This window comes from Miniimonas sp. S16, assembly GCF_057748195.1.
The window spans coordinates 113093-226014 of sequence record NZ_CM173242.1 but is presented as its reverse complement, the minus strand read 5'-3'; the positions used below and the strand labels follow the sequence as shown (position 1 = coordinate 226014).

Below are 112922 nucleotides of genomic sequence, written 5' to 3'. Positions count from 1 at the left end.
CCGTCGATCGCGGTGAGGTCCGCGCGGGCGTCGTCGAGGATCGCGTCGGTGGCGGCGACCGCGTCGGCGTCGGTGAGGTCCACGCCGTCGACCATGAGCGTCGTCGTCGCGCCCGAGGCGGACTCCTGCAGCAGCTGCGAGACCTGCTCGGACTGGCTGCCGGGGACGGTCGGCTCGCCCGTCTCGAGCTTCTTGAACAGCGGCGTGCCGCCGAGCCCGGTCATGGCGGCGCCTGCGGCGATGCCCGCGACGAGCACCCAGACGACCAGGACCCACAGCGGGCGGCGCGTGACGAGGTGGCCGAGGCGGACGAACACGGGGTCAACTCTCCCACGGGCTGCGCGCGCTGCGGGGAGCGCCGGTGCCCTCGCCGCACCGCCGTAGGCTTCCGGGGTGGATCTGTTCGAGGCGGCCTCGCGCGCCGACGACGGCACGCCGGCCGTGCGCGCCGACGCGCCCCTCGCGGTGCGGATGCGCCCGGCCCGGCTCGAGGAGGTCGTCGGCCAGGACCACCTGCTCCAGCCCGGCTCGCCGTTGCGCCGCCTGGTCGATCCCGCCCGCCCGGGTGCGGTGCCGCCGTCGTCCGTCGTGCTCTGGGGCCCGCCAGGCACCGGGAAGACGACCATCGGCTACCTCGTGGCCTCCGCGCAGGGACGTCGGTTCGTCGAGCTGTCCGCGGTCACCGCCGGGGTGCGCGACCTGCGCGTCGTCATCGAGGACGCCCGGCGCCGCCTCGCGGGCGGCGGCGAGGAGACCGTGCTGTTCGTCGACGAGGTGCACCGCTTCTCCAAGACGCAGCAGGACGCGCTGCTGCCGAGCGTCGAGAACCGCTACGTCACGCTCGTCGCGGCGACCACCGAGAACCCGTCGTTCTCGGTCATCTCGCCGCTGCTTTCCCGCTCGCTGCTGCTCACGCTTCGACCGCTCGAGCCCGACGACGTCGCGGCCCTCGTGCTCCGCGCCGTCGCCGACCCGCGCGGCCTGGCCGGCCGGTTCACGATCGACGACGACGCCGTCGCGCACCTCGTGCGCCTCGTCGGCGGCGACGCGCGCAAGGCGCTCACCGTGCTCGAGGCGGCCGCGGCGACGGCCGGCGACGAGGCCGCAGCCGGCGACGCGGCAGCCGGCGAGGACGCGGCGGGGGCGCCCGACGGCGAGCCCCCGGTCGCGATCGACCTCGCCACCGTGGAGCGCGCCGTCGACGTGGCGGCCGTGCGCTACGACCGCGACGGGGACCAGCACTACGACGTCGCGAGCGCGTTCATCAAGTCGATGCGCGGCAGCGACGTCGACGCGGCGCTGCACTACCTCGCCCGGATGCTCGCGGCGGGGGAGGACCCCCGGTTCGTGGCGCGGCGCATCGTCATCGCGGCGAGCGAGGAGGTCGGGATGGCCGACCCCACCGCGCTGTCCACCGCCGTCGCCGCGTTCCAGGCCGTGAGCTTCATCGGCATGCCCGAGGCGCGGATCGTGCTCGCGCAGGCCGTGGTGCACATCGCGACCGCGCCGAAGTCGAACGCGTCCTACGCCGCGATCGACGCGGCGCTGGCCGACGTGCGCGCGGGTCGTGCCGGGTCCGTACCCAGCCACCTGCGGGACGCGCACTACGCGGGCGCCGAGCGGCTGGGCCACGGCCAGGGCTATGCCTACGCGCACGACGCACCGCACGCCGTCGCCGCCCAGCGCTACCTGCCCGAGGGGCTCGAGGGTGCTCGGTACTACGCGCCGACCGGGCGCGGCAACGAGGCGCAGGTGGCCAAGCGGCTCGAGCGGATCCGGGAGATCCTCGACTCCGTCGGGCCTGTTTCGCCCCCGGTGTGACGCTGGGCGCGGCCGGACCGGCCGGTGTGACGCTGGGCGCGGCAGGGCCGGCCGGTGTGACGCTGGGCGCGGCAGGGCTCGCCGGTGTGACGCTGGGCGCGGCAGGGCTCGCCGGTGTGACGCTGGGCGCGGCAGGGCTCGCCGGTGTGACGCTGGGCGCGGCAGGGCTCGCCGGTGTGACGCTGGGCGCGGCAGGGCTCGCCGGTGTGACGCTGGGCGCGGCAGGGCTCGCCGGTGTGACGCTGGGCGCGGACGGGCTCGCTCTGCCGCGCCGAGCGTCACACGCGGGATCTCCGACGCGCAGCAGCACGAGGCGATGCGGTAGGATCCTTCAGTTGCCTTGCGCCCGCCCACGACCACCCGGTCGCGATCGGACAGCACGGCCCTGGGGTCCTAGCCACCGCACCGGCTCGCCGGAGCACCGAAGGTCGGCCCCACCCCCGGACGGACACGCCGCGCCGGGAGTGACATCGAGACAGGAACGAGAACAGCATGGCTTCCAGCCGCGCCCGCAACCAGGTGCGCCTCTCGCGCGCCCTGGGCATCGCCCTCACGCCGAAGGCCGCTCGCGCCTTCGAGAAGCGTCCCTACCCACCCGGTGAGCACGGTCGTGCGCGCAAGCGGCAGGAGTCCGACTACGCGGTGCGTCTCAAGGAGAAGCAGCGTCTGCGCGCGCAGTACGGCATCCGCGAGGCCCAGTTCCGCCGCACGTTCGACGAGGCGCGTCGTCACCCGGGTCTGACCGGTGACCGCTTCGTCGAGCTGCTCGAGATGCGTCTCGACGCGCTCGTGCTGCGCTCCGGCTTCGCCCGCACGATCGCCCAGGCCCGCCAGGTCGTGGTGCACCGCCACATCCTCGTGGACGGCGCGATCGTGGACCGCCCGTCCTTCCGCGTGAAGCCGGGCCAAACCATCCAGGTCAAGCCCAAGAGCCAGGCCACCACCCCGTTCCAGATCGCCGCCGCCGGTGCGCACCGCGACGTGCTGCCCCAGGTGCCGGGCTACCTCGACGTCCAGCTCGAGAAGCTCCGCGCCTCCCTGGTGCGCGAGCCGAAGCGCGCCGAGGTCCCCGTGCAGGCCGACGTCCAACTGATCGTCGAGCTCTACGCCCGCTGATCCGCGACCGTCCGAGTCCGTCGCGTCGACTCGACCCACCGCGTGTGCCCCGGCTCGTGCCGGGGCACACGCGCGTCTGGGTAGTCTCGTCCGAGGATCCGCCACCTCCCGGCTCCGACTCCACGGAAGGGTGCACTCGTGTCCGTATCGCTCGGTGACATCGCCGGCCTGCTCGCCGCGCTCGCGTTCGTCGCGCTCGTGGTGGTGCTTGCCGTCCCGCTGCTGCGGCTCGGCGCCGTGCTCGACGAGACCCGGACCAGCGTCACCCGGTTCACAGAGCACACGCTGCCCGTGATCGACGAGGCCGCCGAGACCGTGCGGGGCGCCAACGCCCAGCTCGGCAAGGTCGACACCGTGACCACGTCGGCCGCCGAGATCGGCACCAACGTCTCGGCCCTCACCACGCTCGTGTCGGCCACCCTCGCCCGCCCGATGATCCGGGTCGCGGCGTTCTCCTTCGCGGTGCGCAGCGTCGTCGCGCGCCGTCGGGGGCGGTCCTGATGCGCCGCCTGGTCTGGGCCGGCCTCGGGGCCGCGGTCGCCGTCGCCGTCGTGTACCAGGTGGGCCGCGCCCGCTCGGCGGCCGACTCGGTCGCCCGCACCCTCACGCCGCGCGGCCTCGCCGACGCCGTCACGCGCGGTGTCACCGAGCTGCGCGTCGCCGCGGGCGAGGTCGCCGAGGCGATGCGCGAGCAGGAGGCGCGCCTGGCCGCCGACCTCCTGCCGCCGCCCGACGCGGTCGCCGAGTCACGCACGCACCGCGCCGCCCGGACGCGGCCCCGCGCCGCGGACGCGTGGGACGTCGACGACGAGGACTTCTAGCCGACGGTCGTCGCCGAACGCACCGGCCCGCAGGACCGGGAGCTCGTGCCCGCCGGCGACCGGAGCCCACCCGTAGCATCCACCTCCGGCCGGCTCGCTGGCCGACCCGCTCGCCCCAGCACCCACCCGGCTGCTCACCCCGCACCCACCGCCGCCGCCTGCGGCTCCACGAGGACCCACGAGGACCCACGATGCGCACCGCTCAGATCCGCCGCCGCTACCTCGACTTCTTCGAGGAGCAGGACCACACGATCGTCCCGAGCACGTCCCTCATCTCCCCGGACCCCTCGATCCTCTTCACGATCGCCGGCATGGTCCCGTTCATCCCTTACATCGTGGGGACCGAGCCCGCACCGTGGCCGCGGGTGGCGAGCGCCCAGAAGTGCATCCGGACCAACGACATCGAGAACGTCGGGCGCACCACGCGGCACGGCACGTTCTTCCAGATGCTCGGCAACTTCTCGTTCGGCGACTACTTCAAGGACGGGGCAATCGCCTACGCGTGGGAGCTCCTCACCGGTGACCCGGAGAGGGGCCGGTTCGGCTTCGACGGCTCACGGCTGTGGGTGACCATCTGGGACCAGGACGACGTCGCGCTCTCGGCCCTCACGAACGTGGGCGTCAACCCCGACCAGATCGTGCGCCTGCCGCGCGAGGAGAACTTCTGGGACACGGGCCAGCCCGGCCCGGCGGGCCCGTGCGCGGAGTTCCACTACGACCGCGGGCCCGAGTTCGGCCCCGAGGCGGTCGGCGGGACGGTCGACCCGGGCGGTGACCGCTACCTCGAGATCTGGAACCTCGTCTTCGACCAGTTCCTGCGCGGAGAGGGCACCGGCAAGAGCTACCCGCTGCTCAAGGAGCTGGACTCCAAGGCCATCGACACCGGCGCGGGCCTGGAGCGCATCGCCTTCCTCAAGCAGGGCAAGGCGAACATGTACGAGATCGACGAGGTATTCCCCGTCATCCAGCGCGTCCAGGAGCTCTCGGGCCGCACCTACGGGGGCGGCGACGGCGTGAGCGAGCCCGAGGACGACGTGCGGATGCGCGTCGTGGCCGACCACGTCCGCTCGGCGCTGATGCTCGTGGGCGACGGCGTCCGGCCCGCCAACGAGGGCCGCGGCTACGTGCTGCGCCGTCTCCTGCGCCGGTCCGTGCGGGCCATGCGTCTGCTCGGCGTGACCGACCCGGCGCTGCCGGAGCTCCTGCCGGTGTCCAAGGACGCGATGAAAGCCTCCTACCCCGAGCTCGAGGCCGACTTCGCGCGCATCTCGGGCATCGTCTACGACGAGGAGGACGCGTTCCGACGCACCCTGGAGTCCGGCACGACGATCCTCGACACCGCGGTGCGCCGCGTGCGGCAGTCCGGCGGCACGGCGATCACCGGCGAGGACGCGTTCAAGCTGCACGACACCTACGGCTTCCCGATCGACCTCACGGTCGAGATGGCGTCCGAGCAGGGCCTCTCGATCGACACCGAGACCTTCCGCCGGCTCATGACCGAGCAGCGCCAGCGCGCCCGCGCGGACGCGCTCGCGAAGAAGACCGGCCACGTCGACACGTCGATCTACACCGCGATGGCGGGCGACCTCGCTCAGCCCGTGCAGTTCCTCGGCTACACCGACGCGACCGCACGGGTGTCCGTGGTGGGTCTGCTCAGCGGCGGTGCCCCGGTGCCCACCGTGTCCGCGCCCGCGGACGTCGAGGTCGTGCTGGACCGCACGCCCTTCTACGCCGAGGCCGGCGGCCAGCTCGCCGACCAGGGCCAGATCGTGCTCGACGGCGGTGGCGTGATCGAGGTCGACGACGTGCAGGCCCCGATCAAGGGCTTCTCCGTGCACCGCGGACGCCTCGTCGAGGGTCAGGCGACGCTCGGCGACGGCGGCGTGGCGAGCATCGACACCGAGCGCCGGCACGCGATCGCGCGTGCCCACACCGCCACGCACCTCGTGCACAAGGCGCTGCGGGAGACGCTGGGGGAGTCGGCCACCCAGGCCGGCTCCGAGAACGCGCCGCACCGGCTGCGGTTCGATTTTCGGGCCGGCAGCCAGCCGCCCGCCTCCGCGCTGCCCGAGATCGCCGAGCGCGTGAACTCACGCGCGGCGGAGGACCTCGAGGTCACCGACCGCACGATGGCGCTGGACGACGCGCGTGCACTCGGCGCGATGGCGCTCTTCGGGGAGAAGTACGGCAACCGGGTGCGGGTCGTGGAGATCGGCGGCGACTGGTCACGCGAGCTGTGCGCCGGGACCCACGTGCGCTCCACCGGGCACCTCGGCCCCGTCACCCTGCTCGGGGAGTCCTCGATCGGCTCCGGCGTGCGCCGGGTCGAGGCCCTCGTCGGTGACGCGGCCCAGCGCTTCCACGCGCGCGAGCAGGTCCTGGTCTCCCAGCTCTCCCAGCTCGTCGGCGTGCGCAGCGAGGAACTGCCCGAGCGGATCTCCGGCCTGCTCGGCCGGCTCAAGGACGCCGAGCGCGAGCTCGCCGCGCTGCGCCAGTCCCAGCTCCTCGCGAAGGCGGGGGCGCTCGTCGCGCAGGCGCAGGACGTCGACGGCGTGCGCGTCCTCGCGCACGACGCGGGCGAGGTCGCAGGCGGGGACGACGCACGCACGCTCGCCCTCGACCTGCGTGAGCGGCTCGGCGGCGCGGCCGTCGTGGTGGTGGGCGCCGTCGCCAAGGGGCGGCCCGCCGTCGTGGTCGCGACCTCTGAGGCGGCGCGCGGGCGCGGCCTCAAGGCCGGCGACCTGGTGCGCGACCTCGCGGCCGCCCTCGGCGGTCGCGGCGGCGGTCGCGACGACGTCGCGCAGGGCGGCGGGGCCGACGCCTCGGCGCTGCCCGCGGCGCTGGCCGGCGCGGCCGAGTCGGTGCGCTCGAGGCTGGCCTGAGCGTGCGTCGCGGGGTCCGGGTGGGTGTCGACGTCGGCAGCGTGCGCGTCGGCGTCGCCCGCAGCGACCCCGACGGCCTCATCGCGACCCCGGTCGAGACGGTGCGGCGCACGCCCGGCCAGGATGGGTCCGCCCGGGTTGTGGAGATCGTGCGCGAGTTCGACGCCGTCGAGGTGGTGGTCGGGCTCCCGCGCTCCCTGGACGGGCGCGAACGTGCGGCCGCCGGCCTCGCACGGGGTTACGCTCGGACGATTGCGCGCGCCGTCGCACCGGTCCCCGTCCGTCTCGTGGACGAGCGATTCTCGACGTCGACGGCGCAACGGGCGATGACCGCCTCGGGCCGCAGGGCCCGAGACCAGCGGTCCGTCGTCGACCAGGTGGCAGCGGTGGTGATCCTGCAGGCTGCTCTCGACCTCGAGCGCTCCACGGGGACGCCGCCGGGGACTGAACTGACGTCAGGGGGCTGACGTGGAGGAATCGATACCGTGACGGATCTCTTCGGGGACTCGCCCGAGCACGACGAGCTCGAGTACGAGGAGGAGCGGGCCAGCCGGCGCCAGCGGCGCACGTCCGGCCAGGGGGGCAACGGACGCGGCGACAGCAGGTCCGCGCGCGAGGTCGCGCGCCGCCGTCGGCGCTCGATCTTCAGCTTCGTCGTGATGATCGCGATCCTGGGGGGGATCGGGTTCTTCGCGGTGAAGATCATCGTGCCGTCGGTCACGCCCGACCCGCAGGCGACCCCGATGGTCACCGACTATCCGGGTCCCGGCCACGACGAGGTCACGGTGGACATCCCCGAGGGGGCCAACGGCGCTCAGATCGGCGACATCCTCACCACGGCCGGCGTGGTCGCGACGACCGACGCGTTCTCCGCGGCGTTCGCCGCGAACTCGGCCGCCACGTCGATCCAGCCCGGGTCGTACTCCCTCGCCCTGGAGATGAAGGCATCCGACGCCGTCTCGGCGCTGCTGGACCCGAACCGCCGGGTGGACAGCCGCATCACCATCCCGGAGGGCTGGCGCGCCGACCAGATCTACGCGCGGATCGCGGACAACCTCGGCATCCCCGTCGAGGACGTCACCACGGCCGCGCACGACTACGCGAGCTTCGGGCTCGACGGTCCGCCCAACACCAACGACGGCGTGCTGGACCCGATGGAGGGGTGGTTCTACCCCTCGACGTACTCGGTCCCGCCGGGCTCCACCGCCGCCGACGTGCTCAAGCAGATGTACGACCGCACCATCAGCGAGCTCGACAAGCTCGGCGTTGCCCCCGAGGACCGCCTGCGGGTCCTCACGATCGGCTCGATCGCGATCAAGGAGGCGTTCTTCGAGGAGGACTGGCCCAAGGTCACCCGCGTCATCGAGAACCGCCTCGTCCCGGGCAACGCGACGGGAGCCACCACGCTGGGCATGGACTCGACGCTCGACTACGCGTGGTCGGTGCAGAACCCGGGTCAGACGATGGACCCCTCGCTGCACAACAGCGACACGAGCCCGTACAACACCCGCAAGAACTCCGGCCTGCCGCCATCGCCGATCGGCTCGATCGACTCGCGTCTCATGGAGGCCGCGGTGTACCCGGAGGAGGGCGACTGGGTGTTCTTCGTGTCCACCGACCTGTGCTCCGGCGTCACGACGTTCACCGACGACTACAACGAGTTCCTCCAGCTGCAGGAGCAGTTCCGGGCCTGGAACGAGAAGTACGTCGCGAACGGCAGCACGTGCCCCGTCCCCGAGGGCTGAGTCGGTGACTCGCGGCGCACCTGCCGCGCCTGGCACGTCCGGACGCTCCGGCCCGCACACGCCGCCCGTGCGGCGGGCCGGCGTCGTCGGACACCCCGTGGCGCACAGCCTGTCACCCGTGCTGCACGGCGCCGCCTACCGCACGCTCGGCCTCGACGGCTGGTCCTACGACGCGATCGACGTGCCCGACGGCGAGCTCGCCGCATGGCTCTCGGGTTGCGGTCCGGAGTGGGCCGGGTTGTCCGTGACGATGCCTCACAAGAAGGCCGCGCTCGCGCTCGCCGACGTCACCGACCCCCTGGCCGCGACCGTCGGTGCGGCCAACACGCTCGTCCTGCAGGGCGCCGGTGCCGGTCGCCTCGTCGTGGCCGCGAACACGGACGTCCACGGCGTGGCCCAGGCCGTGCGCGAGGTGCGCGGTGCGGACCCGGCGACCTCCGCCGTCGTGCTCGGTGCCGGCGGCACCGCCGCGGCGGGCCTCGCGGCGCTCGCCGAGCTCGGGGTCACCTCGCCGGTCGTGTGCGTGCGCTCGAGCGCACGCGCCGCGGACCTGCTCCAGGCCGCGCACCGGATGGGGGTCGACGTGACGCTGCGGCGGTTCGACCAGGCGGCGCGGTTCATCCTCGGGGCGGACATCGTGCTGCAGACCGCGGTCGCGGGCGCCGCCGATCCCGTCGCGGCCGGGCTGACCGCCGAGCTGGCCCGCTCCGGGGCTCGGCTGCGGCCGGACCAGGTGCTCCTCGACGCGATCTACGACCCGTGGCCCACGGCGCTCGCGCGGGCGTGGGAGGACTGCGGCGGCTGCGTCGCGCCGGGCTGGCTCATGCTGCTGCACCAGGCGGTCGAGCAGGTCCGGCTGATGACGGGCGTGCCCGCGCCGGTGGACGCGATGCGCGCGGCGCTGGTCGCAGCGCTGCCGTGAGCCTGCCCGCTGCGGCGGTGGCGGCGCTCGTCGCACTCCTCGCCGGGGCGGCGGGGTGGCGCGCCGCGCCGTGGCTGCGCACGCTCGCCCGGCTGTCGGCCCACGACCAGCGCCAGCCGTGGACCCTGCGGCCCGCCGTGGTGGCGTGCACGTGCGCGGGCCTGGCCGCGCTGAGCGTGCTCACCGCGCACGCCCAGGAGCTGCCGCCGGCGACCTGGTCGGGGCTCGCCGTCGGCTGGGTCGCGGCCGGTGCGGCGGCGCTGGTGGACGCCGCGGCGCACCGCCTGCCCGACGTCCTCGTCCTGCGGGTCGGGGGAGTCGGGGTCGCGCTCGCTGTCGTGGGCGCCCTCATCGCCGGGCGCCCCGCGCTCGTGCTGGGCGCGCTCGCGGGTGCCGTGGTCGGGTACCTCGTGCTCGGCCTCGTCGCGTTCGCCTACCCGCCGGGGATGGGCTACGGGGACGTCAAGCTCGCCGCCCTGCTGGGAGCCCTGCTGGGCCTCGCGTCCGGGTTCGGACCCGCGCCCTGGTGGGGCGGGGCGATCGTGGCGGTGGCGATGCTCCTGCTCGCGTTCGTCGTCGGCGGCGTGGGCTCGCTCGTCCTGCTCGCCGCACGCCGGGTGACGGCGCGCACGGCCGTGCCGTTCGGACCGGTGCTCGTGCTCGCCGCCGCGGTGGTGGCCGCGGGGTTCGCCTGACGCCCCCCAGCGTTCCCCTGAGACTCGCGTGATCGGTGCGAGCCCGCACGACGGCGGGTCTCGCCACCCGGCCACGCGCGGCGGGTCGCGGTGCGGCGTGGGAGGATGCCGATCATGCTCAGGTGGTTGACCGCCGGCGAGTCGCACGGTCCGGCGCTCGTCGCGATGCTCGAAGGACTTCCGGCCGGGGTCGCCGTGACGACCCAGGAGATCCAGGAGGCGCTCGCGCGTCGGCGCCTCGGCTACGGCCGCGGCGCACGGATGAGCTTCGAGCAGGACGAGGTGACCCTGCTCGGCGGCGTGCGGCACGGGCGTTCGCAGGGCGGCCCCGTCGCGATCGAGATCGGTAACACCGAGTGGCCCAAGTGGGAGCAGGTGATGAGCGCCGATCCCGTCGACCCGGCGATCCTCAGCGGCGCCCGCGGCGCCCCGCTCACGCGACCGCGACCCGGGCACGCCGACCTCATCGGCATGACGAAGTACGGCTTCGACGAGGCGCGTCCCGTGCTCGAGCGCGCCAGCGCGCGAGAGACCGCGGCCCGCGTGGCGCTCGGCGTGCTGGCCGCGCACTACCTCGAGCAGGTCGCCGGCGTCCGGCTCGTCTCGCACGTCGTCTCGATCGGCGAGGTCGCCGTCCCCGACGACGCACCCCTGCCGGGTCCCGACGACGTCGCGGCGTTGGACGCCGACCCCGTGCGCTGCCACGACGCGAACACGTCCGCGGCGATGGTCGCGGAGATCGACGAGTGCAAGAAGGCCGGCGACACCCTCGGCGGCGTCGTCGAGGTACTGGCCTACGGCCTGCCGCCGGGCCTCGGCTCCTACGTGCAGTCCGACCGCCGGCTCGATGCCCGGCTCGCCGCCGCGCTCATGGGCATCCAGGCGATGAAGGGCGTCGAGGTCGGCGACGGCTTCACGACGGCGCGGCGGCGCGGCTCGGCCGCACACGACGAGATCGAGCGGGACCCCAGCGGCGTGCTGCACCGGCGCAGCAATCGCGCGGGCGGGCTCGAGGGTGGCATGACGAACGGCGAGGTCCTGCGTGTGCGCGCCGCGATGAAGCCGATCTCGACGGTGCCTCGCGCGCTGGACACCGTGGACGTCGCGACGGGGGAGGCCGCCAAGGCGATCCACCAGCGCTCCGACGTGTGCGCGGTGCCGCCCGCGGCCGTGGTCGCGGAGGCGATGGTCGCGCTCGTGCTCGCGCAGGCGCTGCTGGAGAAGGTCGGTGGGGACAGCGTCGAGGAGTCCGCGCGCAACCTGCGCGCCTACCTCGACGCGGTGCCCGCGACGATGCGATGACGCCGTTCGTGCTGCTCGTCGGGCCGCCGGGGGCGGGCACCTCGACGGTCGCGCGCGCGCTGGCCGCGGCCCGCGGGCTCGCCGTGGTCGACACCGAGCGGGTGACGGCCGAGCAGCTCGGCCACACCGACGTCGCGACGGCGTTCGTGGTCCGCGGCGAGGACGCGTTCCGCGCGGCGGAGACGCAGGTCGTGCTCGCGCTGCTCGGTGGCCGTGCGGTACCGGGCGACGGCGATGGCGGCGACGGCGACGGCGAGAGTGCGGTGCCGGAGGGCTCCGGCGTGGCGCCCGAGGAGTCGGACGCGGCGGTGACCGCAGGGCCCGACAGCAGCCCCGTCGTCGTGGCCCTCGGCTCGGGTGCGCTCACCGCGCCCGAGGTGCGCGACGCCGTCGTCGGCCTGCCGCTGGTCCAGCTGACGGTGTCGCTCGCGCACGCCGCGCCCCGGCTCGGGCTCTCGACGGCGCGACCGGTCTTCCTCGGCAACCCGCGCGCACAGTGGGCACGGCTCGCCCAGGAGCGCCGCGCGCTGTACGACACCGTGGCGGTGGCCGCCGTCGACACCGACGACCGCACGCCTGCCCAGGTCGCCGCGGACGTCGTCCGCGTGCTGGAGGAGAGGGACCCGCGATGACAGGACCGGCCACGAGGATCACGGTCACGGCCGAGCGCACGTACGACGTCGTGATCGGGCACGGGCTGCTCGGCGAGCTCGCGCCGCTGCTCGGCGAGGGCGTGCAGCGCGTCCTGCTGCTCGCGCCGCACGCGCTCGCCGCGACCGCCGAGGCGGTGCGCGAGGACCTCGTCGCGCTCGGTTACGAGGCGTACATCGCCGAGGTGCCCGACGCCGAGGAGGCCAAGACCGCGCAGGTCGCCACCTTCTGCTGGGGCGTCCTCGGGCAGGCCGGGTTCACCCGCAGCGACGCGGTGGTCGGCATCGGCGGGGGTGCCACGACGGACCTTGCCGGGTTCGTGGCGGCGACCTGGCTGCGCGGCGTGCGGGTGGTGCAGGTCCCGACGACGCTGCTCGCGATGGTCGACGCGGCCGTCGGCGGCAAGACGGGGATCAACACGGCCGAGGGCAAGAATCTCGTCGGCGCGTTCCACTCGCCGGTCGGCGTGCTGGCCGATCTCGGGACGCTCGAGACGCTGCCGAGGCACGACCTCGTCGCGGGGCTGGCCGAGGTGGTGAAGTGCGGGTTCATCGCGGACCCGGTGATCCTCGACCTCGTGGAGGCCTCACCGGACGAGGCCGCGACGCCGGGCTCGCCGGTGCTGCGCGAGCTCGTCGAGCGCGCCGTGGCGGTCAAGGCCCGCGTGGTGTCGCAGGACCTGCGGGAGGCCGACCTGCGGGAGATCCTCAACTACGGGCACACGTTCGCGCACGCGATCGAGCAGGTCGAGCGCTACCAGTGGCGGCACGGCGCGGCGGTGAGCGTGGGGATGGTCTACGAGGCCGAGCTCGCGCGTCTCTCCGGGCGCCTGGCGGAGGACGTGGTCGACCGGCACCGGGCGATCCTCACCTCGCTCGGGCTGCCCGTCACCTACCGGGGCGACCGGTGGCCCCGCCTGCTCGAGGCCATGCGGCGGGACAAGAAGACCCGCGGCGACATGCTCCGCTTCGTCGGCCTTGAGGGGGTGGGCCGTCCGATCCGGATCGAGGGCCCGGACCCCACGCTGCTGACCGCCGCCTACGCCGAGGTGAGCGAGACCGCGGCCGGGGGTGCGGTCGACCTGTAACGGTGCTGCACGCAGCATCCGGTTGATCAGGCATGATCAACCCGTGGTGGTTGATCGCATCACATCAATCCGCTAGGGTTGATGCCATGCTGGTCATCACGGCGGATCAGGAGGGCAGTCGCCACGGCGTGGATCGGGTGCCGGAGGCGCTCGACGTGCTCGAGGGCGTGCCCGTGCTCCTGCCGTTCGTGCGCACGGTGGGTGACGAGCTCCAGGGCGTGCCGGAGGATGCGGCTGCGGCGCTCGAGGCGTGTCTGCGCCTCGTCCGCCTCGGCGGCTGGAGCATCGGCGTGGGCGTCGGGCCCGGACGACTGGCGTCGACCGCGCCCGAGAGCGCGGGGGAGGCGTTCGTGCGTGCGCGCGCCGCGGTCGAGCGCGCCAAGGGCCGCACCGTGCCGCTCCCGCTCGCGATCGAGGCGGCCCCGTCGGGCGGCGGTGTCGGCCCGGACGCGGACGTCGCGGGGACTGCGGGGGTCGCGGGGACTGCGGGCGCCCGGGGGCGCGCGGAGCGCGGGAGCGCCGAGGGTCTCGCCGGTCGCGAGGTGCCCACGGGTCCGGCGGGGGCCGCCGCCGTCGAACCGCTCGTCCACCTGCTCGCCGCCGTGGTCGCCGCGCGGAGCGACACGGCCTGGCGCGTGCTCGACCTCCTCGCCACGGGGACGACGGGTGTCGAGGTGGCGCGCGAGCTGGCGATCTCGCCGCAGGCGGTGAGCAAGCATCGCCGCGCGGCGCTGTGGGACACCGAGCAGGCGGCGCGCCCCGTGGTGGCGCGCCTGCTGGCCGCACTCGACGGCCGCTAGGCCCCGCGCGGGGCTTCCGGGTCGCGATCGCGGCCGCGCAGCCCGCCGCATGCTCTCGTCCGCCTCCCGTCAGTCACGCGCCGGTGTGGCCCAGCCCGGCTCAGCGCAGCCCGGCCCGGCGCAGCCCGGCCCGGCGCGAGCGCACGCGTCGGAGGTGCCTGGTTCGATGGGCGCATGGTGGTGCTCGTCGTCGTCCTCGCGCTCCTGCTCGCGTCCGCGGGCGGGGCGATCGTCGTCCCCGCCGTCCTCGGGCTCACCCCGGAGCGCGGGCGCATGCGCGCACAGGCGGCGTCGCTGCTGCGCGGTGGCCTCGTGATCGGGGTGCTCGAGCGGCTCGCCGTCGCCGGGTCGGTCCTGCTCGGCCACCCGGAGGGCGTCGCGATCGTCGTCGCCGTCAAGGGGCTGGGGCGCTACCCGGAGCTGCGTGGCGCCGCGACGGCGCGTACGGGCGCGGCGGGGCCGGTCGTCCAGGGCGACCCACCGACCGACCCCCAGGCGCGCGCCGCGCAGGAGCAGGCCGCCCAGGAGCAGGCCGCGAAGGAGCGCGCCGCTCAGGAGCAGGCCGCCGAGCTGAGCGCCGCGGTCTCGGAGCGGTTCATCATCGGCACGCTCGCCTCGCTCGTCTGGGCCGTGGCGTGCGGCGCGGGCGGGCTGTGGTGGCTCGCACAGCTGGCCTGAGGCCCGTGCGTCGCCGCCGCGGCGGCCCGCCCGGTAGGATGAGGTGGTTTGTGTCCGGGCCCGCGAGGCCGGGGCCACGCGCCCGTCACCGGCTGGAGAGCAGCCGGTGGCCAGCTGAGGACCGGCAGGTCGTCGCTGATGCAGGGCGCCCACAGGAGATCGAGACGGCGCGCACACGCGTCGACCGCGACGTGAGGACGGACGAGAAGTGGCAACGACCAACGACCTGAAGAACGGCACGGTCCTCAACCTCGAGGGTCAGCTCTGGAGCGTCGTCGAGTTCCAGCACGTCAAGCCCGGCAAGGGCCCGGCGTTCGTCCGCACCAAGCTCAAGAACGTGCTGTCGGGCAAGACCGTGGACAAGACCTTCAACGCCGGCCTCAAGGTCGAGACGGCGAACGTCGACCGCCGCGACATGCAGTACCTGTACAAGGACGGCGACTCCTTCGTCTTCATGGACGCCTCCGACTACGAGCAGATCTTCGTGCCCGAGGCCACCGTGGGCGACGCCGCGAACTTCCTCCTGGAGAACCAGGCCGTGATCATGGCGCTGCACGAGGGCAACCCGCTCTACGTCGAGCTCCCGGCGAGCGTCGTGCTCGAGGTCACCTACACCGAGCCCGGCCTGCAGGGCGACCGCTCGAACGCGGGCACCAAGCCCGCCACGATCGAGACCGGCTACGAGATCCAGGTCCCGCTCTTCATCGAGCAGGGCACCAAGGTCAAGGTGGACACCCGCACGGGTGACTACCTCGGCCGCGCCTGACGCGCATGCCGGACCGCTCCAAGGACCGCCGCCGCGCCGTCGACCTGCTCTTCGAGGCCGACCAGCGCGGCCGCGCCGGTGACCGCGTCGACGTCGTCGAGCTGCTCGCGCAGCGCATCGCCGACCCCTCGGGGCTCAAGCCGATGCGCACGTACGCGGCGGAGATCGTCGAGGGCGTCGCGGCGCACCGCGCGCGGATCGACGAGCTCCTCGCGTCCTACTCCCACTCCTGGACGCTGGACCGGATGCCCGCCGTCGACCTCGCGATCCTGCGGGTCGGCGCGTGGGAGCTGCTGTGGAACGACGACGTGCCCGACGCCGTCGCCGTGGAGCAGGCCACGAACCTCGCGGCCGAGCTGTCCACCGACGAGTCGCCGGGCTTCGTCAACGGCCTGCTCGGCCAGCTGCAGCGCCTCGCGCCCGCCCTGCGGGACGCCCCCGGGCAGGCCGTCGCCGCGGAGTAGGGTGCACGAGAACCTCCACCTTTAACCCCGTCCTGTGAGGCGGAGAAGGAGCGAGCCAGCATGACCCAGTCCCACCACAGTGAGGACCGGGGCGAGCGGGTGGTGCTCTCGGCCGACGAGATCGGCCGGGCGCTGACCCGGATCGCCCACGAGATCCTCGAGCGCAACCACGGCGCCGCCGAGCTCGTCCTGCTCGGCATCCCGAGCCGCGGCGTCCCCCTCGCCGCACGTCTCGCCGACCGGATCCGGCTCGCCGAGGAGCGGTCCCAGGCGCCCGACGGCGAGCCACCGGTCCGCGTGCCGGTCGGCGAGCTGGACATCACGCTCTACCGCGACGACCTGCGCCACCACCCGACCCGTTCCCTGACGCCCACGGTGCTGCCGCCCGGCGGCATCGACGGGCGCGTCGTCGTCCTCGTCGACGACGTGCTCTTCTCCGGGCGGACCGTGCGTGCCGCGCTCGACGCCCTCACCGACCTCGGCCGCCCGCGCGCGGTCCAGCTCGTGGCCCTCGTGGACCGCGGCCACCGCCAGCTGCCGGTGCGCGCGGACTACGTCGGCAAGAACCTGCCGACCGCGGTGACCGAGCGGGTGCAGGTGCGCCTGGAGGAGATCGACGGCGTCGACGCCGTCGCGATCGGAGGAACGCGATGAGGCACCTGCTGGACGCCGGCGACCTGAGCCGGGACGAGGCGGTCGGGCTGCTCGACGTCGCCGAGGCGATGGCGCGCACCCAGTCGCGCCAGATCAAGAAGCTGCCCGCGCTGCGCGGCCTCACCGTGGTGAACCTGTTCTTCGAGGACTCCACCCGCACCCGGATCTCGTTCGAGGCCGCCGCCAAGCGGCTGTCGGCGGACGTCATCAACTTCTCCGCCAAGGGCTCGAGCGTGTCCAAGGGCGAGTCGCTCAAGGACACCGCGCAGACGCTGCGCGCGATCGGGGCCGACGCCGTCGTGGTGCGACACTCGGCCTCCGGCGCGCCGCACCGCCTCGCGCACGCCGGCTGGATCGACACGCCCGTCGTCAACGCCGGTGACGGCACGCACCAGCACCCGACCCAGGCGCTGCTCGACGCGTTCACGCTGCGCCGGCACCTCGCCGACGGCACGGGGGACCTGCAGGGCCGCCACGTGGTGCTCGTCGGGGACGTGCTGCACTCGCGCGTCGCGCGGTCCAACGTGCAGCTCCTGCACACCCTCGGGGCCCGGGTCACGCTCGTCGCCCCGCCCACGCTGCTGCCGGTGGGCGTCGAGGACTGGACGTGCGACGTCTCGTTCGACCTGGACACCGCCGTGGACGGCGGCGCGCCCGCGGGCGCGCCGGACGCCGTCATGATGCTGCGCGTCCAGCGCGAGCGGATGACGAGCGGCTACTTCCCCTCCGAGCGCGAGTACGCCCGGCGCTACGGCCTGGACCGCGCGCGCGTGGACCGGCTGCCCGAGCACGCGATCGTCATGCACCCCGGCCCGATGAACCGCGGCCTGGAGATCTCCGCGGAGGCCGCCGACTCACCGCGCTCCACCGTCGTGGAGCAGGTCGCCAACGGCGTCTCGGTGCGGATGGCCGTGCTCTACACGCTGCTCGCCGGGCAGGACCCCGCCCAGGCCGCCGCCGACATCACTCGGACGGAGACCCGATGACCCGCTACCTCCTGCGCTCCGTGGCGCCCCTGGGCGCCGAGCGGACGGACCTGCTGCTCGGCGACGGGGTGATCCTCGCCGTCGGCGCCGACGCGCGCGAGGCGGCCGGCCGCGACGCCGTGGTGGTCGACGGCGACGGGCTCGTCGCGCTGCCCGGCCTCGTCGACCTGCACACCCACCTGCGCGAGCCCGGCCGCGAGGACACCGAGACCGTCCGCTCCGGCACGCGCGCCGCCGCGGCCGGCGGGTTCACCGCGGTGCACGCCATGGCGAACACCGACCCGGTGGCCGACACCGCGGGCGTCGTGGAGCAGGTCTGGCGGCTCGGGCGCGACGCCGGGTACGCCGACGTGCGGCCCGTCGGCGCCGTGACGATCGGCCTCGCGGGCGAGCGCCTCGCCGAGCTCGGTGCGATGGCGACCTCCGCCGCGCGCGTGCGCGTCTTCTCCGACGACGGGAAGTGCGTGTGGGACCCGGTGCTCATGCGCCGCGCGCTGGAGTACACCCGCGCGTTCGACGGCGTGGTGGCCCAGCACGCGCAGGAGCCGCGCCTCACGCAGGGGTCGCAGATGCACGAGGGTGCCGTCTCGGCCGAGATCGGCCTGGCCGGCTGGCCCGCCGTCGCCGAGGAGGCGATCATCGCGCGCGACGTGCTGCTCGCCGAGCACGTCGGCGGCCGGCTGCACGTGCAGCACCTGTCCACCGCGGGCAGCGTCGAGATCGTGCGGTGGGCCAAGGCGCGCGGCATCCGCGTCACCGCCGAGGCCACCCCGCACCACCTGCTCCTCACCGACGAGCTCGCGCGCACCTACGACCCGGTGTTCAAGGTGAACCCGCCGCTGCGCACCGCCGAGGACGTCGAGGCGGTCCGCGCCGGTCTCGCGGACGGCACGATCGACGTCGTCGCCACCGACCACGCGCCGCACGCCGCGCAGGACAAGGACTGCGAGTGGTCCGCCGCCGCGTTCGGGATGACCGGCCTGGAGACGGCGCTCTCGGTGGTGCAGCACGTGATGGTCGACGACGGACCCTTCGGCTGGGCGGACGTCGCCCGCGTGCTCTCGGTGACGCCGGCCGCGATCGGCGGCGTGACCGACCACGGCCGCCCGCTCGAGGCGGGCGAGCCCGCGTCGCTGGTGCTCGTGGACCCGGCCGCGCGCACCGTCGTCGACCCGGCCGCGCAGGCGACGGCGAGCCGCAACTCCCCGTTCGCCGGCCGCGAGCTCCCCGGTGCCGTGCGCTGGACCTTCCTGCGCGGTCACGCGACGCTCGCCGACGGCGTGCTGACGGAGGCCGACCGGTGACCCGGCCGCTCGCCGTCGCGCTCCTCGTCCTCGTCGGGCTCGCGCTGCTGGCCCTCATGTGGTGGGGCTGGCGCCGCCGCGTGCGGCGCACCGCCGTGGGGCTCGGTGCACCCGCCGCCGCCCTGACCGCGCCGGTGACGCTCGCCGTCGAAGGCGTCTACGTCTCGAGCACGACGGCGGGGGAGTGGCTCGAGCGGATCGCCGCCGACGGCCTCGGCGTGCGTTCCCCGGTCGTGGCCGAGGTGGGCGACGACGGCGTGACGCTGCGCCGGACCGGAGCGCCCGACGTCGTCGTGCCGCGCGCGGCGCTGCTCGGCGCCCGCACCGAGCGCGGCATCGCCGGGAAGGTCGCCCAGCCCGGCGGGATCGTCGTGCTGCGCTGGCGCACCGGCGACGTCGTGCTCGACACCGGCGTCCACCCGCGGCACGCGGCCGACCGCGCACGGCTCGTGGACGCGATCAACGCGATCACGCCGCCGCCGGTCGGCGAGCCAACCGCAGCCACCGCGCCGGGCGCCCCCGACTCACCCGGCTCGCTCGGCGCCCCCGACCCCTCGTCCGCACGATCCCAGGAGGACGTCGCATGACCACCACCACGAGCCAGACCCCGCCCGGTGCCACGAGCGAGGAGGCCTACCTCGTCCTCGAGGACGGCACCGTGCACGTCGGTCGTGCGTGGGGCGCGCGCGGGGAGACCCTGGGCGAGATCGTGTTCTCCACCGGCATGACCGGCTACCAGGAGACGCTCACCGACCCGAGCTATCACAAGCAGATCGTCGTGATGACGGCGCCGCACGTCGGGAACACCGGCGTCAACGGCGAGGACCCGGAGTCGGGCCGGATCTGGGTGTCCGGCTTCGTCGTGCGCGACCCCGCGCGCCGTGCGTCGAGCTGGCGCAGCGAGCGCTCCCTCGACGCCGAGCTCGAGGCGCAGGGCATCGTCGGCATCCGCGAGCTCGACACCCGCGCGCTCACCCGCCACCTGCGGACGGCCGGCGCGATGCGCGCGGGCGTGTTCTCCGGCGACGCGGTGCCCGCGGCCACCGGCCCCTCCCGCGTGGCCGAGCTGCTCGAGCGGGTGCGGTCGAGCTCGCAGATGGTCGGCGCGGACCTGGCCGACGAGGTGACCACGGCGAGTTCGTACGTCGTGGAGCCGGAGGCCGGCACCGACCCGGTCGGCACCGTCGTCGCCGTCGACCTCGGCATCAAGGACATGACGCCGCACCGGATGGCCGAGCGCGGGCTGCGTGTGGTCGTCGTGCCGAGCACGAGCACCCTGGCCGACATCCAGGCGCACGAGCCGGACGCGGTCTTCTTCTCCAACGGCCCCGGCGACCCGGCGGCCGCGGACGACGCCGTCGAGCTCCTGCGCGGCGTCCTCGACGCCGGGATCCCGTACTTCGGGATCTGCTTCGGCAACCAGATCCTCGGGCGCGCACTCGGGTTCGGGACGTACAAGCTCACGTTCGGCCACCGGGGCATCAACCAGCCGGTGAAGGACGTGCGCACCGGCAAGGTCGAGATCACCGCGCACAACCACGGCTTCGCCGTCGACGCGCCGATCGGGCGGGAGTCCGTCGCCCCGCACGACGGCGGTCGCTACGGCCGCGTCATCGTGTCGCACGTGGGCCTCAACGACGACGTCGTGGAGGGCCTGGAGTGCCTGGACATCCCGGCGTTCTCCGTGCAGTACCACCCCGAGGCCGCGGCCGGACCGCACGACGCCGCCTACCTGTTCGACCGGCTCGTCGAGCTGGTGACCAGCCACGGCGCGATCGCCACCAACGCCACCGACGACTCCGCCGCCCCCGACGGCTCCACCGCCCCCGAGGAGAACTCCTGATGCCCCGCCGCTCCGACCTGCACTCGGTCCTCGTGATCGGGTCGGGCCCCATCGTCATCGGGCAGGCCGCCGAGTTCGACTACTCCGGGACCCAGGCGTGCCGCGTGCTGCGCGAGGAGGGCCTGCGGGTCATCCTCGTCAACTCCAACCCGGCCACGATCATGACCGACCCGGAGTTCGCGGACGCGACCTACGTCGAGCCGATCACGCCCGAGGTGGTCGCCGCGATCATCGCCAAGGAGAAGCCCGACGCTCTGCTGCCGACGCTGGGCGGGCAGACGGCGCTCAACACGGCGATCGCGCTGCACGAGAACGGCGTGCTCGCCGAGCACGGCGTCGAGCTGATCGGCGCGAACATCGAGGCGATCCACCTCGCCGAGGACCGCGAGCAGTTCAAGGGCGTGGTCGAGCGCTGCGGCGCGGAGTCCGCACGCAGCTCGATCTGCCACACGATGGAGGAGTGCCTCGCGGCCGCCGAGGATCTCGGCTACCCGCTCGTGGTGCGCCCGTCCTTCACGATGGGCGGGCTCGGCTCGGGCATCGCCTACGACGAGGCGGAGCTGCGGCGCATCGCCGGCGCCGGCCTGCACTACTCCCCGACCACCGAGGTGCTCCTGGAGGAGTCGATCCTCGGCTGGAAGGAGTACGAGCTCGAGCTCATGCGCGACCGCGCGGACAACGTCGTGGTGGTCTGCTCGATCGAGAACGTCGACCCGGTCGGCGTGCACACGGGTGACTCGATCACCGTGGCGCCCGCGCTCACGCTCACGGACCGCGAGTACCAGCGGATGCGCAACGTCGGCATCGCGATCATCCGCGAGGTCGGCGTGGACACCGGCGGCTGCAACGTGCAGTTCGCCGTCCACCCCGAGACCGGCCGCATCATCGTCATCGAGATGAACCCCCGCGTCTCGCGCTCCTCCGCGCTGGCGTCCAAGGCCACCGGCTTCCCGATCGCCAAGATCGCCGCGCGCCTGGCCACCGGGTACACGCTCGACGAGATCCCCAACGACATCACGGGCTCCACGCCGGCCTCGTTCGAGCCGACGCTGGACTACGTCGTCGTCAAGGTGCCGCGGTTCGCGTTCGAGAAGTTCCCGGCCGCCGACCCCACGCTGACCACCACGATGAAGTCGGTCGGCGAGGCGATGGCGATGGGCCGCAACTTCACCGAGGCCCTGCAGAAGGCGCTGCGCTCGATCGACAAGAAGGGCGTCGCGCTGCACTGGAACGGTCCGCGGCCCACGAGCGCCGAGACCCTCGCGCTGCTCGAGGCCGCGCGGGTGCCCACCGAGGGCCGCCTGCTCCAGGTGCAGCAGGCGATCCGGGGCGGTGCGAGCATCGAGCAGCTCTTCGAGGCGACGGCGATCGACCCGTGGTTCCTCGACCAGCTCGTGCTCCTGCAGGAGGTCGCCGAGGCGCTGCAGGCCGCCGAGGCGCTCGACCCGGAGATCCTGCGGCACGCCAAGCGGCACGGGTTCTCCGACGCGCAGATCGCGCAGATCCGCGGCCTGTCCGAGGCCACCGTCCGCGAGGTGCGGCACGCCTACGGGCTGCGCCCGGTCTACAAGACGGTCGACACGTGCGCGGCGGAGTTCGCGGCCCGCACGCCGTACCACTACTCCGCGTACGACGTCGAGACCGAGGTGCAGCCGCGCGAGCGGCCCGCGGTGCTCATCCTCGGCTCGGGTCCGAACCGGATCGGCCAGGGCATCGAGTTCGACTACTCGTGCGTGCACGCCGCCCTCGCGCTCAAGGGCGAGTACGAGACCGTCATGGTCAACTGCAACCCCGAGACGGTCTCGACCGACTACGACACCGCCGACCGGCTCTACTTCGAGCCGCTCACGCTCGAGGATGTGCTCGAGGTCTACCACGCCGAGCTCGCCGTCGGACCCGTCGCGGGCGTGATCGTGCAGCTCGGCGGCCAGACGCCGCTCGCGCTCGCCGCCGACCTCGCCGCGGCCGGCCTGCCCATCTGGGGCACGCCGCCCGAGGCGATCGACGCCGCCGAGGACCGCGGGGTGTTCGGCGGGGTGCTCGTCTCGGCCGGCCTGCCGGCGCCCGCGTTCGGCACGGCCACCACGCTCGCGCAGGCGCTCGAGGTGGCCGAGGGCGTGGGCTACCCCGTGCTCGTGCGGCCCAGCTACGTGCTGGGTGGGCGTGGCATGGAGATCGTCTACGACGCCGACCAGCTCGCGGACTACGTGCGCCGCTCCACCCCGGTCTCGGGCGAGGGCGCCGAGGTGTTCGCCTCCCCGGTGCTCATCGACCGGTTCCTCGACGAGGCGATCGAGATCGACGTTGACGCCCTGTTCGACGGCGAGGAGATGTTCCTCGGCGGGATCATGGAGCACATCGAGGAGGCCGGTATCCACTCCGGCGACTCCGCCTGCGTCCTGCCGTCGGTGACGATCTCGCGGCGCGAGATCGAGCGGATCAAGGCCTCCACCGAGGCGATCGCGCGCGGGGTCGGGGTGCGCGGCCTGCTCAACGTGCAGTACGCGCTGTCCAGCGACATCCTCTACGTCCTCGAGGCGAACCCGCGGGCCTCGCGCACGGTGCCGTTCGTCGCCAAGGCGACGGGCGTGCCGCTCGCGCGTGCCGCGGCGCTCGTCATGGCGGGGGAGTCGATCGCGTCGCTGCGCGAGCGCGGTGTCCTGCCCGCCGTCGACGGCGCGCAGCTGCCCCCCGACTCGCCCATCGCGGTCAAGGAGGCCGTGCTGCCCTTCAAGCGGTTCCGCACCGCCGAGGGGACCGTGGTGGACACCGTCCTCGGCCCGGAGATGCGCTCGACGGGTGAGGTCATGGGCTTCGACGCCGACGTGCCGCTCGCGTTCGCGAAGTCCCAGTCCGCCGCCTACGGCGGCCTGCCCACGTCCGGCACGGTGTTCGTCTCGGTCGCCGATCGCGACAAGCGCTCGATCGTGTTCCCCGTCGCGCGGCTGCAGGAGCTCGGCTTCGAGATCCTCGCGACCACCGGCACGGCCGACGTGCTGCGCCGCTACGGGATCGACTCGCGCGTGGTGCGCAAGGCGTCCGACGGTGCGGGGCCCGACGGCGAGCCCACCATCCTCGACCTCATCACCTCCGGAGAGGTCGACATGGTGGTGAACACCCCCAACGGCCAGGGAGCGCGCGCGGACGGGTACGACATCCGCACGGCGACGACCGCCGTCGACAAGCCGATCGTCACGACGATCCAGCAGTTCGCCGTCGCCGTCCTCGCGATCGAGGCCGTGCGGCGCGGGCCGTTCGGGGTGCGCTCGCTGCAGGAGTTCGACGCGGCGCGGCACGCCGTCGTGACCGGGGGGGACCCCGCGGCCCTTGCCGAGGTGATCGCGTGAGCGCCGGGTCCGGCACGTTCGCCGGGTCCGGGGCGTCCGGTGCGTCCCGTGCGTCGCAGGCCTTCGGGGCGCGCCTCGCGGACGCGATGGACGAGCGCGGCCGGCTGTGCGTGGGCATCGACCCGCACCCGCCGCTGCTGCGCGCGTGGGGCCTGGGCGACGACGTCGCCGGCCTGCGCGAGTTCTCCCTCCGCGTGGTGGACGCCCTGGCCGGCATCGTCGCGGTGCTCAAGCCGCAGGCCGCGTTCTTCGAGCGGCACGGCTCCGGCGGCGTCGCGGTGCTCGAGGAGACGATCGCGGCCGCGCGCGAGGCGGGCGTGCTGACGATCGTGGACGCCAAGCGCGGCGACATCGGCTCCACGATGCAGGGCTACGCCGACGCGTTCGTGCGGGAGGGCTCGCCGCTCGCGGGCGACGCCGTCACGCTCTCGCCGTACCTCGGCTTCGACTCGCTCACGCCCGCGATCGACACCGCGCTGGCGTCGGGGCGCGGGGTGTTCGTCCTGTGCCTCACCTCCAACCCGGAGGGTGCGGCCGTCCAGCTCGCGCGCAGCGACGACGACGGCGCCACGCACGGCGTGACCGTCGCCGCGCGGATCGCGAGCGCGGCGGGTGAGGCCAACGCGCTCGAGCTCGCCGCCGGCGGCAACCCCGGCGCGGACCAGCACGCCCTGGGCAGCGTCGGGCTCGTCGTCGGCGCGACGGTGGGGGACGCCGCCCGGCGCGGGGGCGTCGACCTGGCCGGGGTCCGTGGCCCGCTGCTCATGCCGGGACTGGGCGCGCAGGGCGGCTCCGCGGAGTCGGTGCGTGCCGTCGTCGGGACCGCCTGGGGCCAGGTGCTCGCCTCGTCCTCGCGCGAGGTGCTGGGCGCCGGACCGGATGCCGACGCGCTGCGGGCCGCGGCTCGCGCCGCGATCGACGCGCTCACCTGAGCCTCGTCCGGTCCGGAGCCGGCTTCGGGGACCCGTCGTGCCAGCGGCGTCCCCGGGGCGCCGGCTCAGGATGCCAGGATGGCGCCATGACGTCGCCGACCTCTCCGACCACCCGTCCCGAGCCAGACCCGGCCACGGTCGACCTCACGATCGAGGGCACCTGGAACGCGCGGGACGCGGCCAGCCTCACGGGCGTGGCTCCACGGGTGCTGCTGCGCACCGCGGCACTCCAGGGGCTGACGGACGCGGGCCGCTCGACCCTGCTCGAGCTCGGCGTCACCGACGTGGTCGACCTGCGCTCGGACCCCGAGGTGGCCAACCAGGGCGGTGACGCGGTGCCCGACGGCGTCGCGGTCCACCGCCTGGCGATCTCGCCCGGTGCCGCGCTCGCCGGCCAGATCGGCGGTGCCGGTCCCGACCCGGCCGTGATGGCGCAGTTCCTCGAGCTGCTGCGCCAGCCCGGCTGGGCCCAGGAGTTCATGGTGGGCATCTACCGCGAGATCGTCGCCGACGCGGCCTCCGCGGCCCAGCTCGGCGCCGGCCTGCGGGTCATCGCCCGCGCCGAGGGGGCCACGGTGGTGCACTGCTCGGCGGGGAAGGACCGCACCGGGGTGCTCGTGGCTCTCGCATGCACCGTGGCCGACGTGCCCGCCGAGCGGATCGAGCAGGACTTCCTCTGGTCCAACCGGGCCAGCGCGGCGCAGGCAGCCGTGATCCCGGAGCTGCCGGGTCTCGACCCGGCTCTGCTCGAACCGTTCCTCGGCGTGTCGATCGACGGGCTGCGGGCCGCCGAGCAGGCGGTGACGGACACCTACGGGGGCATGGACCCGTTCCTCGCGGCCGTCGGCGTCGGCGGCAACGACGTCGAGCGGCTGCGCGGGCGGCTGCTCGGCTGACGAGCGCGGCACGCGGCCGCCGGCGTTCGACCACGACCGTCCGCGCCCGTGGGGCGAACGTGACCTGCGCCGTCGGGCACTCGCCCCCGGGGCGTCCGGGCCGGTCGCGCGACGGTGACGCACGCCGTCGGGCGCTGTCTGCGGGGCGTCCGGGCCGGTCGCGCGACGGTGACGTACGCCGTCGGGCACGCTGTTCTGGCCGGTCCGGACCGCGGGCCCGGCCCGCGGCGCGATTGCCGGAGGCGCACGTGGCCGATAGGTTGCACTAGCCGTCCGTACACCATGGAGGAGACGCAGGTGGCCCTTCCCGAACTCACGCCGCAGCAGCGCGCCGACGCGCTGGAGAAGGCAGCCCAGGCCCGGGCGACCCGCGCCGAGGTGAAGAACCGGCTGAAGTACTCGGGCGCCTCGCTCTCGAGCGTTCTCGAGGCAGCCGAGGCCGACGAGGCGATCGGCAAGCTCAAGGTGAGCGCGCTGCTCGAGGCGCTGCCCGGCGTCGGGCCGGTGCGCGCGAAGCAGATCATGGCCGAGATCGGCATTGCCGAGACCCGTCGGGTGCGAGGCCTCGGTCCGCACCAGCGCGGCGCGCTCGTGACCCGTTTTGGCTGAGCGGCTCCCGCGGCTCACGGTGCTCGCCGGCCCGACCGCGGTCGGCAAGGGCACGGTCTCGGCAGACGTGCGCGAGCGCCATCCCGACATCTGGCTGTCCGTCTCCGCCACCACGCGGCCCCCGCGGCCCGGCGAGATCGACGGCGTGCACTATGCGTTCGTCGACGAGCAGCAGTTCGACCGCATGGTCAAGCGCGGCGAGTTGCTGGAGTGGGCCGTGGTGCACGGCCGCAACCGGTACGGCACGCCGCGCGCGGCCGTGGAGGAACGCCTCGAGGCCGGTGTGCCGGTCCTGCTAGAGATCGACCTGCAAGGCGCCCGGCAGGTGCGTGCCACGATGCCTCAGGCGCGGTTCGTGTTCCTCGCCCCGCCGAGCTGGGAGGAGCTGGTGCACCGGCTCGTCGGGCGCGGCACCGAGGGGCCGGAGGAGCGCGAGCGCCGGCTCGCCACCGCCCGCGTCGAGCTCGCCGCGGTGCGCGAGTTCGACCACGTCATCGTGAACGACGACGTGCACCGCGCGGCCGACGAGCTGGTCTCGCTGATGCGGACCCGCGAGCGCTGAGCCCTCCGTCCGCGCCGCCGACGCGAGGCGCTAGACTGAGAGGCTGTTGCCGCCTGCCGTCAGATCGCTGACGCAGCGCCGGACAGCCCGCCACCCGCTCCCGCACCCTGGAGGATCCACCATGGCCGGAACCGTCGCCGCCCCCGAGGGCATCACCGACCCGCCCATCGACGAGCTCCTCGAGGTCGCCGACTCGAAGTACGCCCTCGTCCTGTACGCCGCCAAGCGCGCGCGCCAGATCAACGCGTACTACGCGCAGCTGCACGAGGGCCTGCTGGAGTACGTCGGCCCCCTCGTCGAGACCCGTCCGCAGGAGAAGCCGCTCTCGATCGCCATGCGCGAGATCAACAAGGGCCTCCTGGACTACACCCCCACCGAGGAGTAGGCCCTGCGCGTCCTGCTCGGGGTCAGCGGAGGCATCGCCGCCTACAAGGCGGTCGGCCTCCTGCGGATCCTGGCCGAGGCCGGGCACGACGTGCACGTCGTGCCCACCGAGGGTGCGCTCCGGTTCGTCGGCAAGCCGACGTGGGAGTCCCTCGCGGGCCACGCGGTCCGCACCGACGTCTTCACGGGCGCGCCCGAGGTGGAGCACGTTCACCTGGGCCGGAGCGTGGACCTCGCGGTCGTCGCCCCCGCGACGGCGGACCTGCTCGCCCGGATGGCCGGCGGCCACGCCGACGACCTCCTCACCGCGACGCTGCTGACGGTGACCGCTCCCGTCCTCGTCGCGCCCGCGATGCACACCGAGATGTGGCTGCACCCCGCCACTCAGGCGAACGTCGCGCTCCTGCGCTCGCGCGGGGTCCACGTCCTCGACCCCGACACCGGACGCCTCGCCGGCGCCGACTCCGGCCCCGGGCGACTGCCCGAGCCCGCCGCCATCGCGGCCGCGGCCCTCGCCCTGCTGGCGCCGCAGGACCTTACCGGTGTGCGCGCCGTCGTGAGCGCGGGAGGCACCCGCGAGCCGCTGGACCCCGTGCGCTTCCTGGGCAACCGCTCCTCGGGGCGGCAGGGGCTCGCCGTCGCCGACGAGCTCGCCGCCCGCGGGGCGGACGTGACGATCGTCGCGGCGCACGTCGAGGTGCCCCTCGGCGCGCACCGGGTGGTGCCCGTCGGGACGGCCGCCGAGCTCGAGGTTGCGGTGCGCCACGAGGCGAAGACCGCCGACGTCGTCGTGATGGCCGCCGCGGTCGCCGACTACCGGCCCGCGCACGCTGCCGACGCCAAGATCAAGAAGTCGGGCGACGCCGGACTCACGCTCGAGCTCGTGCAGAACCCCGACATCCTCGCCGGGCTGGTCGCCGACCGCCGGCCCGGCCAGGTCGTCGTCGGCTTCGCCGCCGAGACGGGTGAGGGCGACGACGTCGTCGGCACCGTCCTGCAGCACGGCCGCACCAAGGCGCGTCGCAAGGGCGCGGACCTGCTCGCCGTCAACCCCGTGGGTGTCGACCTGGGGTTCGGCGACGTGCCCAACTCCGTCGTCGTGCTCGACGGCGAGGGCACCGAGGTCGGTCGCGGCGGGGGCACCAAGCGTGAGGTCGCCCGCATCCTGGTCGACCTGGTCAGCGACCGTCTGGACCGGTCCTCGCTGCACTAGGCTCGACGCTCGTGACCACGCTGCGCAGCTTCACGTCCGAGTCGGTCACGGAGGGGCACCCCGACAAGGTCAGCGACCTCATCTCCGACTCGATCCTCGACGCCCTCCTCACGGCCGACCCCGGGGCGCACGTCGCCGTCGAGACCCTCGTGACCACGGGCCTCGTGCATGTCGCCGGGGAGATCAACACCACCGGGTACGTGGAGATGCCGGCCCTGGTGCGCGACGTGGTGCGGAGCATCGGGTACACCTCCTCCGAGGTCGGGTTCGACGGCGGCTCGTGCGGGGTCTCCCTCTCGATCGGGCAGCAGTCGCCCGAGATCGAGCAGGGCCTCGTCAAGTCCTGGGAGGTCCAGGGCGGGGAGGCTGTCGACCCCTACGACGCACAGGGCGCGGGCGACCAGGGGCTCATGTTCGGCTACGCGGCGGCCGAGACGCCGACGCTCATGCCGCTGCCCATCCACCTCGCCCACCGGCTGTCCGAGCGCCTCGCGCAGGTCCGGCACGACGGCGTGGTCGACCTGCTGCGGCCCGACGGCAAGACGCAGGTCACGATCGGCTACGACGGCGACCGGCCGGCCCGGCTCGAGACGGTCGTCATCTCGGCGCAGCACGACCCCCGGCTGAGCGAGTTCGACCTGCGGGAGCTGCTCGAGGAGCACGTGCTCGCGCCCGTGCTCGCCGAGCACACGCCCGACGGCCTGGACCGCGACGGCGTGGACCTGCTCGTGAACCCCACGGGCGCGTTCACGCTCGGTGGACCGATGGGGGACGCCGGCCTCACGGGTCGCAAGATCATCGTCGACACCTACGGCGGGATGGCGCGGCACGGCGGGGGAGCGTTCTCCGGTAAGGACCCCTCGAAGGTGGACCGCTCGGCGGCGTACGCGATGCGGTGGGTGGCGAAGAACGTGGTGGCCGCCGGCCTTGCCGGCCGGTGCGAGGTGCAGGTCGCCTACGCGATCGGGCGCGCGCGCCCCGTGGGCGTGTACGTCGAGACGTTCGGGACCGAGGCCGACGGCGTGTCCCCGGACGCGATCGCCGTCGCCATCGACGAGGTCTTCGACCTGCGGCCGGCGGCGATCATCCACGACCTCGACCTGCTGCGGCCGATCTACGCGCGGACGTCCAACTACGGGCACTTCGGGCGCGAGCTGCCGGAGTTCACGTGGGAGCGGACGGATCGGGCCGAGGCGCTGCGGGAGGCTGTGCGCTGAGGGGGCTGTGCGCTCACGGCCATCCGCTCAGCCGCGTCCCGTGACGAGGTGGACGGGCAGGTCGGTGACGGCGACGTCGAGTGAGGCGTCGGTGTCCATGTCGAGCGTTCCGGTCTGACCGCCGCCGGTCCACGTGATGGCCCAGTGCGACGTGGCGGTGACGGTGTAGACGCCTCCGGGCTCGTCGTCGCTGGGGTGTTCCCAGGTGTGGCCGCACACGGGTGGCGCGGTCGGGTCGGCGGGCGCTGCGGCGATCTCGGCGCGGGTGCACGTGAACTCGCTGCCGTCGCCGGTGTCGAAGGTGACGCCGGTGAGGGTGGCCGTGACCGTGACCGTGAGGCCGGCATCGGACGCGCTCACCGTCGCTGGGCCGAGCTCGTTTGGGGCGTCGCCGTCCAACCAGAAGTGCGCGGGCATCGTGATGAGGACGTTCGGGTCGTCAAGGTCGGGCGCAGGCGCCATCCCGATCGGCGGAGTGGTTAGTTCCATCTCGGCGACAGCGCGACGTGCGAGGGCGACGGGGTCGAAGGTGACCCCGGGTGGAGCGGGGGCCCAGTAGTTCGCGTACGCAGTGGCCGGCGTAATTCCCAGGTTGTTCCCCACGGGTATCGATGTGCATCGAAGAATCACCCCGTAGTTGCGCCCCATCCAGATGGGGTCGGAGTACGGCGGCTGCGGGTTGATTGGTCCGAGGTAGCAGTCTCCGGTCCAGATGCCGGCGTCTGTCGTGCAAGGCACCACAGCGCCTCGATTCAGACAGATGGGAGCTGGACCACCCGATGTGTCTGAGTTCGATGCCTCTTGGACGCCAGAGTGACTACTCTTCGGCGGCGTGTTCCCGTTGCTGCAGGTCTTTCGGACTTTCGAACCGTGGATCTCTTCCCCCTTCGGGCAATCGATGCTCGTGTCCGCGGCAGCGGGAAGCGCGATAGCGACGAAGGGGACAACGACTATCGAGGCGAACAGCAGCGACGATAGCGCTCTGACCTTCAGCATGGTCGGTCAATGTGGGCGGCGAAATCGACGATCTTCCAGATACCTTCCCCTGAATTCTGGAGTAGATACTCGTCGATGTAGCGTGTTGGACCGACCTTCGGGATCGCCGATCCATCGACCGCGAAGTAGGCAATCCCAGAGTTGTCCGTACAAGCTTCCAAGCGGACCTGCTCTCTGCCTTCGGGCTCTGCGACGTACTCGACGACGGTGAGGCCGTCTATGATGAGTGTGCCCTCGACCGTCTCCCCATCCTCGAATGAACCGCGGTAGTACGAGGTCTCAGCTCCGGTGAGCTCGGGCGTACCCCAGTACTGCGGCAGTTCTGCAGACCACGTCGCGTAGTCGCTCATGAAAACCCGATTCAGCGCATCGTTGTAGTCGAGCAGCGTCTGTTTCGCCTCCGCGATGTGCGTCTCCTCGGCCGAGGGTGTCGGGCTCGCCGTCGCGGTCGTGGACTCGCTCGTCGCGCTCGAGGCGGACGACGCCGTCGTAGGTTCTGGTGTCGGCGAGTCGGCAGGGTCGCAGGCTGCGACCAGGCAACCCAGCAGCAGGACAACCCCGGCTACAGCGCCAGTGCGCGTGGCGGATCGGGAGGGCCCCATTACGGGTGTCCTCGTGCGTCGCATCCGCATGTCCTCTCGGTGGCTCGTCACGGCACCTTAGAAGTCCACGTCGGCGCTGCGGAAGAGTAACCCGCCATCTGTGGATACAGGGCGGGGCACACCAGGCAGGACGCATCGTCTCGCCACCGGCGATGATGGACCTCGGCGAGCCCCGGGCCGAACGCACGCTCGGAACCGGGGTGACATACATCCAGCGCCCCACGCTGTTGTTCCGTCGGTTGTCCCCAGGAGTCCCTGGCGTCACCTTTGGGCCAGTTGTCCACAAATGTTGTCTCGTCACGTATAACCGCGCTTCGATGTCGGCGGTCCGACTTACGATGTACGCATGTTCGAGGACACGTGGACCGAAGGCTGGGATGAGCGCGTGGTTGTGGCCACTGCGTCGTCGCGGCGCGGGCCTGACGGGGCGGAGGCACCCACGCCGTCTTCCCTCGCCGCCTTGGGCGAGCTGGCTCAGTCCGAGGTGCTCGACGCCATCGGACGCGGCCAGCTGTCGAGTATCGAGATCCTCGAGCTCGCCGCTGCGTTCGCGCACGTCCAAGCGTGGGCGGCGGCAGGCCTGCGTGTAGCGGCCGCAGCCCTCGAACGCCGCAGCCGCGATGCCGAGACCCGATGGCTGCCGGAGCGAGTCCTGGTGCGCGGCGCCGCCGCGGAGGAGCTGAGCGTCAGGCTCGGTGTCTCTGGGCAACAGGCTCAACGGCTTGTGGGGGAGGGTGTGGCACTCACGGGCTCGTTGTTCCCCGTGCGCGAGGCGCTCGAGACCGGAGCGATCGACTCGGGCAAGGCTCGGGTCCTCATCGACGCACTGGCCGACCAGGAGGACGCCGTTCGTCTCGCGGTGTGCGACGAGGTCCTGCCCGATGCCCCGCTCCAGTCGCAGCACACCCTGGCGCGTCGGGTGCAGCGGGCCGTGGTGGCGGCCGACTCCCGAACCGCGGCGGAACGGCACTGCGGCGCGAGAGCCGCCCGCCACTTGTCGCGGGTGCGGACACGTCCGGACGGGATGGCATCGGTGACTCTCGTCGCGCCTCTCGTGGACGTGACCAGCGTCGAGCACGCGTGCGAGCTCGCTGCGCGCGCGGCGCGGGCGAGCGGAGACGGACGCACCCTGGAGCAGCTGCGCGCGGACGCACTGACGACCCTCGCCGCAGGGGCCCTCGAGCGCGGTCGACTCGTCTGGCACTCGTCGAGCGAGGTGCCCGTTCCCCGCGTGGGTGCGGACCTCGAGCCGCTGCCGCTGCCGATCGCGGCGCCCTCGACCGCAGCCTCGTCCGTACCGGTGTCCGCACCCCCGTCCGTGCCGGTGTCCGAGCGCGAGCCCTCGTCCGGCAAACCTGCTCTGGAACGACCCACCGACGGCGCGGACGGGCGGGGCGCCGCCTTCGGCGTGGTCCCGATGGGCCGTATCGCGGTGTCTCCGACTCCGTCGCGTCCCGACGGGTCGCCGTCGCCGGCCAGTGAGGTGTTGCCGCCGACCGGACGGTCGCTGCCTCCCACCGGCGGCTCGATCCCGACCCCCGGGTCGGCATCTCGGCGCCCCGGCCCGGCTTCTGCGCCCGCTGACACACTGCCGAGCGGCCTCGCGGTCGTCGGGAAGGCCTTCGACACGCACGGGCACCGGGTCCCGCTCGTCATCCCACGAGCGGCGCTCGATCCGGCTCACGACGGCGAGCCGAGCCCCGCGGACGAGTATCGCGAGGCGATGCTCGGCTCCCCGAGCAGCCCGGACCATCCGCACGCGTGCGGCCCACCTACGGCTGTTCCGTTCGAGGCGCCGCCGTGCCGAGGCACTCCTGCCGAGCTGCTCGGCTTCGGACCGCTCGCGCCGGCGGTTGCGCGGGAGCTCGCAGCCGCGCCGCCGCCCTGGGTGCGCGTGCTGGTCTCGGAAGGAGTCGCGGCGGACGAATGCGCCCTCGACGGACCATCGTCGAGACCACGTCAGCCTGGCACCACGGGGGCAACCGCTGAAGCCAGAGACGTCAATGCCGTCGTGCCCGGTTACGACATCCCGGACTGGCTGCGCTGCGTGGTCCAGGTCGATCACCCGACGTGCGTCGTCGGCATCTGCGGCGTTCCGTCGACGCGGACGGACTGCGACCACGTCGTTCCCCACCCGCTCGGACCCACCTGCCGAGCGAACCTCCGCCCCGGCTGCCGCCGCCACCACGTGCTCAAGACGCATGCGGGGTTCCACCTCGCGCTCGATGAGTCGGGGGCGAGCGTCTGGACCACACCGCTCGGCCAGCGTCTGCGCCGCGATCTCGCCGGGCGCGTGACCCGCCTCGCACCGGTCCCGCCCGCCCGCGCGGAACGGGGTGTGATCTGATGAGCGACGTGGGAGGGCCGACCGAGAGAATCGCCGAGGTTTCGGTGGACGTGCCCCTCCCGCACCTCGACCGCCCCTTCGACTACCTGATCCCGCCGACGCTCCCCGGCGCCGAGTCGCCCGACGTCGTCGCGCCCGGCATGCGCGTCAAGGTGCCCTTCGCGGGACGCGACCGCGACGGCTGGGTGCTCCGCGTCCGCGACGCCACGGACGACGACGCGGCACGCAGGCTCGCGCCCCTGCGCCGGCTGGTCTCGCCGGTCGCCACCCTGACGCCGGCCGTGCTCGCGCTCGCCCGCACCGTCGCGGACCGCTACGCCGGCTCGCTGCCCGACGTCCTGCGCTTCGCCGTCCCGCCGCGGCACGCGCGCGCGGAGGCGGGGGTGCTGGCAGCGCTCGAGAAGCGTCGCGCGAACGAAGCGGGGACTGCCGAGGGCGAGTCCTCGCCGTCGGACATCGCCACGACGCCCCGCGACGGCGAGGTAACCGCTGTCGGCGCCACGAACACCGCCCCGGGGGCGACGTCAGCGTCGTCAGCAGTACCGCCGGCGCCGGAAGCACCCGCCCCCGACGGCGAGGCCCCGGTCCCCGAGGACGCGTCACCAGAGCTCAACCCCGCAGGTTGGCGGGACATCACCGGTGGCGAAGCCCTGCTCCGACGCCTCGCGGACGGCGAGGCGCCGCGCGCGGTGTGGACCCACACCGGCACGCCCGCCGCGGCCCGCGACATGCTCGTCGCCGCCGCGAGCGCCACGCGTGCCGCGGGCCGGAGCGTGCTGATCGTCGTCCCCGACGTCCGCGACGTCGACCGCGTCGTCCCCGCTCTCGCGGAGGCCCTGACGGAGGAGGTCGTACGCCTCGTCGCCTCGGACGGTCCCTCGGTGCGTGCCCGCGCGCACCTGCGGGCGCTGACCGGGCTGGCGAGGATCGTCGTCGGGACCCGCTCCGCCGCCTGGGCGCCGCTGCCGGACCTCGGCCTCCTCGTGTGCTGGGACGACGGCGACGACTCGCTCGCGGAGCAGCGCGCGCCCTACCCGCACGCCGCCCAGGTCCTCGCCCTGCGCGCCGAGCCCGAGCGTGCCGCGCTCCTGCTCGGCTCGGTGAGTCGCTCGACGTGGGCGCAGCACCTCGTCGCGACCGGGTGGGCCGTCTCGCTGCGGGGGGACCGCGCCGTCGTGCGCCGCACCGCACCCCGCGTGACCGCACCCGACGCCGAGGACCTCGAGCGGGCCGGCCCCGGGGGCGCCGCCCGCATCCCGACCCCCGCCTGGCGGGCCGTCAAGGACGCGCTCGAGCGCGGGCCGGTCCTCGTCCAGGCGCCGCGCGCCGGCTACGTGCCTCACCTCGTGTGCGCGCGGTGCCGCGAGATCGCGCGCTGCCCGGCCTGCGGCGGCTCGCTCGCCGCGACCGACGCCGCACCCGCGCCCGTCTGCGGCACGTGCGGCACGGTCGCCGAGGGCTGGACCTGCCCCGAGTGCCACGGCCACCGGCTGCGCGCGATGCGCGTCGGAGCCCAGCGCACCGCCGAGGAGCTCGGGCGGGCGTTCCCGCAGACGCCCGTCGTCGTGAGCGAGGCCGCGCGCGGGGTGGTGGCCGACGTCGACGAGCGGCCGCGGATCGTCGTCGCAACCCCGGGGTCGGAGCCGGAAGCTGCCAGCGGGTACGCGGCCGCCGTCCTCCTGGACGGCGCCCTCGCCACCTCGCTGCCCGGCCTCTCGGGCGGGGAGGAGGCGGTGCGCCGCTGGCTGCACGCCGCGTCGCTGGTCCGCTCGGCGCACGACGGCGGGCGCGTGGTGCTGACCGGCGGCGGAGACGCCCGCGTGCTCCAGACCCTCGTGCGCTGGGACCCGGTCACGTTCGCCGAGCGCGACCTCGCCGAGCGGCGGGAGCTGCGCTTCCCGCCCACCGTGCGGGCCGTCGCCCTCACCGGCGAGCTCGGGGCAGTGACCGACCTCCTCATGGAGATCGAGCTGCCCGACGGCGCCGAGCTCCTCGGCCCGTTCCCCGCGCCCGTCGCGGGCGAGGACGAGGGCGTCGACACCGTGCGGGCCGTGCTGCGCGCCCCGCTCCAGCTCGGGCCGCAGCTCAGCGCCGCCGTCCGCGCCGGACTCGGGGTACGCAGCGCACACAAGCGTGCGGGGTCGGTGCGCGTCGTCGTCGACCCGCGCGACATGTGAGGATCGGGACGTGCCGTCTCCCGTCATCGACACCCTCGTGCTGGACTTCGGGCAGGTCGTCGTCGACTGGGAGCCCGCCCGCGCCTACCCGCACCTGAGCCGCGAGCAGTTCGACGCCGTCATGACGGAGATCGACTTCCACACCCTCAACCTGCGCGCGGACGCGGGGGAGACGTGGGCGGACCTCGAGCGCGAGGTCGCCGAGCGCTGGCCCGAGCACGCGGGCGTCGTCGCGCACTATCCCGGCGCCTTCCCGGCCACGCTCACCGGGCCCGTCGACGGCGTCGCCGAGCTCGTCGCGCAGGCGCAGGCCGCCGGCCTGCACACCTACGGCCTCACCAACTGGTCCGCCGAGACCTTCCCGCACGGCGTGCACGTGGCGCCGGTCATCGGGACGCTCGACGGCGTGGTCGTGTCCGGCGAGGTAGGCCTCATCAAGCCCGACCCGGCGATCTTCGCGGTCCTCGTCGAGCGCTACGGCGTCGAGCCGACGCGCACGCTCTTCGTCGACGACAAGGAGGTCAACGTCGAGGCGGCGCTCGCCCTCGGCTTCCTCGGGCACGTCTTCACCGGCGCGGACGGGCTGCGCGAGCGGCTGCGGTCGCTCGGCGTCGACGTCGGTGCTGCGGCCGGGACGCCCGGCTCGCCCGCGCTCACGGCGCGCAGCCCCGCGACCGTGGACGCTCCCGTCGCGCCGGTCGCCGCGGAGTCGCCCTCCTAGACTCTCCGGGTGACCTCCCGCCTCCGAGTCCTGTTCGCCGGCACGCCAGACGTCGCCGTGCCGACGCTGCGGGCGCTGGCCGAGCGGCACGACGTCGTCGCCGTGCTGACCCGCCCACCGGCCCGCCGCCGGCGCCGCGGCGAGCCCGAGCCGAGCGAGGTCGCCCTCGCCGCTCGCGAGCTCGGCGTCGAGGTCCTCGAGTGGCCCACCTTGCGCACGCCCGACGCCGAGGATCACCTGCGCGCGCTTCGGCTCGACGTCGCCGTCGTGGTCGCCTACGGCGCCCTCGTGCCGCCGAACCTGCTCGACCTGCCGACGCACGGCTGGGTCAACCTGCACTTCTCGCTGCTGCCCGCGTGGCGAGGCGCCGCGCCCGTGCAGTGGGCGGTCCGGCATGGCGACGAGCTGTCGGGCGCGACCGTCTTCCGCCTCACCGCCGGGCTCGACGAGGGTCCCGTGCTGGGCACGATGACCGAGACGATCCGGCCCCGGGACACCAGCGGGGACCTGCTCGGGCGCCTCGCCGTCTCCGGCGCACCGCTCGTGCTCTCGGTGCTCGACGCGCTCGCCGACGGTTCCGCGGTCGCGACGGACCAGGCGCCCGACGGCGTGAGCCTGGCTCCGCGGATCGAGGTCGCCGACGCCCGGGTTCCGTGGGCGGACCCCGCGCTCGCCGTGGACCGTTTCGTCCGGTCGATGACGCCGGCGCCGGGCGCCTGGACCGAGCTCGACGGTGTGCGGCTCAAGGTCGGTCCGGTCCGCCCCTCGTGGCTGCCCCGGCGCATCCCGGCGGAGGTCCCCGACGCACTCGCCGCGGGTGAGCTGCTGGCGACGAAGGACGCGGTGTGGGTCGGCACGGGTGGCGGGGTGGTCGAGCTCGGCGACGTCGCACCCGCGGGCAAGGCGTGGATGCCCGCCGCCGCGTGGGCGCGCGGGGCGCGGCTCGAGTCCGAAGCGAGGTTCCAGGCGTGAGCGGGGAGCGGCGTGGCGGCGGCACCGGCGGCGGACCGCGCGGCGGCGGCTCGGGCGGGCACGGCGGGCCCCGGAACCCTGGCGGCACCGGCACCGGCAACGGCAGCGGCCAGCGCGGTTCAGGCAGCTCGGCGAGCTCCGGCGGTGCCCGGCGCGGCACGGGCGGCGGCTGGGGCGACACCGCACGCGGCGGCGGTGACCGCCGTCGGCCGCAGGAGCGTCGCCCCGCTCGCAGCGAGCCGCGCACGGCGCCGCCCGGCCGCACCGACCCCGCGCGCCGGGCAGCCTTCGACGTGCTGCGCGCCGTCGCCGACTCCGACGCCTACGCCAACCTCGTCCTGCCGCCGATGCTCGCCGAGCGCGGCCTCACCGGCCGGGACGCCGCGTTCGCGACCGAGCTCGCCTACGGCACGCTGCGCCTGCGCGGCCGCTACGACGCCATCCTCACGATGGCCTCGACGCGACCCCTGAAGGAGATCGACCCCCGCGTGCTCGACGCGTTGCGCCTCGGCGCGCACCAGCTGCTCGGCATGCGGGTGCCGCCGCACGCGGCCGTGGGGGAGACCGTCGACCTCGTCCGCGCGGTGGCGGGCGAGGGCGCGTCGTCGTTCGCCAACGCCGTGCTGCGCCAGATCGGGCGCGCCGACCTCGCCGAGTGGGAGCGCCGGATGGCCGAGCGCACCGCCGACCCCCTGGAGCTGCTCGCCCAGCGCACCGCGCATCCCGCCTGGATCGCCCGCGCGTTCCGCGAGGCGCTCGCCGTCGAAAGCACCGCCGGCGGTGCGAGCCCCGCCGAGCTGGAGAAGCTGCTGGCGGCGGACAACGCCGCGCCCGCCGTCACCCTCGTCGCGCGCCCCGGCCTCGTCGGCGCCGACGAGCTCGCGCAGGAGGAGCACGACGGCGCGATCGAGCCCCAGGGCACGGTCCCGACGGCGTGGCGGCTCCTCGGCGGCGCACCCGACCGCATCGCCGCGGTGCGGCAGGGCCGGATGGGCGTGCAGGACGCCGGCAGCCAGGTGGTCGCGCTCGCCCTCGCTGCCGCGCCGCTCACGGGCCGCGACGAGCAGTGGGCCGACGTCTGCGCAGGCCCCGGCGGCAAGGCTGCCCTGCTCGGCGCGGTGCTCGCGGAGCGCGCCGAGGGTGCGGGTCGCCTCGTCGCCGGTGAGGTCCAGCCGCACCGCGTGGGCCTCCTCCGGCGCAGCGTCAAGGCGATCGAGCAGGCCGACCCCGGCCTCGTCGAGGTCGTCGAGTGGGACGGGCGCGAGGTCGGGCAGACGCACCGCGAGCAGTTCGACCGGGTGCTCGTGGACGCGCCCTGCACCGGACTGGGCGCCCTGCGGAGGCGACCCGAGGCGCGATGGCGCCGCTCGCCGTCGGACATCCCGCCGCTGACGGCGCTGCAGCGCGACCTGCTGACCGCGGCGCTCGACGCGACGCGCGTCGGGGGCGTCGTCGCGTACGTCACGTGCTCGCCTCACCTTGCGGAGACCCGGGGCGTGGTGGACGCGGTGCTGCGCAAGCGGTCCGACGTCGAGGTGGTCGACGCCGCGGCGGTGCTCGCGGAGGTCGCGCCCGGGCTCACCGACGTGGGCGCGGGCCCGTACGCGCAGCTGTGGCCGCACCGGCACGGCACGGACGCGATGTTCCTCGCGCTGCTGCGCCGAACCTGACGGGTCAGTTCCGAGGGCTCGGGCGACGAGCGAGCGGGCTGACTAGGCTCGGGTCTCGTGGGCATCCGTATCTCCCCGAGCATCCTCAACTCCGACGTCTCCGACCTGCGCGGCGAGCTCGCCCGGATCGCGAGCGCCGACTGGGCGCACATCGACGTCATGGACAACCACTTCGTCCCCAACCTCACGTGGGGGCTGCCGGTGGTCGAGGCAATCCTGCCGCACAGCCCCGTGCCGCTCGACGTCCACCTCATGATCGAGGACGCCGACCGCTGGGCGCCGCAGTACGCCGAGGCGGGCGCGCAGGGCGTGACGTTCCACGTCGAGGCGGCGCAGGCGCCGATCCGGCTCGCGCGGGAGATCCGTCGCCTCGGGGCGCGCGCGGGTATGGCGCTGCGGCCCGCGACCGGGCTCGACGGCCTCGTGGAGCTGCTGCCCGAGATCGACATGCTGCTCGTCATGACGGTCGAGCCCGGGTTCGGTGGCCAGTCCTTCCTCGACGCGATGCTGCCCAAGATCCGCGCCGCGCGGACCGCGGTGAGTGCGGCCGACCTCGACGTCTGGATTCAGGTCGACGGCGGCGTGAACGTCGAGACCATCGAGCGAGCGGCCGAGGCCGGAGCGGACACGTTCGTCGCCGGGTCGGCGGTCTACCGCGCGGAGGACGCGGCGGCGGCGATCGCGGAGCTGCGCGGGCTCGCCGGTGGGGCGCACGCGCACTGATCGCCGGCTGCCGGGCGGGCAGCGTCCGCTCAGACCCGCCGCAGGATCGCGTCGGCCACGAGCTCGGTGACGTGCGGTACGAGGTGCAGGTTGAGGGCCGGCTCGAACAGCTCGGCCTCGAGCAGCACCAGCCCGTGCGCCGCGGAGTCCACCATGTCGATCCGCGCGTAGAGCGGGGTCGCCACCCCGGTGACGCGCCCGACGGCGAACAGCACCTCGCGCGCGAAGGCGCGCTCGCCGTCGTTCGCCTCGACCACGACGGGCCGTTCCTCGTAGACGCCGCCGAGGAGGCCGCCGCCCCGCGCGAGCAGCGCGCCCTTCGCGATCGCGTGGGTGACCTCGCCGTCGACGAGGTAGAGCGCCTTCTCGGCGCCGGCCGACAGCTCGGGCACCTCGGGCTGCAGCATCACGGTGTTGCCCTCGGCCAGCACGGCGCGGGCGAGCGCGAGGGCGGCCGGGTCGTCCGCGCGGAACAGGCCCGTCAGGCGCGAGGCGGCGCCGACGGCGGGCTTGATCACGACGTGCGCGTCGAGGTCGCAGGCGGCGTAGGCGCCGTGGGCCGCGAGGGCGTCGGGCAGGTGGTCGGGGTCGAGGTGGTAGGTCGTGGGCACGACGGCGATCCCCGCCTCCGCGAGCTGCGCCAGGTAGCGCTTGTCGAGGTTCCAGCGGATGACGTCGGGCTCGTTGAGCAGCCGCGTACCGCGGCCGGCCCGGTCCAGCCAGGGCCCGACGTCGCCGGGGCGCTCGGCGTAGTCCCAGGTCGAGCGGACGACCGCGAGGTCATAGGCCGCCCAGTCGACGCCTTCGTCGTGCCACACGACCGACTCGGCGCGGGCGCCGCGTCGGTGCAGCGCGTCGAGGAGGGGAGCGGTGTCGCGGTCCGGGTCGACGGGGGAGTACCAGGCCGGGTCGGTGGTGACGATCGCGATGCGGGGTGCGTCGGCGGATGCGTCGAGGGGCTCATCGCTCACGGCGCCCGAGTCTAGGGACCGCCGCGCGAGCACCGTGAGCCTGCCTGTCCGAGTGCCGGACCGGACGTGCCCAGGAGGTGTCGCAGGCGGCACGCGGCTACGATGACCCCGAACAACGTGCTCCGGGGTCGGTGAAAGTCCGAGCCGGCGGTGACAGTCCGCGACCCGCACGATCTGCCCGAACGGGCAGGCGTGCGGTTGACCTGGTGGAACTCCAGGACCGACGGTGAAAGTCCGGATGGGAGGAAGCACGCGCGTCGCGTCCCGCGGCGCGGGCTGACGCGCGCCGTCGACCCGCCCGAGGTGTCGCGACCCGGCGCAGCCTCTGCGCACCCCCGGAACGCGACGACGCGACACCGGGGAGAACCACCATGGCAGGCCGCAGGACACGGACCGACACGCGCGGCGGTGCGCCCGCCGTCGTCTCCGCTGCCCTGCCAGCGGTCCTGCTCGCCGTCGCGGTCGTCGTCGCCTGGGCGCTGACCGCGCCCGCCCTCGGGCCCACGCTGTTGCCCACCCCGTCCGCCGTCGTGACCGCGCTCGGCGAGCTGGCCGCCACGGGCGACCTGTGGCCCGCGATCGCCGCGACCGGAGGCGCGGCCGCTCGCGGTGTGGTGCTCGCCGTCGTCGTCGGTCTGCCCCTGGCCTGGGTGATCGTGCACTCGCGTCGGACCGCGGCTGCGGTCGAACCCTGGATCGTCGTCTCGCAGGCGGTGCCGGCCATCGCGATCGCGCCGCTCCTCGTGCTGTGGTTCGGCTACGGCACGGGCACGACGGCGCTGCTCGCCGCCCTGCTCGTCTTCTTCCCGTTCGTGATCGCCTCGAGCCTGGGCCTGCGGGGCCTGGACCGCGAGGTCCTTGCCGCCGCTCGCGTCGACGGTGCCGGCACCGTCCGGCTCCTGCGGCATATCGAGCTGCCGCTCGCGCTGCCGCAGATCCTCGCCGGGCTCCGCGCCGCCGTCGCGCTCGCGATGACGGGCGCCGTCGTCGGCGAGTTCGTCATCGGCGGCACGGGCCTGGGCCAGCTGCTCGTCGCCCAGCGCGACCGCGCCGACACCGCCGGCCTGTTCGCGACCCTCGTCGTCCTCGCTGCGGTCTCCACGACCGCCTACCTCCTCGTCCGCCTGCTCGAGACCCGCGCGCTCGCGATGACCGAGCGCTGATCCTCCGTCATATGTCCTGACCCGACCGCCAGACCAGCCCACGCCAGACCCGACCACCTCGGAGCCGACCATGATCCGCCGCCCCCTCCTCGCCCTCAGCGCCCGGGCCGCCGCGGCCGCGCTCCTGCTGGCCGCCTGCACAGGCGGTTCCGACGGACCGACCGCCGCGCCGTCGGCCTCCGCTGACGCCGCCTCCGACGGCACGACGGCGAGCACCGGCGAGCGCACGCCGCTCACCATCGGCCTGACGTACGTCCCCGACATCCAGTTCTCGCCCTTCTACCTCGCCGACTCGCTCGGCTACTACCGCGACGCCGGCCTCGACGTCACGCTGCGCCACCACGGCGCGAACGAGGGCCTGTTCACGGCGATCGAGCAGGGTCAGGAGGACGTCGTCGTCGCGAGCGGCGACGAGGTGCTCACCGAGCGTGCCTCGGGCGGCACCCTCACCCAGGTCGCGACCCTCTACGACACGTCGCCGGTCGCGCTCATCGCGCCCGCCGACGGCGGCATCACCACCGCGGCGGACCTGCGCGGCAAGACGATCGGCGTGCCGGGGGAGTACGGCGCGACGTACCTCGGCCTGCTGGTGCTGCTGGACGAGGCGGGGCTCACGCCGTCGGACGTCACGATCCAGTCGATCGGCTACACGCAGACGACGGCGCTGCTCACCGGGCAGGTCGATGCCGTGATGGGCTACCTCAACGGCGACGCCGTGCGCATCGAGGCCGGCGGGATGGCCGTCACGACGCTCGAGCCCGGCAGCCTCGTCGGGGTCGGGATCGCGGTGCCCGACGCACTCCTCGCCTCCGACCCCGACGCCGTCTGGGCGTTCGTCACGGCCACGCTGCAGGGCGTCGCCGCGGTCGAGGACGACCCGGAGGGCGCCGTCGAGGTCGCCGCGGACGGCTACATCCCCGGCATGACGAGCCAGGCCAAGGCGGACGCGCTCGCCGTCCTGGAGGCCACGATCCCGCTGCTGTCCACGACCGGCGAGACCGACCCCGCCGAGTGGGACGCGATGGCGCAGGCGATGCTCGCCGCGGGGATGATCACGAGCGTGCCCGACGGCGGGTTCACCAACCCGTGAGTCTCGCCCTCGGCGGGGGTCGTCTCGCGAGGGCGCGCGTGGAGCTGCGCGGGCGGGTGGTCCCGCCCGTCCGGCGATGCTTCGCGTCCAGTCGCCGGGCGCCGCGGGTCCGGATGGCGGGCGCCCACTAGACTCACGGCCCGTGAAGACGTTCGAGGACCTGTTCGCGGAGCTCTCCGAGAAGGCGGTGTCCCGCCCCGAGGGGTCCGGCACCGTGAAGGAGCTCGACGCCGGCGTCCACACCATCGGCAAGAAGCTCGTCGAGGAGGCCGCCGAGTCCTGGATGGCAGCCGAGCACGAGAGCGCCGACCGGGCGGCGGAGGAGCTGTCCCAGCTGCTCTACCACGCGCAGGTCATGATGATCGCGACGGGTCTGACGCTCGAGGACGTGTACCGACATCTGTGACGTGGCCCCGTCGCGGCCTGGTGCCAGCCCCGTGCCACCCTGTGCCGCCTCAGTACCACCCAGCGCCTCGTCCGAACGATCCGCCTGACCGAAGGTTTCCCATGCTCCGCATCGCCGTCCCCAACAAGGGGTCGCTGTCCGAGCCCGCCGCCCAGATGCTCGCGGAGGCCGGCTACCGCCAGCGCCGCGACGGCCGCGAGCTCGTCCTCGTCGACGCCGAGAACGACGTCGAGTTCTTCTTCCTCCGCCCGCGCGACATCGCGGTGTACGTGGGCCACGGCACGGTCGACGCCGGCATCACGGGCCGCGACCTGCTCGTCGACTCCGGGGTCGAGGCGATCGAGCACCGCGCGCTCGGCTTCGCCCGTTCGCGCTTCCACTTCGCCGCGCCGCCCGCGTCGATCTCGCGCGTGGAGGACCTCGCCGGCACGCGGATCGCGACGTCGTACAAGGTGCTCGTCGAGAAGTACCTCGCCGAGCGCGGCATCGAGGCCGCCGAGGTGATCCGGCTCGACGGCGCGATCGAGTCGACGGTGCAGCTCGGGGTCGCCGACGCCGTCGCCGACGTCGTCGAGACCGGCTCCACACTGCGGGCCGCGGGCCTCTCGGTGTTCGGGGACGTGCTGCTCACGTCCGAGGCCGTGCTCATCCGACCTGTCGGTGAGATCCGCCCGGGCTTCGACGTGCTCGACCGCCGCATCCAGGGCGTGCTCACGGCGCGCGAGTACGTGCTCATGGACTACAACATCCCGCTTGAGCGGGTCGCCCGCGCCGTCGACGTCACACCCGGCCTGGAGTCCCCGACGGTCTCGCCCCTGCGCGAGAGCGGGTGGGCCGCCGTGCGCGTCATGGTGCGCCGTTCCGCGAGCCACCGCATCATGGACGAGCTCTACGAGATCGGCGCCCGCGGCATCCTCGTCACGAAGATCCACGCGACGCGCCTGTGAGTGCTCCGCGAGGTCCGGTCGAGCCCGACGGCGTACCCGCCGGAGCGCTCGCACCGTTCCGTCCGCGCCTGGCCAGGCGGGTGACGGTCGTGCTGGCGCCGGTCATAGTCGCCTCGCTGATCGCCCTGTTCGTGTTCGTCCGGCCGAACGCCGCGACGGTGCTGACGCTGTCGGACTACCTGCTCATGGTGGTGTTCGCTGGGGCGCTGCTCGTCATCCTCTGGCGGCAAGGGACGGTCACGGCTGTCCCCGATCGTGACGGCATCACCGTGCGCAACCTCGTGCGTACCACGCGGGTTGCGTGGAACGAGGTCGTCTCGGTGCGGTTCTCCTCCGACCGCGCCTGGGCCCAGCTCGACCTGGCCGACGGCGAGCAGCTCGCAGTCATGGCCGTCCAGTCCGCGGACGGCGCCCAGGCGCGCCGTGAGGCGCAGCGGCTCGCGGCCCTCGCCGAGCGTTTCGGCGGAGCGCGCGAGCGCTGAGCCAACGTCGTCGAGCCGGCCCGGACCCCGTCCAGCGGACGCGCCTCGCGATCGTTGGCACGTCGTCGAGCCGTTTCGGACCCCGTCAAGCGGACGCGCCTCGCGATCGTTGGCACGTCGTCGTCGAGCCGTTTCGGACCCCGTCTAGCGGACGCGCCTCGCGATCGTTGGCAACGTCGCCGTCGTCGAGCCGTCTCGGACCCGTCCAGCGGTCGCGGTGAGTCAGCAGCGGTGGTAGCGGTTGGTGCGTTGTTCGGGGGTGGGTGTCCAGGCGTGGTGGTGGGTCGGGGTGAGGGTGGGGCCGGGGGTGATGGTGGGTGTGGCGCCGGGTCGTGGGGTGGTGAGGGTCCAGTCGCCGGTGTGGATGAGGTGGTGGTGGTAGCCGCACAGGAGGGCGGTGTTGTCGGTGCTGGTGGCGCCGCCCTGGTACCAGGGGATGATGTGGTGGGCGTCGCACCAGGTCGCGGGGATGTGGCAGCCGGGGAAGAGGCAGCCGCCGTCGCGTGCGGTCAGGGCGGTGCGCATCCATGCGGGAACGAGCCGGTGGCTGCGGCCGAGGTCGAGGACACGCGAACCGGTCCCGAGAACGACGGGGACGAGGTCGGCGTCGCACGCCAGGCGCCGCACGCTGCGCAGGGATACGGGTCCCTCGTGGATGAGCCACGCGACACCGTCCAGGTCCTGCTCGCTGAGCGCGGGCGCGTTCGTGTCCGTGGGAGCGTTCGTGTCCGCATTCGGCGGACGGCCGGATCTGACGAGACCGGATGCGGCGGGACCGGGTCGGTTGCGCGGGTCGAACGGTTCATCCGGCTCTCGGGTGTCGGGTGTGGCCGACGGTTCCCTGTTTCGAGCGTTCGGAGCGTTCGAAGCGTTCTGTGTGCCCTGCGCGTGTCGGGCGTTCGCCGTTTCAGCGGGGGTTGGGGTCTGGTTGCGCAGGGCGGTGAGGAGGTCGGCGCCGTCGAGGGTGACGATGACCTGGGTGGGTGCTCCACCGGTGGTGGGCAGGACACCGGTGCGCAGGATGCACATCGTGGCGGCGATGAGGGTGTCGAGCATGACCTGGGGGCGGGTGCGCCGCTCCACCGGCACCACCAGCGTCGGCGGACCGCCTGTCGCGCTCTGAGCGGGAACGTCGCCACCGGCCCCGCCGTTGACCGTCTCGCCCTGGTCGAAGACCGATTCATCGTCGGCGTCGATGGTCTGACTCTCGCCGTCGATGGTGTTGCTGTCGGGGACTGAGTCGTCGAGCGTGGCGGCGCCGTCGTTCGTGTCGGGGGTCGCTGTGCCCGGGCTCGCGCTGTCGGAGTCGGTGTCGGTGGGGGTGGGGGTGGTGGTGTGGGGGTTGGTGCCGGTGTCGAAGACGGTCTGGAGGATCTCGAGCTGGATGGCGTCGACGACGAGGCGGATGGTGGTCAGGCCTTTGCGGGTGGGTCCGATGTGGACGCCTTGCTGGATGTGCTTGAGGCTCTCACTGGGCGCTGCCCCGTCGGGGTCGGCCACGGCCACGGCGTGGGTGGCGATCCGACGCAGCTGATCGGGATCGAACGTGGTCGCATGGGTGGTGAGGACCTGTTCGAGCTCGGTGACGTCCCCCTGCTCCAGCACCGCACTCACGCGTTCGAGGGCGCGCAGGACCTCGGTGGTGGCTTCCCGGTCCACATGGGGCAGTGCCGACGCGAGGACGGGGTGCTCGGGCGGCAGGACCTGCCCGGTCAGACTCGTGCGAGGAGCGAGGGCGTGGCCCAGGCGGATGCGGCGGCCGGCTTCGGCGCCGCTGATCCGCAGCCGCATCCGCAGCAGGTCCCGCGCCCGCGCGTACGGGGTACGCGGCCCCGACCGGCCGGTCGGGGCGCAACCCGCGTCCTGCACTCCGGTGGCGCCGGTGCCGCGCGCGCCGACGTCTTCCGCCCCACCTGTGCCGGCCGGGTCGCCGGTTCCGGCAACGTCGCGGCCACGGGCGCCGATGCTGCTGCTGCTGGTGGTGTCGGGCAGGAGGGTGGGGCGGGGCAGGGTTCCGGTGTGGTCGACGAGGACGCCGTGGCCGGGTTCGGGTGGGGTGGTGGCGTGCTCGAGGGTGGCGGCGAGGTGGAGCTGCAGGCGGGTCAGGCGTCGGGTGGTGGTCTCGACGAGCTCGGCGAGGTGGAGGGTGCGCTCGGAGCCGGCACCCGCCGACTCGCGGTCGATGAGGTCCTCCAGGTTCGCCACGGCAGCGGCGAGGTCGGCCTGCGCGTGGTGCGCGGGGTCGATCAGGACGGGTGCGGCCATGCGTCGAGTCTAAGATACGAATGTGCGATCTACAAGCCCTGACCTGCACGAACATATCCACAAGCCCGCTCGAACAAGCGACACGCCAGCCACCGGGGGACAACCGGCGCGGCGGTCCGAAAGTGGTCGACTCGGGCTGGGGAGCGATGGCCGACGCGGCGCCGCGAAGCGATGGCCGACGCGGGGAGCGAGGCCGAGGCGGAGCTGCTTGAGCTTTGGCCGCCGAGCGTCACCCGCCGAGCGTCACCCGCCGAGAGTCACCCGCCGAGCGTCACCCGCTGAGCGTCGCCGCCAGCGTCCCGCGCCACGGCAGCGCCCGCCGCACCGCCTCCACCGGCACCTCCCCGTACACGTGCGGGAAGCGCTGCGAGGTCTGGTCGCGCGGATCCCCGGGCTCGAGCACGCAGGCGATGCCCTCGCCCGCGAGCACGTCGGCGTCGATCTCGAGGGCTACGGCACCCTCACTGGCGAGATCGGCGTAGAACGCGTTCGCGACGCCGTCCACCTGGTCCGCCGACGACGCGTGCACGAACCCGACGTCCGCGAGCCGCGCCCCGCGGGTCGACATCGCGTAGGCGCCGAGCCGTTGCGCGAGTGCCCAGTCGTCCGCGAGGGCGAGGTGCCACACCGTCCCGCGCACGGGCGCGAGCAGTCGCGCCGCCCACCGGCCCGCCGCAGCGGCCGCGAGGAACGGCGAGGCGTCCTCTTCCAGCCCGCGGCCCATCGTCGACAGCCGCACGGGGGAGTCCTCAAGCGCCGCCCGCAGCCCGGTGAGCGCCACAGGGACGAAGCGGTGCCGACCGATCGGGGTGCACAGGTCGCCGGCGGCGAGCGTGACCTCCCGTTCGAGCTCGCCGTCGTAAGCCCCGCGAACGCCGTGATCGCCAGCGCCGCCAGCGCCGCCAGCGCCGCCAGCGCCAGCAGCGCCACCAGCCCCGCGCTCACCGTCGGCCTCGCCGTGCCCAGCGGCGCCTTCGTCCGCGAGCCCCGCCGCCGTCGGCACCACGATGTCGGCGACGGCGAGCGCGACCCGGCCGTACGCCGTCGTGGAGTGGTGGGACAGACCGCGGTGCCGGCCGCGCGCGTCGGCCGCGGAGACCCGCAGGGAGGCGACGGGACGCCCCCCGAGCACGGCCGCCGCGTTGACCGCCTCACCCGCCGCGACCCCGGAGAACCCCCAGCGCGTGCCGGTGCCGAGGTTGCCCGGCCCCTGCGTCACGACGGCGACGTCCGCCCCGAGCACGAGCCGCGCCGCGAGGAGCCCGGTGTGCAGCGTGACCGCCTCGAGGTCGCCGCCGAACGCCTGCCCCACGGTCACGGTCCCGGCGATCCAGCCCGCCTCGCGCAAGCCGGCCGCGGCGCGGGAGAACCAGGCGGGCAGCGCGCCGCCGTCGGTCATCACGTACGCGACGCGCGGCACCGGCAGGCCGAGCGCCGCGGCCTCGGAACGCAGGCCGGCCACGATCGCGGGCAGCGCGGAGTGCAGGTCGGCGACGACGACGGGCATCCCGGCGAGGTCGTCGGCCTCACGCAGCGTCTCGTGGTCGGGCGACTCCTGCTCGTCCACGCCGAGCACGAGCGGCTGCAGCGGGGTGTAGCGCGCCTTGACGAGGTGGCCCGGCCCGGCCGGCGGATCCGCGGGCAGCGCGTCCGGCAGCGCCGCGACCAGCGCGTAGCCGCCCGTGCCGAGCCCTCGCGCGAGCGCCGAGCACGTGAGCGTGACCCGGTCCCCGACGGCGGGCGTCCCCACGAGCGCGGTGTACGCGAGCGCCCGGACCTCGGCCCCAGCGGCGAGCGCCGGCGTTTCGGCGGCGGGCGCAGACGCACCGGCGGCGGGCGCAGACGCCCCGGCTGCCGACGAAGACGGCTCGGAGGACCCCGCGGTGATCCTCGCGCGGACCTCCTGCACGCCCGGCCAGGCCGGCCCCAGGGACTCGACGACGGCGTCGCGCCAGATGATCATCCCCCCACACTAGGCTGGGCCCGATGTCCGAACAGGTGCCCGCGGCCGAGCGGCTGCTCGATCTCGTCATCGCGCTGACGCACACCAACCACCGCATGACGAAGGCGGACATCCGCGCGCGCGTGAACGGGTACGGCGCCGCCAACGACCGCACGTTCGAGCGGATGTTCGAGCGCGACAAGACCGCTCTGCGCGAGGCCGGGATCCCGCTCGTGACCGTCGTCGACGACGCGCACGGTGACGACATCGGCTACCGCATCGACCTCGACGGCTACACCATGCCCGAGCTCGGCCTCACGCCCGAGGAGATCGGCATCCTCAGCGTCGCCGCGCAGGTGTGGCAGGGCGCCGACCTCGACGCGCGCGCCCGCCGCGGCCTCGTCAAGCTCAACGCCGTCGCGCCCGGCGCCTCGGCCGACCTCGCCGGTCACGTGCTCCGCGTCCCGCCGCCCGAGGCGTCTTTCGACGCTCTCCTCGAGGCGGTGCACCGCCGCCGCCTCGCCACCTTCGACTACCGCGCCGCAAGCTCGGGCACCACCTCGCGCCGCCGGGTCGAGCCCTGGCGGCTGCTCGTGCGCGAGGGCGCCTGGTACCTCCAGGCGTGGGACACCGCGCGCGACGCCGAGCGACAGTTCCGTCTCTCCCGCGTGGTCGGCGCGGTGACGGTGACGGACGAGCCGGCTCGGCACGCCGTCGGCGAGCCGCCGCTCGAGGCCGGCGAGGCGGGCGTCGCGACCCTGCTCGTGCGCCCCGGTCGCGGTGCCTCCCTGCGCGTGCGTGCGCGCTCGGTCGAGGCCGGAACGGGCCACGACGAGGGCTGGGACGTCCTCCAGCTCCCCGTCGGCGACCTCGAGGACCTCGCGGGTCTCGTCGCCGGGCACACCGACGCCGTGCTCGTGCGCGAGCCCGAGCGGCTCCGCACCGCCGTGGTCGCGCGGTTGCGCGCCGTCGCGATGCTCGACGGCGAGCCCGCCCCCGGCAGCGCGGCTCGTGCGGGTGCAGCGGCGGTCACCCCCGCGCCCGACGGCGAGCCCGCCCCCGGCAGCGCGGCTCCCGCGAGCGCAGCGTCCGGCGCCGGGGGTACCCGTGGCTGAGACGACGATCGAGCGCGTCAACCGGCTGCTCGCGATGGTGAGCTATCTCGCCGAGCGCGACGCCGTCGGGGTCGCCGAGGTTGCGCGGCACTTCGGCGTGACCGAGGCACAGGTGCTGCGCGACGTTGAGACGCTGTGGATGTCCGGCACGCCCGGGTACCAGGCCGACGACCTCATCGACTTCAACGGCGACGCCTTCGACGCGAACACGATCGTCCTGACGAACGCGCGCGGCATGGACCGACCGCTGCGTCTGCAGCCGTCCGAGGCCGTGGCCCTCATCGTCGCGCTGCGCGCCCTCGCGAGCCTGCCCGGGGTGGAGCAGACCGTCGTGCGCTCGGCGCTGGAGAAGCTCACCATGGCCGCGGGTGAGGCCGTTGTCGCGGCCGACGCCGTGAGCGTCGCGCCCGGCGACACGACGGTGGCGGACCACGTGAGCGGGGTGCTCTCCGTCGTGCGCCAGGCCCTGCGCGACGGCGCACGCCTGCACCTCACCTACGCCGGGGCCTCGGACCAGACCACCGAGCGCGACGTCGACCCGCTGGAGATCTCCTCCGACGGCGAGCACTGGTACCTGCGCGCCTGGTGCCTGCGCGCCGACGACGTGCGTCACTTCCGCCTCGACCGGGTCGTCGCGGTGCAGCCGACCGGCGAGCCCGTCGCGCCCGGCCGGCCCGGGACGCGCACCGCGGACTCGGTGCGGCCCAGCGCCCGCCCGCACTCGGTGCGGCTCGAGCTCACGCCGCGCAGCCGCTGGGTCGCCGAGCGCTTCGGCGGGGAGGTGGTCGCCGAGGGCGACGGCCGGATCACGGTGATGCTCGCCGTCGCCGATCCCGCGTGGCTGGACCGGCTCGTGCTCGATCTCGGTCCCGACGTGCTCGCCCTCGACCCGCCCGAGCACGCCGCGCGGGTGGCGGCGCGGGCGCGGGCGGCCCTCGCGCTGTATGGCACTGGTCCCGACGGCGGAGGTTCCTGATGCCCTGGTGGCTCGTGTGGGTGATCCTGGTGGTCGCGGCGCTGGGCGTGTTCGCCTGGATCGGCCTGCGGCTGTGGCGATCGGTGAAGGCGCTGGGGCGGGAGGTCGCCAAGGCCGAGGTCGTGCTCGAGCGCCTCGAGGCGCGCGTGCGCGAGCTCGACGAGCTCGCGGGCGAGGTCGAGGCCATCGCTCCTCAGATCGTGCTGAGCCCGCAGCAGCGCACCGCCCTGCACGAGGTGCGGGCCGGGGTGCGCGCCACGCGTCGGGCGCGGCGTCGGTTCCGGTTCGAGCGCGCCGCCGCCCAGTGGGACGACATCTCGGGCGGCCCCCGCGCCGACGCGCGAGCGGCGGCCGCAGCAGCGGCGGCGCACCCGGCCTCGCCGTCGCCGGCCGCGCTGCCGACCACTGTGATGCCGGCCCAAGCCCAGCCCGCCCAGCCCGCCCACCCCGACGCGCGCAAGGCCTGACCCGCGTGCGCCTGGGCGTGCTGGTCAACCCGGCCGCCGGGGGCGGACGCGCGGCCGCGGCCGGCCGCGAGGCCCTCGACCTGCTGGCCGCGAGTGGCCACGAGGTCGTCGACCTCACGGCCCCCGACGCGGCCTCGGCGCGCATCCGGGCGGCGGCGTTCGCCGTCGAGGCCGACGCCGACGCGCTCGTGGCCGTGGGCGGCGACGGCGTGCTCAACCTCGCGGCGAACTGCGTGCTGCAGCACGCGCCGCACCTGCCAGTCGGGCTCGTGCCGGCCGGGACCGGCAACGACACCGCCCGAGCGCTCGGCCTGCCGCGCGGCAACCCCGTCGCCGCCGTCACCCACCTCCTGGGCGCCCTCGGGCGCGATCCCGTGGTCGTCGACGTCGGCGAGATCACGCCCCTGGACGCCGACCCCGCCCGCCGGCGCTGGTTCGTCGGCGTCGCGAGCGCGGGCATCGACGCCGCGGTCAACGCGCGCGCGAACGCGACCGCCTGGCCGCGGGGCAGCGCCCGCTACCTCGTCGCCCTCGCGCGCGAGCTGGTCGCCTTCCGCGGGTTCGACGTCGCCGTCGTGGCCGACGGCGTGGCGCTGCCCGAGAGCGGCACCCTCGTCGCGATCGCCAACGGCGCCCGGATCGGCGGCGGCATGCTCATCGCCCCGGACGCGTCGTGGACCGACGGGATGCTCGACGTCGTGACGGCCCGGACGGTGCCGCGCCGCACGCTGCTCACGGTGTTCCCGCGGGTCTACCGCGGCACGCACGTGGACCACCCGGTGGTGCACGTGACCCGGGCGCGTGAGGTGGAGCTGCGCGTCCCGCACCGGCCGGGACGGGCCGCACCGCCGGTCGTGCACGCCGACGGCGAACCCGTCGGGAGCCTGCCGCTGCGTGTCCGCGTGGTGCCGCAGGCGCTGCGGCTGCTCGCCTGACGGCGCGCTTAGGGTGGGAGCATGACCACGCCCGCCGAGCGGTACGCGGCCTTCGTCCAGCGTCGAGCGCTCGAGACCTCCTCCGGCGGCGCCGCGGACCACCTGCGCCGGTTCGCCGACGGGCTGCCGTTCCCGATGGACGAGTTCCAGCGCGACGCGTGCCAGCACCTCGCTGCGGGCGAGGACGTCCTCGTGGCCGCGCCGACGGGCGCCGGCAAGACCGTGGTGGGGGAGTTCGCCGTCTTCCTCGGCCTCGCCGCGGGACGCAAGGCGTTCTACACGACGCCGATCAAGGCGCTCTCGAACCAGAAGTACCTCGAGCTCGTGCGCGCGCACGGCGCCGAGCGCGTCGGGCTCCTCACGGGCGACGTCAGCATCAACGCGGGCGCCGACGTCGTCGTCATGACCACGGAGGTGCTGCGCAACATGATCTACGCGCGCTCCAACGCGCTGGACGGCCTCGGCTTCGTCGTCATGGACGAGGTGCACTACCTGGCCGATGCCGCGCGCGGCGGGGTGTGGGAGGAGGTCATCCTCCTGCTGCCCGACGACGTCCGGCTCGTCTCGCTCTCGGCGACCGTGTCGAACGCCGAGGAGTTCGGCAGCTGGCTCACGGAGGTCCGGGGCGAGACCGCGGTCGTGGTGACCGAGCGGCGCCCGGTCCCGCTGTGGCAGCACATGATGGTGCGGCACGAGGTGCTGGACCTCTACACGGCGGCGGTCGACGCCTCCGACCCCGGGCCCAACCCGCCCGTCAACCCCGAGCTCGTCGAGGCGGTGCGCCGCGCCGAGCGCGCATCGGGACCCGAGGACCGGCGCGGTCGCGGGCAGAACGCCCGGCACCGCGGCCGGCCGGGCAAGACCTCGGGCGGCGCCGGCCGCGGCGGGGTGCGTCCGCCGCGTCGCGACGTCGTGCTGCAGCGCCTCGACTCCGCCGGGCTCCTGCCTGCCATCGTCTTCGTGTTCTCCCGAGCCGGCTGCGAGGCAGCCGTGGACCAGGTCCTCGCCTCGGGCCTGCGGCTGACGACCGAGGCGGAGCGGCGCCGGATCGGGGAGGTGCTGCACGAGCTGTCGGTGCGCATCCCCGGCGAGGACCTCGAGGCCGTCGGGTTCTCGGCGTTCGCAGCGGCCGCGAGCCGCGGCGTCGCGGCGCACCACGCCGGGCTGCTGCCGCTGTTCAAGGAGGCCGTCGAGACGCTGTTCGTCGCCGGCCTCGTCAAGGTCGTCTTCGCCACCGAGACCCTTGCGCTCGGGGTGAACATGCCCGCGCGATCGGTCGTGCTCGAGCGACTGGTGAAGTGGGACGGGCGCGGGCACGCCGACGTGACGCCGGGGGAGTACACCCAGCTCACGGGTCGCGCCGGGCGCCGCGGGATCGACATCGAGGGGCACGCCATCGTGCTGTACGCCTCGGGCGTGGACCCGCTCGCCGTCGCGGGCCTGGCCTCGCGGCGCACCTACCCGCTGCGGTCGAGCTTCCGGCCCACCTACAACATGGCCGTCAACCTGCTCTCCGGCTCAAGCCGCGAGCGCGTGCGCGGCGTGCTCGAGCAGTCCTTCGCGCAGTTCCAGGCCGACGGCGCGGTGGTGCACCTCGCCCGTCAGCTCCGCAAGCACGAGGAGGGCCTCGCGGGCTACCGCGAGGCGATGGCGTGCGACCGCGGCGACATCACCGAGTACCTCGAGCTGCGCCGTCGGATCTCCGAGCTGGAGGCGGACGGGCAGCGTGAGCGCGCGGGGGAGCGGCGCCGGGCCGCGGCCGACAGCCTCGCCGCGCTGCGGCCGGGTGACGTCGTGGAGATCCCGCGCGGGCGGCGCTCGGGCTGGGCCGTGGTGGTCGAGCCGGGCCTGCCCGGGTTCGACGGGCCGCGGCCGCAGGTGCTCACCGAGGAGCGCCAGGTGCGCACCATCGGGCTGGCCGAGGCACCGCAGGGCGTGCGCGTCGCCGGGCGCGTCCGGATCCCGCGCTCGTTCAACGCCCGCGACCCCCGCCAGCGCCGCGACCTCGCGTCCAGCCTGCGCAACGCGATCGCGGAGGGCGTCGGGGCGCCCGACCCGTGGGGCGACGGTGGTGGGCACGGCGTGAACGAGGACGTCGAGCTGCGTCGCCTGCGCCAGGCGCTGCGCGCGCACCCGTGCCACGGCTGCCCCGAGCGCGAGGACCACGTGCGCTGGGCGCGCCGCGCCGAGGGCCTCGAGCGCGAGCGGGACCGGCTCGCCGAGCGCATCGCCGGGCGCACCACCTCGATCGCACGGGACTTCGACCGGGTCTGCGAGGTGCTGCTGACCCTCGGCTACCTCGCCGAGACCGACGACGGTGGGACCGCAGGCACCATCGTCACCGCCGAGGGCACCTGGCTGCGCCGGCTCTACTCCGAGCGCGATCTCGTGCTCGCGCAGTGCCTGCGCTCGGGGGCGTGGGACGCCCTGTCCGCCGCCGAGCTCGCCGCGGCGGCCACGGCCATCGTCTACACCTCGCGGGGCGACGACGACGGCGACAAGACCGCCGTGGTGCGCGGGGTGTCACCCGCGCTCTCGACGGCGCTGGACGCCGTCGTGCGCACCGGTCACGAGATCGAGGAGCTCGAGCGGCACGTCGGCCTCACGCCGTCGCCCGCCGTGGACCTCGGTCTGGTCCGCAGCCTGTGGTCGTGGGCTCGGGGCGCCTCGCTCGCCGACGTGCTCGCCGCGAGCGACCTGGGCGCCGGCGACCTCGTGCGCTGGTGCCGGCAGGTGCTCGACGTGCTCGACCAGCTCTCCGTCGCCGCGCCCACGTCCGCGTTGCGACGCCGCGCGCGCGAGGCGATGGACCTCGTGCGCCGCGGCGTCGTGGGGCAGGAGCTGTGAGCCGGGCCGCGGCCGCCGCGTCGGCCGAGGGCACGACGGGCGACGGCGTCACGACTGACGCCGCAGCACATGACCCAGCAGACGCCGCAGCAACTGATCGCACGACGACCGACGGGACGAGGATGACGAGCGAGGCTGCAGTCGCCACCACGGGCACGGTGCTGCTGCGCGGGGGCACCGTCTACAGCGCGGCCGACCCCTTCGCCACGGCGATCGTTCTGACGCCCGACGGCGTGGCGTGGCTCGGCGAGGAGAGCGGTGCGGACGTGCAGGCGCTCGGCGCCGACGAGGTCGTCGACCTCGCGGGCGCCTGGGTCGCGCCCGCCTTCGTCGATGCCGGTCAGCCCGCGGGCACGACGGCGGAGCTCGCCTCGGCGGGCGTGCTCGCCGTCGCGCCGCGTGCGTCGGGTGCGGCGTGGATACCCGAGTCCGCCGCGCTGACCGCGTTGATCGCGGACCGTCCCGGCACCGTGGCGTGCGTGGACCCGCGCGACCTCGACCCCGCAGGTGCCCCGCTGGCAGCCGCGGCGGCCGCGGGGGTGCCCCTGGCGTTCGGCACCGCGCCGGGCCGGCAGGTGGCGCCCTGGCGGCTCCTGCAGGCCGCCCTGGCGTGCGGGCTGTCGGCGCGGGCCGCGTTCACGGCGCACACCCGTGGCGCGTGGCGCGCGGCCGGCGGCGGTCCCGACGCGCGGCTCGTGGTCGGCGCCCCCGCGACGCTCGTGGTGTGGGACGCGCCCGACCTCGTGGTGCAGGTCGCCGACGAGGCACGGGCGCGCTTCTCCACCGACTCCCGTGCGGGCCTTGCTCCGCTGCCCGCGCTTGGCCGGCTCGACGATGCGGACTGGGTGCCGCCGCGCCTGGTCCGGGCCTACCGGGACGGTCGGCCGGTCGCCGGAGACGGGGCGGCCGCCGGTGGTCGGCCGGTCGTCGGCGAGGGTGCGCCGCGGGCCGTGGCGCCCTAGCACGAGGGTGTGACACGCCGTCGGGCACGACACGCCGAGGACCTCTGACGTTCAACGATCCGTTGCCCGTCGCTGACCTGCGGCCACACTCGCGACCTGCACCGTTACCAACTTGACACCTTCCGACGGTGGCGGTTCCCTCGTCCTGGCACCGACGCGGTGGAGGGGGCGCACCTCGAACGAAACCGCACCGGAGCGGTTCGCGGCCTGACCCTGCGGGCACTAGACAACGTCGTGGATGCACGACGGCCCGAAGTCCGCAGGGCCAGGCCGCGGGACCTCCCGGCCCGGCTTATCCTGGCGGGGTGCCCCCCACGTCCGAGCCGTCCCGGCTCCTGACGCTGCTGCTCGCCGTCATCGGTGGCCTCGTCACCGACGCCGCCTTCCCGCAGCGATCCGTGTGGCCGCTCGCGATCCTCGGTGTCGCCCTGCTGGCGCTCGCTCTGCGCCGCGAGAGCGCCCGGTGGGGGTTCGTCGTCGGGACCGTCTGGGGCCTGTCGTTCTTCCTCGTGCACATCTGGTGGGCGAACGAGGCCGTCGGCGTGGTGCCGTGGGTCGCGCTGTCGAGCGCCGAGGCGATGATGGTCGGCGCGTTCGGCGCCGCGTGGGTGTGGATCCGGCGCTGGCCGCCCGTGCGTGACCGGGCCGTGCTCGCGGTGCCGGCCTTCGCGATCGCCTGGGTCGCCATCGAGGCGCTGCGCTCCGCGTGGCCGTTCGGCGGCTTCCCGTGGGGCCGGCTCGCGTTCTCCCAGACCACCGGACCGCTGCTGCGGCTCGCGTCGCTCGGCGGGACGCCGCTGGTCTCCGGCCTCGTCGCGGCCCTCGGACTGACCCTCGCGATCGGCTGGTGGTCGCTGCGGCGGGGCATGCCGGGTCGGGGCGCCGTGGTGCTGGGGGTGCTCGTCGCGGTGCCGCTGGTCTCGCTGGCGGTTCCCCTGGACTCGCGCCCCGAGCAGGGCACCACGACGGTCGGCATCGTCCAGGGCAACGTGTCCGAACCGGGGCTCGGCGCCTTCGACAACGCACGCGAGGTGATCGGCAACCACGTGGCGGGCACGATGGAGCTCGCGCAGGACCACGCCGGCGAGCTCGACGTCGTGCTCTGGCCCGAGAACGCCGCCGACTACGACCCGCGCACCGACGCGCAGGCCGCGGCGGAGATCGACGGCGCCGCGCAGGCCGTGCAGGCGCCGATCCTGCTCGGGACGCAGAGCTACACGTTCGGGGCGGACGGCAAGGCCGACGCCCGGTACAACGACTACCTGCGGTGGGATCCGGGCGTGGGCCCGGTGGCCGTGTACGCCAAGCAGCACCCCGCGCCGTTCGCCGAGTACATCCCGCTGCGCGACGTCGTGCGCCGCTTCTCCAGCGCCGTCGACCTCGTGACGGTCGACATGAAGCCCGGGACGGGAGTCGGCATCCTGCCGGTCGACGTGGACGGACGATCCGTGCCGTTCGGCATCGCGATCTGCTTCGAGGTCGCCTACGACCAGATCGTCGCCGACTCGGTCGACGCGGGCGCCGAGGTGCTCGTGGTGCCGACCAACAACGCGTCGTTCGGGGAGACGCCGGAGTCGGAGCAGCAGCTCGCGATGTCGGTGTTCCGCGCCGTCGAGCACGGCCGCGCGGTGGTCCAGGTCTCGACCGTCGGCGTCTCGGGGGTCATCACCCCCAACGGCGTCGTGACGCAGCGGACGGAACTGTTCACGGCCGCGGCCGCGACGGCGGAGCTCCCGCTGCGTACCTCCCTCACCCCGGCCACGACGCTCGCACCGGTGCTCACCTGGCTGGCGTACGGCGGCGCGGTGCTGCTCGTGCTGATCGGGGTCGTGACGCACCCGCGGCGCCGGTCGCGGACCGCGTCGGGGCGGACGACGTCGGGGCGCACCACCTCCGGACGCACGACCTCCGGACGCACGACGGGTGGGCGGAACGAGCGGGGCGCCCGGGTGCGCGCTCGCGCCGAGGGAGACGTACGGGTGTGACCGAGAATCGGCTCGCCGTCGGGCGTTCTGCGCCGAGACGGGCGTGACGCGCGTGGCTGACGTGGCGCCGTCGAGTCCTCGGCCGGGCCGCGCGGCCGGAGCCCACGAACGGCCCCGGACATGACTGACGCCCGGTGCCCCGTGGGGCACCAGGCGTCAGCGGTGTCAGCGGATCAGGCGCTCTTGCGGAGCTGACCCGATCGGAGCAGCTCGAGCCGCTCGTTGAGGAGCTCCTCGAGCTCGGCGATGCTGCGGCGCTCGAGCAGCATGTCCCAGTGGGTGCGCTGCGGCTTGGTGGCCTTCGGCTCGGGACGCTCGGCGTCGCGAAGAAGAGCCTCGCCGCCGCCGGGGGCCTCCCACACGGGCGGGATGTCGGCCTCGACGGAGAACGGGATCACGAGAACGCGGCCGTCGGGGCAGTCGTAGACGGCTTCCACGCGGGGTGCCAGCTCGACGCCGACCTCGGTCTCCATGCTGTTGGCACCGATCTTCATGCCACGGAGGGTGCGCTCTGCCATGGGGGGTCTCCCTCTTCTCGGTGAGTCTGCGGACTGATCGGTACAACGTGGGACGGCCCGTCCTATGTTCCCGGGGCGGTGTGGAGGTCGCGTGAAGGTCGCCTGAGAGCGTGGTGGGATGGGGGCGTGCGTCCGCCCTTCCCGCTCACCCCCGCCTCACCGGCCGTCGCCGTTCCCGTCGCCGGCGCGGACGGCCAGGACCTGCTCGAGCGGACCGCGGCCGCCGTCGCCGGCGGCGCCGACCTCGTGGAGTGGCGCCTGGACGCCTGGGGCGGGGGAGCGGCGCACGCGCTCGCGCCGTCGGCCGTGGCCGAGCTGGTGGCCGCGCTGCGGGCGGAGCTGGGCGGCGTTCGGGTGCTCGCGACCTACCGTTCGCGCCTCGAGGGCGGTCCGGGGGAGGCGGACGACGGCGAGTACACCGACCTGCTGCTCGCACTCGTCGCGGCCGGGGTGGACGCCGTCGACGTCGAGCTGACCCGGCCCGAGGAGGACGCGGCGGTGGTCGTGGCCGCAGCCCGGGCGGCCGGCGTCGTCGTGGTCGGCTCCAGCCACGACTTCAGCGGCACGCCGGACGACCTGCCGTCGCGGTTCCGGGAGCTCGCCCGCCGGGGCGCGGACGTGCTCAAGGTGGCCGTGATGCCCGAGTCGGCGTACGACGTCGTGCGCCTGCTCGACGCCGCCGTCAGCGCGCACGAGGCGACCGCGCGGTCCGTGGTGCCCGTCGCGATGGGCGCGCTCGGCGTGCTGACGCGCGTGGCCGGGGGCCTGTGGGGTGCGCCATTCACGTTCGCGATGGTCGGCGAGGCGTCGGCGCCCGGCCAGCTCGCCGTCGCCGACGTGCGCGCGGTGCAGAACGTGCTGGCGCGTGCGGGGACTCAGCCGGGGGAGCGCGCGTGAGCGGCGCCGGCGGGCGGCGGCCGGCCGTGGTGCTGTGCGGGCCGATGGGCTCGGGCAAGAGCGCGGTCGGCCGGCGGGTCGCCACAGCGCTGGAGCTGGGCGTGCGCGACACGGACGCGGACGTCGAGGAGACGGCGGGACGGTCCATCCCGGAGATCTTCGAGGCCGACGGCGAGGCCGCCTTCCGCGCCCTGGAGCACGAGGCCGTCGCGCGCGCCCTCGCGGAGCACGACGGCGTGGTGTCACTCGGCGGGGGCGCGGTGCTGCACCCCGACACGCGGGCGGTGCTCGAGGCGTACCGCGCGGCCGGCGGCGTCGTGGTGTTCCTCGACGTGTCCGCGCGCACCGCGGCGCTGCGGATCGGCGTCGACGCGAACCGCCCGCTGCTGCACGGGGAGGGTGAGACGCCACGGCAGCGCTGGGAGCGGCTGATGGGGGAGCGCCGCCCGACCTACGAGGCGGTGGCGACACACCGGGTCTCGACGGACCGGCGCACGCCCGCCGCGGTCGCGCGCGAGGTGCTTGCGATCCTCGAGGCGCTCGACGGCGAGGGCTGAGCGCTACCGGCGCTCGCCGTCGTGCGTGGTGCTTCGCGCGGTGCCGGCGCTTCCGACGTAGTCGGAGTCCTCAGCCTTATGGCCAGAGGCGGCGAGACGTGCGCGACGACGCGAGTCCACGAGGTACCCGGCGGGGCCGAGGATCGGTATCGCGACCATGACGACGAACCAGCCGAGCGAGACGATCGAGCGGTCCCTGCTGCGGGCCCACACGACGAACGCGACGAGGAAGAGAACGCCTGCGAGGACCGCGAGGACGCTCCAGATGACGCCCGCGCTGGACTGGTCGGGAATCGTGATCACGGGGCCAGACTAGGTGCGGCCGGGTGGGCGTCGGGACGCGTGCGTGGCTCCGGCAGCTCCACGGCGGGCTCGGTCAGTAGTCCATCGACATCGCCCTGCGGACCTCGGCGAGCGTCGCCTCGGCGACGGCGTTGGCCCGGGCGTTCCCCTCGTGGAGGATCTCGACGAGCTGCGCGCGGTCGGCCACGAGCTCGCGTCGTCGCTCGCGGTGCGCCCGCAGCCCCTCGTTCACCGCCTCGATGACGAGCGCCTTGAGCGCTCCACCGCCGCTGCCCACCGCCGCAGCGAGCGCCTCGGGGGTCTCGCCGGTGAACCCGGCGGCGATCGTGAGCAGGTTGGCGACCTCCGGGCGCCGCTCGGGCTCGTAGGTGATGGTCGACTCGGAGTCGGTGCGCGCCTTGCGCAGGAGGGCCGCCGTCTCGTACTCGGTAGCCGCGAGCCGGATCACGTTGCCACGGGTCTTGGACATCTTCCGGCCGTCCGTGCCGAGGATGAGCTGCTGGTCGTTCAGGAGGGCGGAGGGCTCCGGGAAGAGCGCCGCGCCGTCCGCGTAGCGAGCGTTGAAGCGGCGCGCGATGACGCGGGTCTGCTCGAGGTGGGGGAGCTGGTCGCGCCCGACGGGCACGACGTCCGCCTGGCAGAACAGGATGTCGGCAGCCTGGTGGACGGGGTAGGTGAGCAGCAGGCCGGAGAGGGGACGGCGGCTCGCGGCGAGCTCGTCCTTGACCGTCGGGTTGCGCAGCAGCTCGGCCTGCGTGACCAGGCTGAGAAACGGCAGCATCAGCTGGTTGAGGGCGGGCACCGCGGAATGGGTGAAGATCGTGGAGCGTCGCGGGTCGACGCCCGCCGCGAGGTAGTCCGCGAGCAGCGAGAACGTGTGGTCCTGGAGCCGGCCGACCGAGTCGCGGTCGGTGATCACCTGGTAGTCGGCGATGAGGACGAACGAGTCGACGCCGGCGTCCTGCAGCGCGACGCGGCTGCGCAGGCTGCTGAGGTAGTGCCCGATGTGCAGGTCACCCGTGGGGCGGTCGCCGGTGAGCATTCGGTGGCGGGTCGGGTCCTGGGCGATCGACGCGGCGAGCTCGCGGCTGCGGGCGGCGGCTGCGTCGGTGCTTGAGGGGGCGTCTGTGCTCGAGGGGGAGTCTGTGCTCGCGAGAGCGTCGACGCCCGACGGCGTGGGGGAGGGGGAGAGGGCCGGCTGGGTGGTCATGGGGTGCTCCTGGGGTTCAGCCCTCAGGTGCGCGAGGCCATCCAGACATGGCTCGAGCCGCCCGAGGGCGGCTCGATGGGACGTGACTGTCGGCGGCCGCCTACGAGGTCGGCCACCACCACTGCGCGAGGCGAGGGGTCGTCACGGTGGACAGCGTAGTCCTCAGGCGGACTGAGCCCGTGAGCCCACCGCGCCGAGCGAGGCGTGGGCGGCGACGACGATCCAGCGGTCCTCGGCGTACTGCCAGGTCCTCGTGTAGATCAGCGTGGCGTCGATCGGCTGGCCGGAGACCGATCCGGCCAGATGAAGGAGCACCCTGCTGACTCCGACGGGCCCGAAAACCTGGACCTCCCGGTCCAGCTCGACGACCTCGTCGAGCACGAGAACGTCCGACCGGCGTGCCGCCAGGTCGGCCGCGCGGTCGACCGTGATGCCATCGGGCCCGACGTACCGGACGTCCGGATGCAGGATCTCCTCGAGTGCGACAACGTCGCCCGTGCGGAACGCCACCTGGAAGGCAGACTCGGCCTCGTGCAACGACGCTGTGCCTGACGGCTCGATCATGAGGGCCACCCTATGTGGGCTTGCCACCACGGCGGGGGAGCCGGAGGGGTTGAGCTGGTGGGGCCAGATGAGCGATAATGGCCACATTGGTGTTCACCATTGTGGCTACAGGAGGCGCGATGTCGGAGGTCGGTGTTCGCGAGCTGCGAGACGGTCTCAGTCGCCATCTCGCCGCCGTGCGTGATGGTCACACGATCACCGTGACGGATCACGGCCGGCCCGTCGCTCGTCTCGTGCCGATCGCCGCACCCACCGCGCTCGAACGCCTGATTGCCGAGGGAAGGGTGACGCGTGCGCGTCGCACTCGGCACGACCTGCCGCAGCCTGTGGTGACAGCCGGGACGGTGAGTGACCTCGTCGACGAGCAACGGCGGTGATCGTCTACCTCGACACCTCCGCCGTCGTACCCCTTCTCGTCCAGGAGCCGAGCACGCAGATCTGTCGACGACTCTGGGGCGAGGCCGATGAACGAGTGACGTCGAGACTCACGTTCGTCGAGACTGCGGCGGCGTTGGCGGCAGCGCGACGCCTCGGGCGCTTGTCCCAGCCGGAGCACGACGAGTCCTGGTCGATCTTCGTCCAGATCTGGCCCGAGTTCGACGTGGTCGAGGTCGATCGCGATCTTTCCGAGTCAGCTGCGCGCATGTCGAGCTCCTTGTCGCTACGAGGCTACGACGCGGTCCACTGCGCGTCAGCGGTCGCGGTTGACGACGAGACGACTATCGCGGCGTCGGGCGACGGTCGCCTTCTCGCGGCGTGGCGTGCGCTGGAACTCGCTGTCGCCGACACGAGTGCACACGACTGATGTCGATCCAGGCACGGGCGCGGCCGCATCCGGTGGGTCACCCGACCGCCGATAATCAATATTAACGCGTCTGCGCGTTGCATGACTCTGCACTCTAGACCCGAACCCGGTTTGTCTAGCTTGCCCGGAGGCGGGATGCAAGCATCGTGCGGCTGGTCTTGATAAGCACGGGTACCGGCACTGGTCGCAAGTCAGTTGTTACGAACTGCTATCTCCCATGCGTGGTAATACGGCTCTTCGGACATCTGGTGGGGATCAGGTGTTGAGTCCGCCGGCGGCGAGGAGCATTCGTATGCGGTAGTTGTCGAGGTTGCGGTAGCCGCGGGCGAGGCGGCGGTGGAGCTCGATGACGCCGTTCACTGCTTCGGTGCCGCCGTTGCTGACTCGCGCGGTGGTGAAGTAGGCCAGGAACGCTCCGCGCCACTTGCGCAGCGTCCGGCCCAGGCGGGCGACCTCCGGTATCGGGCAGGTGTGGAACGAGGCGAGGATCTTCTCCGCTCGGCGTCGCCCGTCTGCCAGCTCCCGGGTCCGGTAGGCGGCGCGGAGGTCCTGGGCGCAGCGCCACGCGATGTAGACGGCTTCGTGGGCGGGGTCTGCCTCGATCGCGGTGGCGAGGCGGTTGAGCTGGCGGTCGGTGAGGTTCTCCGCCCCGGCCCGCAGCAGGCGCTGGATCCCCTGCAAGGGGTCGCCCTTGCGGCCACGGTGGCCGGTGGTCTCCTGCTGGATGCGGCGACGGACCTCGTCCACGACGGTCGTGCCGAGCTTGACGACGTGGAACGCGTCCAGGACCGCGGTCGCGTCTTGGAGCTGATCGTCGATCGCGCTCTTGTAGCCGCCGAACGGATCCAGAGCCGCAACCCCGACCCCGGCGCGGAAGGCGTCCCCTCGCTGGGTGAGCCAGTCGGTGTAGGCCTTCTTCGACCGGCCGGGCACCAGGTCCAGCAGCCTCGCCTTCACGACCCAGCGGCCCTTGCTGTTGCGGTGCCGGGTCAGGTCGACCATCCCGGTCAGTTCCTTGGGCCCCTTCCTGCGACTGTCGCCGTGGTGCCAGATGTGTTCATCGACCCCGAGACTCAGCACACCCTCGAAGCGGGACTCATCCGCGGCCAGGCGCTCCAGTACGGGCTCGATGCCGCGCCACAGCGTCTTCCACGCGACCCCGAGCTGCTCCGCCAGGCCCTGGATCGTGGCGTGTTGGAAGCGGAGCTGTTCGATCGCCCACGACACCGCCCGGGTCGTGATCGAGCCGCGGGGCGCGACGAGGTCGGGGACCTGCTCCACGAACGCTCCCCTCGGGCAGGCGGGGTCGGGGCAGCGCCACTCTCGCTGGCGCCACAGGATCTCCACCCGTGTTCCGGCGTGAGGGACATCGCGCAGGAGTCGCTCACGCCTGCCGCGGCTCGGGGCCACGACACCGCAGGCGGGGCAGCCCATCAGTCGCCACGGGGTGGAGACCTTCACCTCGAGCCGGTCGGGGCGGCGTTCCACAGCCTCGACCTGCACGCACTCAAGCCCGAGGAGCAGGTCGCAGCGGGAGCAGGGATCAGTGGTCGCGGGTGCCGCATGGCACCCCGTAGCGTTGGTCAACGTCGAGGTCTCCGAAACGAACAGTTGCTTGGTCGCTACTGATCATCGGGGACCTCGACCCCTACCCCCGGCCCACCGCGCCGAACCCCTCACTCCCCACCAGATGTCCGAAGAGCCGGTAATACACGATCGTGTCGGAAAGCGCTTCCTGGAGAAGTCCCCAGAGCCACCGAGCCTGGCTCAGATGCCTCCGGAGATCGGCAGCGTCAGGCCATCCGTCGATCGGGTCGTAGGCCCTCTCGAAATCGCTCTGCCATGCGCACAACGCCTCCGTGAGCTCTGGCCCCACAGGAGACGCCTGCAGTGGACCGACCGAGTCCCAGAGCGGCAGGCGCGCTCCGTAATCGACGGCTAGACGCAGTAGACGAGGGCGTTGATCAGTAGTACCCACACGCCCCCCCGGGGAACGCAGTGATCACGCGGGGAACTTTCCGAGCGGGCACCGTCGAGGTGGGTTCCGCGGGGGCGATCGAGACCGATGGATAGAACGTTTCCGTAGGCATATCGTTTACCATCATGACGACCGGGGTGGTGTAACACAGGGTGCCGTTTGCGGGACGCTGGACAATGGTCTCCGGGGCTTCCAATGAGTTATAGACGACGAACCACATAAAGTCGTCCCAGAGAGCAGAGTTGGCGGGGAAACCCAGGGAGACGTACTTGTCGCGCCAGTGTGCCTCGTGTTCGTTACGGATATGGATGTAACCGAAACCCAACGATCCACACCGAAGGTGTACCTTTCCTCCTGGAAACGTTATGTCGGTGCCGTAGTAAGCGACCGCCTCGTCAACCCGAGCAACCTCGTGCTTCGCCACACCCAGCGTGTTACATTGCACAGAATCGACCGGATCCAACAGATACGGAGTAACCTCAGAACTCTCGCTCGTGGTCGAACGCTTCAGGAAACCGGCGATATCGTCAACGCCATACACTTCTCCGCCGACGCTGATGGATAGTTCGGAGTCCCCGCTCCCGATCTGTGGAGGCGACGATATGGAACCGGCAAACGCTGAGGTCGCAGGAACGCAGACCGCCAGAACCGAAATAGTCAGGACCGCCGATCGCCGAGAGACGAGACGATTCCATCGGGAACCTTCACGGGCACTGCTCACGGGCACACTCCCCGCTGACGACTGCGGTGTCGAGTACGAACGGACTGATACACCCTAACCTCACCCTGGCCCCTGAGCCACCGCCTCCACGACCCTGCGCGGGGCAAGGTGCACCTGGTCACGGCATCGGGCGGTCCCGCGGAGGGTTGGCCACGACGGTGCTGCTGGACCGGCTCACCACCCGCGAGGAGCGCGACTGGTACGCCGCACGGGCGCTGGATGACGGCTGGTCGCGCGCGGTGCTCGAGCACCAGATCAAGGCGGACCTGCGTGGGGCCATCGGTGCGGCAACAACGAACTTCACTGCCGCCCTCGAGGCGCCGGACTCCGAGTTGGCACAACTGCTGGTTAGGGTGGGCCGGTTGCCGGAACTGAACACGACGGCGCGGCCCTTGGGCAGCGCTGCGAGGTCGTCGACGCCGAGGAGGCGTTCCCGGGAGAGGTGCTGGGAGGTGGAGCGCTGCCCGCGGCTGTAGCAGTTGCTGCTCGCGAGGCAGTCGTAGTCGCCGACGATCCGACTCATCCGCTCAAGAAGGGCCTCCTCGTCGATGCCGCCGAGGTAGGCCTTGACGATAGCGGCGGACAGAGCTTGCGCATACCGGCCTCGCCCCAGACCTCCTCGCCCTGGGACCAGGACTGGAGCACCGTCATCAGGACTATCCCGCACGAGCCTTGAGAATCAGGTCATGCAGTTTACACCACCGGCGCACGTTCGCCGCCTCGCAACACGGCGCCCGCTTCGCTAATCGGCTCCCGCGGCCGGAAGTCGGCCAGCGATCCAGAACTTGCTCGGACGCCAACCTCGACAGCCGCGGGCTCGGGCACCAGAACGACCGCCGATAATGTGCATTATGTCAGTTCCAAGATCTGACGTCCGGGGTGACACCCCCCGCGATGTCCCCCGCCATCAAACATGACGCTTTGACGCGATAGATGACGTTCTACCCTCTCGGACCTTGATTGACAGCCAACATGACGCGTAGGCTGCCCTTTAGGTCAGACTGACTGTAAGCGTGCGTTGGATCGGGTGAGGCAATGGATCGTCGGGTGGTTCCCGTGAACTTCTCCGACCGAACTCGTGTCTACTTCGCCCTCCGGGGTGCGGGCCGGGTGGAACCGCACAGTGTCACCCCCGACCAAGCCGCAAGTATCGACCTCGCCCACTGCGCCCCCGTGCACCAGTCCGTGGCCTACCCGCACCGCCGCAACTACGACGGCACGTGGTGGTTCGCGACCACCCACACGTCGGTGACGTTCGAGTCGTTGACCGAACGGGACTTCCTCCTGTGGGCGGATTGGGACCCGCAAGTCGTGAGCGTCTACGCCCAACCGTTCGGGTTCCAGTGGCCCAAGGGCACGCCCGGTCACAAGGTCCACACCCCGGACTACGCGGTCGTCCTCCATGACCGTTCAATCCGCGTCGTGGACGTGCGACCCGCCGACCGCGTCAGCGCACACGCCGCGGAGCAGTTCGACATGGCACGGGCGGTGTGCGCGCAAGTCGGATGGGCCTACGAGGTGTGGCACGGCTTCCCAGACGGGATGGAAGGCCCCCTGCGCTGGCTCGCTGGGTTCCGCAAGGACCGGTATCGACCACAGCCACCCGCCCAGGACGCGATCCTTCGAGCGTTCGCCACTCCTACCCCGCTCGCAGTCGGGCTGGCAGCGGCCCGGTTCGGCAGCGACCGCATCCCCGAAGCTGAGCTCCGCGGCAACGTGTACCACCTGCTGTGGACCCACCAACTGAAGTGCGACCTGGCCCGCCCGCTCAGCAACAACACGGAGGTGACCGCAGCATGATCGGAGTCCGCCTCGGCGACCTGATCGAGTACGACGGCGAAGCGTGGGAGATCGTCACCCGCGAGAAGGACGAACTCGTCCTCCGCCACCTCATCGACGAGCGCCTGCGTCGCGTGTCCGTGCTCACACTCCTGGCCGACGAAACCTTCAAACCCGAGCCCGTGGACGTGGACACTGACTTGGCCCGCGCATCCATCCTCGCCTCCCTCGACACCCGAGAAGCAGACCGAGTCCGCTTCCTCCACAAGCACGTGTACGAGCTACTGAACGGCGTCCAAGCTCCCGAAGTCGGCCAGCCGCTCCCCCAGCCGCGCGCCGAGTACGCCCTCGACAGGCCGTTCGGTGAGCGACTGGACGCGAAGGTTGCTGAGCTTGCCGCCGCTGGACGCCCCCTGTCACGCCGTACCCTCCAACGGCACGTGAAGGCGTATCGCGAGAACGGGATCGCCGGACTCGTTGACGCCCGCAAGCAACGGACCAGCACTGAGCACGGCGAACTCGACCCCGCGCTGGTCGCCATCATCGACGAGGAGCTCGCCCAACAGGTGGGCCGTTCCACAGGCACCCGCTCGCGTGCGATTCACGACATCAAGGCCCGCGCCAAGCTTGACAGCGAGCGCACCGGCATCACTATCCGCGTCCCATCCGACCGGACCCTGTACCGCGCCCTTGAACGCCTCGACCGGGGACGCCACTCTTTCGGGGAAGCGTCCACTCGGCGTAGCCTCGCGAACCAGCCCGACCGACCGTGGGGCGGCGCGTACCCGCAACGTCCCGGCGAGCTGTGCGAGATCGACTCCACCCCGTTCGACGTGATGGTCATTCTCCCTGACGGGTCGGCGGGGCGCTGCGACCTGACCGGCGTGATCGACGTCGCCACCCGCACGATCATGGCGACCGTACTCGTGCCAGTCGCCACCCGCGCCGTCGACGCGGCCGTGCTGCTGTACCGGGCGATGCTGCCCATGCCCATGCAACCCGGCTGGGACGCGTCGTTGGCTTACTCCCGCAGCATCCTCCCCCACGGGATGCTCGCTGACGCCTACGAACTGGAACAAGCGGCCGCGGCCAGGCCCATGATCACCCCGGACAGCATCACCATCGACCGGGGCAAGGTGTTCGACTCGGAAGTGTTCCGCAACGCCTGCCACTACCTACAGATCAGCGTGACCAACGCCAGCCCCTACTCCCCCACCGACAAGCCCCACATCGAGCGCGGTTTCGGCACCATCCGCACCCGGTTCGCCCAGTACCTCAACGGGTACATCGGACGGTCCGTGTCCACGCGCGGTGACGACGCAACCACCAAGGCGTACTGGCACATGCACGAGGTGCAGAACCTACTGGACCAGTGGATCCTCACCCACTACCAGAACGAGCCCCTGGAAGGGTTGCAGCACCCCGCTCTGCCGGGCAGGAACCTGTCCCCGAACAAGCGCGCCCACCACCGGCAAGACCACCGCCGCGACATGGTTGGGCCGCAAGTACGAGCAACAGGTACGCGAAGCCACCGGACGCAAGGACGACCCGACGTTCGCGCCCGTCGTCTACGTGGAGATGCCCGGCACGGTCACCGAGAAGAACATGATGGGCAAGTTCCTCACGTTCCTGGGCCTTCCCGAACCGCCCGCGCGTGTCACGATGGAAGAACGTACCGACCGGGTCGTCAAAGCACTCCGTGACCTCGACACCAGCCTTGTCATCATCGACGACATCCACCTCGTCCGGGGCACGTCAAGCAGCGGACGCGACTCCGCGAACACGCTCACCCAGTTCTCCCGTCGGGTCGCCGCCGGGTTCGTCTACGCGGGCGTGGACGTGCAGGACACCAACCTGTTCGCAGGCCCGGTCGGGCAACAGACGAAAGGCCGGGCGAAGGTCACCCGGTTCACCAACTACGGGTACAGCACGGACGCGCAGCGGGAGACGTGGCTCAGTCTCGTCCTCACCGTTGAAGCCGACCTGTGCCTGTTCCTGTACGACCACCCAGCGCAGGCGTTGGCCCCGTTGGCGGAGTACCTGTGGAACCGGACAGCGGGGAACATTTCCAGCCTGACCGAGTTGCTGCGGACCGCCGCCGCGGACGCGGTCGATGACGGCACGGAACGGGTCACCCGGCAGGGGTTGGAGCTCGTCACGTTGGACGAAGTCGCCAGCGAGGCCGAGCAGGACAGGTACAGCGGGCTTGGCCCGTCCGATGGTGGCGGTAGAGCCCGGTAGGACGTTGTGCGTGACTCTGCCACCGTTACCGATCCGCACCCGCGCCTATGACGGCGAGGGCGTGGACTCGTACGCGCACCGGGCTGCTGCCCGCAACTACACGACCGTGAAGGACACGGAGGACTGGCTCCGCAGACTCGGCGTACTCCACGGGAAGGACCGGCGGGACCCGGCGCGGAAGCAAGCGTGGCGACAGCTCGGCGCCCTGCACGACACGGCGTTCACCGCCCCCGACATTCTGGGCGGCGACTGGGTGACCGAACGGGAACTGTGCCACAGGTGCGCCCCGACCGTCGCGTACACAACGTTCCTGCCCCGCCCACGCCCAGAGGACGCGCCCGACACGTGGAAAGCAGACATGACCACCGAGCCGCCCACCGTCGATCACCTGTCGGCGCCCGCGCGCGGCCGTCTGCCCGGAGTCGGTCGGGTGTGCCTCCGTCACCGCCGCTGGATCGACGGGCCACAGGTCGACGTGACCGGCCGGCGGGACATCCTCCGCGCGGAACGTCGATACCGGCAGGTCCTCGCGCCCCGGCACGTCCTGTTCGACTCGCCAGTCATGCGGGAGGCCGCACAGGTTGCCGCCGTGTCCGCTGACCCGTCCAGGGTCGCAGACCTCCAACAAACCACCAGCGTGCCCATGTCCGCGGTCCTCTACCCGGAGCAGGTCGCCTTCGCTTTGCTCATGGGTTCGCCCGCGTTCCTCCGCATGGTCGGTCGCACCGGCCCGCGGCCCGACCTGGTCACGCTCATCGACACTGTGATCGAGCAAACCGTCCCAGTCACCGCCGATGCGCAGCCGTACCGGGCGCGCAGCCGACTGTTGGCGTTCGCGAACGGTCTCGACCGGATCGTGTGGAACGCCCGTGCGAAGGACGCGGAGCCCGACGACGGCGCGTACAACGTCCTCCGGCTGCTGGACGAAAGCGACTAGGACTGCACCACCATCGGGGTGCCACTTGTGAGAGGGACCATCTCGTCGGGGACGACCGTGCCGGTCAGCGAACGTGCGAGGGCGGACGCCGCCTCGTCGGCGACCGCCTCCATTCCGTCGAGAACGGCTGCGTGCAGGATCAACCCCGCATGAAGGAAATCGGGATCGATGCCACGTCCTGCTAGGACGAGCAGAAGCACTGGCCCGCTGTCCCTCGCAGCGGAGGAAAGCGGCGCGGTGAGCTGGTCTGCGAACGAGCGCGGCCGAAAGTCCTCCACAACCGCAAGCGCCTGCCCGAACGACGTTCCGCGTGCCGCGGACCACGAACTCGGCACCCACGTCAGCACCGGCCACTCCGAAGGGAACCGCGCCGGGATCTTCGCGTCCAACCTGTCGATCCACAAGGCGTCGTACCTGTTCACGACGATCCGCCGCTCAGCGACCGCACCCAGTGCCTCCGCCACGAGTGCCGCGCAACGCACCGACTCGGTCACGTCCGGGTCGGGGCAGGTGAGGATCTCCACGACAGCCTCAACACCAGCGGCGTTCAGATCGTCCAACCGCGCAGCAGTGTCCGGGAGCTTCCGTGCATCCCACAGCAGCGACGACGAGTCCAAGCCATGCGTTCGCGCGGGCAGAGCCCCCACGTGAAAAACCGTGCCCGCAGGATGGTTCACCGGATCGGTGGTCGGGTCGACGAGCAAGTACACCGCTGCCGTCCCGGTCCGTGTACCACCAGCCATAGCCCCAGTCCACCCGCTCGCGCGGCCCCGGACCAGCCGACTCGCCGACCCGCGCGAAACGACCCACATACCAGGGTCGGTTTCCGGTTGTCCGCGTGCCCCAGCCGATTCTGTCGGTGGGAGTTCATAGACTCACCGGTAGTACCTGATCGATGGCGCGGATGCACCGCGCCCGGAGAGGAACCAGCGTTGTGTTTGGGCTGAACGAACTGCCCGCGTCGAAGCGGACGCGAGCGTGAACCCCTCCCCCACCGACGCGCCCGAAACATCCATGTACGACGTGCTCAAAGTCGGCGCGACCGTCACCGGACTCGCCGGGCCGCAGCCCGTAAAGCTCATCGCCGTGGATCGGCTCACCGACGACTCCGCCAACGTTGCCTACCGCACCGAGTCGGGGATCGTGGAGAAGATCGTGTTCGCGGACGCGATGACCCACGTGAAGGCCGTAAACCCCGGCCTGGCGTTCAGTTTCGACGCAGACCCGACCGCGTTCCTGCTCGCCGCCGAAGCCCGCCGGATGAGCCTCGCGCACCTGTTCGACCCGCTCGCCGCGCTAGGCACCAGCGACGTGCAACCCCTCCCCCACCAACTCCGCGCCGTGTACGCAACCATGCTGGACAAGCAACCGCTCCGGTACGTCCTCGCTGACGACCCCGGTGCAGGTAAGACCGTCATGGCGGGCCTGCTCGTCAAAGAGTTGCTGCTGCGTGGTGACGCGGCAAACGTCATGGTCGTCTCCCCCGGTGTTCTCGCTGACCAGTGGGACGAAGAAATGCGGACCAAGTTCGGTTTGGAGTTCGAGGTCCTGACCCGCGACAAGGTGATCCACGAGGGCAACCCGTTCTCACGCGGCGGTTTGTGGCTGGCCCGTTTGGACGTGCTCGCCCGCAACAGCGAAGGCATCCTCGACAAGGCGTGCCAGGTGGACTGGGACCTGATCATCTTCGACGAGGCGCACAAGATGAGCGCGTCCGTGTGGGGCGGCGAGGTGAAGAAGACCAAGCGGTATCAGATGGCGGAGGAACTGGGGAAGCACACCCGCAACCTGCTGCTGATGACCGCCACCCCGCACAGCGGCAAAGAGGACCAGTTCCAGTTGTTCATGGCGCTGCTCGACTCTGACCGTTTCGAAGGGGTCGCCCGCGAGGGCACCCGCAAGGTTGACGTGTCCGACCTGATGCGCAGGCTCGTGAAGGAAGAGCTCTACACGTTCGAGGGCACCCGCTTGTTCCCTGAACGGTTCGCGTTCACCGTCCAGTACGAGCTCAGCCGACCGGAGAAGGGGCTGTACACGGCGGTCACCGATTATGTGCGTGAAGAGATGAACCGTGTTGACGAGTCGAACGCGGACGGGCGGCGACGCAACGCTGTCGGGTTCGCGCTCACCACACTCCAACGTCGGCTCGCGTCATCCCCGGCCGCGATTCACCGTTCCCTGGAACGACGCCGGAACCGTCTGCAGTCCGAGCTGCGGGAAGCACGGCTCCGCTCAACCGCTATCGGTGACGACGTGGACGTGCCCGACTGGGACGACCTGGAGGATCTGACCGACGAGGAACGCGAAGCCCTCGAAGACCGCGCGATCGCCGGGGCCACGAACGCTCGTACGCCGGAGGAACTGGAAACCGAGATCACGATTCTTGACCGGCTCATCGTCCGCTCCACGGCGATCAAGGCATCCCCTTCGTACGCGAAATGGGACAAGCTGCGTGACACCCTCGACGACGCCGACGAGATGCGTGACGACACCGGGGCACGCCGCAAAGTCATCATCTTCACCGAACACAAGGACACCCTCGACGACCTTGTAGCCCGCCTGACCCAACACCTCGGCCGGGACGACGCCGTCGTCACGATCCACGGCGGCACCCGCCGTGAGGATCGGAAGAAGGCGAAGGAGACGTTCGAGCAGGACGAGAAGTGCGTGTTCCTCATCGCCACTGACGCCGCCGGTGAGGGCGTGAACCTGCACCGCAACGCGCACCTGCTCATCAACTACGACCTGCCGTGGAACCCGAACCGGATCGAACAACGCTTCGGCCGCATCCACCGAATCGGACAGCCGAACACGTGCTTCATGTGGTCACTGGTCGCCCAGGACACCCGCGAAGGTGACGTGTACGGGCGCCTGCTGGAGAAGTTGGAGGAACAGCGAGCCGCGCTCGGTGGACGCGTGTACGACGTGCTCGGGCAACTGTTCCAAGGCAACGCCCTGCGGGACCTGATTATCGCCGCGATCAAGGAAGCGAACAAGCCCGAACGGGAGCGTTACCTCACCGAAGTGGTCGACCCGAAGATCGCCGAAGGTATCCCCGAACTCCTGGCAGCGAACCAGCTCGTCCCGTCCAAGCTCGACCAAGGCGAAGTGGACGAGATCCGTCGCGACATGGAACGCGCCGAAGCCGCACGGCTCCAACCGCACCATGTGGAGGCGTTCTTCCATCGCGCGTTCACGGACGTGAGCGGTTCCCTGCGGATGCGCGAGAGCCACCGTTTCGAGATCCGTAGCGTCCCCGCCGTCATCAAGGAGAGGGACCGGATTACCGGGTACGGCCAACCGGTCGTGAACGCCTACCACCGGGTCGCGTTCGACCCGAAGTTCGTGAAAGTGCCCGGCAACAACCACGTCGCAACGCTCCTGCACCCCGGCCACCCGCTCATGGCAGCCACCATGAGCGTGATCACCGACCGGCACCATGACGCGCTCCGTCGCGGCGCAATCCTCGTAGACCGCGCCGACGTGAACACCGCCCCCTACGTTGTGTGTCTGCTCGAACATGACGTGACCGACGGGCGCACCGGCCGGGACGGGCAACCGTGGGTGTTGTCCCGCCGCGCCCAGTACGTCCGCATCGACCAGGACGGCACCATCAGCCCGCTCGACGGGACCCCCATCCCGAACTTCGACCCAGCCACCGACGACGAACGTGCCGCCGCCGCAAACGTGCTGCGGGAACCGTGGGCGAACGCTGACGACCTGAACACCCGCGTGATCCGCGAAGCGTCCGTAACACTCGCTCGAGCGCACGCCGAAACTGTCACCGCACGCGCACTCGCCCAGGTAGACAAGACCGAACGGCTCGTCCGTGACCGGCTCACCCGCGAAATCAACTACTGGGACCAGCGAGCGTTCGAGCTCGCAGAACGCGAACGTGCAGGCAAGAAGACCCGCCTGCCCGCCTCACAGATGCGGGAACGCGCCGAAGCCCTCGCCAGACGACTCGACCGACGCCTCGCAGACCTGGACAAGGAACGCGACATCTCTGTCCGCCCACCGCGCGTCACCGGCGCCTGCCTCGTCCTCACCCAAGGCTGGCTGGACGCACAAACCGACCCCGAAGGCGCCGAACACCGCGCCAAGGAAACCACCCGCATCGAACGGCTCGCAGTCGACGCGGTCCTCCGCGTCGAACACGCCCTCCGGCACGAGCCGACCGAGATGCACCACAACAACCCCGGCTACGACATCGAGTCCGACACGCCCGCAGGACTCGACTTCATGGAGGTGAAGGGACGGGTCATGGGTGGCTCCACGTTCGTGTTGACTCGTCAGGAAGCCGTCACCGCACTCAACAAGGGCGACAGGTCAGTCCTCGCCCTCGTCCGCGTCGGTAACGACGACAGCACGACAGTCCGCTACCTCCGCCACCCGATCACCCAACCCATCGACCCACGAGCCGCCCGCGTCGAGTACGACTGGGACCCGTTCTGGAACGACGCCACAGAGATGAGCCAGCAATGACCGACACAGCGACGCGCAAGAAGAAGCTGATCGAAGTCGCGCTCCCCCTGGAGGAAGTGAGCCGGGCGGCGCGGGCGGATAAGGCAGTGAAGACGGGCACCCTCCGCAATCTGCACAAGTGGTTCGCACCCATGCCTCTACCAGCATGGCGGGCCCTTCTCTTCGCCGCTCTCGTTGACGACCCCGAGGATGACAACCGCCGCGTCTATCTATTGGACTTGGTGAAGCGACTCGTGGCTAACGGGGCGGGCCTGCCAGATGCCGAAACCCTTGCCGAAGCCAAGTCGATCCTGGATGAGCAGTTCCCCGCTGGCTTGCCTACGGTGTTCGACCCGTTCTGCGGGGGCGGCTCGACCTTGGTGGAGGCACAGCGACTTGGCCTGCCCACGTTCGGATCTGACCTAAACCCCATCCCCGCGCTGATCACGCGGACGATCACGCAGACGTTGCCGGCGGTGCACGGGCAGCAGTCGATTACTGAGAGCCTGACCCCGTTTGCTACGGACACTCTGCCGGTGGGCGACTCCCACCCCACGGACGGCTACGAGGGGCTGATCAAGGACGTTCGCTACTACGCCTCACTGATAAAGGACGAAGCAGAGCAACTGCTGCAGGGCGCATTCGCAGCACCGCCTGCCGAGGATCCCGTGGCCTGGCTCTGGGTTCGCACAGCCACTTGCGTGAACCCGGCCTGCGGCATTGAGACTGTTCTGACAACATCTTGGTGGCTCTCTAAGAAGCAGGGTCAACTAGCTTGGATAGAGCCTCTCGTTCGTGATGGACGAGTGCATCTGCAAGTGGTGTCCAACCAACGATCCGGGTCGCCGAGCGCACCACCGAAAGTGGGACGCGGGGCCACCTTCTCCTGCATTGCGTGCAGCGCCATTCTCAACGAAGACGAGATCATCAAGCAGGGGCGGGAAGGGAAACTCGGCACAAGGATGGCGGCGGTCATCGCTGAGACACAAGGCCAAAGGATCTACCGGGAGCCGACGGATGGTGAGCATGCTGTCGCCAGCAAAGTTCCCGCGGTAGACGACTTCCCAGACCTTTCCCTGCCTGATATTCCCCGATGGTTTTCGGGGCCACGATTCGGTTTCACGACTCAGCGGGATCAGTACACTCCAAGGCAACTCCATGTGCTTGCTACATTCGCGGATCTCGTGTCAAGGATGCACAGTCGTGTGCTCCAAGATGGAGGAACCTCCGAATGGGCAGATGCCGTCACGACCCTCTTGGGGCTCGCCGTAGGCAAACTCGCACAGTACGGGTCGACTCAGACATTTCTGTTCACCCGCAACGGGCCCAGCGCAGCCAAGGCAGCATTCGGGCGAGCAGACATGCCCATGATGTGGGATTTCGTCGAGACATACGCCCTCGGGGACTCCATCGGCTCTTGGGACGCGATCGTCAAGAACCTGATTCGATCCCTCTCGTTTGTAGTGGCAGGAACGGGTCAAGTAGTCAGGTCGGACGCGCGGATCTCACGACTGCCAACACCTGGGCTCGTCGCTACCGACCCTCCCTACTTCGATGCGATCGGCTACGCCGACATGTCCGACTTCTTCTACGTTTGGCATCGACGAGCTCTGCGTGAAACTCACCCCGACCTCTACCAGACGATGGGGGCCCCAAAGTCAGGCGAACTGACCGCCATCCCACTTCACCACGGGAATAGCATGGACGAAGCCCGTGAGTACTTCATCGGTGGATTCACAAGCACGTTCCAGAACCTGCGCCACAGCATGGCGCCCGGGCTACCCATGCTCGTGGTCTACGCGTCAAAGGAGCAGAAGTCAGGCGCGGGTGAAGAGGCGAGATGGTCCTCGATCCTTACCGCGATGCTCGCAGCAGACCTAGAGATCACAGGAACGTGGCCGGTGCATGGCACGACGGTCAACAGGATGATCTCAGCAGGGACAAACGCCGTTGCCTCCTACATCGTCATGGTGTGCCGCCCCCGTAGCCAAGACGCGGAGGCGATCAGCGTCACCGACTTCAACAGGGCGCTTCGGAGGGAACTGGGCCCGGCCATTCGGAATCTTCAGGCATCATCGATCCTTCCCGTTGACCTTTACCAAGCCGCGCTCGGTCCTGGTATGCAGGTGTTCTCCCGGCACCGTGCAGTACTGGACCAGACAGGTGCGCCCCTCGGGGTAGATCACGCACTACGGCTGATAAACGCAGCCCTGGCCGAAGTCCTTGACGAACAAGAGGGTGAACTCGATACCACCTCGCGCTTTGCTGTGCGCTGGTGGGCAACCCACGGGTGGCATCATGCGACTTTTGATGACGCCGACAAGGTGGCAAGACCGCTAGGACTCGGCGTGGACTCTGTAGTTAGGGCGCAAGTTGCAACCAGCCACGCGAACCGAGTCGCGCTGTTGGGTTCAGGCTCTCTGGACCGTAACTGGTTCCCCGACTCCGACTCGGTTCCCACCGCATGGGAGGCCGTGCATCATCTCACGGACCGCCTGATCGACGGAGGTGGCGAGCTGGAAGCGTCGAAGCTCATGGCCCGACTCGGTTCGTTGCAGGACCCGACGATGGCGTTGACGTACCGGCTGCATGACATTGCGGCGAAGAAGGGCCGGACTGCGGATCAGGAGCGTTACAACGCGCTGATCAACTCGTGGGCTGAACTTGTGAGGTTGAGCGGCGATAGCGCCGCAACGATGGAAGGGCTGTTCTGATCGTGGCTGGGCTGACGAACAAGGAACGTGTCGGGCGTGTGCTGGACTTGGTGGCTGATGGGCTTGGCCCGTGGATGGTCAAGCTGCTGCACGCGAAGTACGGGAGCGACTGGGCGACCGAGGTGGGTCGTACGGCTGGGCTGACTGGTCGTGACGCCAGTGCGAACGTCACTGATCCGGCGTACCTGTTCTGGGTGTTCGACAAGCAGTGGCATGTGGTGTTCAAGGATCACCTGTCGTATGAGGACAAGCGTGCCGCTTCAGCGTTGTGGGATGCGCGGAAGGAGTGGGCGCACGGGGAGCGCATCAGTTCGGAGAGGACTGAGCGGGTCCTCATGGACGGGGAGCACCTGCTCCGGTCGATTGGTGCGACGGCCCAGGCGGACAAGGCGGATGAGATGCGGCGGGAGTATCGCCGGATCGTGTTCGAGGAGGACCAGAAGCGCCTGCAACGTGCCCGTGAGAAGGCGCTGTCGGTGCAGGTGGACTCGGCTGGCCTGCCGGCGTGGCGGGACGTTGTGGAACCGCACGATGACGTTGCTCGGGGCACGTTCGAGTTGGCGCAGTTCGCCGCCGACTTGCGGCAGGTCCATCAGGGAATCGCGTCCCCAGAGTACGGCGACCCGGCCGAGTTCTTCGGCCGCACCTACCTGACGCGGGGTTTGCGTTACCTGTTGGAGCAGGCTGTGAAGCGCATGACCGGCACGGGCGGTGAACCTGTGCTCGACCTGATGACGACCTTCGGTGGCGGCAAGACCCACTCGCTGCTCGCGGTGTACCACGCCGCGTCCGGGGTGTCCGCGGATGATCTGCCGGGGATGCGGGACGTTCTCGACGGGCTCGGCGTGACGGAGCTCCCTGACGGCGTGAGCCGCGCGGTGCTGGTCGGGAACGACATTTCGGTGCTCGGTTCGCAGAAGGCGGACGGTACGACCGTCAACACCATGTGGGGCGAACTCGCCTACCAGTTGGGCGGCGCTGAGGGCTACGCCATGCTCGCCCGCTACGACGAGAAGTCCGTGCCCCCGACCACGACCGACCTGGCGAGCCTGCTGTCTGCCTACGGGCCGTGCGTGATCCTCATTGACGAGTGGGTCGCATACCTGCGCCAGTTGTGGTCGCTCGAAGACCGCCAGGCCGGGGGTACGTTCGACGCGCACATGACGTTCGTGCAGTCACTCACCGAAGCAGTCAAGGCCGTCCCGACCGCGCTGTTGGTTGTGTCCTTGCCCGCTTCCGATGTGGTGCGGGACATGCCCGCCGCGGAGTCCCCTGTCGAGAACGAGCACGAGATCGGCGGCACCGCCGGGTTGGAAGCACTCCGGCACTTGCGTTCGGTGATTCACCGGGTGGAGTCCGCGTGGCAGCCGGCCACTATCGAAGAATCGTTCGAGATTGTGCGGCGCCGCATCTTCAAGCCGTTCGAGCGGGAGCAGGACGCCGCCCGTGACCTGGTCGTCCAGAAGTTCATGGACCATTACCTGCGGCACGCATCCGACGTGCCCAGCGAGGTCATGCAACCGGGTTACAGGTCGGTGATGAAGACCGCGTACCCGATCCACCCGGAACTGTTCGACCGGCTGTACAAGGACTGGTCCACGTTGGAGCGGTTCCAGCGGACCCGTAGTGTGCTGCGCCTCATGGCAACGGTCGTGTCCGCGTTGTGGAGCAGTGGGGACAAGTCCCCGATGATCCTGCCCGCGATGGTCCCCTTGGACAACGCGAAAGTCATCGACGAGCTCACCAACCATCTGGACGACGCGTGGAAGCCCATCGTGGACGCCGACATTGCCGGTGAAACATCGACGGCGAACCTCATCGACAGCGACATCAAGATCCTCGGCAAGTCCATGGCCACGAAGCGTGCCGCTCGTTGCGTGTTCATCGGTTCAGCGCCGATGGCGAACCTGCGGCAGCGGGACGGGAGCAACGCGCCCGTGCGCGGGATCGAGCAGAAGCGTGTGGTGCTCGGCTCGACGTATCCGGGGGACAACCCTGCGCACGTGACCGACGGGTTGCGTCGTCTTGGGGACATGGGCAAGTACATGAACCGCGACCAGGACCGGTACTGGTTGTCGTTGCAGCAGACGGTCGCGCAGATCGTGCAGGAACGCGCGGACTCGTACCACGACGAGCAGGTGTTCGACGAGCTCGCGGGGATCGTCCGTCAGGAAACGGACAAGGGGCTGTTCGAGCGGGTTCACAGGTTCCCGCCGACGAGCGGGGACGTGGAAGACGATCCGGGTATCGGGCTGGTTGTGTTCGGCCCGGACAGGGCGTTCTCCAAACGGGCGAAGTCCACAGCGGAGAGCGAAGCGTTGGCGTTCCTGAACAAGCGGGGCACAAACGCGCGTATCCACAAGAACAGTCTCGTGTTCCTCGCCCCAGACGTGGACCGGGTGGACGTGCTCCTCAACGCTGTCAGGCAGCGCATGGCGTGGGCGTCCATTCTCGACAACCGTGACTCGCTGAACTTGGACCAGCACAACATCAAGGTCGCTGAGGCCCGCGTGACCCAGTCGAAGCAGACGGTCGCGGACGCGATCCGTGAGGCGTACCGATGGATCCTCGTGCCCACCCAGGAACCGGGCGCGGCTGAAGTCGAGCTGGAAGCGATCCTGATGAACGGTGACGGTACGCTCGCGGAACGGGTCACGAAGAAGGCCGACAGTGGCGAGTTCGTCGTCCGCACGTTCTCTCCCTCACTGCTGCGCATGCAGATCAACCGGCTGAACCTGTGGAAGGACAAGCCCTACGTCGCCCTTGACGCGCTCACCGGCTACTTCAGCCAGTACGTGTACATGCCGAAGGTCACCACACCCAAGGTCGTCATCGACTGCGTATGGCGCCTCGACGAACTCCTCACCATCGAATACGACGGGTTCGCGTACGCCGACTCCTACGAAGACGGTCGGTTCGTTGGCCTTACCACCAGCCGCCCTGCCGCCGTGCGACAAGGTGGACTGCTGGTAGACCCGAAGGTCGCAACCGAGCAGATCGAACAGGACCAGGCCGAACGCGATAAGGACAAGCCCGGTGGGGACACCGACCCGACACCGCCCGACGACACCGTCACGCCGCCTCCTGGTGGCGGAGGCGGCACCACGCCCGGAGGCGGCGGTGGGGTTGGGCCTACTCCCCCGCTGACGCCGACGCGGTTCCATGCGACCAAGACGCTCACCAGCGACCGGGTTGTCCGTGACGTGGGGCAAATCTACGAAGAGATCATCCGCCATTTCGTCACCACCAACGGTGTCGCCGTGAAGGTCACGCTCGACGTGGAATCCCAGGACCTCGACAAGCTCACCCCGGATCAACGGGCCGCTATCCGCGAGAACCTGAACACCCTCGGCTTCGCGCCCGAAGACTGGTCGATGGACTGACCTGCTCCCGGCCGCAAAACGAACCTGGCGCGTTCGACGTGGGACGCACCATGCCGCCAAGGTTCACTAGGTGGCGCGTTCCGAGACGACAATATGACTGGCAGGACCCGGCCGTGCCACGTGGCGTAAACACGCCCCACATACATGACACTTCGCGCCAACATCACTGACAAGTCACACGCGTCTCCCCTGAAGCCACCGCGGCGACGCACCCGAACTCAGTCGCGGGCCTCCCCGACCCGACTTCGCCCAGTGTGGTCGGCTGAGTCGGGTTGTAGGGCTGTGACCTGCGGGTTCGTGTGCTGGGTGTTGTCGGGGACGGCACTAAGTATTCGGCGGGTAGCGTCGTGGGGTGGTGTCGCGGCGGATCCGGGAGGTGCGCACGGCCTCGGGTGCGGTCGCCGTTCAGGTGGTCACGTCGCGCGGGGACGTGGTCGTGGAGATTGAGCACGTCGGCTCGGCGCACACCGATGCGGAGCTGGAGCTGTTGTGGTCCGTGGCCCGCGAACGCCTCCACCCCGGGCAGCAGGCGTTCGACCTGGGTGAGGTGCCGCGCGTGGCGGCACGGGTGGACCGGATCGCTGACTGGACGAGCTCTGGCAAGTCCGAGCGGTCGGCGACGGGTGAGCGGGGCAGGCCCCGTCATCACGCCGGTGATGCTCATACGGTCGCCACCACCGCGCAGGTGTTGTGGGACGCCCTGGGCTGGGTCTACACGCATCTCGGGTTCGACCAGGTCGCCGACGAGGCGTTCCGGGTGATGGTCCTGGCCCGGTTGATCGAGCCGACGAGCAAGGCCGACACGATCCGCGTCGTGAGGTCGCTGGGGGTGAAGCCGCCCGGGCTGAACACGCTCTACCGATCGTTGAAGCGCTGTCAGGCGCGTGACTACCGCGACCGGCTCGCGAAGGCGTGTCTGGCGTACTCCGCGCGCACCAGTGGGCGGGCGTGCCTGGTCTTGTACGACGTGACGACCCTGCACTTCGAGAACGAGCACGAGGACGAGCTGCGCAAGGTCGGGATGAGCAAGGAGCACCGCGTCGACCCGCAGATCCAGGTCGGGCTCCTGGTCGACCCGGCCGGCTTCCCCCTCGAGGTCCACCTGTTCGAGGGGAACAAGGCCGAGACCACCACGATCGTGCCCGTCCTCCAAGCGTTCCAGGCCCGCCACGGCGTCACGGACATGGTCGTCGTGGCCGACGCGGGGATGCTGTCGGCGGGGAACCTGAACGCCCTCGAGGACGCCGGGTTCTCCTTCATCGTCGGCTCCCGCCTGACGAAGGCGCCCTACGACCTGGCCGAGCACTTCGAACGCAAGGGCGACTACTTCACCGACGGGCAGATCCTGGAGTCGGTGCGGACCATGGGCACCGGGCGGCACGCCCGGGCGCGGCGGATCGTCTACCAGTGGTCGTTCAAGCGGAGCAAGCGTGATGACCGCACGATCAACGCGCAGATCGCGAAGGCCGAACGCGTCGCCGAAGGCACCGCCCCTCTGAAGCGGACCCGGTTCCTGAAGGTCACCGGTGCGACCAAGACCCTGGACGAGGCCACGATCGCCCGGGCCCGTCAGCTCGCCGGCCTGAAGGGGTACGTCACGAACCTGCCCCTCGAGACCATGACCAGCGCCGCGGTGATCACCGCGTATCACGACCTGTGGCAGGTCGAGGCCTCGTTCCGGATGACGAAGAACGACCTACGAGCCCGGCCCGTGTTCCACCACCAACGCGAGGCGATCGAAGCGCACCTGACCATCGTTTTCGCCGCCCTCGCCATGACGCGCTACCTCACCCGCGCGACCGGCCAATCCCTCAAGACGATCGTGAACCAGCTCCGCGAGACCCGCACCTCAATCATCGAGATCAACGGCGCCACCACCACAATCCCACCCAAGCTCACCCCCCAGACCACAGACCTGCTCGCCGCCATCCACGGCACTAAGCCCACTGGGTGAAGTCAGGCCCGAGCGTGACCTCTCTGGGCAACGTATCGTCCGACGTCGGGTCAGCACGAACGAAGACGGCGGTCTCGCTCAGCTCCATGCCGCCGGACAGGACATAGACGCCGGCCGTCGCGCCCGTGATGTAGTAGTCGCTGTCGTCGGCTCCCTCGAGCCCCATATGAGTCAGGTACAGCAGATAGACACCGCCCGGCTCGAGGGTAAGCATCGGCGCGTCGGCGTTGTCGTTCCTCCCCGTCTGCCACACACGGACGAGCGAGCCGGACGTCGTGACGTTGGCATCGTCGGTGCTGCCGTGCGCCAACACCTCCAGAACTTCCGCCGTTGAGACGGTAAGGTCCGGCCAGTCCCGTGCTGGAGAGTCGACGTCCTGCGGGTCGGTACGTCCCACGATCACCAGATCGCTCGCCTGCGAGATCTCGTTGAGGCTCGCGAACAGCTCGTGTCGAGACGCAGAAGTCGACGAGGTGCCGCATGAAGAGACCAGCCCTGCCACCAGGGCCCCGGCGGTCAGTGCCGCACAGCGTGACGGGCGCACTCGCATGGCCAGCAGTGTGCTGCATGCCCGAGCTCGCCGTCGCCCACCGCAAGGCCTGTCTGCACGCTCGCGACAGCAGCAAATGGGGTGCGACGGGTAGTTTGATCTCATGAAGGCCCCGATCGATTTGGCTCGGCTCGAGCGTGACGCCGACGGCCGACTCGTAGCGACGAGCAACACCGTGGTTACCGACGACGACGTGTTCGCACTCATCGACTCGGGTCGTCGGTGAACAGCATCGTGGGCGTCTGACGTGCCCGATCGTCCTGAGATCGTGTGCCTCTGCGGATCCACGCGATTCGTCGAGGAGATGGCCGCCGCAAACCGGGATCTCACGTTCGCCGGCGCGATCGTCGTCGCGCCGGGGGTGTTCAGTCGAACTGACGGCCGCGGCGGAGGCGAGCCGATCACAGCCGAGCAGAAGGCCGCGCTGGACGCCCTGCACCTGCGAAAGATCGACCTCGCCGACCGTGTCCTGGTGGTCAATCCGGGCGGCTACATCGGCGAGTCCACCAGCCGTGAGATCGCCTACGCCCGCGCCAACGGTAAGCCCGTCTCTTTCACCGGCTCGACTCGAGTACACGATGACCGGGCTGCTCGCTGAAGAAGACCGAAGCCGAAGTCCAGTTCGAGCCGCGCGGGAGGTCGCGGCCGCGCTCGCTGGCGTCGCGAGCATCTTGGCTGCGGGAGCAGCCTGGAGTCTCTGGGACATGCTCCCCTTCCCCGACACCAGCACGATCGTCGCGCTCCTCATCAGCGTGTCGTTGTCATTCATCTCGGCGATGATGTGGCGTGCCGGAGCGTCGCGCGCTGACTCCTCGTCAGTCGTAGGCAGATGCGCGTTCTGGGGCTTCGCGGCCTCGGCGACAGCAGTTCTGCTCCTGCTGATGGTGCTGGTCGGGGAGATTCCGGACGCGAGGCCCTGGCTCAGGGCCGCGGTCGCTCTGGCGGCTCCGGTCTTCGCATGCCTCGCTGCGGCCAAGCGCGTCACGCTGACGTGGTTCGGCGTCTCCCTTGCGCTCTTCTCCGTGTTGCTGTGGACCGCGGTGGTCGTCCTCCACCAGCACAACTGGCTCAGCCCTTACCCTCAGTGAACACGTCCTCCGAGGACGTCGACCGTCACTGCTCGCGGTACGCGGGCACCAGTGACGCGGTGGAGCAGTACCGCAGCGTGTCCGCCGCGACCGACGTGTCCCCCGGACCCAACGGGTCCACGTAGGTGGCCAGGTAGAACCCGTAGTCGGGGAAGTGGGAGACGAGCGGGTTGTCCTCGAACGACCGGAGCTGCGCGACGGCGTACTCGGCGTCCTCGACGTTCCCCAGGTCGTACTGGCTCACCGCCTCCGACAACCAGGCACACTGCCAGTCGAGCGCCATCTTCGCCTTGAAGTAGCCCTCCTCGTACCAGACCTTTGTCGGCTGTGACGCACCGTCGGGGAGATCGTCGCCCGACTCCAGCGCGGAGATCTGTGACTCCAGCTCCGGGAACGCCTCGATCAGCCCCCACGTGGAGCCGGGAGGCATCGGGAGGATCGGCTCGGCTTCTGCGCGCTCCTGCGCCGACTGCTCCCTGGCCTCGCGGAGGTTGGTCCTCAGCTCCTCGAGCCAGCCGATGCTCGCCGCGCTCAACGTAGGCACGCTTGTGACGGTAGCCGCCGATGTCGTCGGTGCCGACGCGGGCGAGGGCGACTCAGCGCTCTCCGCCGTCCCTCCCGTCGCGACCGCGCACGCCGACAACCCCCACGCCACCATCGCCACGGTCAGTGGGAGCGACCCCCGCCTCATCCTCGACACCCTCTCCTGAGCTCCACCCCGCCTCGTCGCGGGCCTGGACCCCATCTTGCGGCAGAGGTGCGCAGGACTGCGCGCGCCCTCACCGCAGCCGCACGCCGACCTCCGCTGCGATCCTCTCCACCATCACGGTGAGCCGCTCGACCCGAGCGGGCATGGTGTGGCGATAGCTCGCGATCGTGAGCAGGCCGGGACCGACGAACGCCCACGCCCGGGCACGGGACCACGTCGCCTCGTTTGCGCCCGCGGAGGCCCGGAAGACCTCTCGAGCCGGGCCGTCGAAGATGCTCCACGCGTAGAGCAGGTCCACGGACCTGTCCCCCACACCAGTGCCGCCGAAGTCGACGACGCCGGCGAGCTCGCCGTCGGGCCCGACGAGAAGGTTCTCCTCCGAGAGGTCCGTGTGCACGACACACGGCGCCTCCGACGCTCCCGGGACCTCGCGCACCCGACGCCACGCCTCGCGGACCCCGGCCGGGTCGAACAGATCGGCCAGCGCGTCGGTCGCGTCCTCGGCCCACCCGTCGATCGCGTCGGTGACCGGCTCTCCGCAGCGGTAGCCCCAGTGTTCGGACCCGGCGGTCACGTCGGGTGGGTCGACGAGGTGCAGGCTCCGGACGAACGCGCCCAGCGACCGGGCCAGGCGCGCCTACCGCGGCCCGTCCAGCGAAGTCGGCAGCGGCGGCTCCCCCGGCACCCAGGTCACCACCGTCCACGGCCGGGCGAAGAGCACGCTCGGCCCGCCCACGGCGACCACCTCGGGCACGGCCACGGGCAGGTGAGGCGCGAGGCGCGGCAGCCAGTGCAGCTCGTTCTCCAGGTCCCAGACGTAGCGGTCGGACCGCGGCAGGCGCACGGCCAGCGCGTCCCCGACCCGGAACACCCAGTTGCTGCTCCCCTGGGTCTCGCTCGCCCGCACGGGCTGGTCGGCCAGCTCAGGGATTTGCTCCCGCAGCAGCGCGGTGACGAGATTCGGGTCCGGAACGGCGTCCGCCGGCCGAGCAGTGGGTGCGCTCACCTCGCGATGTTGGCGGAGTCGCCCGCCGACGCCGTGTCTATTTCGACGCGGTGAGGCGCCCGACGGCGAGCTCCACCTCCCGTGCATCCCGCGCCTGCGCGTCGAGCGCGCGATGGATCGTGAGCCCCTCGATCAGCGCGTCCAGCATCCGCGCGGTCTCCGGATCGAAGTGGCGCTCGAGCGCCGCCCGGCTGCGAGCCATCCACGCCGTCGTGAGGTCGCGGTACGCGGCGTCGCGCGCCGCGAGCGTGTAGAGCTCGTGGGACAGCACGAGCTCGCGCTGGCTGGTGAACACGTCCTCGAGGATGAGGGCCACGACGGCGTCGCGTGCCTCCTCGCGCGACCTCGCCTGCGCCATCCGCGCCTCGAACCGATCGCTGACCGTGGTCGCGAACCGCGCGAACGCCTCGTGCAGGAGCTCCCCCATGCCGTCGAAGTAGTACGTCATGGCGCCGAGTGGCACGTCAGCCTCCGCCGCAACCCTGCGATGGGACGTCCCCGCGACGCCGTCGCGTGCGATGACGTCGAGGCAGGCGTCGACGATCCGGTCGCGTCGGCCGGGGTCGTTGCGCCTGCCCTGGCGGGAACCCCGGCGTGACGTCTCGCCCGGACCACGTGAGGCCGACCCCGTCGGCGAGCGCTCCCCTCCCCCACGCGACGCCGACGGCGAGCGCTCCTCTTCCAGGGCGGCCTCGCCGTCGTGCATGGTCGTCACGAGACGTGACGCTACCCGGAGTGTGTACGTACGTCCATAGACGTGCGTACGATGGGCCGACCGCACGACGCCCCCGAGAGGCCCGCTCGATGTACTCCCTCCTCCTGGCGATCATCTACGTCGCCTTCGTGAGCCTCGGGCTGCCGGACTCCCTCGTCGGCTCCGGCTGGCCCGTGATGCACGAGGACCTCGGCGTCCCCCTCGCCTACGCCGGCATCATCACGATGCTCATCGCGGGCGGCACCATCGCCTCCAGCCTCCTGTCGGAGCGGCTCACCCGACGGTTCGGAGCCGGCCTCGTCACGGCGGTCAGCGTCGGCATGACCGCCGCGGCGCTGCTCGGCTTCTCGGTCACCGGATCGTTCTGGGTCCTGTGCCTGTGGGCGATCCCGTACGGGCTCGGCGCCGGTGCCGTCGACGCCGCTCTCAACAACTACGTCGCCCTGCACTACGCCGCGCGCCACATGAACTGGCTGCACAGCTTCTGGGGCGTCGGCGCCTCGATCAGCCCCTTCGTCATGAGCTACGCGATCACGTCCGGCCTGGGCTGGTCCGGCGCCTACCGGACCATCGGCGTGGTGCAGGTCGTGCTCACCGGCCTGCTCCTGGCGAGCCTGCCGCTGTGGGGCAAGGTCCATCCGCGCGTTCCCGCGCACGACGGCGAGCCCGCCCCCGCGCACGACGGCGAGCCCGCCCCCGCGCACGACGGCGAGCCCGCCCCCGCGCACGAGCCCACCTCGCGCGGTGGTCACGTCCCCCTGGCGACCGCCCTGCGGATCCCCGGCGTCCCCCTGGTGCTGCTCGCCTTCTTCGCGTACTGCGCGCTCGAGAGCACCTCGATCCTGTGGGCGTCGACCTACCTCGTCACCGACCGCGGCGTGACCCCCGCGACCGCGGCCGCCTTCGCCTCGCTGTACCTGCTCGGCATCACCGGCGGCCGGTTCCTCGCGGGCTTCGTGGCCGACCGCATCGGCGACCGCGCCCTCATCCGTGGCGGCTTCCTCACCGTGGCGCTCGGCGTCGTGCTCATCGCCCTGCCGCTGCCGACGCCGGTCCTCGCACTCGCGGGACTCGTCGTCGCCGGCCTCGGCAGCGCGCCGATCTATCCCGCGATCATCCACTCCACCCCGGTGAACTTCGGCCGCAACAGCTCCCAGGCCATCATCGGTATCCAGATGGCCGCGGCCTACAGCGGCTCGACCTTCATGCCGCCGCTGTTCGGCGTCCTGTCGGGCTGGGTGGGCCTGTGGATCTTCCCGCTGTTCGTCGGCGTCCTCGCGGTCCTCGGCCTGGTCATGTCCGAGCGGCTCAGCGGGCTGGTCGCTCGTCGTGCCTCGACGTCGGTACCGTCGAGCGATGCCGCCGCCTCCCGAACCCCCTGAAGAGCCGCTCGCCGGCGGGAACGCGAGCGGCGCCGTCGTGCGCGTGGGTGACACGGTCCGCAAGCCGTGGACCGAGGCCACTCCGACGGTGCTGGCCTACCTGCACCACCTGCGCGGACGCGGCGTCGACGCGCCGCGCCCCCTCGGCCGGGACGAGCGCGGACGCCTCGTGCTCGAGTACGTGCCGGGCGAGCTCGCGATGGCACGGCAGCCGCTGGACGACGCGCTCCTGCGACGCGTCGGTGGCCTCGTACGGTCGATCCACGACGCGAGCGTGGGCTTCTCCCTGCCTCGCGAGCACCCCGTGCTGCTGCCCGCGGCGGAGCCGGACCTCATGTGCCACCAGGACCTCGCGCCCTGGAACCTCGTGCTCGACGGCGAGCGCCTCGTCTTCATCGACTGGGACGGCGCAGGACCGAGCTCGCGCCTGTGGGACCTCGCCTACGCCGCGCAGTCCTTCGCGCACCTGGTGGACGGCGAGCGCCCGGCCCACGCCGCCTGCCGCCTTGCCGCGTTCGTCGACGGGTACGGGGCCGACACCGCGCTGCGCCGCGCCCTGCCCGACGCGATGACCCGGCGCTGTCGGGCCATGTACGACCTGCTGCGGCGCTCCCACGAGTCGGGCGTCGAGCCGTGGGGCTCGATGTACACCAGCGGTCACGGCGCGCACTGGGCGGGCGCCGCAGGGTACGTCGAGCGGCACTCGGCCGCCTGGGCGGACGCGCTCGCCGTCGAACCCGGCTCGTCTGGTGCGCCTGCCGCGCCTGGTGCGCCTACGGCGCCGGGGGTGCCGCCGCGCGCTGGTTGAGCCGTGCCGCCTGCAGCACGAGGTGGTCGCGCTCCGCCGCACTGGTCGCCGCCCGCGCCGCCTCGGCGTACAGCGCGGCCGCGGTGACGAGGTCGCCGTCGCGCTCGTGCAGGTGCGCGGCCACCGCGGCGTACCGCGGCAGCCCGGGGTCCAGCTCGTCGAGCGCGGCGAGCCCGGCGCGGGCCCCGTCCGCCTCCCCCACCGCGACCGCGCGGTTGAGCAGAACGACGGGGTTGGGCGTGAGGCGGACCAGCTCGTCGTACCACTCGACGATCTGCACCCAGTCGGTCTCCGCCGTCGTGCGGGCGTCCGCGTGCAGCGCGGCGATCGCCGCCTGCGCCTGATACTCCCCGAGGCGGTCGCGGGCGAGCGCGGCCTGCAGCAGCGCGACGCCCTCCGCGATTGCGGCGGTGTCCCAGCGGGTGCGGTCCTGCTCGGCGAGCGGCACGACGGCGCCGTCCGCCGTTCGCCGAGCGGCTCGTCTCGCGTGGTGCAGCAGCATGAGGGCGAGCAGGCCGAGCACCTCCTCGTGGTCGACGAGCGCCGCGAGCTGCCGCGTGAGGCGGATCGCCTCCGCCGCGAGGTCGACGTCACCCGAGAACCCCTCGTTGAAGACGAGGTAGAGCACGCGCAGGACCGTTCCGACGTCGCCGGGCTCGTCGAGCCGGACGCCTGCGACCGTCCGCTTGGCGCGGCTGATGCGCTGCGCCATCGTCGCCTCGGGCACCAGGTACGCCTCGGCGATCTGCCGGGTGGTGAGCCCCGCGACCGCGCGCAGCGTCAGCGCCACGGCCGACGCGGACGTGAGGCTCGGGTGGGCGCACAAGAAGTACAGCGCGAGCGCGTCGTCGTGGGCGGACCCCAGGGGCGGCGCCGGCTCGCGCGCCACACGTAGCTCCCGCTCGCGCCGCGACGTCTGGGCCCTGGTGGCGTCGAGGAACTTGCGCCACGCGACCGTGACGAGCCACGCCGTCGGGTCCCGAGGCGGTTCGCCCGGCCAGCGGTGAAGCGCCTCGACGAGCGCCTCCTGCGTCGCGTCCTCGGCGGCGGCGAAGTCCGCGCCGCGGCGGACGAGGGCCCCGATCACCGACGGCGTGAGCGCCCGGACGAAGCCCTGGTCCACCGCGGTCACTCCGTGACGGTCGGCGGCTCGCTGAGGAACGGCCGCAGCTCGAGCCACTCGTGGATCGGCTTCCCGCCCGCCCCTGGCGCGGAGGACAGCTCGGCGGCGAGCTCGAGAGCGCGCTCACGGGAGTCGACGTCGATCGCCATCCACCCCGCGATCAGGTCCTTCGTCTCGGCGAAGGGGCCGTCGGTGACCGGGGGGCGACCCTCGCCGTCGAACCGCACCCAGGTGCCCTCGGGTGCGAGCGCCTGCGCGTCGACGAACTCGCCCGACTCCTCCAGCCGCGACGCGAAGTCCTGCATGAACTGGATGTGCGCCGCGACCTCCTCGGGCGTCCAGCGGTCCATCGGCACGTCGTTCTCGGCGGCCGGGGCGCCGCGGTAGTGCTTGAGCAGGAGGTACTTGGCCATCGTCGGCTCCTTCGATCGGTGCGGCCATTCTGGCCGCGCTCGTCCGGGGGACGAAGCACCGCGGCGGATCTCGACATCTCCGGCGCCACCGCGTACGAGAGGTTCTTCCCGGGTAGGCGCGGCGTGTCAGCGTCTCCTCGACATCACGCCGAAGTCACCCCGAGCTGCCCGAGTCACCCCGCCGGGAGCTCCTGGCCCCGTCGGGCGAGCTCCGCGCGCGCGTCACGGAGCGCGAACCACGGCTTGGCGGTGAGGAACGGCACGAGGTCGACGATCGACGGCGTGCGCTCGAGCATGTCCGCCACCGGAAGCACGACGGCGCGGCGCACTTCCGCGGCGAGCGCCTCCTGGCATCGTGCTGCTCACCTCCTCGTCCAGCAGCGCGATCCCGGGGACCTCGACCTCGGTCACCCCGTCGCCTCGCCCGAGGCGTGTCGGCTCGATCACGCCCGTCTCCTGCGCGCGGAGCCGGAGGAGACACCGGTTCTCCGACCGGAACGACGACGCGTCCACGTCCCACCCGAGGTTGAGGTAGCAGCTCCCGCTCCCCCACGGCGAGCGCTGCAGGTTAACCACCTGGTACTCGACCGCGGAGGTGGTCCGGTACCAGTTCCGGGCGCGCTTGCGGAAGCCGCGCTGCTTGAGCACCTCCACGCACACGCCCTCGACCCGCGTCGCCGCGTCCATCCACCGAGCATCGCACGCTCCGCCACTACCGTGGCCGTCGTGACGTCACCTGCGCCCGGGCCCGGGTCCGAGGACCGGGTGGTCCTCGCGCCCGGCCCCGAGGACCGGGTGGTCCTCATCTGCGGGCCCGCGGGCTCCGGAAAGTCGACGCTCGCCGGCCGGCTCGCCGCCGGCGGCGCCGTCGTGCTCTCCTTCGACGAGGAGGCGTGGGCCCGCGGCCACCGCGTCCACCCTCTGCCGGACGACGCCGCGCGCTCGATCCACGCCGAGCTGCAGCGGCGCCTCGTCGCGCTCGTCCGCGACGGCGCGCGAGTCGCCGTCGACACCTCGTTCTGGTCGCGCGCCTCGCGCGAGGCCTACCGCGCAGTGCTGCGGCCGCTCGCCGTCGAGCCGGTCGTCTACTACCTCGCGACGCCGCGCGCCGTCGTGCTCGACCGACTCCGCGAGCGGCGGGGCAACGGGCCGCACGACGTGATCGTCCCGGCCGACCTGGCCGCGGCGTACCTCGACGGGTTCGAGGTCCCGACGGCGGACGAGGGTCCGCTGCGCATCCTTACCGGCGCGTAGCCCTCGCGGTGCAGGGCCGCACAAACCAGTCAGCCGGTCCTGCCTCACGCGCCGCGACGTAGGGTGGCGTGGTGCGCCTGATCCTCGTCCGGCACGGCCAGACCCACTCCAACGTCGGCCACCACCTCGACACCGCCGAACCCGGAGCCGACCTCACCGACCTCGGGCGTGCCCAGGCCGAGGCGCTCGTCGAGACGCTCGGCGACACCGGGATCGGGGCGCTCTACGCCTCGACCCTCGTCCGAACGCAGCAGACCGCCGCGCCCCTGGCCCGCGCGCTCGAGCTGCCCGTCCAGGTGCGCCGCGAGATCCGCGAGATCGGCGCCGGGTCGCTGGAGATGTCCAACCACCACGACGACGTCCAGACCTACCTGCGCATCGCCCTCGGCTGGATCGACGGGGACCTCAGCACGCGCATGCCCGACGGCGAGGAGGACGGCGCGCAGACCCTCGCCCGGTTCGACGGGGTGGTCGCCGAGGCGGCCGAGTCCGGCGCCGAGGTCGCGGCGCTCGTCACGCACGGCGCGATGATCCGCGTGTGGGTCGCGGCCCGCGCGCGCAACGCCCACGCCCGCGACGTCGCCTACGCGCCGGTGTCGAACACCGGTGCCGCCGTCCTCGTCGGCGAGCCGGGTGAGTGGCACCTCGAGCGCTGGCACGAGCCGGCGCTCGGCGGTCCGGAGCTCGCCGATCCCACGTCCGACGGCGCGGCCGCCGAGGTGGTCGAGCCGCCGCAAGGTGAGGCTGTCACCGAGGAAGCAGCTCCACCCGCTCGGTGAGTCGTTGGGCTCGCCGCGGTCGCCTTGTCCACCTCAGACGCGGCTGCGCTGTTCCCGACGCGTCTCACGTGGACGCTGCCGTCGCCACGTCCACCTCAGACGCGGCTGCGCTGTCCTCGGCGCGGTCGACGTGGATGCTGCCATCGCCACGTCCACCTCAGACGCGGCGCACCCCGAGGTTCCGTGTTGTCGGAGGGCCGGTCTAGCGTGGCAGGCATGCGCATCATCCTGGTACCGGGGTTCTGGCTCGACGGATCGTCCTGGGACGACATCACTCCCCCGCTCGTCGAGGCGGGGCACACGGTCGAGCCGGTCACGCTGCCCGGCGCCGAGCGGGAGAACGACCACCGTGCGGAGGTGACGCTCGCCGACCAGGTCGACGACGTCGTCGCGCGCGTGGACGCGAGCGTCGAGCCGGTGGTGCTCGTGGGGCACTCCGGCGGCGGCGCGGTCATCCACGCCGTGGTGGATGCGCGGCCCGAGGCCGTCACCCGCGCGGTCTACGTCGACAGCCTCCCCCTCGCGGCGGGCAAGTGCATCAACGACGAGCTCCCGGTGGTGGACGGCGTGATCCCGCTGCCGGACTGGTCGGTGTTCGACGACGCCGACCTCGTGGGCATGACGCCGGAGATCCGCGACGCGTTCCGTCGGATCGCGATCGACGTTCCCGCGCACGTCGCGCAGGACAAGCAGGTCCTCACGGACGAGCGCCGCTACGACGTCCCGATCACGGTGATCACGTGCGAGTTCCCCTCGGCCGACCTCCAGGCGATGGCGCAGGACGACGACCACCCGTGGCACGGCTACGTCCACGAGGTCTCCCTCGTCCGCGACGTGACCTGGATCGACCTGCCCACCGGGCACTGGCCCCAGCTGACCCGGCCGGCCGATTTCGCCGCTGCCCTCGCGGACGCGGTCGGACCGGCCTGACGAGGGTCGACGGCACGAGTTCGACGGGACGAGTTTCGGCCCGTCGAGCGCAGGTCACGAGGGGGGAGCAAGGATGACGAGCACGCGCTGGGCCCTGCTGCTGCGCGGTGTCAACGTCGGCGGCGTGACGATCCGGTCAGCCGATCTCAAGGCCTGCCTGGCCGACGCGGGCTTCGACGACGTCCGCACGGTGCTCGCGAGCGGCAACGCCCTCGTCACCGCGACCGGCGGGGCGTCTGGATCCGCGGCATCGACGGTGCGTACCCGTGCCGAGGCGGCGGTCGGCGAGCGGTTCGGGAGGGACGTGCCGCTCCTCGTGCGGACCCAGGAGGAGGTGCGCGACGCCGTCGGGCGCTGCCCGTACGACGCGGACGCGACCACGCACCACGCCTACCTCGTGCTCACCGAGGACGAACCCGCGGCGCGGGCGCTGCACGAGGCGATGGCCGCCGTCGTCGGGGACGACCCCGCGCAGGAGGCGGTCGAGCTCGGCGACCGGCTCGTCTACTGGTGGTGCCCGAAGGGGTCGTCGCTGGTCACGCCCGTGTCGAAGGTGACGGCGAAGACAAGGCTGGTCACGACCACGCGCAACGTGCGCACCATGCGCAAGCTCTGCGAGGACTGAGAGACGAGAGCGCCGAGAGCCGCCTCGGGCTCAGCCGACCTGGCGCTTCGCCGCGCGACGGTGCGCGAGCTCGTCGCCGGGGTGCACCTCGGGCTCGGCCACCTGGTTCTCCTCCGCCGCCTCGACGGGGAAGGTGGCGATGGTCGCCTCGACCTCGCGCCACACGCGGCCGACGGCGATGCCGAAGACCCCCTGGCCGCCCTGGACGAGGTCGAACACCTCGTCCGCGGAGGTGCACTCGTACACCGAGGCGCCGTCGCTCATCAGCGTGATCCGGGCGAGGTCCTCGACCCCGCGCTCGCGCAGGTGCTCGACCGCCTGGCGGATCTGCTGGAGCGAGACGCCCGTGTCGAGCAGCCGCTTGACGACCTTGAGCACGAGGATGTCGCGGAAGGAGTACAGCCGCTGCGTGCCCGAGCCGGTGGCGGGGCGCACGCTCGGCTCGACGAGCCCGGTGCGGGCCCAGTAGTCGAGCTGGCGGTAGGTGATGCCGGCGGCACGGCATGCCGTGTGGCCGCGGTAGCCGGTGTTGGCGTCGAGGTCAGGAAGCTCCTCGCCGAACAGCAGGCCCTGCGAGATCTGGTGCGACGGGACCGCACCTGCCTTGCTGCTCGCCACCCGAGGCTCCTCCCGGTCGTGCCACCTCACGGGCGTTCGCCCCGTGGCCGTCGATCCATCGTAGTCAACCTAGGGACGGGTCGGAGCCGGGTCAACGCACGTCGCCCCGACACGCCGAAGCGGGTTTCGCTACGGCATGTCTCACCCTCAAGCACAGGGTGAGACATTTGTCGAACCACTCGCCTGCCGGGCCCGACCGAACCAGCCGGTCCCGCACGTCAGGAGTCCTGGTCGTCGAAGTCCTCGGGCTCGACGCTCTCGAGGAACTCGCGGAACTCCGCCAGCTCGCCCTCGCTGTCCACGCGCGCAGCGATCCACGGTCCGCCCTGCACGCCGGCCGCGTCGAGCACGCCCGGGTGGCACAGGATCGGCACGCTCGCGCGCAGCGCCAGGGCGACGGCGTCCGAGGTGCGCGCATCGACCCGTCTGCCGCTGCCGAGCACGAGCTCGGCGAAGAACACGCCGCCGAGCAGCTTGACGATCTCGACCCGCAGCAGGCTGCCGCCCGCCGCGTGCAGGAGGTCGAGCGCGAGGTCGTGGGTCTGCGGCCGCGGAGGCGCGATACCCGCCTGGACCGAGGCGATCGCCGCGCCCTCGCGTGGTCCGATCGACACAGGGACGACGAGCTCCTCCTCGCCCGTGCTCGGCTCGTCGAGCACGAGCAGCAGCATGACCTCGCCGACCTCGGAGTCCACGTGCACCCCGAAGACGGCCAGCCGGCGCAGCTCGGCGTCCACCGGTGGGCCTAGAAGAGCCGCTCGACGCCCGAGGACACGAGCGCGCTGTGCAGGCGGCTCAGCAGGCCGGAGAGCTCGTCGGCCGCCTCGAGTGCACGCTCGCGCTGCCGGGAGTCCTGCGGGCTGTTCGGCCGACCGCGCAGCGGCGCGGTGAGCTGGGCGACGACGTCGACCTGCCGGTCCGCGGCGCTGCGCATCTGGCGCAGGTGGCGCAGGTCCACGCCCTGGCGGCCGAGCTCGGCGGCGAGCTGGACCACGGCCACGCTGTGCGCCGGGTAGCGCCCCCCGGCGTCCAGGCCGACGAGCCCGGCGGAGGTGAGCTCGGCGAGGTGCTCCGTGCTGACGCCCGCGAGCTCGGCGAGCTCAGCAGGGCGCAGTCGTGCGCTCGTCGTGGTCGCGTGCGCGGCGGTCACGGACGCCTCCTCGAGGCCGGCGTCGAGCTCGGCGAGGCGCTCGCCGATCACGCGCAGCGGCATGAACGAGTCACGCTGGGCCGCGAGGGCGAACCGCAGGCGCTCCACGTCGGCGTCGGAGAACATCCGGTAGCCGGCCGGGGTGCGCTGGGGCTGCACGAGGCCCTGGTTCTCCAGGAAGCGGATCTTCGAGAGGCTGACGGCCGGGAACTCGTTCTTCAGAATGCCCAGCACCGCGCCGATGCTCATCGTGGCCCGACGCGATACTCCGCGCGGCCACGGCTCCGTGGCGAGCGCGGCCAGGTGGCGCGGCGCCTCGTCCTCGACGCTCGGCCGCTGCTGCGGGCGGGCGGGTTCGGCGTGCACCTGGTCGGCCTGCGAGCGTGCCGCGCGCGTCACGAAGCGCCCGGCGCGCGGTTGGGGCTCGGGTGGAAGGTGAGCCGGTACTTTCCGATCTGGACCTCGTCGCCCGCGCGCAGCTCGAGCGACTCGATCCGCACCCGGTTGACGTACGTGCCGTTCAGCGAGCCCACGTCGCGCACGTCGAAGCCGTCGGACGTGCGACGGAACTCCGCGTGGCGGCGGGAGACCGTGACGTCGTCGAGGAAGATCTCCGAGCGCGTGTCCCGCCCGGCGGACGTCACGTCCGCGTCGAGGAGGAACCGCGCCCCGGTGTTGGGGCCGTGCTGCACGACGAGCAGAGCGCTCGAGGGCGGGAGGGCGTCGATCGCGGCCTGGGGCGTGGGCAGCGCGGAGGAGACGACCGGCGGCTCCGTGCCGTCGGAGACCGGCGGAAGGTGCGCCGTCGTGCTGCCGTCCTCGGCGGGCGGGTACAGCCCCTCGTCGCCGCTCATCCCCGATCCCCTTCTCCTGCACGTCCTGAGGGGGTCAACCCTATCCCGAACTGGGCGACGGGTCAGGGGCCGGCGTGGCCACCTGGGGATCTCGCAGGGTCCGCACCGACAGGATCTCCAGCTCGTCCTCGCGCGTGACGTCGGTGCGAGCGTCGTTGGACCGCAGCGTCGGGAGGGCGCCGCCGGGAATCTCCAGCGCGACCTCGAGCGTCTGCGGGTCTCCGATCGCCCGCACGAGCACGGGTGAGTCGATGAGCTGCCCGTCGACCACGGTGCCCTCGTCGGTGTCGCCGACCCACGTCGAGGCACCCACTCGCACGTCGTCGATCTCGATCGCCTCGGCACCCGCGTTGCGCAGCTCCTCGATGAGGTTGACCCACGACGACGCCGGCACGCGCGTCCCCTCGTCCACCCGCACCGTGATCTCGACGCCGGGACCCTGCACCGGCACCGTGCCCGCGAGGATCGCCTGGACCTCGGCGTTGCGCGCGGCCACCTCGGCGGCACTCACGCCGGACTCGAGGTCGTTCCGGTCGAGCACCAGCTGCGCCTGCTCCTGCTCGAGCTGGTCGTTGCGCTCGGTGATCTCGTCCAGGAGGCGGACCAGGTCGTCCTGGCGCAGCAGCGCGAGCGAGTCCGAGTGCGTCTGACGGACCTGCACCACGAGCGCGAAACCGAGCGCCGCGCACAGCACGGCGACCAGGAGGTGCGACCGGGCGCCCCACGGCGGGCGGGCCGGCGGCGACGTGGACGCGGTGGCGGGTTCGCCGTCGGGCGCGGTGGACGACGGCGAGCTCGCCTCGGCGAGCGACGTCGCCTCGGCCGGTTCGCCGGCGGGCACCCCGGCGGAGCCGGCCGACGCGGCAGGCGACGCGGCCGCGCGGGTGGGTTCGCCGTCGGGCGCGACGTCCGACTCCGGCTCACCCTCGGCGCTCTGGCGATGACGCCCGTGGCGCTCGTCCGTCATGTCGCTACGCCTTGAAGATGAGGCGCCGGATGGAGGCGGCGTTGGAGAAGATGCGGATACCGAGCACCACGATGACCGCCGTGCTCAGCTGCGAGCCGACGCCGAGCTGGTCACCGAGGAAGACGAGCAGCGCGGCGACGAGGACGTTCGAGAGGAACGACGTGATGAACACCCGGTCGTTGAACTTCCCCTCGAGCTGGGCGCGCACGCCGCCGAAGAGGGCGTCGAGCGCGGCCACGACGGCGATCGGGAGGTAGGGCTGCAGGGCGGGAGGCACGTCCGGGGAGACCACGAGGCCCACGACGATGCCGAGCGCCAGGCCGATGACCGCAATCACTGCGCTCCCCCTTCGGTGGTGGGCGTGCCGCCCGACGTTCCAGTCTGCCCAGTCTGCCCCGTGTCGCCGGTGTCGTCGGCCGGATCGGGCACGACCGTGGCGAACCGGGGCTGCGTGGTGCGCACGCCGGGCAGCCACTCCTCCTGGCGCGTGCCGGTACCGACGCCGATGTGGTACCGGTCGCGCAGCAGTGCGAGGTGCGTCGAGGCCGAGGAGCGGGCCATCGCGCTGCGCATCGCGTCGACCGGGCCGATGGCGACCACCTCGTAGGGCGAGCTCACCGGGACGAGGTCGACGAACAGCGCCGAGCCCGCGCCGCGAATCGCCCCCGACGCGCTCACCCGGACCCCGTTCACGCCGACGGCCTCCGCCCCGGCCTGCCACAACGCGTTGACGACCACCTGGAGGTCGAGCGCCTGCACGAGCTCCTCGGGGTAGGTCGTCGGGTCCTCCTGCGCCTGCGCGGAGTCGGAGAGGGTGACCACGTAGGCGGGACCGGAGACGGCCTCGACGCCGGAGGCCAGTGCGAGCCGCTGGAGCTGCTCGGTCATGGCGGGGTCGGACGCCGTCAGCTGCTCCGCCGTGAGGTCCCGCACCTGCTGGGAGAGGTCGGCGTTGGCGGCCATCAGCTCGGTCTGCCGGGTCTGCCGGTCGGTGATCTGCTCGATCAGCACGTCGCGCGCCTGGTTGCGGACGGACTGCGGCGCACGCAGCACCTGCGTCGCGGCGACGAGGCCGAGGCCAAGCGCGACGGCGAGCAGGAACACCACGGCTTGGGTCAGCCAGGTCCGGTGCGGGGCCCCGGAGATCTCCCGACGGCGAGCCGCCTCCTCGTAGGCCGGGTCCAGCGGGTGGTCGGTCACCTCGCGCAGGAGGGTCATGGAGGCGTCGGGGCGCTGCCACACCGTCCCGCTCTCGCTCACTCGTGCAGGTTACCCGGGGCTGACCTCGTCCCCGCCGTCGGGACGCGGGACGAGTCGGCAACGCGTGGACGTCAGGCGTAGGGTCCGTGCGTATGGCGATGAGGGCAGGACTGTTCGTTCCCCAGGGCTGGCGCTTCGACCTGGTGGGGATCCCGCCGGCGGAGCACTGGCGCACCATCCGCGACCTGGCCCGGCGTGCCGACGCCGGCGCGTGGGAGTCGGTGTGGGTCTACGACCACTTCCACACCACCCCGGTGCCCAGCGAGGAGGCCACGCACGAGGCGTGGACGCTCACGGCGGCCCTGGCCGCGGCGACCGACCGCGTGCGGCTCGGCCAGATGTGCACGTGCATGGCGTACCGCAACCCCGCCTACCTCGCGAAGGTCGCCGCGACGGTCGACGCCGTGAGCGGCGGTCGGGTCGAGATGGGCATCGGCGGCGGCTGGTACGAGCACGAGTGGCGCGCCTACGGGTACGGCTTCCCGCGCGCGGGCGTGCGGCTCGGCATGCTGCGCGAGGGCGTGGAGATCATGTCCCAGGCGTGGCGCACCGGGGTGGCGACGCTCGCCGGGGAGCACTACCAGGTCGACGGCGCGATCGTCCGCCCCCTCCCCCTGCAGGAAGGCGGCATCCCGCTGTGGATCGCCGGCGGCGGGGAGAAGGTCACGCTGCGGATCGCGGCCCAGTACGCGCAGTACACCAACTTCGACGGCTCCCCCGACGGGTTCACGCACAAGTCCGAGGTGCTCGCCGAGCACTGCCGCGAGCTCGGCACCGACTTCGGCGCGATCACCCGCAGCGCCAACTACAACGTGGCGATCGGCGCCACGCAGGACGAGGCGGAGGAGCGGCTGCGCGTGCTCGAGGAGCGGCTGCTGCCCCACCTCGGCGCGGAGCGGACCGCCGACCAGATCGCCGGGTACCGCGGCTCGCTCGCGTTCGGGACGCCCGAGCAGATCGTCGAGCGCCTGCAGGGCATGGTCCAGCGCGGCATGACCTACGGCATCTTCTACTTCCCCGAGGCCGCGTACGACACGTCGGGCATCGAGCTGTTCGAGCACGAGGTGCTGCCGCACCTGCAGGTGCCGGAGCTGGACCTGCACGTCCTCGAGGACGACGAGACGATCCCGCCGCGGCCGGAGGAGGACATCGCCGACGTGCTGCGGAGCGCGCCCGACCCGCACTGAGGCACGACTGACTCAGGGCCGCAGGTCGCCCGTCCAGCCGAGCGCCGTCCGGACGAGCTCGACGAGCGGGAGCGAGCCCACCGTCTCGAGCGGGTGCCACGCGGCGCGGTCGGTCGAGCCCTGGACCTCGTCGCGCGGCGTCCCGCCGAGCAGCCGGCCGCGGTACACGATGCGGAGCCCGTGCACCGGCTCGACGCCCGACTCGTCGCCGCCGGCCACGCGTACCACGAGCGAGTCGATCCCGAGGAGCTCGCCGAGCTCGATGTCGAGCCCGGTCTCCTCGCGCACCTCACGCACGGCCGCCTGCGCGGGGTGCTCGCCGAAGTCGACGCCGCCCCCGGGCAGCGTCCAGCGCTGCTCGCCGGTGAGCCCGGCGAGCAGCACCGCGCCGTCGTGCACCACGACGGCGTAGCCCGAGACGCGCGGATGGTCCGGCGCGTGCGTCACGGCGCCGCCGTCGTCCCGGACCGCCCGCCCGTCAGGCCAGCCCGTCCGCGGTGATCGTCGAGCCGCTCGGCACGGTGTGCGGCGCGTCGTCGTCGGCCGCGAGCACGGCGTCCCCGACGGCGCGCACGCCCTCCTCGAACGTCCAGTCACCCCGCACCGTGAGCGAGTCGGCCTCGAGGATCGAGGGCACGCCGTCGCCCAGTCGCGCCTCGAAGTCGGCGATGAGCTTGTAGTGGTCGTCCAGCGAGATGAGCGGAGCCGGCCGGCGCGCCACGAGGTGCGAGGCGTCGGTCAGCTCGTAGGCGTCCGAGCGCAGCAGCAGCAGGTCGTTCGTGGTCTTGACCGGCAGGAACCGCGCGCGCTCGACCTCGATGACCTTCGCGCCCGGGAACACGTTCACGGCCGCACCCATCGCGGTCTCGAGCTGCACGACCTTGGTGGAGGTCTTGTCGCTCGGGTCGACCGTCTTGAGGTTGCGGATGAGCGGGAGGGGCATCACGCCGTCGTGCTCGGCGAGCAGCGCCTTCACCTGGACGAGGTCGAACCACAGGTTGTTGGCGTGGAAGTACGGGTGCACGTGCCGGTCGTTGGCCACCTCCAGCTCCTCGGGGTAGGTCTGCGCGGTCTCGCGCTGGATGATCTGGCCGTCCGCCTTGCGCACCACGAGCTGGCCGCCCTTGACATCCGCGTCCGACTTCGCGACCAGCTCGGCCGCGTACGGCGCACCCGAGCCCGCGAACCACGCGGCGATCGCGGCGTCCGGGACGGCGCCGAGGTTGTCCGCGTTCGACACGGTCGCGTACCGGAAGCCCTGCTCCAGGAGCGTGTCCAGCACGCCCGAGGTCTGCAGCGCCGTGTAGATGTCGCCGTGCCCGGGCGGGCACCACTCCAGGCTCGGGTCCTTCTCCCAGGTGACGGGCTCGAGCGTGTCGGCCACGAGCTTCGGCTCGCGGTTCTGCACGAAGTCGGCGGGCACGCCGTCGACGGCGAGGTCGGGGTAGGCGGCGAGCGCCGCCAGGGAGTCCTCGCGGGTACGGAACGAGTTCATGAGCACGAGCGGCAGGCGCGCGCCGTGCTGCTCGCGGGCCGCGAGGACCTGGCGAGCGATGAGGTCGAGGAAGGTGGCGCCGTCGCGCACGGGCAGGAGGGACTTCGCGGCCTCGAGGCCCATCGACGTGCCGAGCCCGCCGTTGAGCTTGATGACGACGGTCTGGGCGAGGGCGGCGGACTCCGCCTCGGGGTCGGCGGCGAGGTCGGCCTGGCGGTCGATGTCGCGCAGGGGCTCGACGTCGGCCTCGCGGATGAGGCCGGTGGCGCCCGACTCGAGCTGGCGGTAAAGGCGGGCGAAGGTGGCGATGGCGAGGTCGGGGACCTCGGCGTCACGCATGCGGGCGGTGGCAAGGTCGAGACCGTGGTCGCTCATGGCGGCAAGCCTAGGGGCCGCCGGCCCTCACCTAGGGTGGGAACGTGACCGACGCCGCACCTCCCGACCGCGCCGACGCGACCGACGAGGGCGACCTCGTCGAGGCCTGGACCGACGGGGCGTGCAAGGGCAACCCGGGCCCCGGCGGGTGGGGTGCGCTGCTGCGTGCGGGGTCGCACGAGAAGGAGCTGTGGGGCGGGGAGAACCCGACCACGAACAACCGCATGGAGCTCACCGCGGTCATCGAGGCGCTGCGGGCGCTGCGCCGACCGTGCCGCGTGGTGCTGCACGTGGACTCGACCTACGTCATGCAGGGGATGTCCAGCTGGATCGTCGGCTGGAAGCGCAACGGCTGGCGCACCGCGGCCAAGCAGCCGGTGAAGAACGCCGACCTGTGGCAGGCGCTCGACGTGGAGGTCGCGCGGCACGACGTGCGCTGGGTCTGGGTCAAGGGGCACGCCGGCGACCCCGGCAACACGCGCGCCGACGCGCTCGCCAACCGCGGGGTGCTCGACCCACAGGGCAGCCACAGCACCACCTGAGGGCGGGCACGGAGGCGGTCCGTAGAACTCGGAGGCATGAACCCCGACCTCCGCTCCCCCGACGACGTCCCGCCGGACCGCTCCGAGCCCGAGCCGGCCGGGCCGACCCAGCCCGCCGAGCCGGCCGAGACCACCGCAGCCGAGCAGCCGGCCCGCGCGCCGCGCCGCAGCCTCGCCCGACGCCGTCGGGTGCGCCGCGCGATCCTCGCCGCGAGCCTCACCGTCGCGCTCAGCCTCGGCGGCGCGACCGCGTGGGCGCTCAACCGGTTCGTCATCGAGCACGTCGAGATCTCCGACGTCGCCGCGTACGAGGAGGCGCAGCGCGCGAGCAGCGACGCCACCAGCGACGCCGATGCGGCGGCGGACGCCACCGCGGAGGCGACGTCCGACGCGACGGCGGGCTCGACGTCGGGCACCGCCTCGGACGAGGGCACGACGGCGAGCGACGCCTCCGCGGCGACCGAGCCTCAGATCACCATCACCCAGGGCACGTACGGCTCCGGCGACGACGCCGCCACGTACTACGTGGCCGACGTGGTCGTCTCCGACATCACCCAGCTGCGGGCCGCCTTCGCGCAGAACGCGTTCGGCGAGAACATCACCGAGGACCCCTCCGACATCGCGAGCGACGCCGGCGCGCTCGTCGCGATCAACGGCGACTACTACGGCTTCCGCGACACCGGCATCGTCATCCGCAACGGGGTGCTCTACCGCGACTCCCCCGCCCGCACCGGAGCCGTCATCTACTCCGACGGCACGATGGCGATCTACGACGAGACGACCACCAGCGGCGAGGAGCTGATCGCCGACGGCGCGTGGCAGACGCTGTCGTTCGGTCCCGCGCTCGTGGACGACGGCGAGATCGTCTCCGGCATCGACCAGGTCGAGGTCGACACGAACGTCGGCAACCACTCCATCCAGGGCGACCAGCCGCGCACGGCGATCGGCATGATCTCGGCCAACCACTACGTGCTCGTGGTGGTCGACGGGCGCTCCGACACCAGCGCCGGGGTCACGCTCACCGAGCTCGCCGAGATCATGCAGAGCCTGGGCGCCACCGTGGCCTACAACCTCGACGGCGGCGGGTCCTCCACCCTCGTGGACTCCGACTACGACGTGGTCAACACGCCGTCGAACGACGGCGAGCGCGCGACGTCGGACATCCTCTACGTCACGGCCACCACCTCCGGATCGGACGAGTGAGATGGTCACGACGTGGGTGCTCGTCCCCGCCTACCAGCCCGACCACCGGCTCGTGGAGCTGCTCGGTGCCCTGCGCCGGGAGCTGCCCGGGGCGGGACTCGCGGTGGTCGACGACGGCTCGGGCGAGCGGTACCAGCGCGTGTTCGACGCCGCGGCGCGCCTCGGCGCGAGCGTGCTGCACCACCCGCGCAACCGCGGCAAGGCGGCGGCGCTGCGCACCGGGATGGCGTGGATCGCCGAGCTGACCCGCGGACGGGACGACGTCGTCGTGGTGTGCGCCGACTGCGACGGCCAGCACCGCCCGGGCGACGTCGCCGCCGTCGCCGACGAGGTCGCCCGGCGGCTGGCCGACGGCGAGCGGGACGTGCTCGTGCTCGGCTCGCGGGCCTTCACGGGCCGGGTGCCGCTGCGCTCCCGGATCGGCAACCGCGCGATGACCGGACTCGTCGCGCTCGCGACCGGACGGCGGATCGGCGACACGCAGACCGGCCTGCGGGGGTTCGGCGCCCGTTCGGTGCCGTGGCTCCTGCGGGTGCCGGGTGAGCGGTTCGCCTACGAGCTGCGCGTGCTGCTCGAGGCGGCGGGCCGGGGCGGACCGGTCGTCGAGGTGCCGATCGCCACGGTGTACCTCGACCACAACGCCTCCTCGCACTTTCGCCCGCTCGTGGACTCCGTCCGCGTGCTCGCACCGCTGCTGCTGTTCGCGGCGTCCTCGCTCCTGGCCGCCGCGGTCGACCTGGCGGGCGTGCTCCTGCTCGAGGCGGCCACCGGGAGCCTCGTGCTCGCCGTCGTGGGAGCGCGGCTCGCGAGCGCGTCGGTGAACTTCGCGCTCAACCGGCGAGCCGTGTTCCCTGGCGCCGCGCGCGGGCGAGCGGCGCTGCGCGGCCAGGTGCTGCGGTACGTAGGCCTCGCCGTCGTGCTGCTGGCCGCGGGCTACGTGGGCATCCGGGCGCTCGAGCACATCGGGCTGCCTCTCGTGGTCGCGAAGCCGGCGACCGACCTCGCGCTGTGGGTGGCGTCCTTCGTGGTGCAGCGGCGCGTGGTGTTCGCGCCCGGGCGCCGGGGTGCGTCGGGGGTCGAGCCGAGGCCGGCCGAGAGTGCTGGGACGAGCGCAGGCGCTGCGCTGGTGGCGGAGGGGGTGCCGGCTCAGCGCCCCGCCTCCTCCTCCCCCAGGGTGTCGTAGACCTCGTGGTAGAGCAGCGCGTGCACGCGCTCGACGCGCGGGATGTCGTCGAACTCCAGCGGGTCCTCCGACGCCGACTCGATGACGAGCGTGCCGGTGCGCAGCATCCGGTCGACGAACCCGTGCCGGAACTGCACGCTGTTGATCCGGCTGAGCGGGATGTCGATGCCGCTGCGGGTGAGCACGCCTGTGCGGTACATGACGCGGCGGTCCGTGATCACGAAGTGCGTGGTCCCCCAGCGCACGAGCGGCGCGATGAAGAGCCAGACGAACAGGGTCGTCCAGATCACCCCGACGGCGACTCCGGTCACCGTGGGCCACGGCTCGTCCGGGTCGGTGCGCAGCACCGCCCACCACGACCCGACCCCGACCGCCGTGACGAGCACCGCGGTCAGCGCCGGGAGCAGCAGCGCCTTCCAGTGCGGGTGCTCGTGGACCACCACGCGCTCGTCCGGCGCCAGCACGTCCTGCGGGTAGGCCATGCCGCTCAGGCTAGGCGGTCCGCGCCCGAGCGTCCGCCGCGCGCAGCACCGCCACGACGAACGAGGAATCCGGCGTCCACGGCCGCAGGTCCCACGTCCCGAGTCGGAGGTCCTCCACGAGGCCCGCGGCGGCGACGTCCTCGGCGAGCTGGGCGACGTCGTAGTCCCGCGCGGTCCCGAACCCGAGCACGATCCGCCCCTTGGGGGCGAGGTGGCGCGCGAGCGCGGCCAGGGTCTCGGCGTGGCTGCCCGGGGCGAGGAACGTCATGACGTTCCCGGCCAGCACGACGGCGTCGAACGGCTCCGCGATCCCCCGCGCCGGCAGGTCGAGGGTCGTCAGGTCGCCCTGCAGCCACGTCGGGCCGGGGTAGACCGCCTCGGCCTCGGCGACGAGCATCGGGTCGACGTCGACGCCGACCACCGTGTGCCCGCGCGCGTGCAGCGCCCCGCCGACCCGGCCGGTCCCCGCGCCGGCGTCGAGCACGCGCGAGCCGCGGGCGAGCATCGCGTCGACGAGGCGCGCCTCGCCGTCGAGGTCCGCGCCCTGCTCCCGCATGGTGCGGAACCGCTCGACGTACCACGTCGAGTGCGCCGGGTTGGCGGCGACGATCGCCTCCCACCTCGACGGCTGCCGCGTCATGCCGCACCCCCCGCGGAGGCGGGCGCCGCGACCGGCTCGTGCTCGCCGTCGGGCGCGGCCGAGGCGGCCGAACCGGCGGAGGCGTCCTGGACGACGCGGTGGACGAAGTCGAGCTTGCGGGCGACGGCGGCGACGATCCCGAACGGGTAGAGGTCGCCCTTGCCCATCGCCTGGTTCGCGCGGTTGAGCAGCTTGGAGCACCAGTACCAGTCCTGCAGCATCTCGCGCGCCTCGCGACCGTGGTAGCTCGTGCGCGGCGTGATGTCGCGCGGCAGGAGGTCCGGATGCCGGTCGGCGAGCAGCTCGACGCCCGCCTCTGCGAGCACGCCGAGGGTGTCCGTGATGTGCAGGTAGTGGGCCCACGTCTCCGCGAAGTCCTCCCACGGGTGCATGGTCGCGTACTCGGAGATGTAGCCCTGGACCCAGCCCTGCGGCGCGCCCTGGCTGTAGTGCCGCGAGATGGCGTCGGCGTAGGAGACACGCTCGTCGCCGAAGAGCTCGCGGCACTCCCCGATCCAGTCGGTCGTCTCCACGAGCACGCGCTGGTAGTAGTGCCCCGACTCGTGCCGGAAGTGCCCGAGCATCGTGCGGTACGGCTCGCCGAGGGAGACCCGCAGCCGCTCCCGGTGGTCGTCCAGGGACTCGGCGAGGTCGATCGTGATGATCCCGCCCGCGTGCCCGATCCGGACCGGGCCGTTGCCCGAGCGGGAGGACAGCAGGTCGAAGCCGAGGCCACCTTGCTGCTCGTACCACGGGGTGATCGGCAGGCCCAGGCTGGCGAGGTGGAGCAGCAGGCGCCGCTTGTCCTTCGCGACCCGCGCGAGCTTCGCGATCGCGAGGGTGTCGTCGGGCTCGGGGCTGCGCCGGGTCATCCGGCAGGCGGTGCACCGCGCGTCCCCCGAGGCCGTGTCGACGAGCCAGTTGCAGCGCTGGTCGCGGTTGCCGCACGCGACCCAGCGCGTCCCGTCGCGCTCCACGCCGTCGGGCAGGACCGGGAGGACACGCTGCGACGGCGGGTGGATCCCGATCTCCGTGCCGCACGAGGGACACGCGAGGGAGTCGGAGTAGGTGAGGCCGGAGCACTGCGGACAGCGGTAGTAGTGCACGAGGAGATGCTAGGTCCGTTCGTGCGGGATCCCCCCGGAACCGTGGCGGCGATGAGGTTAGGCTCACCTTCATGACTCGCCTTCGCATCGACCCGGTCAAGCCCGACACCGCGCGCGTCGTCCCCCTCACCGTGACGGGCAGCGAACGGATCAGCCCGCACGTGCAGCGCGTGACGCTCGGCGGGGCGGGTGAGATCGCCCCGCTCGGCTTCGACCAGTGGTTCCGGGCCCTCGTGCGCCGCCCGGGCCAGACCGAGCTGCACCTGCTCAAGGACGTCGGCCTCGTCTCCTACGTCCGGTACGTGACGCTCCCGGAGTCCGTGCGGCCCCTCCTGCGCAACTACACGGTCCGCGAGCTGCGCGGCGACGAGCTCGACGTGGACGTCGTGGTGCACGGCGAGGTCTCCCCCACCGAGGCCTCGTTCGCCTCGTGGGCCGTGCACGCCGAGCCCGGCGATCCCGCGGCCGTGCTCGACGAGGGCCGGATGTGGAACCCGCCCGCGGACACCGACTCCGTCCTCGTGGTGAGCGACGAGTCCGGGCTGCCGGCCGTCGCCGGGATCTGCCGCGACCTGCCCCGGGACGCACGCGGCACGGTGATCCTCGAGCTGCCGAGCGCCGAGGACGCCCAGGACCTCGGGGCGCCCGACGGCGTCACCGTGCAGCTCGTGGTGCGCACCGACGCGCACGCGCGGCCGGGCGTCGCGGCGCTCGCGGCGCTCGGCTCGGCGACCCTGCCCGACGGCGTGCCGTACGTGTTCGCGATCGGCGAGCAGGCGCTGGCGACCGGCGCGCGACGAGACGTGGTGGCCCGGGGCGTGCCGAAGGAGCACGTGTCGTTCTGCGGATACTGGAAGTTCGGGGCGCGCGCCTCGCGGTGAGGTGCATCCGCGTGCACCGCCGGGCACCACCGTGCCCCGAGGACGGTGCGCGCTCAGTGCTGCGGCGGCGGCGTGGCCGCGGCCGCCGCACTTGCCGCTGCGGGCAGCGCGCGCAGGATGCGGTCCAGCGCCGCGTCGTCGTGCGCTGAAGAGAGGAACCAGGCCTCGTACACGCTCGGCGGCAGGCTGACGCCCTGCTCGAGCATCGCGGCGAAGAACGGCGGGTAGCGCCAGTCCTCCTGGTCGCGGGCGTCGTCGTAGTCCCGCACCGTGCCGGTCCGGAACGCGATCGAGAACAGGTTGCCCGCCCTCGGGACCACCGCGGCGACGCCGGCCGCGGCGAGCTCGCGCTCCACGGCGTCGGCCACGACGCCGGCAGCGCGATCGACGTGGGCGTACACCGTGGCGTCGGCCAGGCGCAGGGTCGCGAGCCCGGCGGCCACCGCGAGCGGGTTCCCGCTCAGGGTGCCCGCCTGGTAGACGGGCCCGAGCGGGGCGAGCAGGTCCATGAGCTCGGGCCGGCCGCCGAGCGCGGCCAGCGGCATCCCGCCGCCGACGACCTTGCCGAACGTCACGAGGTCCGGCGTGAACGGCGTCTCGTCGAGGCCCCACCAGCCGGCCGGTCCGACGCGGAACCCGGTGAGCACCTCGTCGAGCACGAGCAGCGTGCCGTTCTCGTGACAGATCCGGGCCAGCGCGGCGTTGAAGCCGGGATCGGGCCGCAGCACGCCGGCGTTCGCGCCGGCGGCCTCGGTGATGACGGCCGCGATCCGGCCCGGGTGCGCCGCGAACGCCGTCGCCAGGGCGGCGAGGTCGTTGTAGGGCAGCACGAGGGTCTGCGCGGCGATCGGCTCCGGCACGCCCGCCGAGCCCGGCAGGCCCTGGGTCGCGACGCCGGAGCCGGCCTGCGCGAGGAGGCCGTCGGAGTGCCCGTGGTAGTGACCGGCGAACTTCACGACCAGCGGCCGCCCGGTCGCACCGCGGGCCAGCCGCAGCGCGGTCATCGTCGCCTCGGTACCGGTGGACACGAGACGCACCTTCTCCGCGCCCGGGACGCGGGCGCGGATCTCCTCCGCGAGCAGCGTCTCCCCCGGTGTCGGCGCCCCGAACGAGAGCCCGTCCGCGGCCGCCTGCTGGACGGCGGCGACCACCTCGGGGTGCGCGTGGCCGAGCAGCGCCGGTCCCCAGGAGCAGACCAGGTCGGTGTACTCGCGGCCCTCGACGTCCCAGACCGAGGCACCGCGGGCACGCACGAGGAACCGGGGCGTGCCCCCGACCGAGCCGTAGGCCCGGACCGGGGAGTCCACGCCGCCCGGGATCGCGTGGCGCGCCCGCGCGAACTCGGCCTCGTTGCTCCTCCCGCGCGTCATCGCAGCCACCGGGCGACCTCGGTCGCCCAGTAGGTGAGCACGACGTCGGCGCCCGCGCGGTGGATCGCGACGAGCGACTCGGTGACCGCGCGTTCGCGGTCGAGCCAGCCGTGCGCCGCCGCGGCCTCGACCATCGCGTACTCGCCGCTCACCTGGTACGCCCAGACCGGCACCGGGCTCGCGGCGGCGACCGCCGCGAGCACGTCGAGGTAGTGCGACGCGGGCTTCACCATGACGACGTCGGCACCCTCGGCGACGTCGAGCGCGGCCTCGCGCAGCCCCTCTCGCCCGTTGCCCGGGTCGAGCTGGTAGGTGCGCCGGTCGCCGGTGAGCGCGGAGTCGACGGCGTCGCGGAACGGTCCGTAGAACGCGGACGCGTACTTCGCGGAGTAGGCCAGCAGCGCGACGTCGGAGCGGCCCGCGTCGTCGAGCGCGGCGCGCACGGCCGCGACCTGGCCGTCCATCATGCCGCTCAGGCCGAGCAGGGCCGATCCCGCCTCGGCCTGAGCCAGCGCCATCGCGGTGTAGCGCTCCAGGGTGGCGTCGTTGTCCACCCGGCCCGCGCCGTCGAGCACGCCGCAGTGCCCGTGGTCGGTGAACTCGTCCAGGCACAGGTCGGTCTGCACGACGAGCGCGTCCCCGACCTCGGCGGCCACCGCGGCCGTGGCGACGTTGAGGATTCCGTCCGCGGCGTCGGCCGCGGAGCCGACGGCGTCGCGGTGCGCGGGCACGCCGAAGAGCATGACGCCGCGGACGCCCGCTTCCGCGGCCTCGGCCGCCGCCGCCCGGAGCGAGTCGAGGGTGTGCTGCTGCACGCCGGGCATGGACGCGATGGGGTGCGGCTGGGTGAGACCCTCGCGCACGAACAGCGGGAGCACGAGCCGCTCGGGGTGCAGCCGGGTCTCGGCGACGAGCGCGCGCAGCGCGGGGGTGGCGCGCAGGCGCCGGGGTCGGACGGTGGTCACGAGGCCTCCGGTGAGGGGGTGTCGGGGTGCGCGGTGTCGGGGTGCGCGGTGTCGGGGTGCGCAGGCGCGGGGATGCCCTCGAGCGCTTCGTCGAGCGCGTCGGCGAGCGTCATCACGAGCGTGAACGCGTCGGGCTGCGGGGCGACCGCGGCGACGGTCAGCCCCGCGTCGCGCGCGTGCTGCGCCGTCGTGTCGCCGATCGCGACGACGACCGGGACGGGCGCGCGGTCGCGGCCGAGGGTGATGTCGGCGAGGCGACGCGCGGTCGACCCGGACGTCACGACGGCGCCCAGGAGCGCGCCGCTCGCGAGTGCGGCCTCGAGCGCGACGCACGGCTCCTGCGGCTGCACGGAGTAGGCCTCGACGCGCTCGGGCACGAGCCCGAACGCCGACAGGCCGGCCACGAGCGTGTCGGGTGCGAGTGCCGACAGCGGCAGGAGCACGCGCTCACCCTCCCCGCCCACGGGCCACGCGGCGAGCAGGCCGGCGGCGGAGGCGCGCTCGGGCACGAGCTCGACCGCCATCCCCGCCGCCGTCGCCCGGGCCGCCGTTGCCGCCCCCACCGCGGCAACGCGCGCCCCGCCCACGTCCACACTGGCCGAGCCGGCGGCCTCGACGAGGGCGTCGACCGCGCGGGCGCTGGTGAGCACGAGCCAGTCCAGCTCGCCCGCGGCGAGGCGGGCGACGGCGACGGCGAGCGCCTGCGGGCTCGCCGGTGGTCCGTAGGTCTGCAGCGGGTCGAGCAGCGGGTAGCCCCCGCGCGCCCGCACCTGGGTCGCGAACGCGCGACCACGCTCGGCGTCGCGCGTGAGCAGCACGGTCCGGCCCCACACGCCGTCGCCCGTCGGCTCGTCGTCGGGCCGGCCGTCGGGCTCGTCCGCGAGCTCGCCGCCGGGCGTGGCGCCGGTCACGAGAGCAGCCCCGCCGCACCGTCGCGCAGGAGCGCCGCGACGACGTCGCGCGCCACGGACTCGGGGTCGGCCTCCCCGACGGCGACGCCGTCAGCCGCCGGCGCATTCCCCGCGCCCGCCGCGCCCAGTGGCGCCGTCGCGCGGACCGCGCGTGCTCCGTCGAGCGCGTACGCCTCGGCGACGAGCTCGCCGCCCGTGACCGAGACGCCGAGGGGTGCGGCGCACCCGGCCTCGAGGAGCCGCAGCACGATGCGCTCGGCCGTGGCCGCGCGCCGGGTCGCCGGGTCGTCGAGGGCCGCGACGGCGTCGCGCACCGCGGGCGGCGCGTCGCGGCGGACCTCGACGGCGAGCGCGCCCTGGGCGGGCGCCGTCGGCCACGCCACGAGGTCGAGCAGCTCGCTCGCCTCGCCGAGGCGGCCGAGGCGGTCCAGCCCGGCTGCCGCGAGCACGACGGCGTCCAGGCGCTCCTCCGGGGTGCGCGGGTCCTGCACGCGGCGCAACCGGGTGTCGACGTTGCCGCGGATGTCGGCGACGTCCAGGTCCGGCCGCGCGCGCAGCAGCTGGGCCCGACGCCGCGGGGAGCCGGTGCCCACGCGCGCGCCGACCGGCAGGTCCGCCAGCCGGGCGTCACCCGCGCCGACGAGGACGTCGCGGGCGTCCGCCCGCGCGGGCAGCGCGAGGAGCTCGACCTCCTCGTGCGGCGCCGTCGGCAGGTCCTTGCAGGAGTGCACGACGGCGTCGACGTCGCCCGCGAGCAGCGCGTCGCGCAGCGCGGTGACGAACACGCCGGTGCCGCCGAGGGAGGCGAGGCTCGCCGTCGAGCGGTCGCCGTGACTGGTCACGGTGACGAGCTCGACGTCGGGCACGT

108 protein-coding genes, 5 pseudogenes and 1 riboswitch (2 of these 114 running past the window's edge) are annotated in these 112922 nt (G+C 72.5%); of the genes and pseudogenes, 74 read left to right on the top strand and 39 right to left on the bottom strand.

Going from position 1 to position 112922, the window contains the following annotated elements; translation table 11 throughout:
• Positions 1 to 317: the 5' end (the start) of an MMPL family transporter gene (locus AC3AQ1_RS01095; protein WP_108717479.1), read on the bottom strand. Its footprint begins 1978 nt before the window's first position; the window shows 317 of its 2295 coding nt (coding positions 1-317); it begins with the start codon at positions 315 to 317; the stop codon falls past the left edge of the window.
• A 76-nt stretch (positions 318 to 393) separates the two neighbouring features.
• On the opposite strand from AC3AQ1_RS01095, the gene AC3AQ1_RS01090 reads away from it, so the two are divergent.
• The 29 genes from AC3AQ1_RS01090 (at position 394) to metK (ending at position 29697) form a co-directional block, all read left to right on the top strand.
• The gene (locus AC3AQ1_RS01090) at positions 394 to 1821 is read left to right on the top strand and encodes a replication-associated recombination protein A (protein WP_108717478.1); all 1428 of its coding nucleotides are present in this window, start codon (positions 394 to 396) and stop codon (positions 1819 to 1821) included.
• A 492-nt stretch (positions 1822 to 2313) separates the two neighbouring features.
• Positions 2314 to 2937, top strand: coding sequence for a 30S ribosomal protein S4 (gene rpsD / locus AC3AQ1_RS01085; RefSeq protein ID WP_108717477.1), 624 nt, complete (start codon positions 2314 to 2316; stop codon positions 2935 to 2937).
• A gap of 138 nt (positions 2938 to 3075) precedes the next feature.
• Positions 3076 to 3438: a DUF948 domain-containing protein gene (locus AC3AQ1_RS01080; RefSeq protein ID WP_108717476.1), complete on the top strand. Its 363-nt coding sequence runs from the start codon at positions 3076 to 3078 to the stop codon at positions 3436 to 3438.
• Complete coding sequence (locus AC3AQ1_RS01075) at positions 3438 to 3758, top strand: hypothetical protein (RefSeq protein ID WP_108717475.1); 321 nt, start codon at positions 3438 to 3440, stop codon at positions 3756 to 3758. Before AC3AQ1_RS01080 ends, AC3AQ1_RS01075 begins: the two co-directional genes overlap by 1 nt.
• A gap of 191 nt (positions 3759 to 3949) precedes the next feature.
• Positions 3950 to 6640 carry an alanine--tRNA ligase gene (alaS, locus tag AC3AQ1_RS01070; RefSeq protein ID WP_108717474.1) on the top strand — a complete coding sequence of 897 codons (2691 nt, stop codon included), beginning with the start codon at positions 3950 to 3952 and terminating at the stop codon, positions 6638 to 6640.
• A gap of 2 nt (positions 6641 to 6642) precedes the next feature.
• Positions 6643 to 7107: a Holliday junction resolvase RuvX gene (ruvX, locus tag AC3AQ1_RS01065; protein ID WP_180359680.1), complete on the top strand. Its 465-nt coding sequence runs from the start codon at positions 6643 to 6645 to the stop codon at positions 7105 to 7107.
• An 18-nt stretch (positions 7108 to 7125) separates the two neighbouring features.
• Positions 7126 to 8385 (top strand): endolytic transglycosylase MltG, encoded by a 1260-nt coding sequence (mltG, locus tag AC3AQ1_RS01060; RefSeq protein WP_108717472.1) that lies wholly within the window; start codon positions 7126 to 7128, stop codon positions 8383 to 8385.
• 97 nt (positions 8386 to 8482) lie between these two features.
• Positions 8483 to 9307: a shikimate dehydrogenase gene (locus AC3AQ1_RS01055; RefSeq protein WP_234417633.1), complete on the top strand. Its 825-nt coding sequence runs from the start codon at positions 8483 to 8485 to the stop codon at positions 9305 to 9307.
• A complete protein-coding gene (locus AC3AQ1_RS01050; protein WP_159096324.1) occupies positions 9304 to 10002 on the top strand; it encodes a prepilin peptidase in 699 nt (232 codons plus the stop codon). Before AC3AQ1_RS01055 ends, AC3AQ1_RS01050 begins: the two co-directional genes overlap by 4 nt.
• A gap of 114 nt (positions 10003 to 10116) precedes the next feature.
• Entirely contained in the window at positions 10117 to 11304 is a 1188-nt protein-coding gene (gene aroC, locus AC3AQ1_RS01045) for a chorismate synthase (RefSeq protein ID WP_108717469.1), read from the top strand.
• Positions 11301 to 11936, top strand: coding sequence for a shikimate kinase (locus tag AC3AQ1_RS01040; RefSeq protein WP_108717468.1), 636 nt, complete (start codon positions 11301 to 11303; stop codon positions 11934 to 11936). The genes aroC and AC3AQ1_RS01040 overlap by 4 nt, the downstream gene beginning before the upstream one ends.
• The gene (aroB, locus tag AC3AQ1_RS01035) at positions 11933 to 13042 is read left to right on the top strand and encodes a 3-dehydroquinate synthase (RefSeq protein WP_108717467.1); all 1110 of its coding nucleotides are present in this window, start codon (positions 11933 to 11935) and stop codon (positions 13040 to 13042) included. The genes AC3AQ1_RS01040 and aroB overlap by 4 nt, the downstream gene beginning before the upstream one ends.
• Before the next feature lie 86 nt (positions 13043 to 13128).
• The gene (locus tag AC3AQ1_RS01030) at positions 13129 to 13842 is read left to right on the top strand and encodes a helix-turn-helix domain-containing protein (RefSeq protein ID WP_108717466.1); all 714 of its coding nucleotides are present in this window, start codon (positions 13129 to 13131) and stop codon (positions 13840 to 13842) included.
• A 174-nt stretch (positions 13843 to 14016) separates the two neighbouring features.
• The gene (locus AC3AQ1_RS01025) at positions 14017 to 14520 is read left to right on the top strand and encodes a hypothetical protein (RefSeq protein WP_234417631.1); all 504 of its coding nucleotides are present in this window, start codon (positions 14017 to 14019) and stop codon (positions 14518 to 14520) included.
• A 208-nt stretch (positions 14521 to 14728) separates the two neighbouring features.
• On the top strand, positions 14729 to 15286 hold the full coding sequence (gene efp, locus AC3AQ1_RS01020; protein ID WP_108717465.1) for an elongation factor P: 558 nt from the start codon (positions 14729 to 14731) through the stop codon (positions 15284 to 15286).
• Positions 15287 to 15291: 5 nt separating this feature from the next.
• Positions 15292 to 15750, top strand: coding sequence for a transcription antitermination factor NusB (nusB, locus tag AC3AQ1_RS01015; RefSeq protein ID WP_108717464.1), 459 nt, complete (start codon positions 15292 to 15294; stop codon positions 15748 to 15750).
• A 60-nt stretch (positions 15751 to 15810) separates the two neighbouring features.
• On the top strand, positions 15811 to 16404 hold the full coding sequence (gene pyrR, locus AC3AQ1_RS01010; protein WP_108717463.1) for a bifunctional pyr operon transcriptional regulator/uracil phosphoribosyltransferase PyrR: 594 nt from the start codon (positions 15811 to 15813) through the stop codon (positions 16402 to 16404).
• The gene (locus AC3AQ1_RS01005) at positions 16401 to 17390 is read left to right on the top strand and encodes an aspartate carbamoyltransferase catalytic subunit (RefSeq protein ID WP_108717462.1); all 990 of its coding nucleotides are present in this window, start codon (positions 16401 to 16403) and stop codon (positions 17388 to 17390) included. Before pyrR ends, AC3AQ1_RS01005 begins: the two co-directional genes overlap by 4 nt.
• Positions 17387 to 18694 carry a dihydroorotase gene (locus AC3AQ1_RS01000; RefSeq protein ID WP_108717461.1) on the top strand — a complete coding sequence of 436 codons (1308 nt, stop codon included), beginning with the start codon at positions 17387 to 17389 and terminating at the stop codon, positions 18692 to 18694. Before AC3AQ1_RS01005 ends, AC3AQ1_RS01000 begins: the two co-directional genes overlap by 4 nt.
• Positions 18691 to 19281 carry a PH-like domain-containing protein gene (locus AC3AQ1_RS00995; RefSeq protein WP_234417629.1) on the top strand — a complete coding sequence of 197 codons (591 nt, stop codon included), beginning with the start codon at positions 18691 to 18693 and terminating at the stop codon, positions 19279 to 19281. The genes AC3AQ1_RS01000 and AC3AQ1_RS00995 overlap by 4 nt, the downstream gene beginning before the upstream one ends.
• Positions 19278 to 20537 (top strand): glutamine-hydrolyzing carbamoyl-phosphate synthase small subunit, encoded by a 1260-nt coding sequence (carA, locus tag AC3AQ1_RS00990; protein WP_108717460.1) that lies wholly within the window; start codon positions 19278 to 19280, stop codon positions 20535 to 20537. The genes AC3AQ1_RS00995 and carA overlap by 4 nt, the downstream gene beginning before the upstream one ends.
• Complete coding sequence (gene carB, locus AC3AQ1_RS00985; protein WP_108717459.1) at positions 20537 to 23884, top strand: carbamoyl-phosphate synthase large subunit; 3348 nt, start codon at positions 20537 to 20539, stop codon at positions 23882 to 23884. Before carA ends, carB begins: the two co-directional genes overlap by 1 nt.
• An 86-nt stretch (positions 23885 to 23970) precedes the next feature.
• Entirely contained in the window at positions 23971 to 24816 is an 846-nt protein-coding gene (gene pyrF / locus AC3AQ1_RS00980; RefSeq protein WP_108719874.1) for an orotidine-5'-phosphate decarboxylase, read from the top strand.
• Positions 24817 to 24902: 86 nt separating this feature from the next.
• The gene (locus AC3AQ1_RS00975; protein WP_108717458.1) at positions 24903 to 25712 is read left to right on the top strand and encodes a tyrosine-protein phosphatase; all 810 of its coding nucleotides are present in this window, start codon (positions 24903 to 24905) and stop codon (positions 25710 to 25712) included.
• Positions 25713 to 26009: 297 nt separating this feature from the next.
• Positions 26010 to 26321 (top strand): integration host factor, actinobacterial type, encoded by a 312-nt coding sequence (gene mihF / locus AC3AQ1_RS00970; RefSeq protein WP_108719873.1) that lies wholly within the window; start codon positions 26010 to 26012, stop codon positions 26319 to 26321.
• Positions 26314 to 26883, top strand: coding sequence for a guanylate kinase (gene gmk, locus AC3AQ1_RS00965; protein WP_234417627.1), 570 nt, complete (start codon positions 26314 to 26316; stop codon positions 26881 to 26883). The genes mihF and gmk overlap by 8 nt, the downstream gene beginning before the upstream one ends.
• Before the next feature lie 121 nt (positions 26884 to 27004).
• Complete coding sequence (gene rpoZ / locus AC3AQ1_RS00960; RefSeq protein ID WP_108717457.1) at positions 27005 to 27268, top strand: DNA-directed RNA polymerase subunit omega; 264 nt, start codon at positions 27005 to 27007, stop codon at positions 27266 to 27268.
• Between the two features lie 3 nt (positions 27269 to 27271).
• Entirely contained in the window at positions 27272 to 28480 is a 1209-nt protein-coding gene (coaBC, locus tag AC3AQ1_RS00955; protein ID WP_108717456.1) for a bifunctional phosphopantothenoylcysteine decarboxylase/phosphopantothenate--cysteine ligase CoaBC, read from the top strand.
• Between the two features lie 11 nt (positions 28481 to 28491).
• On the top strand, positions 28492 to 29697 hold the full coding sequence (metK, locus tag AC3AQ1_RS00950) for a methionine adenosyltransferase (RefSeq protein ID WP_199916495.1): 1206 nt from the start codon (positions 28492 to 28494) through the stop codon (positions 29695 to 29697).
• Between the two features lie 27 nt (positions 29698 to 29724).
• On the opposite strand, the gene AC3AQ1_RS00945 is transcribed toward metK, so the two are convergent.
• Together AC3AQ1_RS00945 and AC3AQ1_RS00940 are read right to left on the bottom strand one after the other, a co-directional pair.
• The gene (locus AC3AQ1_RS00945; protein WP_159096323.1) at positions 29725 to 30300 is read right to left on the bottom strand and encodes a hypothetical protein; all 576 of its coding nucleotides are present in this window, start codon (positions 30298 to 30300) and stop codon (positions 29725 to 29727) included.
• A 386-nt stretch (positions 30301 to 30686) separates the two neighbouring features.
• Positions 30687 to 31043: a hypothetical protein gene (locus AC3AQ1_RS00940; RefSeq protein ID WP_159096322.1), complete on the bottom strand. Its 357-nt coding sequence runs from the start codon at positions 31041 to 31043 to the stop codon at positions 30687 to 30689.
• A gap of 712 nt (positions 31044 to 31755) precedes the next feature.
• Between AC3AQ1_RS00940 and AC3AQ1_RS00935 the strand changes: the two genes are divergently transcribed.
• Genes AC3AQ1_RS00935 through rpe form a run of 6 tightly spaced genes read left to right on the top strand, consistent with a single transcriptional unit; the run spans position 31756 to position 39905 of the window.
• Complete coding sequence (locus AC3AQ1_RS00935) at positions 31756 to 33642, top strand: HNH endonuclease signature motif containing protein (RefSeq protein WP_159096321.1); 1887 nt, start codon at positions 31756 to 31758, stop codon at positions 33640 to 33642.
• A gap of 50 nt (positions 33643 to 33692) precedes the next feature.
• Entirely contained in the window at positions 33693 to 35819 is a 2127-nt protein-coding gene (locus AC3AQ1_RS00930) for a primosomal protein N' family DNA-binding protein (RefSeq protein WP_234417626.1), read from the top strand.
• Between the two features lie 10 nt (positions 35820 to 35829).
• Positions 35830 to 36540, top strand: coding sequence for an HAD family hydrolase (locus AC3AQ1_RS00925; protein ID WP_234417625.1), 711 nt, complete (start codon positions 35830 to 35832; stop codon positions 36538 to 36540).
• Between the two features lie 9 nt (positions 36541 to 36549).
• Complete coding sequence (locus tag AC3AQ1_RS00920) at positions 36550 to 37512, top strand: methionyl-tRNA formyltransferase (protein ID WP_108717451.1); 963 nt, start codon at positions 36550 to 36552, stop codon at positions 37510 to 37512.
• The gene (locus AC3AQ1_RS00915) at positions 37509 to 39182 is read left to right on the top strand and encodes an RsmB/NOP family class I SAM-dependent RNA methyltransferase (RefSeq protein ID WP_108717450.1); all 1674 of its coding nucleotides are present in this window, start codon (positions 37509 to 37511) and stop codon (positions 39180 to 39182) included. Before AC3AQ1_RS00920 ends, AC3AQ1_RS00915 begins: the two co-directional genes overlap by 4 nt.
• A 57-nt stretch (positions 39183 to 39239) precedes the next feature.
• A complete protein-coding gene (gene rpe, locus AC3AQ1_RS00910) occupies positions 39240 to 39905 on the top strand; it encodes a ribulose-phosphate 3-epimerase (protein ID WP_108717449.1) in 666 nt (221 codons plus the stop codon).
• A 29-nt stretch (positions 39906 to 39934) separates the two neighbouring features.
• Here rpe and AC3AQ1_RS00905 read toward each other — a convergent pair whose 3' ends face one another.
• Complete coding sequence (locus AC3AQ1_RS00905) at positions 39935 to 40876, bottom strand: ATP-grasp domain-containing protein (RefSeq protein ID WP_234417624.1); 942 nt, start codon at positions 40874 to 40876, stop codon at positions 39935 to 39937.
• A gap of 114 nt (positions 40877 to 40990) precedes the next feature.
• Positions 40991 to 41131: riboswitch (FMN riboswitch) on the top strand.
• 116 nt (positions 41132 to 41247) lie between these two features.
• Between AC3AQ1_RS00905 and AC3AQ1_RS00900 the strand changes: the two genes are divergently transcribed.
• The 5 genes from AC3AQ1_RS00900 to AC3AQ1_RS00880 all read left to right on the top strand — a co-directional run bounded on the left by AC3AQ1_RS00900 (position 41248) and on the right by AC3AQ1_RS00880 (position 44964).
• Positions 41248 to 42039 carry an ABC transporter permease gene (locus AC3AQ1_RS00900; protein ID WP_108717448.1) on the top strand — a complete coding sequence of 264 codons (792 nt, stop codon included), beginning with the start codon at positions 41248 to 41250 and terminating at the stop codon, positions 42037 to 42039.
• Positions 42040 to 42109: 70 nt separating this feature from the next.
• Positions 42110 to 43129: an ABC transporter substrate-binding protein gene (locus AC3AQ1_RS00895; protein WP_108717447.1), complete on the top strand. Its 1020-nt coding sequence runs from the start codon at positions 42110 to 42112 to the stop codon at positions 43127 to 43129.
• Positions 43130 to 43271: 142 nt separating this feature from the next.
• Complete coding sequence (locus AC3AQ1_RS00890; protein WP_108717446.1) at positions 43272 to 43535, top strand: phosphoribosyl-ATP diphosphatase; 264 nt, start codon at positions 43272 to 43274, stop codon at positions 43533 to 43535.
• Positions 43536 to 43636: 101 nt separating this feature from the next.
• Entirely contained in the window at positions 43637 to 44482 is an 846-nt protein-coding gene (gene hisG, locus AC3AQ1_RS00885) for an ATP phosphoribosyltransferase (protein ID WP_108717445.1), read from the top strand.
• Positions 44479 to 44964 (top strand): PH domain-containing protein, encoded by a 486-nt coding sequence (locus tag AC3AQ1_RS00880; protein ID WP_108717444.1) that lies wholly within the window; start codon positions 44479 to 44481, stop codon positions 44962 to 44964. Before hisG ends, AC3AQ1_RS00880 begins: the two co-directional genes overlap by 4 nt.
• 222 nt (positions 44965 to 45186) lie before the next feature.
• On the opposite strand, the gene AC3AQ1_RS00875 is transcribed toward AC3AQ1_RS00880, so the two are convergent.
• The 3 genes and pseudogenes from AC3AQ1_RS00875 to AC3AQ1_RS00865 form a co-directional block, all read right to left on the bottom strand.
• On the bottom strand, positions 45187 to 47229 hold the full coding sequence (locus AC3AQ1_RS00875) for an HNH endonuclease signature motif containing protein (RefSeq protein WP_108717443.1): 2043 nt from the start codon (positions 47227 to 47229) through the stop codon (positions 45187 to 45189).
• Between the two features lie 271 nt (positions 47230 to 47500).
• Positions 47501 to 47797 carry a DUF952 domain-containing protein gene (locus AC3AQ1_RS00870; RefSeq protein ID WP_370445366.1) on the bottom strand — a complete coding sequence of 99 codons (297 nt, stop codon included), beginning with the start codon at positions 47795 to 47797 and terminating at the stop codon, positions 47501 to 47503.
• A gap of 117 nt (positions 47798 to 47914) precedes the next feature.
• Positions 47915 to 49192: pseudogene (locus AC3AQ1_RS00865) on the bottom strand (DUF3866 family protein); the annotation flags it as partial.
• Positions 49193 to 49215: 23 nt separating this feature from the next.
• Here AC3AQ1_RS00865 and AC3AQ1_RS00860 point away from each other — a divergent pair.
• The 7 genes from AC3AQ1_RS00860 (at position 49216) to lnt (ending at position 58458) form a co-directional block, all read left to right on the top strand.
• Positions 49216 to 50286, top strand: coding sequence for a helix-turn-helix transcriptional regulator (locus AC3AQ1_RS00860; RefSeq protein WP_108717441.1), 1071 nt, complete (start codon positions 49216 to 49218; stop codon positions 50284 to 50286).
• Positions 50279 to 51262, top strand: a complete 984-nt coding sequence (locus tag AC3AQ1_RS00855; protein WP_108717440.1) for a helix-turn-helix transcriptional regulator — start codon at positions 50279 to 50281, stop codon at positions 51260 to 51262. Before AC3AQ1_RS00860 ends, AC3AQ1_RS00855 begins: the two co-directional genes overlap by 8 nt.
• Positions 51262 to 51729 carry a hypothetical protein gene (locus AC3AQ1_RS00850; protein ID WP_108717439.1) on the top strand — a complete coding sequence of 156 codons (468 nt, stop codon included), beginning with the start codon at positions 51262 to 51264 and terminating at the stop codon, positions 51727 to 51729. The genes AC3AQ1_RS00855 and AC3AQ1_RS00850 overlap by 1 nt, the downstream gene beginning before the upstream one ends.
• A gap of 5 nt (positions 51730 to 51734) precedes the next feature.
• Positions 51735 to 52664, top strand: a complete 930-nt coding sequence (locus tag AC3AQ1_RS00845; protein ID WP_108717438.1) for a diacylglycerol/lipid kinase family protein — start codon at positions 51735 to 51737, stop codon at positions 52662 to 52664.
• A gap of 21 nt (positions 52665 to 52685) precedes the next feature.
• The gene (locus AC3AQ1_RS00840) at positions 52686 to 55511 is read left to right on the top strand and encodes a DEAD/DEAH box helicase (protein WP_108717437.1); all 2826 of its coding nucleotides are present in this window, start codon (positions 52686 to 52688) and stop codon (positions 55509 to 55511) included.
• A gap of 122 nt (positions 55512 to 55633) precedes the next feature.
• A complete protein-coding gene (locus AC3AQ1_RS00835) occupies positions 55634 to 56473 on the top strand; it encodes a hypothetical protein (RefSeq protein WP_108717436.1) in 840 nt (279 codons plus the stop codon).
• Positions 56474 to 56778: 305 nt separating this feature from the next.
• Positions 56779 to 58458, top strand: coding sequence for an apolipoprotein N-acyltransferase (gene lnt / locus AC3AQ1_RS00830; RefSeq protein ID WP_234417623.1), 1680 nt, complete (start codon positions 56779 to 56781; stop codon positions 58456 to 58458).
• Between the two features lie 173 nt (positions 58459 to 58631).
• Here lnt and AC3AQ1_RS00825 read toward each other — a convergent pair whose 3' ends face one another.
• Positions 58632 to 58976 carry an RNA polymerase-binding protein RbpA gene (locus AC3AQ1_RS00825; RefSeq protein ID WP_108717435.1) on the bottom strand — a complete coding sequence of 115 codons (345 nt, stop codon included), beginning with the start codon at positions 58974 to 58976 and terminating at the stop codon, positions 58632 to 58634.
• Positions 58977 to 59102: 126 nt separating this feature from the next.
• Between AC3AQ1_RS00825 and aroD the strand changes: the two genes are divergently transcribed.
• Together aroD and AC3AQ1_RS00815 are read left to right on the top strand one after the other, a co-directional pair.
• Positions 59103 to 59873, top strand: coding sequence for a type I 3-dehydroquinate dehydratase (gene aroD / locus AC3AQ1_RS00820; RefSeq protein WP_159096319.1), 771 nt, complete (start codon positions 59103 to 59105; stop codon positions 59871 to 59873).
• Positions 59870 to 60430: a shikimate kinase gene (locus tag AC3AQ1_RS00815; protein ID WP_370445304.1), complete on the top strand. Its 561-nt coding sequence runs from the start codon at positions 59870 to 59872 to the stop codon at positions 60428 to 60430. The genes aroD and AC3AQ1_RS00815 overlap by 4 nt, the downstream gene beginning before the upstream one ends.
• A gap of 3 nt (positions 60431 to 60433) precedes the next feature.
• Here AC3AQ1_RS00815 and AC3AQ1_RS00810 read toward each other — a convergent pair whose 3' ends face one another.
• From AC3AQ1_RS00810 to AC3AQ1_RS00800, 3 genes are all read right to left on the bottom strand, one after another.
• A complete protein-coding gene (locus tag AC3AQ1_RS00810) occupies positions 60434 to 60733 on the bottom strand; it encodes a PLD nuclease N-terminal domain-containing protein (RefSeq protein WP_108717433.1) in 300 nt (99 codons plus the stop codon).
• Between the two features lie 73 nt (positions 60734 to 60806).
• Positions 60807 to 61943: a tryptophan--tRNA ligase gene (gene trpS / locus AC3AQ1_RS00805; protein WP_108717432.1), complete on the bottom strand. Its 1137-nt coding sequence runs from the start codon at positions 61941 to 61943 to the stop codon at positions 60807 to 60809.
• Between the two features lie 162 nt (positions 61944 to 62105).
• Entirely contained in the window at positions 62106 to 62507 is a 402-nt protein-coding gene (locus AC3AQ1_RS00800; RefSeq protein ID WP_159096318.1) for a nuclear transport factor 2 family protein, read from the bottom strand.
• 77 nt (positions 62508 to 62584) lie between these two features.
• Between AC3AQ1_RS00800 and AC3AQ1_RS00795 the strand changes: the two genes are divergently transcribed.
• Both AC3AQ1_RS00795 and AC3AQ1_RS00790 read left to right on the top strand, forming a co-directional pair.
• On the top strand, positions 62585 to 62884 hold the full coding sequence (locus AC3AQ1_RS00795) for a type II toxin-antitoxin system Phd/YefM family antitoxin (RefSeq protein ID WP_234417622.1): 300 nt from the start codon (positions 62585 to 62587) through the stop codon (positions 62882 to 62884).
• Complete coding sequence (locus AC3AQ1_RS00790; protein ID WP_108717429.1) at positions 62881 to 63312, top strand: type II toxin-antitoxin system VapC family toxin; 432 nt, start codon at positions 62881 to 62883, stop codon at positions 63310 to 63312. Before AC3AQ1_RS00795 ends, AC3AQ1_RS00790 begins: the two co-directional genes overlap by 4 nt.
• A gap of 255 nt (positions 63313 to 63567) precedes the next feature.
• On the opposite strand, the gene AC3AQ1_RS00785 is transcribed toward AC3AQ1_RS00790, so the two are convergent.
• From AC3AQ1_RS00785 to AC3AQ1_RS00775, 3 genes and pseudogenes are all read right to left on the bottom strand, one after another.
• Positions 63568 to 64899 carry an ISL3 family transposase gene (locus AC3AQ1_RS00785; protein WP_488301220.1) on the bottom strand — a complete coding sequence of 444 codons (1332 nt, stop codon included), beginning with the start codon at positions 64897 to 64899 and terminating at the stop codon, positions 63568 to 63570.
• A 377-nt stretch (positions 64900 to 65276) separates the two neighbouring features.
• Positions 65277 to 65831: a hypothetical protein gene (locus AC3AQ1_RS00780; RefSeq protein WP_159096317.1), complete on the bottom strand. Its 555-nt coding sequence runs from the start codon at positions 65829 to 65831 to the stop codon at positions 65277 to 65279.
• A 298-nt stretch (positions 65832 to 66129) separates the two neighbouring features.
• A pseudogene (locus AC3AQ1_RS00775) lies at positions 66130 to 66662 on the bottom strand (TraM recognition domain-containing protein).
• Positions 66663 to 67067: 405 nt separating this feature from the next.
• On the opposite strand from AC3AQ1_RS00775, the gene AC3AQ1_RS00770 reads away from it, so the two are divergent.
• The 4 genes and pseudogenes from AC3AQ1_RS00770 to AC3AQ1_RS00755 all read left to right on the top strand — a co-directional run bounded on the left by AC3AQ1_RS00770 (position 67068) and on the right by AC3AQ1_RS00755 (position 70968).
• Positions 67068 to 67811 (top strand): TnsA-like heteromeric transposase endonuclease subunit, encoded by a 744-nt coding sequence (locus tag AC3AQ1_RS00770; protein WP_159096316.1) that lies wholly within the window; start codon positions 67068 to 67070, stop codon positions 67809 to 67811.
• Positions 67808 to 69013, top strand: a pseudogene (locus AC3AQ1_RS00765) (hypothetical protein); the annotation flags it as partial. The gene AC3AQ1_RS00770 and the pseudogene AC3AQ1_RS00765, both read left to right, overlap by 4 nt.
• A gap of 88 nt (positions 69014 to 69101) precedes the next feature.
• Positions 69102 to 70031, top strand: a complete 930-nt coding sequence (locus AC3AQ1_RS00760) for a TniB family NTP-binding protein (protein ID WP_108717421.1) — start codon at positions 69102 to 69104, stop codon at positions 70029 to 70031.
• A gap of 10 nt (positions 70032 to 70041) precedes the next feature.
• Positions 70042 to 70968, top strand: coding sequence for a hypothetical protein (locus AC3AQ1_RS00755; RefSeq protein ID WP_159096314.1), 927 nt, complete (start codon positions 70042 to 70044; stop codon positions 70966 to 70968).
• On the opposite strand, the gene AC3AQ1_RS00750 is transcribed toward AC3AQ1_RS00755, so the two are convergent.
• Positions 70965 to 71678 carry a hypothetical protein gene (locus tag AC3AQ1_RS00750; RefSeq protein ID WP_108717419.1) on the bottom strand — a complete coding sequence of 238 codons (714 nt, stop codon included), beginning with the start codon at positions 71676 to 71678 and terminating at the stop codon, positions 70965 to 70967. The genes AC3AQ1_RS00755 and AC3AQ1_RS00750 overlap by 4 nt on opposite strands.
• Positions 71679 to 71946: 268 nt before the next feature.
• On the opposite strand from AC3AQ1_RS00750, the gene AC3AQ1_RS00745 reads away from it, so the two are divergent.
• The 4 genes from AC3AQ1_RS00745 (at position 71947) to AC3AQ1_RS00730 (ending at position 83483) form a co-directional block, all read left to right on the top strand.
• On the top strand, positions 71947 to 75453 hold the full coding sequence (locus tag AC3AQ1_RS00745; RefSeq protein ID WP_159096313.1) for a helicase-related protein: 3507 nt from the start codon (positions 71947 to 71949) through the stop codon (positions 75451 to 75453).
• Positions 75450 to 78146: a DUF1156 domain-containing protein gene (locus AC3AQ1_RS00740; RefSeq protein WP_108717417.1), complete on the top strand. Its 2697-nt coding sequence runs from the start codon at positions 75450 to 75452 to the stop codon at positions 78144 to 78146. The genes AC3AQ1_RS00745 and AC3AQ1_RS00740 overlap by 4 nt, the downstream gene beginning before the upstream one ends.
• Positions 78147 to 78148: 2 nt before the next feature.
• Positions 78149 to 81529 carry a DUF499 family protein gene (locus AC3AQ1_RS00735; RefSeq protein WP_159096312.1) on the top strand — a complete coding sequence of 1127 codons (3381 nt, stop codon included), beginning with the start codon at positions 78149 to 78151 and terminating at the stop codon, positions 81527 to 81529.
• Positions 81530 to 81884: 355 nt separating this feature from the next.
• Positions 81885 to 83483, top strand: a complete 1599-nt coding sequence (locus AC3AQ1_RS00730) for an IS1634 family transposase (RefSeq protein WP_234417973.1) — start codon at positions 81885 to 81887, stop codon at positions 83481 to 83483.
• On the opposite strand, the gene AC3AQ1_RS00725 is transcribed toward AC3AQ1_RS00730, so the two are convergent.
• Positions 83467 to 84033 carry a hypothetical protein gene (locus AC3AQ1_RS00725; RefSeq protein ID WP_159096311.1) on the bottom strand — a complete coding sequence of 189 codons (567 nt, stop codon included), beginning with the start codon at positions 84031 to 84033 and terminating at the stop codon, positions 83467 to 83469. The two genes, AC3AQ1_RS00730 and AC3AQ1_RS00725, sit on opposite strands and share 17 nt — an antisense overlap.
• A 103-nt stretch (positions 84034 to 84136) precedes the next feature.
• On the opposite strand from AC3AQ1_RS00725, the gene AC3AQ1_RS00720 reads away from it, so the two are divergent.
• The 3 genes from AC3AQ1_RS00720 (at position 84137) to AC3AQ1_RS00710 (ending at position 85121) form a co-directional block, all read left to right on the top strand.
• Entirely contained in the window at positions 84137 to 84259 is a 123-nt protein-coding gene (locus AC3AQ1_RS00720; protein ID WP_255421202.1) for a hypothetical protein, read from the top strand.
• A 21-nt stretch (positions 84260 to 84280) separates the two neighbouring features.
• Entirely contained in the window at positions 84281 to 84631 is a 351-nt protein-coding gene (locus tag AC3AQ1_RS00715) for a hypothetical protein (protein ID WP_108717414.1), read from the top strand.
• A 106-nt stretch (positions 84632 to 84737) separates the two neighbouring features.
• A complete protein-coding gene (locus tag AC3AQ1_RS00710; RefSeq protein ID WP_159096310.1) occupies positions 84738 to 85121 on the top strand; it encodes a hypothetical protein in 384 nt (127 codons plus the stop codon).
• 25 nt (positions 85122 to 85146) lie between these two features.
• On the opposite strand, the gene AC3AQ1_RS00705 is transcribed toward AC3AQ1_RS00710, so the two are convergent.
• Positions 85147 to 85665, bottom strand: a complete 519-nt coding sequence (locus AC3AQ1_RS00705; RefSeq protein WP_108717412.1) for a hypothetical protein — start codon at positions 85663 to 85665, stop codon at positions 85147 to 85149.
• On the opposite strand from AC3AQ1_RS00705, the gene AC3AQ1_RS00700 reads away from it, so the two are divergent.
• On the top strand, positions 85640 to 85831 hold the full coding sequence (locus AC3AQ1_RS00700) for a hypothetical protein (RefSeq protein WP_108717411.1): 192 nt from the start codon (positions 85640 to 85642) through the stop codon (positions 85829 to 85831). The genes AC3AQ1_RS00705 and AC3AQ1_RS00700 overlap by 26 nt on opposite strands.
• Before the next feature lie 69 nt (positions 85832 to 85900).
• Here AC3AQ1_RS00700 and AC3AQ1_RS00695 read toward each other — a convergent pair.
• Together AC3AQ1_RS00695 and AC3AQ1_RS00690 are read right to left on the bottom strand one after the other, a co-directional pair.
• Positions 85901 to 86674 (bottom strand): annotated as a pseudogene (locus tag AC3AQ1_RS00695) (phosphotransferase).
• A gap of 199 nt (positions 86675 to 86873) precedes the next feature.
• On the bottom strand, positions 86874 to 87542 hold the full coding sequence (locus AC3AQ1_RS00690) for a TetR/AcrR family transcriptional regulator (protein WP_108719865.1): 669 nt from the start codon (positions 87540 to 87542) through the stop codon (positions 86874 to 86876).
• A 98-nt stretch (positions 87543 to 87640) separates the two neighbouring features.
• Between AC3AQ1_RS00690 and AC3AQ1_RS00685 the strand changes: the two genes are divergently transcribed.
• Complete coding sequence (locus AC3AQ1_RS00685) at positions 87641 to 88933, top strand: MFS transporter (protein ID WP_108717410.1); 1293 nt, start codon at positions 87641 to 87643, stop codon at positions 88931 to 88933.
• Positions 88908 to 89741 (top strand): phosphotransferase, encoded by an 834-nt coding sequence (locus AC3AQ1_RS00680; RefSeq protein WP_108717409.1) that lies wholly within the window; start codon positions 88908 to 88910, stop codon positions 89739 to 89741. The genes AC3AQ1_RS00685 and AC3AQ1_RS00680 overlap by 26 nt, the downstream gene beginning before the upstream one ends.
• On the opposite strand, the gene AC3AQ1_RS00675 is transcribed toward AC3AQ1_RS00680, so the two are convergent.
• The 4 genes and pseudogenes from AC3AQ1_RS00675 to AC3AQ1_RS00660 all read right to left on the bottom strand — a co-directional run.
• Positions 89707 to 90864 carry an RNA polymerase sigma factor gene (locus AC3AQ1_RS00675; protein WP_108719864.1) on the bottom strand — a complete coding sequence of 386 codons (1158 nt, stop codon included), beginning with the start codon at positions 90862 to 90864 and terminating at the stop codon, positions 89707 to 89709. The two genes, AC3AQ1_RS00680 and AC3AQ1_RS00675, sit on opposite strands and share 35 nt — an antisense overlap.
• Before the next feature lie 5 nt (positions 90865 to 90869).
• Entirely contained in the window at positions 90870 to 91277 is a 408-nt protein-coding gene (locus AC3AQ1_RS00670; protein ID WP_108717408.1) for a YciI family protein, read from the bottom strand.
• A gap of 173 nt (positions 91278 to 91450) precedes the next feature.
• Entirely contained in the window at positions 91451 to 91573 is a 123-nt protein-coding gene (locus AC3AQ1_RS00665) for a hypothetical protein (protein WP_255421201.1), read from the bottom strand.
• Positions 91574 to 91853: 280 nt separating this feature from the next.
• Positions 91854 to 91964: pseudogene (locus tag AC3AQ1_RS00660) on the bottom strand (DUF4304 domain-containing protein); the annotation flags it as partial.
• Positions 91965 to 92003: 39 nt separating this feature from the next.
• On the opposite strand from AC3AQ1_RS00660, the gene AC3AQ1_RS00655 reads away from it, so the two are divergent.
• The 4 genes from AC3AQ1_RS00655 to AC3AQ1_RS00640 all read left to right on the top strand — a co-directional run bounded on the left by AC3AQ1_RS00655 (position 92004) and on the right by AC3AQ1_RS00640 (position 94865).
• A complete protein-coding gene (locus tag AC3AQ1_RS00655) occupies positions 92004 to 92531 on the top strand; it encodes a P-loop nucleotide/nucleoside kinase family protein (protein WP_234417619.1) in 528 nt (175 codons plus the stop codon).
• 71 nt (positions 92532 to 92602) lie between these two features.
• Positions 92603 to 93310, top strand: coding sequence for a histidine phosphatase family protein (locus tag AC3AQ1_RS00650; RefSeq protein ID WP_108719862.1), 708 nt, complete (start codon positions 92603 to 92605; stop codon positions 93308 to 93310).
• 216 nt (positions 93311 to 93526) lie between these two features.
• A complete protein-coding gene (locus tag AC3AQ1_RS00645) occupies positions 93527 to 94240 on the top strand; it encodes an alpha/beta fold hydrolase (protein ID WP_108717406.1) in 714 nt (237 codons plus the stop codon).
• A gap of 73 nt (positions 94241 to 94313) precedes the next feature.
• Positions 94314 to 94865, top strand: a complete 552-nt coding sequence (locus tag AC3AQ1_RS00640; RefSeq protein WP_108717405.1) for a DUF1697 domain-containing protein — start codon at positions 94314 to 94316, stop codon at positions 94863 to 94865.
• Positions 94866 to 94895: 30 nt separating this feature from the next.
• Here AC3AQ1_RS00640 and AC3AQ1_RS00635 read toward each other — a convergent pair whose 3' ends face one another.
• From AC3AQ1_RS00635 to AC3AQ1_RS00605, 7 genes are all read right to left on the bottom strand, one after another.
• Positions 94896 to 95483 carry a MerR family transcriptional regulator gene (locus tag AC3AQ1_RS00635; RefSeq protein WP_108717404.1) on the bottom strand — a complete coding sequence of 196 codons (588 nt, stop codon included), beginning with the start codon at positions 95481 to 95483 and terminating at the stop codon, positions 94896 to 94898.
• A gap of 218 nt (positions 95484 to 95701) precedes the next feature.
• Entirely contained in the window at positions 95702 to 96220 is a 519-nt protein-coding gene (locus tag AC3AQ1_RS00630; protein ID WP_234417617.1) for a bifunctional nuclease family protein, read from the bottom strand.
• An 8-nt stretch (positions 96221 to 96228) separates the two neighbouring features.
• Positions 96229 to 97032 (bottom strand): transcriptional regulator FtsR, encoded by an 804-nt coding sequence (ftsR, locus tag AC3AQ1_RS00625; RefSeq protein ID WP_234417615.1) that lies wholly within the window; start codon positions 97030 to 97032, stop codon positions 96229 to 96231.
• On the bottom strand, positions 97029 to 97487 hold the full coding sequence (locus AC3AQ1_RS00620) for an FHA domain-containing protein (protein ID WP_108717403.1): 459 nt from the start codon (positions 97485 to 97487) through the stop codon (positions 97029 to 97031). The genes ftsR and AC3AQ1_RS00620 overlap by 4 nt, the downstream gene beginning before the upstream one ends.
• Before the next feature lie 40 nt (positions 97488 to 97527).
• Positions 97528 to 98454 carry a DUF881 domain-containing protein gene (locus tag AC3AQ1_RS00615; protein WP_108717402.1) on the bottom strand — a complete coding sequence of 309 codons (927 nt, stop codon included), beginning with the start codon at positions 98452 to 98454 and terminating at the stop codon, positions 97528 to 97530.
• Between the two features lie 4 nt (positions 98455 to 98458).
• Entirely contained in the window at positions 98459 to 98791 is a 333-nt protein-coding gene (locus AC3AQ1_RS00610; protein WP_108717401.1) for a small basic family protein, read from the bottom strand.
• Positions 98788 to 99714: a DUF881 domain-containing protein gene (locus AC3AQ1_RS00605; protein ID WP_108717400.1), complete on the bottom strand. Its 927-nt coding sequence runs from the start codon at positions 99712 to 99714 to the stop codon at positions 98788 to 98790. The genes AC3AQ1_RS00610 and AC3AQ1_RS00605 overlap by 4 nt, the downstream gene beginning before the upstream one ends.
• 98 nt (positions 99715 to 99812) lie before the next feature.
• Here AC3AQ1_RS00605 and AC3AQ1_RS00600 point away from each other — a divergent pair, with 98 nt between their 5' ends.
• Positions 99813 to 100901, top strand: coding sequence for a TIGR03560 family F420-dependent LLM class oxidoreductase (locus AC3AQ1_RS00600; RefSeq protein WP_108719859.1), 1089 nt, complete (start codon positions 99813 to 99815; stop codon positions 100899 to 100901).
• Positions 100902 to 100913: 12 nt separating this feature from the next.
• Here the strand turns inward: AC3AQ1_RS00600 and AC3AQ1_RS00595 are convergent, their stop codons facing one another.
• Positions 100914 to 101348 carry an NUDIX hydrolase gene (locus AC3AQ1_RS00595; RefSeq protein ID WP_108717399.1) on the bottom strand — a complete coding sequence of 145 codons (435 nt, stop codon included), beginning with the start codon at positions 101346 to 101348 and terminating at the stop codon, positions 100914 to 100916.
• Between the two features lie 31 nt (positions 101349 to 101379).
• Positions 101380 to 102771 (bottom strand): UTP--glucose-1-phosphate uridylyltransferase, encoded by a 1392-nt coding sequence (locus AC3AQ1_RS00590; protein WP_108717398.1) that lies wholly within the window; start codon positions 102769 to 102771, stop codon positions 101380 to 101382.
• A gap of 44 nt (positions 102772 to 102815) precedes the next feature.
• Between AC3AQ1_RS00590 and rnhA the strand changes: the two genes are divergently transcribed.
• Genes rnhA through AC3AQ1_RS00575 form a run of 3 tightly spaced genes read left to right on the top strand, consistent with a single transcriptional unit; the run spans position 102816 to position 105699 of the window.
• Positions 102816 to 103313: a ribonuclease HI gene (rnhA, locus tag AC3AQ1_RS00585; RefSeq protein WP_108717397.1), complete on the top strand. Its 498-nt coding sequence runs from the start codon at positions 102816 to 102818 to the stop codon at positions 103311 to 103313.
• A 36-nt stretch (positions 103314 to 103349) separates the two neighbouring features.
• Positions 103350 to 104516 (top strand): phosphodiester glycosidase family protein, encoded by a 1167-nt coding sequence (locus AC3AQ1_RS00580; RefSeq protein WP_108717396.1) that lies wholly within the window; start codon positions 103350 to 103352, stop codon positions 104514 to 104516.
• Position 104517: 1 nt separating this feature from the next.
• Complete coding sequence (locus AC3AQ1_RS00575; RefSeq protein ID WP_108717395.1) at positions 104518 to 105699, top strand: bifunctional glycosyltransferase family 2/GtrA family protein; 1182 nt, start codon at positions 104518 to 104520, stop codon at positions 105697 to 105699.
• On the opposite strand, the gene AC3AQ1_RS00570 is transcribed toward AC3AQ1_RS00575, so the two are convergent.
• From AC3AQ1_RS00570 to AC3AQ1_RS00560, 3 genes are read right to left on the bottom strand one after another with little or no spacing between them, the layout of a single operon-like run.
• Positions 105663 to 106181, bottom strand: a complete 519-nt coding sequence (locus tag AC3AQ1_RS00570) for a PH domain-containing protein (RefSeq protein ID WP_108717394.1) — start codon at positions 106179 to 106181, stop codon at positions 105663 to 105665. The two genes, AC3AQ1_RS00575 and AC3AQ1_RS00570, sit on opposite strands and share 37 nt — an antisense overlap.
• A 10-nt stretch (positions 106182 to 106191) precedes the next feature.
• Positions 106192 to 106821 carry a class I SAM-dependent methyltransferase gene (locus AC3AQ1_RS00565; RefSeq protein ID WP_108717393.1) on the bottom strand — a complete coding sequence of 210 codons (630 nt, stop codon included), beginning with the start codon at positions 106819 to 106821 and terminating at the stop codon, positions 106192 to 106194.
• Positions 106818 to 107927: a zinc-binding metallopeptidase family protein gene (locus AC3AQ1_RS00560; protein ID WP_108717392.1), complete on the bottom strand. Its 1110-nt coding sequence runs from the start codon at positions 107925 to 107927 to the stop codon at positions 106818 to 106820. The genes AC3AQ1_RS00565 and AC3AQ1_RS00560 overlap by 4 nt, the downstream gene beginning before the upstream one ends.
• Before the next feature lie 71 nt (positions 107928 to 107998).
• Here AC3AQ1_RS00560 and AC3AQ1_RS00555 point away from each other — a divergent pair, with 71 nt between their 5' ends.
• Positions 107999 to 108808, top strand: coding sequence for a siderophore-interacting protein (locus tag AC3AQ1_RS00555; RefSeq protein WP_108717391.1), 810 nt, complete (start codon positions 107999 to 108001; stop codon positions 108806 to 108808).
• Positions 108809 to 108861: 53 nt separating this feature from the next.
• Here AC3AQ1_RS00555 and AC3AQ1_RS00550 read toward each other — a convergent pair whose 3' ends face one another.
• The 4 genes in view from AC3AQ1_RS00550 to hemC are tightly spaced (each overlapping or abutting the next) and all read right to left on the bottom strand, a layout consistent with a single transcriptional unit that may run on beyond the window.
• Positions 108862 to 110178, bottom strand: a complete 1317-nt coding sequence (locus AC3AQ1_RS00550; RefSeq protein WP_108719858.1) for a glutamate-1-semialdehyde 2,1-aminomutase — start codon at positions 110176 to 110178, stop codon at positions 108862 to 108864.
• Complete coding sequence (gene hemB / locus AC3AQ1_RS00545) at positions 110175 to 111143, bottom strand: porphobilinogen synthase (RefSeq protein WP_108717390.1); 969 nt, start codon at positions 111141 to 111143, stop codon at positions 110175 to 110177. Before hemB ends, AC3AQ1_RS00550 begins: the two co-directional genes overlap by 4 nt.
• Positions 111140 to 112054 (bottom strand): uroporphyrinogen-III synthase, encoded by a 915-nt coding sequence (locus AC3AQ1_RS00540; RefSeq protein WP_108717389.1) that lies wholly within the window; start codon positions 112052 to 112054, stop codon positions 111140 to 111142. Before AC3AQ1_RS00540 ends, hemB begins: the two co-directional genes overlap by 4 nt.
• A protein-coding gene (gene hemC / locus AC3AQ1_RS00535) for a hydroxymethylbilane synthase (protein ID WP_108717388.1) crosses the window boundary here: on the bottom strand, positions 112051 to 112922 show its 3' portion. Its footprint extends 67 nt past the window's final position; 872 of the gene's 939 nt are visible here — the last part of the coding sequence; the start codon falls outside the window, past its right edge; it ends in the stop codon at positions 112051 to 112053. Before hemC ends, AC3AQ1_RS00540 begins: the two co-directional genes overlap by 4 nt.

Excerpts from the sequence above, each read along its gene's own strand:
- AC3AQ1_RS00580 (WP_108717396.1), top strand. The coding sequence starts at position 103,350 with ATGAACCCCGACCTCCGCTCCCCCGACGACGTCCCGCCGGACCGCTCC.
- AC3AQ1_RS01025 (WP_234417631.1), top strand. The coding sequence starts at position 14,017 with ATGGTGGTGCTCGTCGTCGTCCTCGCGCTCCTGCTCGCGTCCGCGGGC.
- AC3AQ1_RS01075 (WP_108717475.1), top strand. The coding sequence starts at position 3,438 with ATGCGCCGCCTGGTCTGGGCCGGCCTCGGGGCCGCGGTCGCCGTCGCC.
- carB (WP_108717459.1), top strand. The coding sequence starts at position 20,537 with ATGCCCCGCCGCTCCGACCTGCACTCGGTCCTCGTGATCGGGTCGGGC.
- AC3AQ1_RS00575 (WP_108717395.1), top strand. The coding sequence starts at position 104,518 with ATGGTCACGACGTGGGTGCTCGTCCCCGCCTACCAGCCCGACCACCGG.
- AC3AQ1_RS00975 (WP_108717458.1), top strand. The coding sequence starts at position 24,903 with ATGACGTCGCCGACCTCTCCGACCACCCGTCCCGAGCCAGACCCGGCC.
- AC3AQ1_RS00870 (WP_370445366.1), bottom strand. The coding sequence starts at position 47,797 with ATGTCGACCCGCGGGGCGCGGCTCGCGGACGTCGGGTTCGTGCACGCG.
- rpsD (WP_108717477.1), top strand. The coding sequence starts at position 2,314 with ATGGCTTCCAGCCGCGCCCGCAACCAGGTGCGCCTCTCGCGCGCCCTG.
- AC3AQ1_RS00615 (WP_108717402.1), bottom strand. The coding sequence starts at position 98,454 with ATGACGGACGAGCGCCACGGGCGTCATCGCCAGAGCGCCGAGGGTGAG.
- aroB (WP_108717467.1), top strand. The coding sequence starts at position 11,933 with ATGACAGGACCGGCCACGAGGATCACGGTCACGGCCGAGCGCACGTAC.
- rpoZ (WP_108717457.1), top strand. The coding sequence starts at position 27,005 with ATGGCCGGAACCGTCGCCGCCCCCGAGGGCATCACCGACCCGCCCATC.
- AC3AQ1_RS00670 (WP_108717408.1), bottom strand. The coding sequence starts at position 91,277 with ATGGCCAAGTACCTCCTGCTCAAGCACTACCGCGGCGCCCCGGCCGCC.
- aroC (WP_108717469.1), top strand. The coding sequence starts at position 10,117 with ATGCTCAGGTGGTTGACCGCCGGCGAGTCGCACGGTCCGGCGCTCGTC.
- alaS (WP_108717474.1), top strand. The coding sequence starts at position 3,950 with ATGCGCACCGCTCAGATCCGCCGCCGCTACCTCGACTTCTTCGAGGAG.
- AC3AQ1_RS00665 (WP_255421201.1), bottom strand. The coding sequence starts at position 91,573 with ATGCTCGAGCGCACGCCGTCGATCGTCGACCTCGTGCCGTTCCTCACC.
- AC3AQ1_RS00600 (WP_108719859.1), top strand. The coding sequence starts at position 99,813 with ATGAGGGCAGGACTGTTCGTTCCCCAGGGCTGGCGCTTCGACCTGGTG.
- AC3AQ1_RS00555 (WP_108717391.1), top strand. The coding sequence starts at position 107,999 with ATGACTCGCCTTCGCATCGACCCGGTCAAGCCCGACACCGCGCGCGTC.
- AC3AQ1_RS00700 (WP_108717411.1), top strand. The coding sequence starts at position 85,640 with ATGCTCGCCGCGCTCAACGTAGGCACGCTTGTGACGGTAGCCGCCGAT.
- AC3AQ1_RS00645 (WP_108717406.1), top strand. The coding sequence starts at position 93,527 with ATGCGCATCATCCTGGTACCGGGGTTCTGGCTCGACGGATCGTCCTGG.
- AC3AQ1_RS00835 (WP_108717436.1), top strand. The coding sequence starts at position 55,634 with ATGACGAGCGAGGCTGCAGTCGCCACCACGGGCACGGTGCTGCTGCGC.
- AC3AQ1_RS00565 (WP_108717393.1), bottom strand. The coding sequence starts at position 106,821 with ATGACGCGGCAGCCGTCGAGGTGGGAGGCGATCGTCGCCGCCAACCCG.
- AC3AQ1_RS00570 (WP_108717394.1), bottom strand. The coding sequence starts at position 106,181 with ATGGCCTACCCGCAGGACGTGCTGGCGCCGGACGAGCGCGTGGTGGTC.
- AC3AQ1_RS00800 (WP_159096318.1), bottom strand. The coding sequence starts at position 62,507 with ATGATCGAGCCGTCAGGCACAGCGTCGTTGCACGAGGCCGAGTCTGCC.
- AC3AQ1_RS00710 (WP_159096310.1), top strand. The coding sequence starts at position 84,738 with ATGCTCCCCTTCCCCGACACCAGCACGATCGTCGCGCTCCTCATCAGC.
- AC3AQ1_RS00840 (WP_108717437.1), top strand. The coding sequence starts at position 52,686 with ATGACCACGCCCGCCGAGCGGTACGCGGCCTTCGTCCAGCGTCGAGCG.
- AC3AQ1_RS01000 (WP_108717461.1), top strand. The coding sequence starts at position 17,387 with ATGACCCGCTACCTCCTGCGCTCCGTGGCGCCCCTGGGCGCCGAGCGG.
- AC3AQ1_RS00725 (WP_159096311.1), bottom strand. The coding sequence starts at position 84,033 with ATGCGAGTGCGCCCGTCACGCTGTGCGGCACTGACCGCCGGGGCCCTG.
- AC3AQ1_RS00590 (WP_108717398.1), bottom strand. The coding sequence starts at position 102,771 with ATGAGCGACCACGGTCTCGACCTTGCCACCGCCCGCATGCGTGACGCC.
- AC3AQ1_RS00550 (WP_108719858.1), bottom strand. The coding sequence starts at position 110,178 with ATGACGCGCGGGAGGAGCAACGAGGCCGAGTTCGCGCGGGCGCGCCAC.
- AC3AQ1_RS00875 (WP_108717443.1), bottom strand. The coding sequence starts at position 47,229 with ATGGCCGCACCCGTCCTGATCGACCCCGCGCACCACGCGCAGGCCGAC.
- AC3AQ1_RS00860 (WP_108717441.1), top strand. The coding sequence starts at position 49,216 with ATGTCCGAACAGGTGCCCGCGGCCGAGCGGCTGCTCGATCTCGTCATC.
- AC3AQ1_RS00680 (WP_108717409.1), top strand. The coding sequence starts at position 88,908 with ATGCCGCCGCCTCCCGAACCCCCTGAAGAGCCGCTCGCCGGCGGGAAC.
- AC3AQ1_RS01005 (WP_108717462.1), top strand. The coding sequence starts at position 16,401 with ATGAGGCACCTGCTGGACGCCGGCGACCTGAGCCGGGACGAGGCGGTC.
- AC3AQ1_RS00685 (WP_108717410.1), top strand. The coding sequence starts at position 87,641 with ATGTACTCCCTCCTCCTGGCGATCATCTACGTCGCCTTCGTGAGCCTC.
- AC3AQ1_RS00720 (WP_255421202.1), top strand. The coding sequence starts at position 84,137 with ATGAAGGCCCCGATCGATTTGGCTCGGCTCGAGCGTGACGCCGACGGC.
- AC3AQ1_RS00940 (WP_159096322.1), bottom strand. The coding sequence starts at position 31,043 with ATGAGCGACTACGCGACGTGGTCTGCAGAACTGCCGCAGTACTGGGGT.
- carA (WP_108717460.1), top strand. The coding sequence starts at position 19,278 with ATGACCACCACCACGAGCCAGACCCCGCCCGGTGCCACGAGCGAGGAG.
- AC3AQ1_RS00620 (WP_108717403.1), bottom strand. The coding sequence starts at position 97,487 with ATGAGCGGCGACGAGGGGCTGTACCCGCCCGCCGAGGACGGCAGCACG.
- nusB (WP_108717464.1), top strand. The coding sequence starts at position 15,292 with ATGCCGGACCGCTCCAAGGACCGCCGCCGCGCCGTCGACCTGCTCTTC.
- trpS (WP_108717432.1), bottom strand. The coding sequence starts at position 61,943 with ATGACCACCCAGCCGGCCCTCTCCCCCTCCCCCACGCCGTCGGGCGTC.
- AC3AQ1_RS00900 (WP_108717448.1), top strand. The coding sequence starts at position 41,248 with ATGGCAGGCCGCAGGACACGGACCGACACGCGCGGCGGTGCGCCCGCC.
- pyrF (WP_108719874.1), top strand. The coding sequence starts at position 23,971 with ATGGACGAGCGCGGCCGGCTGTGCGTGGGCATCGACCCGCACCCGCCG.
- AC3AQ1_RS01040 (WP_108717468.1), top strand. The coding sequence starts at position 11,301 with ATGACGCCGTTCGTGCTGCTCGTCGGGCCGCCGGGGGCGGGCACCTCG.
- AC3AQ1_RS00640 (WP_108717405.1), top strand. The coding sequence starts at position 94,314 with ATGACGAGCACGCGCTGGGCCCTGCTGCTGCGCGGTGTCAACGTCGGC.
- AC3AQ1_RS00740 (WP_108717417.1), top strand. The coding sequence starts at position 75,450 with ATGACCGACACAGCGACGCGCAAGAAGAAGCTGATCGAAGTCGCGCTC.
- hisG (WP_108717445.1), top strand. The coding sequence starts at position 43,637 with ATGCTCCGCATCGCCGTCCCCAACAAGGGGTCGCTGTCCGAGCCCGCC.
- AC3AQ1_RS01030 (WP_108717466.1), top strand. The coding sequence starts at position 13,129 with ATGCTGGTCATCACGGCGGATCAGGAGGGCAGTCGCCACGGCGTGGAT.
- AC3AQ1_RS00850 (WP_108717439.1), top strand. The coding sequence starts at position 51,262 with ATGCCCTGGTGGCTCGTGTGGGTGATCCTGGTGGTCGCGGCGCTGGGC.
- AC3AQ1_RS00895 (WP_108717447.1), top strand. The coding sequence starts at position 42,110 with ATGATCCGCCGCCCCCTCCTCGCCCTCAGCGCCCGGGCCGCCGCGGCC.
- AC3AQ1_RS00825 (WP_108717435.1), bottom strand. The coding sequence starts at position 58,976 with ATGGCAGAGCGCACCCTCCGTGGCATGAAGATCGGTGCCAACAGCATG.
- pyrR (WP_108717463.1), top strand. The coding sequence starts at position 15,811 with ATGACCCAGTCCCACCACAGTGAGGACCGGGGCGAGCGGGTGGTGCTC.
- AC3AQ1_RS00795 (WP_234417622.1), top strand. The coding sequence starts at position 62,585 with ATGGCCACATTGGTGTTCACCATTGTGGCTACAGGAGGCGCGATGTCG.
- AC3AQ1_RS00690 (WP_108719865.1), bottom strand. The coding sequence starts at position 87,542 with ATGCACGACGGCGAGGCCGCCCTGGAAGAGGAGCGCTCGCCGTCGGCG.